At 67.0% G+C, this 100594-nt stretch carries 89 protein-coding genes (1 of these 89 running past the window's edge); 33 read left to right on the top strand and 56 right to left on the bottom strand.

The features are described 5' to 3' along the window. Positions 1–611 precede the first annotated feature (611 nt). From cysQ to ATO4_RS09945, 5 genes are all read left to right on the top strand, one after another. Complete coding sequence (gene cysQ / locus ATO4_RS09965; RefSeq protein ID WP_139802360.1) at positions 612–1421, top strand: 3'(2'),5'-bisphosphate nucleotidase CysQ; 810 nt, start codon at positions 612–614, stop codon at positions 1419–1421. A gap of 79 nt (positions 1422–1500) precedes the next feature. Next, positions 1501–2427: a sulfate adenylyltransferase subunit CysD gene (gene cysD, locus ATO4_RS09960; protein WP_083591366.1), complete on the top strand. Its 927-nt coding sequence runs from the start codon at positions 1501–1503 to the stop codon at positions 2425–2427. Beyond that, a complete protein-coding gene (gene cysN / locus ATO4_RS09955) occupies positions 2427–4316 on the top strand; it encodes a sulfate adenylyltransferase subunit CysN (RefSeq protein ID WP_083591365.1) in 1890 nt (629 codons plus the stop codon). The genes cysD and cysN overlap by 1 nt, the downstream gene beginning before the upstream one ends. A 218-nt stretch (positions 4317–4534) precedes the next feature. Then, the gene (locus ATO4_RS09950; RefSeq protein ID WP_083591364.1) at positions 4535–5560 is read left to right on the top strand and encodes a TAXI family TRAP transporter solute-binding subunit; all 1026 of its coding nucleotides are present in this window, start codon (positions 4535–4537) and stop codon (positions 5558–5560) included. Between the two features lie 103 nt (positions 5561–5663). Further along, complete coding sequence (locus ATO4_RS09945) at positions 5664–7718, top strand: TRAP transporter permease (RefSeq protein WP_083591363.1); 2055 nt, start codon at positions 5664–5666, stop codon at positions 7716–7718. A 224-nt stretch (positions 7719–7942) separates the two neighbouring features. Here the strand turns inward: ATO4_RS09945 and ATO4_RS09940 are convergent, their stop codons facing one another. From ATO4_RS09940 to ATO4_RS09925, 4 genes are all read right to left on the bottom strand, one after another. Further along, positions 7943–10054 (bottom strand): diguanylate cyclase, encoded by a 2112-nt coding sequence (locus ATO4_RS09940; RefSeq protein ID WP_083591362.1) that lies wholly within the window; start codon positions 10052–10054, stop codon positions 7943–7945. Between the two features lie 178 nt (positions 10055–10232). Further along, positions 10233–11231, bottom strand: coding sequence for an Hsp33 family molecular chaperone (locus ATO4_RS09935; RefSeq protein WP_083591361.1), 999 nt, complete (start codon positions 11229–11231; stop codon positions 10233–10235). Continuing rightward, positions 11224–12174 carry an ornithine carbamoyltransferase gene (argF, locus tag ATO4_RS09930; RefSeq protein WP_083591382.1) on the bottom strand — a complete coding sequence of 317 codons (951 nt, stop codon included), beginning with the start codon at positions 12172–12174 and terminating at the stop codon, positions 11224–11226. Before argF ends, ATO4_RS09935 begins: the two co-directional genes overlap by 8 nt. A 7-nt stretch (positions 12175–12181) precedes the next feature. Next, on the bottom strand, positions 12182–13396 hold the full coding sequence (locus tag ATO4_RS09925) for an aspartate aminotransferase family protein (protein WP_083591360.1): 1215 nt from the start codon (positions 13394–13396) through the stop codon (positions 12182–12184). Between the two features lie 438 nt (positions 13397–13834). Here ATO4_RS09925 and ATO4_RS09920 point away from each other — a divergent pair, with 438 nt between their 5' ends. The 3 genes from ATO4_RS09920 (at position 13835) to ATO4_RS09910 (ending at position 16369) form a co-directional block, all read left to right on the top strand. Continuing rightward, positions 13835–14398: a GcrA family cell cycle regulator gene (locus tag ATO4_RS09920; RefSeq protein ID WP_083591359.1), complete on the top strand. Its 564-nt coding sequence runs from the start codon at positions 13835–13837 to the stop codon at positions 14396–14398. A gap of 130 nt (positions 14399–14528) precedes the next feature. Next, positions 14529–15668: an alpha-D-ribose 1-methylphosphonate 5-triphosphate diphosphatase gene (locus ATO4_RS09915; RefSeq protein ID WP_083591358.1), complete on the top strand. Its 1140-nt coding sequence runs from the start codon at positions 14529–14531 to the stop codon at positions 15666–15668. A gap of 173 nt (positions 15669–15841) precedes the next feature. Beyond that, a complete protein-coding gene (locus ATO4_RS09910) occupies positions 15842–16369 on the top strand; it encodes a hypothetical protein (protein WP_083591357.1) in 528 nt (175 codons plus the stop codon). Positions 16370–16470: 101 nt separating this feature from the next. Here the strand turns inward: ATO4_RS09910 and ATO4_RS09905 are convergent, their stop codons facing one another. The 4 genes from ATO4_RS09905 to radA form a co-directional block, all read right to left on the bottom strand. Next, positions 16471–17211 (bottom strand): SDR family NAD(P)-dependent oxidoreductase, encoded by a 741-nt coding sequence (locus ATO4_RS09905; RefSeq protein WP_083591356.1) that lies wholly within the window; start codon positions 17209–17211, stop codon positions 16471–16473. 94 nt (positions 17212–17305) lie between these two features. Then, entirely contained in the window at positions 17306–18757 is a 1452-nt protein-coding gene (purF, locus tag ATO4_RS09900; protein ID WP_083591355.1) for an amidophosphoribosyltransferase, read from the bottom strand. A gap of 133 nt (positions 18758–18890) precedes the next feature. Continuing rightward, positions 18891–19523, bottom strand: coding sequence for a CvpA family protein (locus tag ATO4_RS09895; RefSeq protein WP_083591381.1), 633 nt, complete (start codon positions 19521–19523; stop codon positions 18891–18893). 96 nt (positions 19524–19619) lie between these two features. Next, on the bottom strand, positions 19620–21020 hold the full coding sequence (gene radA, locus ATO4_RS09890; protein WP_083591354.1) for a DNA repair protein RadA: 1401 nt from the start codon (positions 21018–21020) through the stop codon (positions 19620–19622). A 117-nt stretch (positions 21021–21137) separates the two neighbouring features. On the opposite strand from radA, the gene ATO4_RS09885 reads away from it, so the two are divergent. Next, positions 21138–21491: a DUF1294 domain-containing protein gene (locus ATO4_RS09885; protein WP_245308665.1), complete on the top strand. Its 354-nt coding sequence runs from the start codon at positions 21138–21140 to the stop codon at positions 21489–21491. Between the two features lie 41 nt (positions 21492–21532). Here the strand turns inward: ATO4_RS09885 and ATO4_RS09880 are convergent, their stop codons facing one another. The 8 genes from ATO4_RS09880 to ATO4_RS09845 all read right to left on the bottom strand — a co-directional run bounded on the left by ATO4_RS09880 (position 21533) and on the right by ATO4_RS09845 (position 29331). Continuing rightward, positions 21533–21838, bottom strand: coding sequence for a BrnA antitoxin family protein (locus ATO4_RS09880; RefSeq protein ID WP_083591352.1), 306 nt, complete (start codon positions 21836–21838; stop codon positions 21533–21535). Further along, complete coding sequence (locus ATO4_RS09875) at positions 21792–22070, bottom strand: BrnT family toxin (protein ID WP_083591351.1); 279 nt, start codon at positions 22068–22070, stop codon at positions 21792–21794. Before ATO4_RS09875 ends, ATO4_RS09880 begins: the two co-directional genes overlap by 47 nt. Before the next feature lie 85 nt (positions 22071–22155). Then, positions 22156–23268 carry an alanine racemase gene (gene alr / locus ATO4_RS09870; RefSeq protein WP_245308664.1) on the bottom strand — a complete coding sequence of 371 codons (1113 nt, stop codon included), beginning with the start codon at positions 23266–23268 and terminating at the stop codon, positions 22156–22158. A 352-nt stretch (positions 23269–23620) separates the two neighbouring features. Beyond that, positions 23621–25108, bottom strand: coding sequence for a replicative DNA helicase (locus ATO4_RS09865; RefSeq protein ID WP_083591349.1), 1488 nt, complete (start codon positions 25106–25108; stop codon positions 23621–23623). A gap of 170 nt (positions 25109–25278) precedes the next feature. Continuing rightward, a complete protein-coding gene (gene grpE, locus ATO4_RS09860) occupies positions 25279–25977 on the bottom strand; it encodes a nucleotide exchange factor GrpE (RefSeq protein ID WP_139802358.1) in 699 nt (232 codons plus the stop codon). Positions 25978–26161: 184 nt separating this feature from the next. After that, entirely contained in the window at positions 26162–27244 is a 1083-nt protein-coding gene (gene hrcA / locus ATO4_RS09855) for a heat-inducible transcriptional repressor HrcA (protein ID WP_245308663.1), read from the bottom strand. Between the two features lie 130 nt (positions 27245–27374). Beyond that, on the bottom strand, positions 27375–28607 hold the full coding sequence (locus tag ATO4_RS09850) for an FAD-dependent oxidoreductase (RefSeq protein ID WP_083591346.1): 1233 nt from the start codon (positions 28605–28607) through the stop codon (positions 27375–27377). A 106-nt stretch (positions 28608–28713) separates the two neighbouring features. Beyond that, the gene (locus tag ATO4_RS09845) at positions 28714–29331 is read right to left on the bottom strand and encodes a Uma2 family endonuclease (RefSeq protein ID WP_176222930.1); all 618 of its coding nucleotides are present in this window, start codon (positions 29329–29331) and stop codon (positions 28714–28716) included. Positions 29332–29667: 336 nt separating this feature from the next. Between ATO4_RS09845 and rph the strand changes: the two genes are divergently transcribed. Genes rph through hemW form a run of 3 tightly spaced genes read left to right on the top strand, consistent with a single transcriptional unit; the run spans position 29668 to position 32247 of the window. Next, complete coding sequence (gene rph, locus ATO4_RS09840) at positions 29668–30390, top strand: ribonuclease PH (protein WP_083591344.1); 723 nt, start codon at positions 29668–29670, stop codon at positions 30388–30390. Then, positions 30390–31034, top strand: coding sequence for an RdgB/HAM1 family non-canonical purine NTP pyrophosphatase (gene rdgB / locus ATO4_RS09835; RefSeq protein ID WP_083591343.1), 645 nt, complete (start codon positions 30390–30392; stop codon positions 31032–31034). Before rph ends, rdgB begins: the two co-directional genes overlap by 1 nt. A 19-nt stretch (positions 31035–31053) precedes the next feature. After that, positions 31054–32247, top strand: coding sequence for a radical SAM family heme chaperone HemW (gene hemW, locus ATO4_RS09830; RefSeq protein ID WP_083591380.1), 1194 nt, complete (start codon positions 31054–31056; stop codon positions 32245–32247). Between the two features lie 121 nt (positions 32248–32368). On the opposite strand, the gene ATO4_RS09825 is transcribed toward hemW, so the two are convergent. After that, on the bottom strand, positions 32369–32767 hold the full coding sequence (locus tag ATO4_RS09825) for a RidA family protein (protein WP_083591342.1): 399 nt from the start codon (positions 32765–32767) through the stop codon (positions 32369–32371). A 205-nt stretch (positions 32768–32972) separates the two neighbouring features. Here ATO4_RS09825 and ATO4_RS09820 point away from each other — a divergent pair, with 205 nt between their 5' ends. From ATO4_RS09820 to ATO4_RS09810, 3 genes are all read left to right on the top strand, one after another. After that, complete coding sequence (locus ATO4_RS09820; protein WP_083591341.1) at positions 32973–33569, top strand: TetR/AcrR family transcriptional regulator; 597 nt, start codon at positions 32973–32975, stop codon at positions 33567–33569. Positions 33570–33632: 63 nt separating this feature from the next. Beyond that, positions 33633–34526, top strand: coding sequence for a 16S rRNA (cytidine(1402)-2'-O)-methyltransferase (gene rsmI, locus ATO4_RS09815; protein WP_083591340.1), 894 nt, complete (start codon positions 33633–33635; stop codon positions 34524–34526). Then, positions 34523–34930: a YraN family protein gene (locus ATO4_RS09810; protein ID WP_083591339.1), complete on the top strand. Its 408-nt coding sequence runs from the start codon at positions 34523–34525 to the stop codon at positions 34928–34930. The genes rsmI and ATO4_RS09810 overlap by 4 nt, the downstream gene beginning before the upstream one ends. A 336-nt stretch (positions 34931–35266) precedes the next feature. On the opposite strand, the gene cobJ is transcribed toward ATO4_RS09810, so the two are convergent. From cobJ to ATO4_RS09775, 6 genes are all read right to left on the bottom strand, one after another. Continuing rightward, positions 35267–37138, bottom strand: a complete 1872-nt coding sequence (cobJ, locus tag ATO4_RS09800) for a precorrin-3B C(17)-methyltransferase (protein ID WP_083591337.1) — start codon at positions 37136–37138, stop codon at positions 35267–35269. Continuing rightward, complete coding sequence (gene cobI / locus ATO4_RS09795; protein WP_083591336.1) at positions 37135–37905, bottom strand: precorrin-2 C(20)-methyltransferase; 771 nt, start codon at positions 37903–37905, stop codon at positions 37135–37137. The genes cobJ and cobI overlap by 4 nt, the downstream gene beginning before the upstream one ends. Beyond that, the gene (cbiE, locus tag ATO4_RS09790; RefSeq protein WP_083591335.1) at positions 37902–39239 is read right to left on the bottom strand and encodes a precorrin-6y C5,15-methyltransferase (decarboxylating) subunit CbiE; all 1338 of its coding nucleotides are present in this window, start codon (positions 39237–39239) and stop codon (positions 37902–37904) included. The genes cobI and cbiE overlap by 4 nt, the downstream gene beginning before the upstream one ends. Beyond that, entirely contained in the window at positions 39236–39919 is a 684-nt protein-coding gene (locus ATO4_RS28305; RefSeq protein ID WP_245308672.1) for a precorrin-8X methylmutase, read from the bottom strand. The genes cbiE and ATO4_RS28305 overlap by 4 nt, the downstream gene beginning before the upstream one ends. 1030 nt (positions 39920–40949) lie before the next feature. After that, complete coding sequence (locus ATO4_RS09780) at positions 40950–42185, bottom strand: sirohydrochlorin chelatase (protein WP_083591378.1); 1236 nt, start codon at positions 42183–42185, stop codon at positions 40950–40952. Positions 42186–42437: 252 nt separating this feature from the next. Continuing rightward, positions 42438–44423, bottom strand: coding sequence for an EAL domain-containing protein (locus tag ATO4_RS09775; protein WP_083591334.1), 1986 nt, complete (start codon positions 44421–44423; stop codon positions 42438–42440). Between the two features lie 231 nt (positions 44424–44654). Between ATO4_RS09775 and ATO4_RS09770 the strand changes: the two genes are divergently transcribed. Together ATO4_RS09770 and ATO4_RS09765 are read left to right on the top strand one after the other, a co-directional pair. Then, positions 44655–45398, top strand: a complete 744-nt coding sequence (locus ATO4_RS09770) for a TSUP family transporter (protein ID WP_083591333.1) — start codon at positions 44655–44657, stop codon at positions 45396–45398. 33 nt (positions 45399–45431) lie between these two features. Further along, entirely contained in the window at positions 45432–46925 is a 1494-nt protein-coding gene (locus ATO4_RS09765; RefSeq protein ID WP_083591332.1) for a cobyric acid synthase, read from the top strand. Positions 46926–46964: 39 nt separating this feature from the next. On the opposite strand, the gene ATO4_RS09760 is transcribed toward ATO4_RS09765, so the two are convergent. Further along, complete coding sequence (locus ATO4_RS09760) at positions 46965–47498, bottom strand: DUF1465 family protein (RefSeq protein WP_083591331.1); 534 nt, start codon at positions 47496–47498, stop codon at positions 46965–46967. 379 nt (positions 47499–47877) lie between these two features. Here ATO4_RS09760 and ATO4_RS09755 point away from each other — a divergent pair, with 379 nt between their 5' ends. The 3 genes from ATO4_RS09755 (at position 47878) to ATO4_RS09745 (ending at position 50871) form a co-directional block, all read left to right on the top strand. After that, positions 47878–48885: an NAD(P)H-quinone oxidoreductase gene (locus ATO4_RS09755; RefSeq protein WP_083591330.1), complete on the top strand. Its 1008-nt coding sequence runs from the start codon at positions 47878–47880 to the stop codon at positions 48883–48885. Positions 48886–48982: 97 nt separating this feature from the next. Further along, on the top strand, positions 48983–50014 hold the full coding sequence (locus tag ATO4_RS09750) for a cation transporter (RefSeq protein WP_083591329.1): 1032 nt from the start codon (positions 48983–48985) through the stop codon (positions 50012–50014). Between the two features lie 152 nt (positions 50015–50166). Continuing rightward, a complete protein-coding gene (locus ATO4_RS09745; protein WP_083591328.1) occupies positions 50167–50871 on the top strand; it encodes a DUF1013 domain-containing protein in 705 nt (234 codons plus the stop codon). Positions 50872–51038: 167 nt separating this feature from the next. Here the strand turns inward: ATO4_RS09745 and ATO4_RS09740 are convergent, their stop codons facing one another. The 10 genes from ATO4_RS09740 to ATO4_RS09695 all read right to left on the bottom strand — a co-directional run bounded on the left by ATO4_RS09740 (position 51039) and on the right by ATO4_RS09695 (position 63923). Continuing rightward, positions 51039–51674, bottom strand: coding sequence for a 2-dehydro-3-deoxy-6-phosphogalactonate aldolase (locus ATO4_RS09740; RefSeq protein ID WP_083591377.1), 636 nt, complete (start codon positions 51672–51674; stop codon positions 51039–51041). Between the two features lie 8 nt (positions 51675–51682). Beyond that, a complete protein-coding gene (locus tag ATO4_RS09735) occupies positions 51683–52597 on the bottom strand; it encodes a 2-dehydro-3-deoxygalactonokinase (protein WP_083591327.1) in 915 nt (304 codons plus the stop codon). Continuing rightward, positions 52594–53538, bottom strand: coding sequence for a Gfo/Idh/MocA family oxidoreductase (locus tag ATO4_RS09730; RefSeq protein WP_083591376.1), 945 nt, complete (start codon positions 53536–53538; stop codon positions 52594–52596). The genes ATO4_RS09735 and ATO4_RS09730 overlap by 4 nt, the downstream gene beginning before the upstream one ends. A gap of 5 nt (positions 53539–53543) precedes the next feature. Further along, on the bottom strand, positions 53544–54671 hold the full coding sequence (gene mmsB, locus ATO4_RS09725) for a multiple monosaccharide ABC transporter permease (RefSeq protein ID WP_245308671.1): 1128 nt from the start codon (positions 54669–54671) through the stop codon (positions 53544–53546). A gap of 100 nt (positions 54672–54771) precedes the next feature. Further along, positions 54772–56304, bottom strand: a complete 1533-nt coding sequence (gene mmsA / locus ATO4_RS09720; protein WP_083591325.1) for a multiple monosaccharide ABC transporter ATP-binding protein — start codon at positions 56302–56304, stop codon at positions 54772–54774. Positions 56305–56463: 159 nt separating this feature from the next. Next, positions 56464–57531, bottom strand: coding sequence for a multiple monosaccharide ABC transporter substrate-binding protein (gene chvE / locus ATO4_RS09715; RefSeq protein WP_210191050.1), 1068 nt, complete (start codon positions 57529–57531; stop codon positions 56464–56466). Positions 57532–57589: 58 nt separating this feature from the next. Beyond that, positions 57590–58384 (bottom strand): FadR/GntR family transcriptional regulator, encoded by a 795-nt coding sequence (locus ATO4_RS09710; RefSeq protein WP_280940491.1) that lies wholly within the window; start codon positions 58382–58384, stop codon positions 57590–57592. 204 nt (positions 58385–58588) lie between these two features. Further along, a complete protein-coding gene (locus ATO4_RS09705) occupies positions 58589–61759 on the bottom strand; it encodes an efflux RND transporter permease subunit (protein WP_083591322.1) in 3171 nt (1056 codons plus the stop codon). Beyond that, a complete protein-coding gene (locus ATO4_RS09700) occupies positions 61756–62847 on the bottom strand; it encodes an efflux RND transporter periplasmic adaptor subunit (protein ID WP_083591321.1) in 1092 nt (363 codons plus the stop codon). Before ATO4_RS09700 ends, ATO4_RS09705 begins: the two co-directional genes overlap by 4 nt. Continuing rightward, positions 62844–63923 carry an efflux RND transporter periplasmic adaptor subunit gene (locus ATO4_RS09695; RefSeq protein WP_176222928.1) on the bottom strand — a complete coding sequence of 360 codons (1080 nt, stop codon included), beginning with the start codon at positions 63921–63923 and terminating at the stop codon, positions 62844–62846. Before ATO4_RS09695 ends, ATO4_RS09700 begins: the two co-directional genes overlap by 4 nt. A gap of 118 nt (positions 63924–64041) precedes the next feature. On the opposite strand from ATO4_RS09695, the gene ATO4_RS09690 reads away from it, so the two are divergent. After that, positions 64042–64503 (top strand): MarR family transcriptional regulator, encoded by a 462-nt coding sequence (locus ATO4_RS09690; protein WP_176222927.1) that lies wholly within the window; start codon positions 64042–64044, stop codon positions 64501–64503. 109 nt (positions 64504–64612) lie between these two features. On the opposite strand, the gene ATO4_RS09685 is transcribed toward ATO4_RS09690, so the two are convergent. From ATO4_RS09685 to ATO4_RS09655, 7 genes are all read right to left on the bottom strand, one after another. Further along, on the bottom strand, positions 64613–65377 hold the full coding sequence (locus ATO4_RS09685; RefSeq protein ID WP_083591318.1) for an SDR family oxidoreductase: 765 nt from the start codon (positions 65375–65377) through the stop codon (positions 64613–64615). A 65-nt stretch (positions 65378–65442) separates the two neighbouring features. Beyond that, a complete protein-coding gene (locus ATO4_RS09680; protein WP_083591317.1) occupies positions 65443–65928 on the bottom strand; it encodes a TspO/MBR family protein in 486 nt (161 codons plus the stop codon). A 152-nt stretch (positions 65929–66080) separates the two neighbouring features. Continuing rightward, positions 66081–66587: a DUF3429 domain-containing protein gene (locus ATO4_RS09675; protein ID WP_083591316.1), complete on the bottom strand. Its 507-nt coding sequence runs from the start codon at positions 66585–66587 to the stop codon at positions 66081–66083. Positions 66588–66717: 130 nt separating this feature from the next. Further along, the gene (locus ATO4_RS09670) at positions 66718–68361 is read right to left on the bottom strand and encodes an FGGY-family carbohydrate kinase (protein ID WP_083591315.1); all 1644 of its coding nucleotides are present in this window, start codon (positions 68359–68361) and stop codon (positions 66718–66720) included. A 115-nt stretch (positions 68362–68476) separates the two neighbouring features. Then, complete coding sequence (locus ATO4_RS09665; protein ID WP_083591314.1) at positions 68477–69427, bottom strand: hypothetical protein; 951 nt, start codon at positions 69425–69427, stop codon at positions 68477–68479. 137 nt (positions 69428–69564) lie between these two features. After that, positions 69565–70614, bottom strand: a complete 1050-nt coding sequence (locus tag ATO4_RS09660; RefSeq protein WP_083591313.1) for a fatty acid desaturase — start codon at positions 70612–70614, stop codon at positions 69565–69567. Between the two features lie 722 nt (positions 70615–71336). Next, positions 71337–71567: a YdcH family protein gene (locus ATO4_RS09655; protein ID WP_176222926.1), complete on the bottom strand. Its 231-nt coding sequence runs from the start codon at positions 71565–71567 to the stop codon at positions 71337–71339. 113 nt (positions 71568–71680) lie between these two features. On the opposite strand from ATO4_RS09655, the gene ATO4_RS09650 reads away from it, so the two are divergent. Then, on the top strand, positions 71681–72610 hold the full coding sequence (locus ATO4_RS09650; protein ID WP_083591311.1) for a hydrogen peroxide-inducible genes activator: 930 nt from the start codon (positions 71681–71683) through the stop codon (positions 72608–72610). A gap of 158 nt (positions 72611–72768) precedes the next feature. Here the strand turns inward: ATO4_RS09650 and ATO4_RS09645 are convergent, their stop codons facing one another. The 6 genes from ATO4_RS09645 to ATO4_RS09620 all read right to left on the bottom strand — a co-directional run bounded on the left by ATO4_RS09645 (position 72769) and on the right by ATO4_RS09620 (position 79272). After that, positions 72769–73053 carry a hypothetical protein gene (locus ATO4_RS09645; RefSeq protein ID WP_083591310.1) on the bottom strand — a complete coding sequence of 95 codons (285 nt, stop codon included), beginning with the start codon at positions 73051–73053 and terminating at the stop codon, positions 72769–72771. 186 nt (positions 73054–73239) lie between these two features. After that, complete coding sequence (locus ATO4_RS09640) at positions 73240–74712, bottom strand: mannitol dehydrogenase family protein (RefSeq protein ID WP_083591309.1); 1473 nt, start codon at positions 74710–74712, stop codon at positions 73240–73242. Between the two features lie 228 nt (positions 74713–74940). Further along, on the bottom strand, positions 74941–75945 hold the full coding sequence (locus ATO4_RS09635; RefSeq protein WP_083591308.1) for an ABC transporter ATP-binding protein: 1005 nt from the start codon (positions 75943–75945) through the stop codon (positions 74941–74943). A gap of 11 nt (positions 75946–75956) precedes the next feature. Next, positions 75957–76787 carry a carbohydrate ABC transporter permease gene (locus ATO4_RS09630; protein WP_083591307.1) on the bottom strand — a complete coding sequence of 277 codons (831 nt, stop codon included), beginning with the start codon at positions 76785–76787 and terminating at the stop codon, positions 75957–75959. Between the two features lie 13 nt (positions 76788–76800). After that, the gene (locus tag ATO4_RS09625; RefSeq protein WP_083591375.1) at positions 76801–77673 is read right to left on the bottom strand and encodes a sugar ABC transporter permease; all 873 of its coding nucleotides are present in this window, start codon (positions 77671–77673) and stop codon (positions 76801–76803) included. A 288-nt stretch (positions 77674–77961) separates the two neighbouring features. Next, positions 77962–79272 carry a sugar ABC transporter substrate-binding protein gene (locus ATO4_RS09620; RefSeq protein WP_245308669.1) on the bottom strand — a complete coding sequence of 437 codons (1311 nt, stop codon included), beginning with the start codon at positions 79270–79272 and terminating at the stop codon, positions 77962–77964. A gap of 313 nt (positions 79273–79585) precedes the next feature. Between ATO4_RS09620 and ATO4_RS09615 the strand changes: the two genes are divergently transcribed. Together ATO4_RS09615 and ATO4_RS09610 are read left to right on the top strand one after the other, a co-directional pair. Then, the gene (locus tag ATO4_RS09615; protein ID WP_083591305.1) at positions 79586–79846 is read left to right on the top strand and encodes a type II toxin-antitoxin system ParD family antitoxin; all 261 of its coding nucleotides are present in this window, start codon (positions 79586–79588) and stop codon (positions 79844–79846) included. 1 nt (position 79847) lies between these two features. Then, positions 79848–80153 (top strand): type II toxin-antitoxin system RelE/ParE family toxin, encoded by a 306-nt coding sequence (locus ATO4_RS09610; RefSeq protein ID WP_083591304.1) that lies wholly within the window; start codon positions 79848–79850, stop codon positions 80151–80153. A gap of 142 nt (positions 80154–80295) precedes the next feature. Here ATO4_RS09610 and ATO4_RS09605 read toward each other — a convergent pair whose 3' ends face one another. After that, on the bottom strand, positions 80296–81249 hold the full coding sequence (locus ATO4_RS09605; RefSeq protein ID WP_083591303.1) for a sugar-binding transcriptional regulator: 954 nt from the start codon (positions 81247–81249) through the stop codon (positions 80296–80298). A gap of 316 nt (positions 81250–81565) precedes the next feature. Here ATO4_RS09605 and ATO4_RS09600 point away from each other — a divergent pair, with 316 nt between their 5' ends. From ATO4_RS09600 to ATO4_RS09590, 3 genes are all read left to right on the top strand, one after another. Beyond that, positions 81566–82960, top strand: coding sequence for a circularly permuted type 2 ATP-grasp protein (locus tag ATO4_RS09600; RefSeq protein ID WP_083591374.1), 1395 nt, complete (start codon positions 81566–81568; stop codon positions 82958–82960). A gap of 3 nt (positions 82961–82963) precedes the next feature. Continuing rightward, entirely contained in the window at positions 82964–83917 is a 954-nt protein-coding gene (locus ATO4_RS09595) for an alpha-E domain-containing protein (protein WP_083591302.1), read from the top strand. A gap of 371 nt (positions 83918–84288) precedes the next feature. Further along, a complete protein-coding gene (locus ATO4_RS09590) occupies positions 84289–85020 on the top strand; it encodes a peptidase (RefSeq protein WP_083591301.1) in 732 nt (243 codons plus the stop codon). 71 nt (positions 85021–85091) lie between these two features. Here ATO4_RS09590 and ATO4_RS09585 read toward each other — a convergent pair whose 3' ends face one another. Then, positions 85092–86435 carry a L,D-transpeptidase family protein gene (locus ATO4_RS09585; RefSeq protein ID WP_083591300.1) on the bottom strand — a complete coding sequence of 448 codons (1344 nt, stop codon included), beginning with the start codon at positions 86433–86435 and terminating at the stop codon, positions 85092–85094. Between the two features lie 540 nt (positions 86436–86975). On the opposite strand from ATO4_RS09585, the gene ATO4_RS09580 reads away from it, so the two are divergent. The 4 genes from ATO4_RS09580 to ATO4_RS09565 are packed head-to-tail and all read left to right on the top strand — an operon-like array spanning position 86976 to position 91521. Continuing rightward, a complete protein-coding gene (locus tag ATO4_RS09580; protein ID WP_083591299.1) occupies positions 86976–88058 on the top strand; it encodes a TRAP transporter substrate-binding protein in 1083 nt (360 codons plus the stop codon). Positions 88059–88064: 6 nt separating this feature from the next. Continuing rightward, a complete protein-coding gene (locus ATO4_RS09575; protein ID WP_210191048.1) occupies positions 88065–88592 on the top strand; it encodes a TRAP transporter small permease subunit in 528 nt (175 codons plus the stop codon). Positions 88593–88596: 4 nt separating this feature from the next. Next, the gene (locus tag ATO4_RS09570) at positions 88597–89922 is read left to right on the top strand and encodes a TRAP transporter large permease subunit (protein WP_083591298.1); all 1326 of its coding nucleotides are present in this window, start codon (positions 88597–88599) and stop codon (positions 89920–89922) included. A gap of 12 nt (positions 89923–89934) precedes the next feature. Continuing rightward, the gene (locus ATO4_RS09565) at positions 89935–91521 is read left to right on the top strand and encodes a gamma-glutamyltransferase (protein WP_083591297.1); all 1587 of its coding nucleotides are present in this window, start codon (positions 89935–89937) and stop codon (positions 91519–91521) included. Between the two features lie 172 nt (positions 91522–91693). Here the strand turns inward: ATO4_RS09565 and ATO4_RS09560 are convergent, their stop codons facing one another. From ATO4_RS09560 to ATO4_RS09540, 5 genes are all read right to left on the bottom strand, one after another. Then, positions 91694–92761, bottom strand: a complete 1068-nt coding sequence (locus ATO4_RS09560; RefSeq protein WP_083591296.1) for an ABC transporter ATP-binding protein — start codon at positions 92759–92761, stop codon at positions 91694–91696. After that, a complete protein-coding gene (locus tag ATO4_RS09555) occupies positions 92758–93594 on the bottom strand; it encodes an ABC transporter permease subunit (protein ID WP_210191047.1) in 837 nt (278 codons plus the stop codon). Before ATO4_RS09555 ends, ATO4_RS09560 begins: the two co-directional genes overlap by 4 nt. After that, the gene (locus tag ATO4_RS09550) at positions 93582–94499 is read right to left on the bottom strand and encodes an ABC transporter permease subunit (protein WP_083591294.1); all 918 of its coding nucleotides are present in this window, start codon (positions 94497–94499) and stop codon (positions 93582–93584) included. Before ATO4_RS09550 ends, ATO4_RS09555 begins: the two co-directional genes overlap by 13 nt. Before the next feature lie 90 nt (positions 94500–94589). Next, positions 94590–95705 carry an ABC transporter substrate-binding protein gene (locus ATO4_RS09545; RefSeq protein WP_083591293.1) on the bottom strand — a complete coding sequence of 372 codons (1116 nt, stop codon included), beginning with the start codon at positions 95703–95705 and terminating at the stop codon, positions 94590–94592. 862 nt (positions 95706–96567) lie between these two features. Next, positions 96568–97080, bottom strand: a complete 513-nt coding sequence (locus ATO4_RS09540) for a DUF29 domain-containing protein (protein WP_176222925.1) — start codon at positions 97078–97080, stop codon at positions 96568–96570. A gap of 354 nt (positions 97081–97434) precedes the next feature. On the opposite strand from ATO4_RS09540, the gene nspC reads away from it, so the two are divergent. Further along, positions 97435–98532 (top strand): carboxynorspermidine decarboxylase, encoded by a 1098-nt coding sequence (gene nspC, locus ATO4_RS09535; protein ID WP_083591291.1) that lies wholly within the window; start codon positions 97435–97437, stop codon positions 98530–98532. 38 nt (positions 98533–98570) lie between these two features. Further along, on the top strand, positions 98571–99815 hold the full coding sequence (locus tag ATO4_RS09530) for a saccharopine dehydrogenase family protein (protein WP_083591290.1): 1245 nt from the start codon (positions 98571–98573) through the stop codon (positions 99813–99815). A 124-nt stretch (positions 99816–99939) separates the two neighbouring features. Here ATO4_RS09530 and ATO4_RS09525 read toward each other — a convergent pair whose 3' ends face one another. Together ATO4_RS09525 and ATO4_RS09520 are read right to left on the bottom strand one after the other, a co-directional pair. Then, the gene (locus tag ATO4_RS09525) at positions 99940–100326 is read right to left on the bottom strand and encodes a hypothetical protein (RefSeq protein ID WP_083591289.1); all 387 of its coding nucleotides are present in this window, start codon (positions 100324–100326) and stop codon (positions 99940–99942) included. 134 nt (positions 100327–100460) lie between these two features. Continuing rightward, positions 100461–100594 carry the end of a catalase family protein gene (locus ATO4_RS09520; RefSeq protein WP_083591288.1) on the bottom strand. The gene runs 976 nt beyond the window's last position, so the window shows 134 of its 1110 coding nt (coding positions 977–1110); its start codon lies beyond the right edge, outside the window — the gene reads right to left on this strand; it ends in the stop codon at positions 100461–100463.

Here is a 100594-nt window from a genome sequence, read left to right as displayed (position 1 = left end):
CCCCGCCGCGCCGCAAGGCAAGGTCGTCCGGCAGGTTTCGGTTTGCGCCAGCGCCATGGACTTCATCACACTTCCCCCCTGCGGGCCGAGATGTCCCGAGGCATTCTTTTTCTACGCGCCGCATCTTCTACGCGCCGCATCTTTCAAATCGCCGCACCGCCATCGAGCGCATGCGCGAGGCCGCTCCTGCCACTGGGACGGTTCCCGTCCCGTCTTGCCGGATCCGCCGCGAAGCAGTCTCGACGCAGACACGGAGTCGAGACGTAGACGACAGAAATTAATCCGGACTAGGCGATCGCGGACACGGTGGACGTTTGATTCAAATGTGTTGGTTTTTTGCAACAATTGGGCCGGATGGCGTTGCGGAACGACGGGGACCGTGGGGCCACCGGTTCGAGCTGCCGGGCCCTCGGGGCCCCGCGCGCGCTCGATGCGGCTTGCAGCGACGAGCGCCCGTGACGCGCGCCGCTTGCACGGCCATGATCATCTGCTATGCGTGCTGCGGAGCAACATGGGCAGGCCGAGGCGTCGGGCATGCTGCCGAAGTTGTCTGCCCAGCCGATTTTCCGTAAGGGAATATCCGCCTTTCGCGACAGACGAGTGAGCCTGCCTTGACCCTTTCCGAACTGACCGCCATCGCTCTGACCGGCGGCGACGAGATCCTGAAGATCTACGGAACCTCCTTCGACACGGCCACCAAGGCGGACTCCTCGCCGGTGACGCAGGCCGACATCCGCTGCGAGGCGGTGATGAAGCCGCTTCTCGCCGGCCTCGCGCCGCAGGTGGTGATCGTCGCCGAGGAGGCGGTCTCCGGAGGCGAGATCCCGGCGGATGCCCGGCAGCTGTTCCTCGTCGACCCCCTCGACGGCACCAAGGAATTCATCAGCCGCAACGGCGACTTCACCGTCAACATCGCCCTCGTCGAGGACGGCGTTCCCGTCGCCGGCGTCGTCTATGCCCCGGCGATCGGCACGCTCTGGGCCGGCTCGACGGAGGAAGGCGCCTTCCGCGCCGAGGTGAAGGACGGGGTTCTCGGCGAGCGCCGGGCGATCGTCGCCCGCTCCGCCCCGGACAGTCTCGTCGCCGTCGGCAGCCGCTCCCACGGCTCGGCCGAGACCGAGGCATGGCTGAAGCGCTACGAGGTCGAACGCTTCGTCTCGCGCGGGTCGTCCCTCAAGTTCTGTCTCGTCGCCGAGGGCGAGGCCGACGTCTATCCGCGGCTCGGCCGCACCATGGAATGGGATACGGCGGCGGGCGATGCCGTGCTGCGCGCGGCCGGCGGCATCGTCACCACCCTCGACGGCCAGCCGCTGCGCTACGGCAAGCGGCGGCAGGCGAGCGACGTCGATTTCGCCAATCCCCACTTCGTCGCCTTCGCCGATCCTCGGCTTGCCATGAAATTGGCGCAGGACGCAGGCTGAACCCTGATCGACCGCCACGGCGACGTGGCATAATCTGCACGACGGCGTCCCGCTGCCGGAAGGAAGGACTGATCGACCCATGTCGGCATCGTCGGCCATCAAGGCCCAAGAACTGACCCATCTGCAGCGCCTCGAGGCGGAATCGATCCACGTCATGCGCGAGGTCGCGGCCGAGTTCCGCAACCCGGTGATGCTCTATTCGATCGGCAAGGATTCGTCGGTCATGCTGCATCTGGCCAAGAAGGCCTTCTACCCTTCGCCGCCGCCGTTCCCGCTTCTCCACGTCGACACGACCTGGAAGTTCCGCGAGATGATCGCCTTTCGCGACCAGGCCGCCCGGGATGCGCGGATGGACCTCATCGTCCACACCAACCAGGACGGCGTGAAGCAGGGCGTGACGCCCTTCACCCACGGCTCGTCCGTCTACACCAACATCATGAAGACCGACGCGCTGAAGGAAGCGCTGACCAAATACGGCTTCGACGCGGCCTTCGGCGGCGCGCGGCGCGACGAGGAAAAGAGCCGCGCCAAGGAGCGCATCTTCTCGTTCCGCACCGAGAACCACGGCTGGGACCCGAAGAACCAGCGCCCCGAGCTGTGGAACCTCTACAACGCCCGCGTCCGCAAGGGCGAGTCGATCCGCGCCTTCCCGCTGTCGAACTGGACCGAGCTCGACATCTGGCAGTACATCCTCAAGGAGGACATCCCGATCGTGCCGCTGTATTTCGCGGCGAAGCGCCCCGTCGTCGAGCGCGACGGCATGCTGATCATGGTCGACGACGAGCGCCTGCCGCTCGCCCCGGGCGAGACCCCAGAGCTGCGGCTCATCCGCTTCCGCACGCTCGGCTGCTATCCGCTGACGGCGGCGATGGAGTCGCCGGCGGCGAGCCTGCCCGAAATCGTCCACGAAATGCTGATCGCCCGCACCTCCGAGCGGTCCGGCCGGCTGATCGACCACGACGAGGCCGGCTCGATGGAGAAGAAGAAGCGCGAGGGCTATTTCTGATGGACAATTTCGACCCCGCGGCCTTCGCCGAATATCTCTCCCGCCAGGAGCGCAAGGATCTCCTGCGCTTCCTCACCTGCGGCTCGGTGGACGACGGCAAGTCGACCCTGATCGGCCGGCTGCTCTACGACACCAAGCTGCTCTTCGAGGACCAGCTGGCGACGCTCCAGAAGGACAGTGCCAAGCACGGCACGGTCGGCGAGGACATCGACTTCGCGCTTCTCGTCGACGGGCTGGAAGCCGAGCGCGAGCAGGGCATCACCATCGACGTCGCCTACCGCTTCTTCGCCACCGAGAAGCGCAAGTTCATCGTTGCCGATACCCCCGGCCACGAGCAGTACACCCGCAACATGGCGACCGGCGCCTCCAACGCCGATCTCGCGGTCATCCTGATCGACGCGCGCAAGGGCGTCCTCACCCAGACGCGGCGGCATTCCTACATCGCCTCGCTGCTCGGCATCAAAAACGTCGTCCTGGCGATCAACAAGATCGATCTCGTCGGCTATTCGAAAGACGTCTTCGACCAGATCCTCGCCGACTACGGCGAGTTCGCCAACGAACTCGCCTTCGAGAGCATCCAGCCGATCCCGATGTCGGCGCGCTTCGGCGACAACGTCACCCAGCGCGGCGAGAGCCTCGGCTGGTACGACGGCCCGACGCTGCTCGAGCACATCGAGACGGTCGACGTGCGCGGCAGCGAGGCGGAGCGGCCGCTGCGCTTCCCCGTCCAGTGGGTGAACCGCCCCAATCTCGACTTCCGCGGCTATTCCGGCACGATCGCCTCCGGCACCGTCTCGGTCGGCGAGGAACTCGTCGTCGCCGCCTCCGGGCGCACCTCGACGGTGAAGTCGATCGTCACCTTCGACGGCGAGAAGACCCGCGCCGTCGCCGGCGAGGCGGTGACCGTGACTCTGGCCGACGAGATCGACATCTCCCGCGGCGATCTCCTCTGCGACGCCGCCGAGCGCCCGGAAGTCGCCGACCAGTTCTCGGCCCATCTGATCTGGATGCATGACGACGCGCTGGTGCCCGGCCGCAACTACCTGTTCAAGGTCGGCACCAAGACGGTCTCGGGTTCGGTCACCGAGATCAAGTACAATGTCGACGTCAACTCGTTCCAGCATCTCGCCGCCAAGCAGGTCGAGCTGAACGAGGTCTCGGTCGTCAACCTGTCCTTCCGCGAGCCGATCGCCTTCGACGCCTATGCCGACAACCCGGCGACCGGCGGCTTCATCGTCATCGACCGGCTGAGCAACCTGACGGTCGGCGCCGGCATGATCGACTTCGCGCTCCGGCGCGCCGCCAACATCCACTGGCAGGCGGTCGATCTCGACAAGCACCGGCGCGGCGACGCCATGGGCCAGCGCCCGGCGGCGATCTGGTTCACCGGGCTTTCCGGCGCCGGCAAGTCGACCGTCGCCAATCTCGTGGAAAAGCGCCTCTTCGCGCTCGGCAAGCACACCTACCTCCTCGACGGCGACAACGTCCGCCACGGGCTCAACCGCGACCTCGGCTTCACCGAGGCGGACCGCGTCGAGAACATCCGCCGCGTCGCCGAGACCGCGCGCCTGTTCGTCGACGCCGGCGTCATCGTCCTGTGCTCCTTCATCTCGCCGTTCCGGTCCGAGCGGCAGCTGGCGCGCGACCTGCTGGAGCCCGGCGAGTTCGTCGAGGTGTTCGTCGACACGCCGCTGCACGTCGCCGAAAGGCGCGACGCGAAGGGCCTCTACAAGAAGGCGCGCGAGGGCCGGATCAAGAACTTCACCGGCATCGACAGCCCCTACGAGGTCCCCGAGCGCGCCGAAATCACGCTCGCCGGCGGAATGGCGGCTCCGGAGGATCTGGCCGATCAGGTGATCGACTACCTGCGCGAGCACGGCTACATCTGAGCGCTCCGCCCGGGCCCGCCGCAAGCGGGCCCGACGCTCACCGGCAGAGGCCCCAGCCCTCTGCGCATCCGCGAGAGCCCCCGCGCGCGCCGCGAGCCTGCTGCCGATGGTTGCGCAAAACCTGACGAAACGGTTATAAAAGCTTTCGGACCGGCTATCGGCTGGCTATGCTTCCTTCTCGCCGTATTGCGATCTCCCGGCAGAAAGGATCATGCCTCATGCGATTTTCCATCAAGAAGACACTGATTGCGGCGGGCGCGGCCGTCACCCTCGGCGCGCTCGCCGCCGGCGGCTCCCTCGCCCAGGACATGAAGTTCTTCCGCATCGCCACGGGCGGCACGGCCGGCACCTATTTCCCGATCGGCGGCCTTCTCGCCAACGCCATCTCCAACCCGCCGGGCTCGCGCGCCTGTGACGAGGGCGGCAGCTGCGGCGCGCCCGGCCTCGTCGCCACCGCCATCGCCTCCAACGGCTCGGTCGCCAACGTCAACGCCATCGGCTCCGGCGCGATCGAATCCGGCTTCTCCCAGTCCGACGTCGCCTATTGGGCGCAGACCGGCACCGGCGTCTTCGAGGGCAAGGGCAAGGTCGAGAAGCTTCGGGCGATCGCCAACCTCTACCCGGAGAGCATCCATCTGGTGGCGTCCAAGGCCAGCGGCATCCAGTCGGTGGCCGACCTGAAGGGCAAGCGCGTCTCCCTCGACGAGCCGGGCTCCGGCACTCTCGTCGATGCGCGGCTGATCCTCAAGGCCTATGGCATCACCGAGGCGGACATCGAGCCGGAATATCTCAAGCCCAACCAGGCGGCGGACCGCATGCGCGACGGGGCGATGGACGCCTTCTTCTTCGTCGGCGGCTTCCCGGCCGGCGCGATCGTCGAGCTCGCCTCCAACAACCCGATCACCATCGTGCCGATCGCCGGTGCCGAGGCCGAGAAGGTCACCAGCGACTACGACTTCTTCGCCACGAACACGATCCCGGCCGGCACCTATGACGGCCAGGACGCCGACGTGACGACGCTGTCGGTGGGTGCCCAGTGGGTGACCAGCGCCGACCAGCCGGAAGAGCTGATCTACGAGATCACCAAGGCGCTGTGGAACGACAACACCCGCAAGTTCCTCGACGCCGGCCATGCCAAGGGCAAGGAGATCACCGCGGAATCGGCGCTGAGCGGCGTCGCCATCCCGCTGCATCCGGGCGCCCAGAAGTTCTACGACGAAGCCGGCATCAAGGCCTCGAAGTAACCGCCTCTCCGCATCTGCGGCCGCCGGCGCACAGCTGCCGGCGGCCGTGTCGTTTCATCCGCATGGCCGGGCCCGCCCGCCCCCCGGGGATATCGCCGAGACAATGAACCAGAGCGCCGAGCACCAGACTGCCGAGTTCGACCCGGAAAAGACCAAGGAACTGGAGGAGCGCTTCGACCCCGAGGTGCGCTTCCGGCCGCTCGGCAAGGCGGCCGCCTTCATCGCGGCGGTGCTGCTCTTCGGCCTGTCGCTCTTCCACTACTACACCGCCGGCTTCGGCCTGTTGCGTGAGGCGACCCATCGCGGCGTCCACATCGCCTTCGTCCTGGCGCTGATCTTCCTCGTCTTTTCGGCGACGAAGAAGGGCCAGGAGACGGTCTACCCGTCGTCGTGGCTGCGGCCCCTCGGCCTGCCGCTCTACGACTGGATCTTCGCCGTCGCGGCCGCCGTCTCGGCGCTCTACGTGCCCTATATCTTCGACGACCTCGCTTTCCGGGTCGGCAATCCGCTGCCGATCGACGTCGCCATGGGCACGATCCTCATCGTCGTGCTGCTCGAGGCGACGCGGCGCTCGATGGGCTGGCCGCTGGCGCTGATCGCCCTGGTGGTCATGGCCTACGGCATCTTCGGCCGCTATGCGCCGGGCGTCCTCGTCCATCCGGGCGCCGACTGGACCAACCTCGTCAACCATCTCTACCTGACCAGCCAGGGCATCTACGGCCTGCCGGTGGGCGTCGTCGCCACCTATGTGTTCCACTTCGTGCTGTTCGGCGTGCTCGCCACCCGGATCGGCCTCGGGCGGCTGTTCATCGACCTCGCCTCGGCGCTGGCGGGGCGGTTTTCCGGCGGCCCGGCCAAGGTCTCGGTGTTCTCCTCGGCGCTGCTCGGCTCGATCTCCGGCTCCTCCATCGCCAACACGGTGACCACCGGCTCGCTGACCATCCCGGCGATGATCCGCATCGGCTATCCGCGCCATTTCGCGGCGGCCGTCGAGGCGGCAGCCTCGACGGGCGGGCAGATCACCCCGCCGGTGATGGGCGCTGCCGCCTTCCTGATGATCGAGTTCCTCGGCGTCTCCTACACGACCATCATCACCGCCGCGATCGTGCCGGCCTTCATGCATTTCTTCGGCGTCCTCGTGCAGGTGCATCTGGAGGCCAAGCGCCTCGGCCTGCGCGGCCTGACGAAGGACGAGTTGCCGAAGGTCTGGGTCGTCCTGAAGCGCGACTGGCCGACCGTGGTACCGCTGATCCTTCTGATCGCCATCCTGATGCAGGGCTTCACACCCTATCTCGCCGCCTTCTGGGGCATTTCCGCCTGCATCGTCGTCGGCCTCTGCAATCCCTTGAACCGGATCTCCGTGCGCGACGTCTTCGAGGCCTTCGTCCTCGGCGCCAAATACGCGCTCGCGGTCGGCGCCGCGGCGGCCACCGTCGGCATCATCATCGGCGTCGTGACGCTCACCGGCGTCTCCTTCAAGATCGCCTACATGGTCACCTCGACCGCCGGCGGCTGGGCCGCATCGATCGCGCCCTTCATCCCCTTCGACATCATGGGCGTGCCGACGCTGACGCTGCTGATCACCCTGTTCCTCACGGCGATCGTCTGCATCGTCATGGGCTGCGGCATCCCGACGACGGCGACCTACCTGATCATGGTCTCGGTGGCCGCCCCGGTGCTCGGCCTCCTCGGCATCGCGCCGCTGGTCGCGCATTTCTTCGTCTTCTACTACGGCGTCCTCGCCGACGTGACGCCGCCCGTGGCGCTCGCGGCCTATGCCGGGGCGGGCATCGCCAACGCCAACCCGTTCAAGGCGGGCAACACCGCGTTCCGGCTGTCGATGGGCAAGGCGCTCGTCCCCTTCGTCTTCGTCTTCGCGCCGTCGCTGCTCATCGTCACCGAGGGCTTCACCTGGCACGCCTTCGCCCTCGCCTTCACCGGCACGATCATCGGCATCACGGCGCTGTCGGCGGCCTTCGCCGGCTGGCTTGCCGGGCCGCTCTACACGGTCGAGCGATGGGTGCTGGCCTTCGCGGCGATGCTGCTGGTCGCGCCGGAACTCATCTCGACGCTGATCGGCACCGCCATCGTCGCGGCCGTGGTCACCCGCCAGATGCTGCTGCCGAAGGATGGCGGGGTGGAAGCCGGGACGGCATGATCGCCGGGCGGGATTCGAAAGTCTCGGATACGAAAAAGGGGAGGCGCGCACCTCATCCTTCCTGCATCGGGATCGGGATCGGGATCGGAGAACCGGCCCGCCGCTCGCGGCCGACCGCTGGACTGATGGCGCCGCCCGTTTCGCCGTGCGCGAATGTCGATGCCGACAAGTGCAGAACTCATACCGTCGGCCCCGGTCTTTGACCGGCGCCGAGGGGGGTACGCTCATTCGCCGGGAGGGCTTGATACCAGCCGCCGGAAGTTATTCTCCCGAGCGTTAGCGTCCTGATCCGTGGTTCGGTCTTGCCCCTTGAGTGCGGAAGAAATCCGGTATCGCAGGGAATTTCTGCCGTTCGCCTTCACCTCATAGAGCGCCTGGTCCGCCGATCGGATCATGTCATAAGTGCTGGAAAAGCCTTTTCCACGGTGCAGGCAGGCAACCCCGATACTGATCGTCACGCGACCATAGTCGCTGCAGGAATGGGAGAGGTCCATCGCCTCCACAGCCTGGCGGATCGCTTCCCCTCGTTCAACGGCTTCTCCTATGGACGTGTTCGGAAGGATCAGCGCGATTTCCTCGCCGCCGAATCGCGCGGCGTGCTCCCTGGGGTTCCTGATTGCGGCCCCGATTGTCGCCGAGACGAGACGCAGACACTCGTCTCCCGCAAGATGTCCGTAGGTGTCGTTGAAGCGCTTGAACCAGTCGACGTCGATGAGGAGCAGGCTAAGGTCTGAAGACTCGGCGAGGCTCCTGTCAACTTCGGCCCTCAGCCTCGTGTCGAATGAACGGCGATTGCCAAGCCCGGTCAGCCCGTCGGTATTTGCCTGCTCCAACAGTCTCGCATTCGCATTCGCGAGTGCGAATTCGGCACGTTTGCGCACGGAGATGTCACGAATGACCAGCACTGCTCCAAGACCTGACCCAAGCGGCTTCGTGCCGACTTCCACCCAGATCGGATGACCATCTCGATGGATGATACGATACTGTATGCCAGATATCGGAACGCCCATACGAACCTTTTCCATCATGGATCCGACGATCGGCAGGTCGTCGGGATGGGCGATGTCCTCGGGTCGTCCCGCCATCAGCTCATCGGGCTCCCGACCGAGTAATTCGCGACAGGCGGGCGAAACGAAGACGCGACGGCCTGTGTCATCCAGGCTCGTTACGAGGTCGGACGTGTTCTCGGCGAGAATACGATATCTCGCTTCACTTCGTGCAACTTCCTCTTCCGCCTTGCGACCTTCCTCGAGCCTCTCCGTCATGGCGTCGAAGTCGTCCCCCAGCGCTCGGAGCTCTGGCGCCTGCCACGTTTCGATCGTCGCTCTCGCCCCCAGGTCCCCGCTCGCTATTCGATGAGCCGTCCGTCGCAGCCGTCCGATCGGCCGAAGCTGCGTCCAGTAGCCAATCCACCACGTTCCGGCGAAAGTCGCGACGATGACGGCGAGGCAGATGGTGAAGGACCAGAGCGCGCTTCGATTGAGGGGGGCGACGACATCGGAACGAGGAATTCCGACAATGGCGACAATCATCGCTTCGCCGATTCCGTTCAGCGGAGCAAACCCGAAAAGCATCTCGCGACCATCCAAACCGAGACCTTCGCCGAAGCCTGCTTCGAAACTGCGCGAATTCCGGAGTGTATCCAGTACCGGATGAATTGGGACGACCGACCCGAGCAGACTCTCCATCGGCGGATGGCGGGCAAGAAGCTTTCCCGCCGGCATCTGAAAGATTGCCGCCGTCCTGCCTTCTGGCATTCCCTGACCGGCTAGAAGCGAGAGATTCGTCAGGTTCATGCCTGCGAAGACTGCGCCAGGCGCAACACCGTCGATCGCGGGCAGCTTCATTGAGACGATGACCGTAGGCTTTCCGCTCACCTTTCCGACGAAGAACTCACCAACGTTGAACTCTGGCGCGTCGGGACGCGTCATCCGCTCGATCATTTCGACGTTGCCAAAACGTTGGGGCTTCGTCAGCGTGTTGTGACAGACGATCATCTGATCGCGATCGACAACGCCGACCGTGTAAAACTGCGGGTTCGTTTCGGCGACCGCGGCCATGGCGCGGTTGCATTCAGCTCCGCCGAGGACCGACACTGGCGGCATACTCCGAACCGTATTGAGAATAGTCCGGGCTTGATGGAACGCTGCTGACTGCCGCGTTGCGAAGTACTCGGCCATCTGCTTCACGTCGCGTGTCGCAGCGTCGAGCGCTGCGCCGTAGTTGGCCAGGTTTGTCGAAACGAGCAGGACTATGATCGGTGTGAAGGCCAGCGCCAGGAAGACGATGAAGCGGGCCCGAAGGCCGACGCGAGAGACGAGATCCAGAAAAGCCATCGAAGTCCCTGACGAGCATTGCTCGACGCATCAATCGTGGCGATTGACTAAATACCGATTGAGATGCCTGATAAATTAGTTAGCTTGCCAATCGACCGACCGCAGAGCGGCGCAAGCGCAGCCGGCGCATCACAGCCGGCGCTCGTCCCTGGACCTCGGCCCACTCGGCAAAGCCAAACTAGTCTCTGGTGAATTCCGCCGGGTCGAACTCGTAATGCGTCCCGCAGAATTCGCAGGTGACCTTGATCTTGCCGTCCTCGATGCTCTCGTCGATCTCCTCTGCCGAGAAGCTCGACAGGACGCCGCCGATCTTCTCGCGCGAACAGGAGCATTCGTCGATCACCTGGTCGGGCGGGAAGACCCTGACGCCGCGTTCGTGGAACAGCCGGAAGAGCAGGCGCTCGACCCCGACTTCGGGATCGGTCAGCTCCGACGCCTCGATCGTGTCGACCAGGGCGCGGACCTCGAGCCAGGCGTCGTCGAACTCGTCGCCCTCCTCGTATTCCTCGACGCCCTCCGGCAAGTCGCCGCCCGGCAGGTCGGGCAGGCGCATCCGATCCGGCGACTCGGGCAGGAACTGGGCGAGCAGGCCGCCAGCCCGCCAGCTTTCGACGAAGCCGTTCGGGCCGCGCCGGGCGATCTTGGCGACGGCGAGCTTCACCGTCGTCGGGATCTGCTCGGACTGGCGGAAATAGGTCTCGGCGACGGCCTCGATGTCGGCGCCGTTCAATTCGACGATGCCCTGGTAGCGCTGGGTGTAGGCGCCCTGATCGACGGTCAGCGCAAGCGTGCCGTTGCCGAGCAGCTCCTCGGACCGCGTCGCGCCGCTGGCGACCGCCTCGGCCAGCGCCTCCTCGTCGAAGCGGGCATAGGCGCGCACGCTGCCGGGCGTCGAGAAGTCGACGACGAGGAGGTCCACCGGCCCGTCGGTCTGGGTCTGGACGATGAACTTGCCTTCGAACTTCAGCGAGGTGCCGAGAAGGACGGTCAGGACGACCATCTCGGCGAGCAGTCGCGACACCGGCTCGGGATAGTCGTGCCGGGCGAGGATCTGGTCGAGCATCGGCCCGAGCTGCACGCCGCGCCCGCGCGCGTCGAGGGTCTCGACGGCGAAGGGCACGACGGCATCGTCTCCGGCGAGATCGCCGGGGGAGAGGACGCGTTCGTTGTCAGCCATGGGCGGAGGTTCCGCGCGCCGCATCGCCGAAGCACCAGGCGAGGATCGCCTTCTGGGCGTGCAGGCGGTTCTCGGCCTCGTCGAACACCACCGACTGCGGCCCGTCGATGACCCCGTCGGTGACCTCCTCGCCGCGATGGGCGGGCAGGCAGTGCATGAACAGCGCCTCGGGCTTGGCCTTGGCCATCAGCCGTTCGTTCACCTGATAGGGCATGAAGACGTTGTGGCCGCGTGCCTTCTCCTCGCGGCCCATCGATACCCAGGTGTCGGTGACGACGCAATCGGCGCCGCCGACCGCCTCGTCGGGATCGTTGGTGGTGACGATCGTCGCCCCCTCGCCCCGCGCCCAGTCGATGAACCGGCCATCGAGATCGGAGCCCTGGGGCGTCGCGATCCGCAGCTCGAAGTCGAAGCGCGCCGAGGCCTCGGCGAAGGAGGCGAGCACGTTGTTGCCGTCGCCGGACCAGGCGAAGACCTTGCCCTTCACCGGCCCGCGCTTCTCCTCGAAGGTCATCAGGTCGGCCATGATCTGGCAGGGATGGGTCTCGTCGGTGAGACCGTTGATCACCGGCACGGTGGCGTGTTCGGCCATTTCGAGAAGCCGGTCGTGGGCCGTCGTGCGGATCATGATCGCGTCGACATAGCGCGACAGGACGCGCGCCGTGTCGGCGATCGTCTCCGAGCGGCCGAGCTGCATCTCGGCGCCGGACAGGAACAGCGTCTCGCCACCCAGCTGGCGCATCGCCACGTCGAAGGAGACGCGGGTGCGGGTGGACGGCTTGTCGAAGATCATCGCCAGCATCTTGCCGGCGAGCGGCTTGTCGCCGCCGGGAAGCAGCGACTTGCGCCGCGCCGCATCCTCGATGATCAGCCGCAGGTCGTCCGGCGAGACGGCGGCGATGTCGAGGAAGTGGCGCGGAGCGGCGGTCGGAATCTGGGTCATCGTCATCTCATGCACTGGCGCGCTGGGCCGGGGCGGAAAGCCCGGCGGCCGCGGCCTCGATCCGTTCAATGGCGGCGCGGATCTCCTCCTCCGTGATGGTCAGCGGCGGCAGCAGCCGCACGACGTTGTCGCCGGCCGGCGCGGCGAGCACGCCCGCCTCGCGCAGCGCCGCCACCATGTCGGTGTTCGCCACCCGCATCTTCAGGCCGATCAGCAGCCCCTCGCCGCGGATCGCCTCGACGACGTCGGGATAGCGGTCGGTGAGGGAGGCGAGCGACTGCTTGAAGAACAGCGCCTTGCGGCGCACCTCCTCGAGGAAGCCCTCTTCCAGCACGACGTCGAGAACGGCGTTGCCGACCGCCATGGCCAGCGGATTGCCGCCATAGGTGGTGCCGTGGGTGCCCGGCGTCATGCCGCGGGCCGCCTCCTCGGTCGCAAGGCAGACGCCCATCGGGAAGCCGCCGCCGATCCCCTTGGCGGAAGCCAGGATGTCGGGCGCGATGCCGGAGTTCTCGTAGGCGTAGAAACGCCCGGTGCGGCCGATCCCCGTCTGCACCTCGTCATAGATCAGCAGCAGGCCGTGTTCCCGGCAGAGCTCGCGGATCAGCGACAGGAAGGCCACCGGCACCGTGCGGATGCCGCCCTCGCCCTGGATCGGCTCGATCAGGATGGCGGCGACCTCGGGGCCGGCCGCGGCCTCGCGAAGGGCCGCCTCGTCGCCGAAGACGAGCTGGTCGAAGCCCTCGACCTTTGGGCCGAAGCCTTCGAGATATTTCGCCTGACCGCCGGCCGCGATGGTCGCGAGGGTGCGGCCGTGGAACGCACCCTCGAAGGTCAGGATACGATAGCGCTCGGGATGGCCGGAGACATACTGGTAGCGCCGCGCGGTCTTGATCGCGCATTCCAGCGCCTCGGCGCCGGAATTGGTGAAGAAGGCCCGATCGGCGAAGCTGTTGGCCGTCAGCCGCTCGGCGAGCCGCGTCTGGCCCGGGATCTCGAACAGGTTCGAGGTGTGCCAGAGCTTCTGCGCCTGCTCCGTCAGGGCGGCGACGAGATGCGGATGGGCGTGGCCGAGCGAGTTGACCGCGATGCCGCCGGCCAGATCCATGAACCGTCGGCCGTCGCGCGTCTCCAGCCAGATGCCGTCGCCTCGCTCGAAGGCAAGGGGCGCGCGTGCGTAGGTCTGGTAGAGGGGCGATGTGTCCTGCGGCTGCTGGTTCATGGGGTTCAACTCTTCTGGGAGCCCTGTCCGAATATGCTCGCGAAAGCTCCTGAAAACGTCAAAGCCTGCCGAAGGGCAGGCTTCTCTCGATGCTTCGATATCTCGCAAGCGCCCGTATAACATGCCCCCTGACGCGGCGCGAGGCAAGGGCCGGCGGATTTTCGGGATGCAGAACCAATGCAGCAGCAATGCACCAGGAGGAGTGCATTTTCCCGCTTCGACCCCATATAGGCTGGGGAAAAACATCACAGCGGACATTTCCCGCCCGCGCGACTCTTGTCACCGAGTCACGCGATACGGTAAATTCCGAAGTTAGATACTAGACTTCGAGCGGCGGACCTAGTCTCACCATAGATATTGTGTCTTCCACCGCGCAGCCTCATTGCGCGGGTGGTGAACGGATTCCGGCCGCCGCTCGGCTCAAGAAGGAGCAGTGCAATGGGTTGGACGGACGAACGCGTGGAAATGCTGCGCCAGCTCTGGTCCGAGGGACACAGCGCCAGCCAGATCGCCGAGAAGCTCGGCGGCGTCAGCCGCAATGCGGTTATCGGCAAGGTGCATCGCCTGAAGCTGGAGTCGCGCATCAAGACCGTGGTCGAGGCGAAGCCCGCCGTCGCCGCGATCCCCGAGCCGGTCGTGGCCGCCGTGCCCCGTGTCGTCGCCCCGCAGGTCGTGGCGCCGCAGGTGGTCGCCGCGCAGGTGATGCAGCAGAGCCGGCCGGTGGCGCGGACCATGGGCGCGACGGCGCTCAAGGTCGAGATCCACCAGGAGATCGAGGAAGAAGCGGCGCCGGTGGCGCGAAAGCGCGGCGAGGTCGTGCCGATGATGCGCAGGCTCTCGCTGGTGCAGCTGACCGAACGCACCTGCAAATGGCCGATCGGCGACCCGCTGTCGCCGGACTTCCATTTCTGCGGCGATCATTCCGGCGACGGCACGCCCTATTGCGCCGTCCACGCCAAGCTCGCCTTCCAGGCCGTGACCGAGCGCCGCCGCGTTCGCTGAGCCGTCTCGCGACGCTTCTGCGGGGAATGCCAAAAGCCCGGGGCACGCGCTGCCACGGGCTTTTCGTTTGCGCGGAAGAACCGGCCCTCACGCTTGTCCAGCAGCAGGCTTCGCCAGAGAGCAGCGCCCCATGACGAACGCAACGATCCTCGCCAATGCCCGCATCGTGCTGTCCGATGAGATCGTCGAGGGTGGCCTCGCGATCGAAGACGGGAAGATCGCCGAGATCCTGCCGGGCCGGTCCTTTGGCGGCGAGGACATGGGCGGCGACTTCCTCCTGCCCGGCCTCGTCGAACTCCACACCGACCAGATCGAGGGACACCACCACCCGCGCTCCGGCGTCGTCTGGAACGAGATCGCAGCGATCCAGGCCCATGACGGCCAGGTGGCGACCTCCGGCATCACCACCGTCCTCGACGCGATGCGCGTCGGCACCGACGAGAACACCCGCTCCAGGGCCGAGGACGTCGCGGAGCTGGCGGCAGCGCTCGGCCGCGCCACGAGCGAGGGGCGCCTGCGCGCCGAGCATTTCCTTCATCTGCGATGCGAAGTCTCGGCCGACGACGCGGTCGAGGGCTTCGCCCTCCTGCAGGACCATCCGCGGCTGAAGCTCGTCTCGCTGATGGACCACGCGCCGGGCCAGCGCCAGTTCCACGACATGGACGCGCTCAAGGCCTATCTCACCGACAAGCTCAAGATGAGCGACGCCGACTTCAAGGCCTATGCGACGACCCGCATCGCCCAGTCGCAGCGCAATGCGCCGCCCCATCGCCGGGCGATCGCAAACGCCTGCGCGGCGCGGGGCATCGCGCTCGCCTCCCACGACGACGCCACCATCGCCCATGTCGGGGAAGCCGTCGCGCTCGGCACGCGGATCGCCGAGTTCCCGACCTCGGTCGCCGCAGCCAGAGCCTCGCGCGACGCCGGCATGAAGGTGCTGATGGGCGCACCCAACGTCGTGCGCGGCCGCTCCCATTCCGGCAACATCACGGCGATCGCGCTGCTGCGCGCCGGGCTCCTCGACGTCCTGTCGTCGGACTATGTGCCGTTCAGCCTGATCCAGGCGGTGTTCGCGCTGGCCAATGGCGGAGAAGCCAGCCTGCCGGCGGCGACGCGTCTCGCAACGACAAACCCGGCTGCCGCCATCGGCCTCACCGACCGCGGCACGATCGCCGAAGGCCTCAGGGCCGACCTCACCCGGATCTCGCACGGGACCGGCGAGCCGCCGGTGGTGAGAGCGGTCTGGCGCGAAGGACGGCGGGTGGCCTGAGCGGCCCGGCCGATCCACTTTCTACTGAAAATTCCGCAGCTTCTGAACGACCCAGGGCAATGCAGCCATTCGTTCTGGTTCACCTTTTCCCTTGCGGAAATCTGCAAATAATCCCATTGCAAGTTGTATCTTTGAGAGTATGCTGACTCATCCCTGTCCTGATGGAGCGTCACATGCGGTCTCTCATCATCGTATTAAGCGGCCTGCTCCTTCAATGGAGCAGCCCCAGCATGGCTCAAGTAACAAGCCCCGCGAGTAACACCTCCGGCAACGGGATCAGCGTCACCTTCGTCTACATCATTCTAGTGGTTTTGATCGTAATCATCGCAGTCGCTTTGACTTATATCAGAAGTTCGATCGCAAGTATCGCCAGATTCTCTCTTTCGCAGGCGCTATCTGAAGACGTTCAGCTCCCTGTAAAGGATGCGGATGGCAAGCAAATTATTGGGGCTGACGGGAAAGTCGTTTTGGAACCTACGATGGTTTCGAGCTCAAGTCGGGTCATCGCGTTTATGGGAAGCGTGATGCTTTTGTTTATGTTCATGGGGTTCGGACTGTTTTCGATGCTTCGATTTGCCGTCGGCGCCGACTTGAAATCTCTGGGCGAAATCGGCACATTCCTGATCACCGGCTTGACCCTGTTCGCGCCCTACATCGTCAACAAATTCAGCAGCGTATTTACGTTACCTGGCAAGGGATGACCGTCGGGCCGCCGTGGAAAAACAGGTTGCAGCGGCCATGTTGGTGTCACCAGCATAGCAAATGATGGACGCCATCGCGGAAATTTGGCAGTTGGCCTCGTTCAGGCCGGGTCCTGATAGGTCAGGAACCGGTTTTCCCGCACGTCGAAGATCTTGCCCGTCTCCGTCAAGTCGTCATAGGCCAGCGGCAGGATCTTCGCCGCAACCTCGCGGGCCGTCGGAAGCGCCTTCGGATCCTCGCCGGGCATCGCCTCGGCCCGCATCTTGGTTCGCGTCGCGCCGGGGCTGACGGCATTGACGCGGAGCGGGGTGTTCATCGTCTCGTTGGCCCAGGAGCGCACCATCGCCTCGCAGGCTGCCTTGGTCGCCGCATAGAGCGACCAGTAGGCCTTGGCCGAATGGGCCGCGCCGGACGACATGACGATCGCCCGGCCGGCGCCCGAGACCCGCAGCAGCGGATCGACGGAGCGGATCAGCCGCCAGGTCGAGGTGACGTTGACCGTCATCGTCTTGTCGAAGGTCTTCGCCTCGATGTGGCCGATCGGCGCGAGGACACCGAGGAGGCCGGCATTGGCGACCATCACGTCGAGCTTGCCCCAGCGCTCCTTGATGGCGCCGCCGAGCCGGTCGATGCCGCCCATGTCGGTGAGATCGAGAGGCACGAGGGTCGCCGAGCCGCCGGCCGACTTGATCTCGTCGTCGAGCTCTTCCAGCCCGCCCACTGTGCGCGCCAGCGCGATCACATGCGCGCCCTCGGCCGCCATCTGCTTGGCGATCTGGTAGCCGATGCCCCGCGAGGCGCCGGTCACCAGCGCGATCTTGTTCTCGAGCCGTCCGGTCATCGCCCTCTCCTCCGCTTCATGTCCATTCCGCTGCGCACCGTCACCCGCAGCCCGCGCCCTTTGTCCGCACCGTCGCCCCGCACCGTGAGCACCGTCAGCCGGCGCCGCCGAGCAGCGACAGCTGGCGCACGTTGTCCGCCCCGTCCTGGTCGGTCAGCGACGTCGGATAGTCGCCGGTGAAGCAGGCGTCGCAGAACTGCGGCGCGATCTTCGAGCGGCCGGTCTCGCCGCAGGCGCGATAGAGGCCGTCGATCGACAGGAAGGCCAGCGAATCCACCTGGATGAAGTCCGCCATCTCCGCGATGGTCATGCGCGAGGCGAGCAGCTTGGCCTTTTCCGGCGTGTCGACGCCGTAAAAGCACGAGGCCGAGGTCGGCGGCGAGGCGATGCGCATGTGCACCTCGCTGGCGCCGGCCTCGCGCACCATCTGGACGATCTTCTGGCTGGTCGTGCCGCGCACGATGGAATCGTCGACGAGCACGATCCGCTTGCCCTCGATCATCTTGCGGTTGGCGTTGTGCTTCAGCTTGACGCCCATGTGACGGATCGAGTCCGTCGGCTGGATGAATGTGCGCCCGACATAGTGGTTGCGGATGATGCCGAGCTCGAAGGGAAGGCCGGCTTCCTGCGAATAGCCGATCGCCGCCGGCACGCCGGAATCGGGCACCGGAACGACGACGTCGGCCGCCACGTGGCTCTCCCGCGCGAGCTCCATGCCGATCTTCTTGCGGATGTCGTAGACGTTGCGGCCCTCGACGTTGGAATCGGGCCGGGCGAAATAGACATATTCGAAGATGCAGAACCGCGCCCGCCGCGACTGGAACGGAAACACGCTCTCGATGCCGCTGTCGGTGATGACGACCAGTTCGCCGGGCTCGATGTCGCGCACGAAATCGGCGCCGATGATGTCGAGGGCGCAGGTCTCGGAGGCGAGAACCAGCGAGCCTTCGAACTCGCCGAGGACCAGCGGCCGGATGCCGAGGGGATCGCGCACGCCGATCAGCGAATTGGCCGACAGACCGACCAGCGAGAACGCCCCCTCGAGCCGCGACAAAGCGTCGATCAGCTTGTCGACGAAGGCCCGCGCGCCGCTGGTGGCGACAAGATGCAGGATCGTCTCGGTGTCCGAGGTCGAGGAGAAGATCGAGCCGCGACGCTGCAATTCGCGCTGCACGGTCATGGCGTTGGTGATGTTGCCGTTATGGGCGACGGCGAAGCCGCCGGCCGACAGCTCGGCGAAGAATGGCTGCACGTTGCGCAGGCCGCCGCCGCCGGTGGTGGCGTAGCGGGTGTGGCCGATGGCCGACTGGCCGGGCAGCCTTTCCAGCACCGAGGCCTTGGTGAAGGTGTCGCCGATCAGGCCGGCGTGGCGTTCGACATGAAACTGGGTGCCGTCATGGGCGACGATCCCCGCCGCTTCCTGACCGCGGTGCTGGAGGGCGTGCAGCCCCAGCGTCACGACGGCCGCAGCGTCCGTCCTCTGGAAAATGCCGAAAACGCCGCATTCCTCATGCAGCGTGTCGTCGCCGAATGGCGTCTCATCCATGGCTTGCTTAGGTTCCGCTGGCTGGTGGTCGGATGGGGCGTATATAGACGCTGTCGGCGCAAGACGCGAGTCACGCGCGTTCGACGGGCCGTTCACGGCCGCTCCCTTGCATCGGGAGGGCCGCTTCGCAGGGTCAATTCGCGGGGCCGGTATCGGGCGTGGGGGCAGCCGGCTCGCCGCCCTGGATCACGCCGTCGATCGTCGTCGGCTCCTCGCCGGCGGGCGCCTGGCCGTCGACGGGCTCACCGCCCTGCTGCAACCTGTCGATCTGATCCATGATCAGGCCCTCCGGATTGTCCGGAAGCGCGGCGACGAGCTGCTTGCCGAGGTCGTCGAGATAGGGCTTGGAGGCCGCATTGGCGATCCAGGTCGGCTGGTTCTCCGGCGCCAGCCAGTTGAAGAACAGCATGGCGACGACGACCAGCAACAGCCCGCGCACCGCGCCGAAGACGAAGCCGAGCACCCGGTCGAGGGCGCCGATCCGGCTGTCGATGATGAAGTCGGCGATCCGAAGCGTGATGTAGGAGACGATGATCAGCGTGACGATGAAGATCGCCGCCGCAGAGGCCGCCATCGCGACGGTGCGCGAGGTGATGTACTCCTGCAGATAGGGCGTCAGGTCGGCATAGAAGAGGAAGGCGACGATCGCCGCGACCGCCCAGGCGACGACCGACAGGACCTCGCGGGAGAAGCCGCGCACCATGGCGAGCAGCGCCGAGACCAGCATGATCGCAACGAGAACGGCGTCGAGAAGGGTGACGGGCATCAGATATGCTTCCAGGATCGATGGGTCGGCTGCGCCGGGCGCGAACACCCATTACCGTTTTGCGACCGGTTTTTCACTAAAAGATTCACGGAAGGCTCAGTCTTCGTCCTCCGACCTGGGGATGGAGCCGCCGGCGACCCGTGCCACGAGGTCGGGCAGCGCCTCGACTTCGGCGACGTCCATGCCCTGGGACTTCGGCAGATCGGCGCTCGCGGCCGGCAGCACCGAGCGGGAAAAGCCGAGCTTTTCGGCCTCCTTCAGGCGTTGCGCCGCATGGGCGACCGGCCGCACCGCCCCCGAAAGCGAAATCTCGCCGAAATAGACGCAATCGGCCGGAAGCGGGGCTCCCGACAGCGAGGAGACCAGCGCCGCGGCGACGGCGAGATCGGCCGCGGGCTCGGAGATGCGGAAGCCGCCGGCGACGTTGAGATAGACGTCATGTTGCGAGAGCCTGACGCCGCAATGGGCATCGAGCACCGCGAGCACCATGGCGAGCCGCGGCTGGTCCCAGCCGACGACGGCCCGGCGCGGCGTGCCGAGCGCCGAGGGCGCGACGAGGGCCTGGATCTCCACCAGAACGGGGCGCGTCCCCTCCATGCCGGCAAAGACCGCGGCGCCGGGCGACTTGGCGTTGCGCTCGCCGAGAAACAGTTCGGACGGGTTGGCGACTTCGCGCAGGCCCTCCCCGCCCATCTCGAAGACGCCGATCTCGTCGGTCGGGCCGAAGCGGTTCTTCACCGTGCGCAGAATACGGAAATGGTGGCCGCCCTCGCCCTCGAAATAGAGGACGGCATCGACCATGTGCTCGACGACGCGGGGGCCGGCGATCTGGCCATCCTTGGTGACGTGGCCGACAAGGATCACCGCGGCGCCGGAGGATTTGGCGTATTTCACCAGCGCCTGCACGCCGGCCCGCACCTGGGTGACGGTGCCGGGTGCCGATTCGGCGAAGTCCGACCACAGCGTCTGGATCGAATCGATGATCAAAAGGTCGGGCCGCTTGGCCTCGGCGAGGGTCGCGAGAATGTCCTCCACATTGGTCTCGGCCATCAGCATGACGTCGGTGTCCGCCGCCTGCAGCCGTTGCGCGCGCAGCCGCACCTGCGCCACCGCTTCCTCGCCCGACACGTAGACGACCGAACTGCCGCGCCGCGCCAGCGCCGCCGCCGCCTGCATCAGCAGCGTCGACTTGCCGATGCCGGGATCGCCGCCGATGAGGATCGCCGAGCCCCGCACGATGCCGCCGCCGGTCGCCCGGTCGAGCTCCGCGATGCCCGAGACGATCCGCGGCGCCTCCTCGATCTCGCCGGACAGGGGAAGCAGCGCCGACGGCCGCCCCTTGCGCCGCGAGCCCCGCTGCGGCCCGCCGCCGATGCCGCCGGACGCGTTCTCCTCGACGATGGTGTTCCACTCGCCGCAGGATTCGCACTTGCCCTGCCAGCGCGTATAGACGGCGCCACAGGCCTGGCAGATGAAGGTGAGCTTGGTTTTAGCCATGGAATTCCTTGCGGCAGCTTCGAGGCGGCGTGATCGCGACGGCCGCATGATCCGGCACGCCCGCGGGCCGACTACCGACCGCGAAACATCGACTTCATCAGGAGCAGAGCGAGCACGATGGACGGCACCTTGACGGACGGCAGCATCATGCTCGCCATCGGCTTCTATCTCATCGCGATCAACTGCGCCGCCTATCTGGCCTTCCTGTTCGACAAGGCGCGGGCGCGTCAAGGCGGATGGCGCATTCCCGAGCAGCGGCTCCTCGGCCTGGCGCTCGTCGGAGGCAGTATCGGCGCGATCGCCGGCCAGAAGCTGCTTCGCCACAAGACCCGCAAGGAACCCTTTCGAACGCAACTGCTCCTGATCGCAATGTTCCACGGCCTCGTCGTCGTTGCGCTAACTGCGACCCTCGTCATCGTCGGGCCCCACGTCGCCATCGACTGGCTCAGAACCGTCTTGAGCGGAGCCTGAGGCGGTCGGACGCGATGATTCCCGCCGGAGCGATCGACGGGTCACGCGTCGCCCCGAGGCCCCGACCTGTCGAGCCAATCCCGAAGGGCGACGTTCACCCGTGTCTGCCACCCCTTGCCCGATGCCCGGAGCGCTTCGACGACATCTTGATCGAGACGCAGCGTCACGCGCTGCTTGGGATGATCGAGGACGGGCCTGCCCGGCCCTTTCGTCAACGTTCCGGTCGCCGGCTCGACAACGACGCCATTCTCGGCGATCTCGGCGCGGGCGAACTGCTCCTCTGTCCATTCGGGTGCGTCGTCAGGATCGATCCATTCGCGCGATGGCTTTGCGGGATTCGCGTTCATGGCAGTACCTCATGGAAATGATGTGCCGCGTGTCGCCGCGCGGCGTCCAGACGATGACGACCACGCGGCCATTCAGGAAGCCGTGGGTCTGGAAGCGAACCTCGCCGTAGTCGTACCGATCGTCCGTCAGCGTCGCGGTTCGACCACCGAACACCTCCGCCGCATCGAGGAAATCGAGCCCTGGTTCGCTGAGCGTGCTGTCCCGCTTCGCCGGATCGAACGTGATCTTCATTGTTAGCGATCAGTTCGAAGGCGGGTCATCGACCAATTAATGTCGGTACGAAAATAGTATCGACGCCCACGAATGTCGATATCGATTACCGCCACACCCGTTCCACCCGCCTCCCCAGCCCCGCCAGCAGCTCATACGCGATCGTCCCCGCCGCATCGGCCACCCCATCGATCGAAACGTTCGCCCCGAAAAACTCCGCCCGCGTCCCAGGCTCCACCAGATCCGCCGGAACGTCGGTGACGTCGAGCAGCGTCAGGTCCATCGACACCCGGCCGAGTACCGGCACGCTATGCCCCGCGACGAAGGCCATCGCGCCGGACCGCGTTTCGCGCAGCGGCACGCCGGCGCCGGAGGCGGCGCGGGGGTAGCCGTCGGCATAGCCGAGGCCGACGGTGGCGATGCGGGTGTCGCGGGTGAGCCTTGCCGCCGCACCGTATCCCGCCGCCTCGCCGGCCTTCGCGGTGCGGACCTGTAGAATCGCCGCGGTGAGGGTGGCGACCGGTGTCAGCTTGCCGTCGGAGGGCGCGCCGGCGCGGCCGCCATAAAGGGCGATGCCCGGCCGGGTCAGTTCGAAAGCATAGTCGAGGCCGAGGAACGACCCGGCGGAATTGGCCAGCGAACGTTCGACGCCCGGAAAATGCTCGCAGATCGCGAGGAACTGCCGGCGCTGCGCCGCGGTCTGGTCGCCCGTCTCATCGGCGCTGGCGAGGTGGCTCATGACCAGGGAGACGTCGAGAGCTCCACCCGCGACCGCCGCCCGGACGACGGGCAGTTCCGCGGCGTCGAGGCCAAGGCGGTTCATGCCGGTCTCGAACTGCAGCGCGGCAGGCGCCCGCCTGCCTGCGCGCTCCAGCCCCTCGCACCAGGCGGCGATCTCGGCAAGGTTCGACAGGACGGGGATCAGCCGGGCTTCGAGGCAGGCGGGGACGTCACCGAGAGACACACCCTGAAGGACGTAGATCCGGGCGTCGCCATATCCCGTCTCATCGAAGCCTTGGCGGAGCGCGACGCCCTCATCGGCCCAGGCGACGAAGAAATCATGGCAGCCGGCATCATGAAGCGCTTGCGCGACGCGGGTCGCTCCGAGGCCATAGCCGTCCGCCTTGACGGCTGCGCCGGTGCGGGCCTTGCCGCTGAGCGCGTCGAGGGTGCGCCAGTTGGCATTGAGGGCTTTGGTGTCGATTTCGACGCGGGGCATGCGCGAGCGATTGACAGGGATTGCGGGAGGAGTCGAACGCGGTGCCGCCATGTCGTGCCTTCATCGGAAAACCCTGCCGGAGATCAACCGCCGCCCCGGCTGATTCCCGTCCGAATGCTAGCAGAAAAAGGATGACGGCTGCGAATGGGCTAATGGCTGCCGATGGGCTGATGGCGTTCGAAACGGGACGCGACCGCGCAGTAGCCCCTCATGGTGAGCTTGTCGAACCACGAGGGGCGGCTTTGCTCGATCTGGAGCTTTACCCCCGTGGTTCGACAAGCTCACCATGAGGGCAAAGGGGTCGGCGGCCTAGGGCTCACGCCTGCAGCCAAAAGCGGACCGCAAGCGCGCCCTACTCGAACCGCTCCGGCAGATAGGTTTCGTCGGCAAGGTCGGCGAAGCGGGTGTATTCGGCCTGGAAGGCCAGCGGCACGGTGGCGGTCGGGCCATGGCGCTGCTTGGCGATGATCACCTCGGCCTTGCCGCGGGCCTCGTTCAGAGCCTGTTCCCATTTCAGATGGTCTTCGGTGCCGGGCTTGGGCTCGCGGTTGGCGAGGTAGTATTCGTCGCGATAGACGAACATGACGACGTCGGCGTCCTGCTCGATCGAGCCGGATTCGCGAAGGTCCGACAGCTGCGGACGCTTGTCGTCGCGCGATTCCACCTGGCGCGACAGCTGCGACAGGGCGATGATCGGCACCGACAGCTCTTTTGCCAAAGCTTTCAGGCCGGTGGTGATCTCGGTGATCTCCTGCACGCGGTTCTGGGCGGAGGCCTTGGACGAGCCCTGCATCAGCTGGACGTAGTCGATCACCATGACGTCGAGGCCGCGCTGGCGCTTCAGCCGCCGGGCACGGGCCGACAGCTGGGCGATCGAAATGCCGCCGGTCTGGTCGATATAGAGCGGCAGGCGCTGCATCATCTCCGAACAGGCGATCAACTTGGTCAGCTCCTGGTCGTTGATCTGGCCTCGGCGGATCTTCGAGGAGGAGATCTCCGTCTGCTCGGAAATGATGCGGGTGGCCAGCTGCTCGGCCGACATTTCCAGGGAGAAGAAGCCGACGACCCCGCCGTTCTTGGCCTTGAACGAGCCGTCCGCCTGCTCCGCCGGCTCGTAGGCGGCGGCGATGTTGAAGGCGATGTTGGTGGCGAGCGAGGTCTTGCCCATGGCCGGGCGGCCCGCGAGGATGATCAGGTCCGACGGCTGCAGCCCGCCGAGCCGCCGGTCCATCGCCATGATGCCGGTGGAGATGCCCGAGAGGCCGCCGTCGCGGTCCTTGGCCGCCGTCGCCATCTGAACCGCGGCGGTGACGGCGTCGGTAAAGGACTGGAAACCGCCGTCGTAGCGGCCGGTCTCGGCGAGGGTGAAGAGCCGGCGTTCGGCCTCCTCGATCTGCACCTTGGGCTCCATGTCGAGCGGCGCGTCGAAGGCGAGGTTGACCATCTCCTCGCCGATGCCGATCAGCGAGCGGCGCAGCGCCAGATCGTAGACGGCCCGGCCATAGTCGAGGGTGTTGATGATCGTGGTGGCTTCCGCCGCCAGCCGGGCGAGATACTGGGCGACGGTCATGTCGCCGATCTTGTCCCTGGCGGCGAGGAACGTCTTGATCGTCACCGGATTGGCGATCTTGCCCATCCGGATCATCTCCGAGGTCTTCTCGAAGATCTCCTTGTGGATCGGCTCGAAGAAGTGATCGGGCTTGAGAAAGTCGTGGACGACGTAATAGGCGTCGTTGTTGACGAGGATGGCGCCGATCAGCGCCTGCTCGGCCTCGATGTTGGCCGGCGCCTCGCGATAGAGCGCCGCCTCTTCCTCAAATTTGCGCGCAGGCTCCGCCATCGCCGTCGCATCCCTTTGCGAAGATTGTCCGAAAGGCGATGGCCTACACCAAGCGGCGATTCGCCACAAAGAAAAGAAGCCGCCGGGATGCGGCGGCTTCGTCGGTTCGCGATAAAGGCGAAGGCTGTGGCTAACAGCGGGGAAAACCCCCGCGGCCCATTGCCCCTCGCCTATTGCCCAGCGCCGGTCTCGGCGGTCTTCGGCTCGCCAGCCGCAGCCTTCGGCCCGCCCTTGGAGACGCCGACCATCGCCGGCCGCAGCACCCGCTCGCCGATGGCATAGCCGGCCTGGACGACCTGCAGGACCGTGCCGTTCGGAACGTCGGCATTGGGGATCTCGAACATCGCCTGATGGAAGTTCGGGTCGAAACGCTGGCCTTCCGGCTCCAGCCGCCTGACGCCGTGCTTCTCGAGCGTCGAGGCGAGACCCTTCTCGGTCATCTCGACGCCCTCGATCAGCGCCTTCAGCCCCGAGCTCTCGTCCGAACGATGCTCCTCCGGCACCGCGGCCAGGGCGCGCGAGAGGTTGTCGGCGACCGACAGCATCTCGCGGGCAAAGCTGGTCACCGCATAGGTGCGCGCGTCCTTGACCTCGCGCTCGGTGCGCCGGCGCAGGTTCTCCATGTCGGCGGCGAGCCGCAGCAGCCGGTCCTTGACGTCGGCATTCTCCGCTTCGAGCGCCGCGATCCTCTCGCCCATGGCGTTCTCGCCCGCTTCCGCATCGTCGCCAGCCTCGTCATAGGCCGCCCCGGCGCTCCAGTCGGAGGACTGCGGCGTGGCCGTCCCGGACGCCCCGCCGGTCTCGCCAGCGGCGTTCTCGGAAACGTTCGTCTCGCGGCTCTCGCCGTCGTTCCTGCCGGTGTCGCTCATCATCCCTCTTTCATCCCGTTCGTCCCGACGACGCGCCGCGCCCACCGGACGCGTCAGGGTCGCCATCGTTCGTTGAAGCCTCGACGCACGATCGGCCCGCCTGCCGTTCCGTTCGGAGCGGCGACGTCCGGCCGATGCACGAATGCGTTATCGCAGCGGGATATCGAATTGATGGACCCGGAAATCAAGCCTCGTCGTCGCCGGACTTGTGCTGGAGCAGCCGCGAGACGATCCGCGCCGTGTAGTCCACCATCGGCACGACGCGCCGGTAGTTCAGCCGCGTCGGTCCGATGACGCCGACGGCGCCGACGACATTTTCGGTCCCACCCTTGTAGGGCGCGACGATGAGCGATGATCCCGACAGCGAGAACAGCTTGTTCTCCGAGCCGATGAAGATCCGCACGCCGTTGCCGCCTTCGGCAAGGCCCAGAAGCTCGATCATGCCGCTCTTGGTCTCGAGGTCGTCGAAGAGCAGGCGCAGGCGCTCGATGTCCTCGGAGGCAGAGATGTTTTCCAGAAGGTTCGCCCGGCCCCTGACGATCAGCTGCGCCGGCTGGCCGGCGGAGGCGCCCGACCAGATGGCGAGCCCCTGGTCGACCAGCGCCTGGGACAACAGGTCGAGCGCGCTCGCCGTCTCGTCCTTGAGCGATGCGATCCGCGTCCGCGCCTCGCCGAGGGTGCGCCCGACGACATGGGCATTGAGGAAGTTCGCCGCCTCCACGAGCTGCGAGGCCGTCACCCCCGCCGGCAAGTCGAAGATGCGGTTCTCCACCTCGCCGTTCTCCCCGACGAGGACCGCAAGGCCCTTGGTCGGCTCGAGGCGGATGAACTCGATGTGCTTCAGCCGCAGGTCCGACTTCGACGTGACCACGATGCCGGCCCCGCGCGACAGGCCGGACAGGAGATTGCTCGCCTCGGTGAGGAGGCTCTCGACGCCGCGCCCGTCACCGACGAGACGGACCTTCTCCTCGATCGCCTCCCGCTCGGACGAGGCGAGATCGCCGACCTCCAGAAAGGCGTCGACGAAGAAGCGCAGGCCGATCTCGGTCGGCATCCGCCCCGCCGAGACATGCGGCGAATAGATCAGGCCGAGCGCTTCGAGGTCGCTCATGACGTTGCGCACGGAGGCCGGCGAGAGCGACGACGTCAGGAGCTTCGACAGCATGCGCGAGCCGACGGGCTCGCCCTGGTCGAGATAGCTTTCGACGATCAGCCGAAAGATCTCGCGGGCGCGCTCGTCGAGCGGCGGAACCTGGATTCTGGCCAAGTCACTGACGGACATCATGAAACGCAGGGAACCGAATGTGCCATGGCCTTACTATAGGGATGCGCCCGGCCGGATGAAAGGCGCCGATGGTCGCGGCGTCGCTTCCCGTGGCCGAGGCCGCCTGTTTCGCTCAAGAGAGGCGCTGCGGCGACAGCGCGGCCATCACCGGATCGGCCCGTCCGGCCATCAGTCCGGCGAGCAGCATGCCGGTGGTGGGCCCCAGCGTGAAGCCCTGGTGGCCGTGGCCGAAGTCGAACCACAGCCCGTCGTGCCGCGGCGCCTTGCCGACGACGGGCAGCATGTCCGGCATGCAGGGCCGCGTGCCATGCCAGGGCCGGTTCTCCACCGGTCCGCCGAAGTCGAGCACCTTGCGCGCCCCCGCCTCGGCCTCGGCGAGCTGGCGCAGGTTCTGGGTCGCCGTCATGGCGGTCAGCTCGGCGCCCGTCGTGATGCGCATCCCCGCCTTCATCGGCACGAAGACCGCGCCGACGGAGGCATCCATCAGCGGCTTGTCCAGCGGATTGTTGCGGAAATGCTGGTGATAGCCGCGCTTCCTCACCATCGGGATCTTGTAGCCGAAGCGCTTCAGAAGCTTCGGCGACCAGGCGCCGAGGCAGACGACGACGTCCCGCGCCGTGATCGGCCCGTCGGCGGTCTCGACCCGCCAGCCGGCACCGTCCTTGGCCAGGGTCTCGGCGTCGCCGTCGAGCAGCCGGCCGCCGCGCTTCAGGAACAGTTCGCCATAGGCCTGGGTCAATTCGCCGGGGCTCGAGCAGCACCAGCTGTCGGTCCAGTGGATGGCCCCGGCAAAACCCGGCTTGAGGGCCGGCTCGGCCGCCATCAGCCCGGCGGCGTCCAGCGCCGTGAAGCCGACGCCGAAGGCCTCGTTCACCCGCTCGGCCTTCTTCACTGCCGACGCCAGTTTCGCCGCATCGCGGTAGGCCTGGTGGAACCCGTCCCGACGGATCAGGTCCCCCGCCCCGGCGGCTTCGATGTAGGGCGCGTGGTCCTCGCGCGAGCGCCGGATCAGCGTGCCATAGGTGCGGGTGATCGCCTGCAATCGCCGCGGCTGCGAATGACGGAAATATCCGAACAGGCTGCGCAGTTCGCCGAGGACCGATTCGACGTTCCATTCGACGTCGTTGGTGCGCTTCAGGGCGATGGCGATCAGCGAGGGCACGTCGGTCGGCATGGCATAGGGCTCGACCGCCTCGGACTGGATGATGCCGGCATTGCCGTAGCTCGTCTCGCCGGCAAATTTCGGCTGCCGGTCGACGACGACGACGGTCCTGCCCTCGGCCTGCAGCGCCAGGGCGGCGCCCACGCCCGCCATGCCGGCGCCGAGCACGATCACGTCGGTCATGGCTGTTTTGTCCTTTCGACTCAGGTACTGGCGCGAAAGGGTAGTTGGCCCATCGGGGAGAGCAAGCAGTTTTTGCGGCGCGGGACGGGCCATCCGCCCTCGCTCATCACGGACCGGCGCGACCCGTTCCGGACACGTCGACCAGCCGCAGCCGCGGCGGCGGCGCAGGATCCAGCGCCGCGTAGATGTCGCCGAGTGCCCGCGATCCGCCGATCTCGGGAAGCGCGATGCCCTGAGCGAGATCGTCGTATTTCTCGATCTCCCAGCGACCGCCCTCGCCTCGCCTGTAGAGCTTGACCGAGACCCTGTCGGGATCGACGAACAGGATGAGCCGGACGTCGCCATGGCCCTGGTACTCGTCGAGCTTGTCGGTCGCGTCGATGGCCGACGTCCCCGGAGACGCCACCTCCACGACCAGCGTCGGAGAGGACGCTTCGAGCGCATCGGGATCGCTCGGCCCGCAATCCACCACGACGTCCGGATAGCGAACGGACCCCGGCCCGGTCCGGACCGCGGTGTCGTTCGCCGTCGTCCGGCAACCGCCGGGCCGAGCCTGCGGCAACAACGCCGCAACGATGTTCGCGGTGACGACGTTGTGGCTCTGCTTGGCCCCCGTCATCATCCTGACGATCCGGCCGTCGACGAGTTCGAAGCGGTCCTCCTCGGCACGGATCCACCGGAGGAACTGCTCCGCCGACACGAGTTCCTGCTCCGGGAAAGCCACGCGACCCCCATTCGTCAACGTCGAGGCGTCCAGCATACGCGCGGGTCGGCGACCGGGCAACAACAGGGGCGGAAGCCACCGTTTCGGGCTGGCGCGATCGCGGATCGCCTGATGCTCCGGTCCGAGAACGCGGCGCCATCGTCGCAGCCTCGTCGTCCGCGCCCGGCCGGGTCGCAAGACCCATCGGGCCGTGCCTCGTCGCGCAGTGGCGCAGGCGGCGCGACGCCCCGCAGAAACCCGTCCCGAAGCCTTTGCGTGCCTGCCGCTTTCCCGATACAAGCCCGGCGCAATAACACTCCGTTAACCATTCAAATTCGAAGCAAAAGCGAGCCACCCATGCGCCCTTCCAAACGCCCCAACGACGCCATGCGCGACGTCTCGATGGACACCGGCGTCTCGCGCCATGCGGAAGGCTCCTGCCTCGTGCGCTTCGGCAACACCGAGGTGCTGTGCATGGCGAGCCTGGAAGAGCGCGTGCCGCCGTTCCTGAAGAACACCGGCAAGGGCTGGGTGACGGCGGAATACGGCATGCTGCCGCGGGCCACCGGCGAGCGCATGCGCCGCGAGGCCGCCCAGGGCAAGCAGTCCGGCCGCACCCAGGAGATCCAGCGTCTCATCGGCCGTTCCCTGCGCTCCATCGTCGACCTCCAGGCCCTCGGCGAGCGCCAGATCACCGTCGATTGCGACGTCCTCCAGGCCGATGGCGGCACCCGCACGGCGGCAATCACCGGCGGCTTCGTGGCGCTGTCGGAATGCCTGAAATGGATGGAGGAGCGCTCGATGGTGAAGCGCCACGACGTCCTCCAGGGCCATGTCGCGGCGGTCTCCTGCGGCATCTACAAGAACCAGCCGGTGCTCGACCTCGACTATGCGGAGGATTCCACCGCCGAGACCGACGCCAATTTCGTCATGACCGGGGCCGGCGGCATCGTCGAGATCCAGGGCACCGCCGAGGGGGCGCCGTTCTCGGAAGACGAGTTCCTCGAACTCCTGAAGCTCGCCCGCAAGGGGATCAACGAACTGGTCGCGACGCAGCGCCAGGTTCTCGGAGAGCACTGATGCCGCTTCTGACGCCGGAAGACGGGCCGCTGCTCGTCGCCAGCCACAACAAGGGCAAGATCTGGGAGTTCCGCGAGCTGATGGAGCCGTTCGGCTTCGCGGTGACCTCGGCCGCCGACAAGGGTCTCGACGACCCGGAAGAGACCGGCACGACCTTTGAGGAAAATGCCGCGATCAAGGCGCTGGCGGCCATGGAGGCGACCGGGCTCGCCTCGCTGTCGGACGACAGCGGCATCGCCATCGAGGCCCTGAACGGCGCCCCCGGCATCTATTCGGCCCGCTGGGGCGGGCCGGACCGCGACTTCGCCATGGCGATGCGCAACGTCGAGGAGAAGCTCCAGGCCGCCGGCGCGACGACGCCGGACAAGCGCAAGGCGACCTTCGTCGCCGTCCTCTGCCTCGCAAGACCCGGCCATGAGCCGATGTTCTTCCGCGGCGAGGTGGACGGCACGGTCGTCTGGCCGCCGGTCGGCGACAAGGGCTTCGGCTACGACCCGATCTTCCTGCCGGACGGCGAGAGCCGGACCTTCGGCGAGATGATGTCGGCGGAAAAGCACGCCTGGGTTCCCGGCCAGGCGACCGCCCTGTCGCACCGGGCGCGGGCGTTCCAGAAATTCGCCAAGCTCGCCCTCGGGGTGGAATGAGAGGGGTCCGATGAACCTGATGTCGCCGCACCGGACAGCCGGGGTCCTCCCCTTCGCCAGGACGCCTGCCGCGCCGGGCTTCGGGGTCTATGTGCATTGGCCGTTCTGCGCGGCCAAATGCCCCTATTGCGACTTCAACAGCCATGTCCGGCGATCCGCCATCGACCAGCCGCGCTACGTCGCCGCCTTCACGCGCGAACTGAAGGAGGCGGCCCGGCGCTCGAAAGGCGAACTCGTCACCTCGATCTTCTTCGGCGGCGGCACGCCCAGCCTGATGGCCCCGGAAACCGTCGGGGCGATCCTCGAAGCCGTGGCCGAAAACTGGACGATCGCGCCCGACGCCGAGATCACGCTGGAGGCCAACCCCTCCAGCGTCGAGGCCTCGCGCTTTCGCGGCTACCGGGCGGCGGGCGTCAACCGCGTCTCCCTCGGCGTCCAGGCCCTGAACGATCCCGACCTTCGCCGTCTCGGCCGCCTGCACGACGTCGCCGCCGCGCTCGAAGCCATCCGGCTCGCCCGCGAGATCTTTCCCCGCCTCTCCTTCGACCTGATCTATGCGCGGCCGAACCAGACCGTCGAGGCCTGGGAGGCGGAGCTGAACCAGGCGATCGATCTCGCCGCCGACCACCTGTCGCTCTACCAGCTGACCATCGAGATGGGCACGCCCTTCTTCGATCTGCACAAAGCCGGCAAGCTGATCGTGCCGGACGGCGAGCTCTCGGCCGATCTCTACGAGGCGACGCAGCAGATCACCGCCGCCCGCGGCCTGCCGGCCTACGAGATCTCCAACCATGCGGTGCCCGGCGCGGAGTCGCGCCACAACCTGACCTATTGGCGCTACGGGTTCTATGCCGGCGTCGGCCCCGGCGCCCATGGCAGGCTGAAGGGGGAGAACGGCGCGCGGCACGCCATCGCCAACGAGCCGCTGCCCGAGACCTGGCTGAAGATGGTCGAGAGCTGGGATTCCGGCGCCGTCACCGACGAGGCCCTATCGCTCGAGGAACAGGCCGACGAGTTGCTCCTGATGGGCCTGCGCCTCACCGAGGGCATCGACCTCTGCCGCTGGCGCAAGCTCGCCGGCCGCGACATCGACAAGGCGAGCGAGGCCGACCTCGCCCATCACGGCATGATAGAGCGCCTCGGCCCGGACCGCATCCGCGCGACGCCGGCGGGGATGCTGGTGCTCGACGCGGTGGTGGCCGATCTGGCGTGAGAGGCGCGGCCTGACGGCCTGGTCACCGCGTCGCAAGCGTGTCGGCGGCCGACGACCGTTGCAGGCGCAGCGGACGGCGGCACCTTGGTGGTTGCCGCGGCCCGCTGCGTGTCCTCGGCGGTCAGGCGGCTTTCGGAATCCGGGCGATCACCTTGATCTCGAAGTCGAAGCCCGCCAGCCAGTTGACCCCGACCGCGGTCCAGTTCGGATAAGGCTTGTCGGCGAACACCTTCGAGCGCGCGACGTGCACCGCATCGAACTGGCGTTCCGGGTCGGTGTGAAACGTCGTAACGTCGACGACGTCGTCGAAGCCGCATCCTGCGGCCTCCAGCACTGCCGCGAGGTTGTCGAAGGCGCGCTGCACCTGGGCGGGAAAATCCGGCTCGGCAGAGCCGTCTTCGCGGCTGCCGACCTGGCCGGACACGAAGAGCAGGTCGCCGGAGCGGATCGCTGCGGAATAGCGGTTGATGTCGTAGAGAGCCTGTCGTCCGGCAGGATAGATCGCGTCGCGCTTGGCCATGGCCGAGGTCCTTTGAAACCGTTGTTTCGACCCCCTCGGCATCGCCGGGAGAGTTCATGAGCATCTCCGTCGTCCACCCCATATCGAGGGATCCGACGTGGAAACTTGCGGCGGGACGTTTTACATACGCCTCGTACGTCAAATTTGCTAACATACGAGGCGTATGTCAATAGCATGCGGCCGCATGAACATGAGGAAACCGAACATGGCCGAAGGTCGGCGAGCTCAGATGGTCGCGGAAACCCGTGCAAAGCTCCTGTCCGCCGCGCGAAGGGCCTTCGCCGAACAGGGCTATGCCGGCGCCTCCATGGACGAGCTGACGGCCGGGGCCGGGCTGACGCGCGGCGCGCTCTACCACAATTTCGGTGACAAGAAGGGCCTCCTCCAGGCCGTGATCGACCAGATCGATGCGGAGATGCTGGCGCGCATGCGGCTCGCCAGACAAAGGGCGGAGACGCCGTGGCTCGGCTTCCTGGCCGAAGGGATCGCCTATATCGAGATGGCGCTGGAGCCGGAAATCCAGCGCATCATGCTGCTGGACGGCCCCGCCGTGCTGGGCGATCCGTCCCAGTGGCCGAACCAGACCGCCTGCCTGAAGGCGACTGCCGAGACGATCGAGGCCCTCGTCGCGGAGGGGACGCTGCGGCCGGTCGATCCCGAAGCGGCCGCGCGGCTGATCAACGGTGCCGCGCTGAATGCGGCCCTCTGGATCGCCGCGGCGAAGGATCCCCGTGCGGTCCATGGCAAGGCCGTCGACGCCTTCCTCCTTCTCGCCTCGGGATTGCGGGCGGCCGACGTCTGAGGGATGCGGGGGGCGTGGATCGCCGATGTCCTCAAACGGTGCTCGTTCGTGTAGACCAACAGAATGACAGACCCATCCGCCCCGCCCCGCTTCACCGTCTTCGGCCAGGCCCGCGCCGCGCCGCGCCCCGAGCCGGCGCTCTATCTGGTCGCGACGCCCATCGGCAATCTCGGCGACGTGACGCTGCGCGCGCTGGAGATCATCGCCGGCGCCGACCGTCTCGCCTGCGAGGATACGCGGGTGACCGGCAAGCTGCTGCAGCGCTTTGCCATCGAGCGGCGGATGACGCCCTATCACGAGCACAATGCGGAAACGGCGGGCCCGGCCCTGATCGAGGTCGTGCAGGCAGGCGGATCGGTGGCGCTGGTCTCGGATGCCGGCACGCCGCTGGTCTCCGATCCCGGCTACCGGCTGGTGCAGAGCGCCTACGAGGCCGGCGTCAAGGTCGTGCCGATCCCCGGCGCCTCGGCGGTGACGACGGCGCTTCTGGCCTCCGGCCTGCCGTCGGACGCCTTCTTCTTCGCCGGCTTCCTGCCCCAGAAGGAAAAGGCGCGGGCCGAGCGGCTGGAGGAACTCGTGCGGGTGCCCGGCACGCTCATCCTCTTCGAGGCGCCGCACCGCATCGCCGCCAGCCTCGCCGCCATGGCCGAAATATTCCCGGAGCGCGAGGCCGCCGTCTGCCGGGAGTTGACCAAGCTGCACGAGACCATCTATCGCGGCCTCCTGCCGGATCTGGCGACGCAATTTTCCGAGATGGCGGAGGTGCGCGGCGAGATCGTCGTCTGCATCGCCCCACCGCCCGCAGACGGCGCGGCCAGCCAGGCCGATGCCGACGAGATCCTCGCTGGTCTTCTGGTGGAAATGAAGCCGACCAAGGCCGCCCAGGAGGCGGCGAGGCTGACCGGCCTTCCCCGCCGCGATCTCTACCAGCGGGCGCTGGAAATGAAGGGCAAATGAGCCGAGACGGCGCCCCCGGACGTGGCGCCGAGGGCGTCGAGACGGTTCGCCGGCGCCGCCATCTCGGACGCGGCCATCGCGGCGAAACCCTCGCCGCGTGGGCATTGCGGCTGAAGGGCTACCGCATCGTGGCCCGGCAGTACCGCACCAAGCTCGGCGAGATCGACATCGTCGCCCGGCGCGGCGATCTCGTCGCCATCGTCGAGGTGAAGGCCCGGCCGACACTTGCCGCCGCGATGGACGCCGTCGGCCCCAGCGCCCAGCGGCGCATCGAGGGCGCCGCCGACCTCTGGCTGGCCAGGCAGAAGGACCATGCCCGCCTGTCGATCCGCTTCGACATCGTCGCCGTCCTGCCGCGGCGCTGGCCGGTGCATGTGACGGATGCCTGGCGGGGGCGGTGGTAGGGCGGACGGACTCGTCCAAGCACTTCAGTTCTTGACCGCCGGGCCCTTCGCGCCCCCCTCTGTCCTGCCGGACATCTCCCCCTCGAGGGGGGAGATCAGCAGCTTCGATCTCCGGCGCCTCTTTCTCGACGGCTGCGCCGAATTCGACGTTTGAAGATGGCCGCGGCACAACCGCCAAGCCGATCTCCCTCCTTGTGGGGGAGATGTCCGGCAGGACAGAGGGGGGTACGACGTCGCCTCGCCACTGGCCAAAATCCCAATTCCACGCAGGTCGCGCCAAGCAACCCTCGCCCTGCGAGGCTCCGCCGGTCTGCGACCCGGCCTCACGATGAGAGGCTACTTCAACGAGGCTGCGCCAGAATACCCGCCCTCGATCCCCGTCCCCGCCTTCCGCGCATAGCCGCGCGGCGTATAGGCCCAGCGCTTCCCGTCCCCGGTTGTGACCACCCGCGTGTTCGACGAGCCGACGATCACCACCGTCAGCATGTCGACGTCGTCGACGTTCAGCTCCGCCAGCGGCACGATGCGCACGCTCTCGCCGTCCCGGCCGAGATTGGTGGCGAGGATCACCGGCGTGTCGGCGGGCCGATGCTCGAGGAGAACGTCCCTTGCAAAGGCGAGCTGGGTGCGGCGCTTCTTGGAGACGGGATTATAGAAGGCGATGACGAAATCGCCCTCTGCCGCCGCCGTCACCCGGCGCTGGATGTCCTCCCAGGGGGTGAGGAGGTCCGACAGCGAGATCGTGCAGAAGTCGTGGCCGAGCGGTGCGCCGGCCCGCGCCGCCGCACCCTGCAGCGCCGAGATGCCGGGCGAATTGACGATTTCGATCCGCTTGGCCGCATCCGAGACGTCGCCCTTGTCGAGGAGCTCGAAGACCAGCGTCGCCATGGCGTAGATGCCGGCGTCGCCCGAACAGACCAGCGCGACGCTGCGCCCCTCGCCGGCGAGTTCCATGGCGTGGCGCACCCGCGCCTCTTCCTTGCCGAGGTCGAAGTCGTGTCGGGTCTTCTTCGCCGCCAGCGGCCCGAGGAGGTCGAGATAGAGCGAATAGCCGACGAGATCGCTGGAGGCGGCCACCATGCGGCTCACCTCCGGCGAGCGCCAGGCCTCGCTGCCGGGTCCGATGCCGACGACGAAGAGCGTCCCCCGCGCCCGGCCGATGGTCTTCGGATCGACCGGTTCGGCCGCCTCGCCCAGCGCGGCGGTGACACGCCTCGACTTGCGCTTGGCGAGCCGCAGGCTGCCGCCGGCCCCGACACCTGCCAGCGCCGCGCCCTCGGCGACGCCGTGGCAGCCGACCTCGGCGAAGACGACGTCCGACGGGTTCTGCAGCCGCGGCGCTTCGTCTTCGAGCCGCGCTGCGGAAAAGAACCGCGCCGGCACGCCGAAATGCGCCGCCACCGCATGCACCGCCGCCTCGTCGGCCTTGACGTCGAGGCTGGCGACGGCGGCGAGCGACAGGCGGCTGACGCCGGCCTCGGCAAGCACCGCCTCGGCCAGCGCGATCGCCTCGCCGACCGGTGCGCCGCGCTCGGCGCCGAGGCCGAGAACGAGGGTCTGCGGCCGGTAGAGGAGTTCGTTCGGCCGCGGCCCGCGAGCGGCGGTCGAAACGGCGATCTGCACGGCTGCGCTCGGGGAGTTTGCACCGGCTTGGGCAAACGGGATCCGGGATTGCTCCAGCCACGGGGCCTTGCCCTCCAGCTCGGCCGCACCGCCGGCGACCAGTGCCGCCATCACCGCCTTGGCGTCCTCCGGATTCTCCAGGACGTAGCCTGCGGGCGGCGCGTCCAGCGCCGCGCCGAACTTCACGTCGCCGGCCGTCGTCACCGCCGCGACACCGGCCGTCACCGCCGCGATCGTCCGCGCCAGATCATTGGCGCCGTGATGTCCGCCGAGCAGCGGCACCACGGCCGAGCCGTCCTCCGCGACCACCACCACCGGCGGCTCCGCCCGCTTATCGGCGAGGAGCGGCGCCAGGATGCGGATCAGGGCGCCGCTCGCCATCAGGGCGACGATCGGGCGGCCCTCCGAAAACAGCGCCCGGATCGCCTCCGCGACGCCCGGCCCGCCGTCGCCGGCCATTCCCTCTGCCCGTGCTCCAAGCCCGATGGCCTCGCCGCCGATCGCCGCGGCGATGTTCCCGGCGAGGGGCCGGGCGGCTTCGGTCAGGTGGATGACGGCAGGTGTCTGGTCTCGCTCAGCGCTCACGCCGGGCCTTTCTCGCTTTCAGGGATGATCTGCGGCTTCCGCGCCGCGTCGAGTCCGTAGCGCCGGGCGATCGCCGGCTCGGCGCCCCGGTAGCCGAGGATCATCGAAAAATACGGTGCGGCCCCCGTCACGTCCGCGAGCGGCAGGACACGCTCCTCGTCGAGGGTCACGCGTTCGCAATAGACCGACCGGTCCATCAGGCCGAGCCTCTCGATCAGGGCGCGGACCCGGTCGAAATGCCGGCCGAGCTTCATGATGACGAAGGCCTCGGCATGGAGCAGCCTGTCGGCCAGCGCCTCGTCGTCGAGCGGCCCGGGAATGACGGTGAGGATGTCGTTGCGGGCCGACAGCGGCCGGAGGGCCCGCGCCGCCGCCGCCATGGGCGAGGCGACGCCGGGCACGATCACCACCTCGTGGCGCTCGGCGAGGCGCTCGAACAAGTACATGAACGAGCCGTAGAAGAACGGATCGCCCTCGCAGAGGACGGCGACGTCGAGGCCCGCCTCCAGCCGCGCCGCGATCGTCGCCGCCGCCGCGTCGTAGACTTCGGCTGCCGGAAAGCGCTCGACCCGCATCGGCACGACGATCGGGATCTCCTCCTGGTCGCCCGTCAGAAAGCCGGCGACGATCGAGCGCGCGAAGCTCGTGCCGTGGTCGGGCGCCGGATAGGCCACGACGGGCGCGGCCCGAAGGATCCGGTGGGCCTTCAGCGTCACCAGCTCCGGATCGCCCGGGCCGACGCCGAGGCCATAAAGCGTCCCACTCATCCGGCCTGCCCCGACCCGTTCGCCGGCCCCGGATCGGCCATCGGGACGAGCTTCGGATAGGGCTTCGTCACGTGCCAGTGGATCACCGGCATCGAGGGCTTCAGCCCGCGGAACGGCCCGACCTTTTCGGCGCGGTCGATGGCGATGCGCATCAGCTCGCCCCCCAACCGCCCGTGCATCTCGATCAGCATCGCCTCGGATTCCAGCGTCACGGCATGGGCGACCATCCGCCCGCCCGGCTTCAGCGCCTCCCAGGCGGCGTCGAAGACGCCGTCCGACAGGCCGCCGCCGATGAACACCGCGTCGGGTGCCTCGAGCCCCCCATAGGCCTCCGGCGCGCTGCCCTCGACGAGAAGGAGTTCCGGCACGCCGAGCGTCGCGGCGTTCTCGGCGATCATCGCGCAGCGCTCCGGCTTCGGCTCGATGGCGACCGCGCGGGTCCGCCCGGCGGCCCGCAGCCACTCGACCGCGACCGAGCCGGCCCCTGCGCCGACGTCCCAGAGCAGCGCCCCGGGCATCGGCTCCAGCGCGGCGATCGCCAACGCCCGCAGCGTCCGCTTGGTCATCTTGCCGTCGTGGACGAAGGCGTCGTCGGGCAGCCCCGCCACCGTCGGGCGCGGCGTCGCCGCGCGCCCCGCGACGCAGAGGATGGCCACCAGATTGAGGTCGGCCTCGTCCTCGAGGTCGTAGCCGGCCGCCAGCGTCTCGCGGACCTGCTCGCGCTCGCCGCCGAGATGCTCCATCACGACCATCCGGCTCTGGCCGAAGCCGCGGCTGGTCAGGAGCCGCGCGATCTCGCGCGGCGAGGCACCGTCCTCGGACAGGACCAGCAGCTTCTCGCCGGGAAAGAGATGGCGCGACAGCTGGTCGACGGGCCGGCCGTGCACCGTCAGGCAGGCGGTCGCCTGCAGCGGCCAGCCGAGTTTCGCCGCGGCCAGCGAGAAGGCCGACGGCGCCGGCAGGACCCGCATGGCCTCCGCCGCGACATGGCGGGCAAGCGTCGCGCCGACGCCGAACCACATGGGATCGCCGGTGGCGAGCACCACGGTCGGCTTGCCGGCGCGCTCGAGCAGGCGGTCGAGCGCTGCGGAAAAGGGCGTCTCCCAGACGATCGTCTCGGCCGCGGTCTCGCCGAGTATGGCGAGATGGCGCTCGCCGCCGAAGATCGTCGTCGCATGGTCGAGGGCATTCAGCGCCTCGCCGGTGAGCGAGGCGAGGCCGCCGTCACCGATGCCGACGATGGTCAGCCAAGGCCCGTCTCCGCCGCGCGGCTCCCGCCCGTCGTCATTCGCGTCGGCCTTGCCGGACAGCCAGGGACGGACCGGATCGCTCATGATCCATCCGCACCGATGGCGAGGGCGTTGACGGCGCTGGCGGCCAGTGCCGAGCCGCCGCGCCTGCCGGAGACCGTGACGAAGGGCACGCCGCGGGAATCGGCGAGGAGCGCCGCCTTGGATTCGGCCGCGCCGACGAAGCCGACCGGCAGGCCGATGATCAGCGCCGGTCGCGGCGCCCCCTCGTCGAGCCGTTCAAGCAGGCGGTAGAGCGCGGTCGGCGCGTTGCCGATGGCGACGATCGCCCCGTCCAGCAGATCGTCGGACCAAAGGTCGACCTGCGCCGCCGAGCGGGTGGTGGCGTTCTTCTCGGCGATGCGGCGGGTGCGCGGGTCGGTGATCCGGCAGACGATCTTGTTCTGCTGCTTCAGGTTGGCACTGATGATGCCATGGGCCACCATCTCGCTGTCGCACAGGATCGGCGCGCCGGCCTCCAGCGCCGCCTTGCCGGCCGCAATGGCGCCTTCCGATACGGTGAGGTCGGCGACGATGTCGGTCATGCCGCAGGCATGGATCATCCGCACGGCGAGCGCTTCCGCCTCGGCCGGAACGCCGGAGAAGTCGGCCTCCTCGCGAATGATCCGAAAGCTCTCGGCATAGATCGCCGCCGGGTCCTTCAGATAGGAATCGCCGCCAAGGCCATTGGCGAAGTCCTCGAAGTCGCCGCCCTCTTCGGCCACCAGACTGGCGTCCTGCAGCTGGTCGAGGCCGACGATCCAGCCCTCCTCGTCCAGCACCGCGACGAGATCGTCCTCCGACAGATCGCGCGGCACGTCGAGCAGCGGACCGAAGCGGTCGGCGGCGTCGAGCCTTGCGAAGAGCTCGGCGAGCGTGTCGACCTGCGCCTCGTCGAGACAGGACTTCTCGCCCTTCTCGATGTCGACCAGCCCCGGATAGATCTCGGCCAGGACGATGGGCGCCGCGATCGCCTCGGCGAACCTCGTCTCGAACGGCCAGACCGCGATCTTGCCGGCAAATTCGGGGTCGCTGCGCAGCTGCTGCAGCCGGGCGATGCCGGTGATCGCCTGGCTGCCGACCGAGCCGGTGAAGTTCAGCTTCCAGACCGGCTGGGCCTTGGCCGTGCGCGCCTCGCCGAGCCGCTTTTCCGGCAGGGCCGTCGGATAGGGATCGGGCTTGGTCACCGACAGCCCCGGCACCTCCTGGTGCATGGGACGGCCCCAATACATCGGCGCGAACGCCAGCCGCTCGCGGTTGAGCCGGCCGGTCACCTCGAAGCGGTTGGAGAAATTGTCGTCCCGGTCCTGCAGCGCCTCGGCGAAATAGGCCCACAGCGCCTGCCAGCCGGCCTCCCCGGTGATCGCAGCGGCGCCGCCCTTCGGATAGCCGAAGGGGAAGTCGAAGCCGGCGAACACGGTCTTTTCTTCCGCCAGCGCGTCACGGAAGAACTGCCGCAGCCGGGCCATCGCCGCCGAGCGGGTCGGCGCGTTGACGGTCTCGGTGATGCGCACCTCGCCGCCCTCACGCGTCGCAAGGGCGATCCAGATGGAATCCTTGCCGGTGGTTGGCGTGTTGGCGGCCGACCAGTCGATGATGGCGTAGCGGTCGAAAAGGGGCATCCAGTCGTCTCGTCTCTTCCTAGGCTCACCCTAAGCAGGCATTCGCTGGCAAGCCAACGAATGCCTGCTTAGTGCCTTTTGTTTCAGCAGAGTTTTTGTCCCAGAACCGGTGACCACGTCTGGGAAACTCTGCCTAGCGCATCGACCGCGGACCGAGAGGGTGGTCGGCATGCGGATAGGGATGATGGTGGTGGCCATGATCGTGCCCCTGGCTGTGGGCGTGACCATGGGCATGGCCGTCTGCATGGGAATGCCCGTGATCATGGGCATGATCATGACCATCGGCGCCATGATGATGGTGGTGGCCGTCCTGCCCGTGCCCGTGACCGTGCCCGTGCGCGTCGCCGTGGCCATGAGCGTGGCCATGGCTATGGTCGTGACCATGCTCGTGATCGCCATGCTGCGCATGTCCCGCATGCGGCGCGTGGCCGGGCGCCGCGGCGGGCTTTGCCCGGCAGGCGCCGGTGCAGGCGGTGTCGCAGAGGTCGCAATCGGCGGAGGAGCCGATGCCCTCGACGTGGTGGTGGTGGCTCTCCTGGGCGAGCCCGACCTCGGCTTCGAACCCCAGCACCTGCTCGCGATACTTGCAGAGCTGGCAGTTCATGTTGTTGGTGCCCTCGAGGATCTCGTGGAGCCGATCGACGAAGGTTTCGACCACCAGATCGTGGGCGCCGAGATAGGGCGCCTTGAGGAACCGGATGTCCGGATGATCGGCCGCGACGGCGTCGGTCTGGTCGTAGATCCGGCGCACCAGGATGCCGGTGAAGAGGAAATACGGAAAGACGACGATCCGCTTGTAGCCGAGCCGCGCCGCGTGGCTGAGCCCGGGCCCGACCAGCGGGAAGGTGACGCCGGAATAGCAGGTCTCGCCCCAGCCGAAGCCGAGCCCTTCCCAGAGCATCCGCATGACCTTGGAGACGTTGGAATTGGCGTCCGGGTCCGAGGCACCGCGCCCCACCACCACGAGCATGGTGTCGTGCAGCGGCTCGCCCTCCTGCCAGCCGTCGGCGACCAGGCACTCCTTGATCCGCGCGCCCGCGGCCCGCAGCATCTTCAGGTCGATGCCGAGCTCGCGGCCGTAGTGGATCGTCACGCCGTTCTCGGCGGCATAGGTGTTCAGCACCGAGGGAATGTCGTTCTTGGCGTGGCCGGCGGCGAACAGCATGCCCGGCAGCGCCAGGATCTCGCCGGCGCCCTCGCCGCGCAGACGGTCGAGCCCGTCGCGGATGATCGGCTTGGCGAATTCCAGATAGCCGTAGTCGGTGTGCCAGTCCGGCAGCCGGGCCTTGAGCTTCTCGGCGAGCCCGGCGAATTCGCGCACCGCACCCTGGTCGCGGCTGCCATGGCCGCACAGCATCAAGGCTTTCATCATGTCGATCCTCCTAGTCCGTTGTCGACGCCGGAGGATCCGCGTCGCCCCGCAAGGCATCGGCGAATCGATCCGACAGCTCCGTCTTGGCCCCCTGCTTGGGTCGGCCGCACCGGAATCGCTTTCAGCCCCTTCCAGAGGGGCACCGTCGTGTTGCGCGACATGGGGTAGAGGGGAATGGCGGCGGGGTCAAACCCTGGTCGTCGTGCGGAGGGGCCATGCAGGGCCGCCTGCAGGGAGATGGCGGCGGGCCTAGACCGAGGCCCGGGAGGATCGATCGGCGTCCTCGGCGGCGCCCTCGCCCCCATCTGCGGGCCGGACCGGCGCCGTATCCCGCTCCGTAAGCCAGACCTCCAGGGCGTCGATGGTCATCGGGCGGGCGTAGAAATAGCCCTGAAAATTGACGTAGCCGAGGTCACGCAGGGTCGTGACCTGCGCGGCCTCCTCGACGCCTTCGGCGATGCAGTTCAGCTTCATCGACAGGCAGAGGGCGAGGATCGAGCCCAAAAGGTTTCGGCCCGCCTCGGTTTCATAGCCCGGCATGAAGCTGCGGTCGATCTTGACCCGGTCGATCGGCAGGCGGTGCAGATAGCTGAGGCTCGAATAGCCCGTGCCGAAGTCGTCCAGCGCGATATGCGAGCCGAGCGAGCGCAGGAGACGGATGGAGGCTTCCGCCGTCTTGAAGTCGCGGATGACGGCGGTCTCCGTGACTTCGAAGATCAGGCGGGCGGGATCGACGCCCGAACTGCGCACCAGGGCCACGAGGGAGATCATCGTCGGGGCGCTGGTGATGTCGTGGGCCGACAGGTTGAAGGACAGACGCATCGTCTCCGGCAGGCGATCGACGAGGGTGAGCGCCTTGCGCAGGAGCAGCAGCGTCAGATCGTGCATCTGGCCGGAACGCTCGGCGACGGCGATGAAGCTGTCCGGGGGCACGTGGCCGAGGATCGGGCTGTGCCACCGCGCCAGCGCCTCGACGGCGGTCGCCTCCCCGGTCACCGTGTTGACGATCGGTTGCAGGCAGATGCTCATTTCCGCCTCGAGATCGGCGGAGCTCATCGCCATCTCGAGCTGACGGGTCGTATGGATCTTCCTGGCATGAGCCGGCGAGTAGACGGTCACATGGCCGCGATTGGAGACCTTGGACGAATAGAGGACGTAGTCCGCCCGGTCGAACATGTCGTGGGCGTCGACGACGTCCTCAGTCAGGAGCGCGACGCCGCAGGACGCCCCGATGACGAGGCAGAGATTGCCGATCTCGAAGGGCTCCGCCAGCGAGGCGCAGGCGTCTCCCGCCAGGCTGCAGGCGATGGTCTCGCCCCCTTCGATGACGAAGGCGAACTCGTCGCCGCCGAGCCGCGCCATCGTCAGGTCCGGGCCCGAGAACTGCCGCAGGCGCTCGGCGACCGCCTCCAGCAGCCGGTCACCGAGAAGATGGCCATAGCTGTCGTTGACCGCCTTGAAGTGGTCGAGATCGATGATCCCGACCGCCAAGGGGGAGCCGTCTTCCCTGGCCCTCGCGAACCCGGCTCTCAGGGCCTCGAAGAAGTTGCGCCGGTTGGGAAGCGCCGTGAGCGCATCGGTATGCGCCATCCGCAGGTTCTCGCGGCTGAGCCGGTCCGTCACGCCTTTCGAGATGACCAGTTGCCGGAAGCCGGAAAAGTTGTTGAGCATCACCTGCACCATCACGGCGGTGACGAGGGACATGTTCAGCCCGACCGCCGTGTAGACCACGTTGCCGACGCTGAGATAGTAGGCGAGATACGGGATGGTGACGATGAACGTCACCGACAGGGCTGCCTGCGGGAAGCTGGCCAGGCAGAGGATGCAGCCGATCACCGTGACGGCGATGAAGATCGCCACATGGGCATGTTCGTCCGCCCCGCCATAGGCATTCAGCGACAGGGCCCATGCGACATAGGCGGCGGCGAGGATCGCAGCCAGGATGTGCGTCTTGCGCAGTTCACGCCGTGCATGGTCCGCGTCCCAGCGCTTGCGCCTGCGAACGATCCAGACCACCAGCCGGGCGAGCGACGCGATGACCAGCGTCGCGGGCACGAGGATCGTCATCCAGTTCGGTGCATAGCCGAAATGGGTGTAGGCAAGGGCGACGGCATTGACCGCCAACAGGGCGTAGAGCAGCGGAACCTGGCGACGCAGTTCCTCGAACTGGGCCATGACGAGGTCGCAATCCGCGTCGTGCAATCGGAACCAGGCTGCCAGCTTCCGTATCCGCATGATAGATCCTCTGACCTTGCCAGGCGGATACTGGCAGCAAGGAGTTAAGCTCGCGTCGCCAGCCAGTGCTTCTTTCGAGCCTGCGATCTGCCGCTGCGGACACGGATCGGCCCGACCTGCCCTCGACTGATCCTGCGACGCGGGATGCCGTTGCGGCCCAAAAACCTCAGGGCTTTGACCTCTGGCCGAAAAGGCGTAGAGGGCGGGGCCTTGTCCTCTCGCCGATCCCCCATGACCATCGACATCATCCTGTTCCTCGTCGCCGCGGCCTTCGTCGCCGGCTATGTCGACGCCGTCGCCGGCGGCGGCGGCCTGATCACCATCCCTGCCCTGCTGCTTTCCGGCGTCGATCCGCTGACGGCGCTCGGCACCAACAAGGTGCAGTCGCTGTTCGGCTCGGCCTCCGCGACGATCGCCTATGCGGCGAAGGGACACATGAATCTCCGGGAGCAGGCGCCGGTCGCGGTCCTGTCCTTCGGCGGTGCCTGTCTCGGCGCACTCGGCGCCCGCGTCCTTCCGACCGAAATCCTCCAGACCGGCCTGCCGTTCCTCCTGATCGCCGTCGCCCTGTTCTTCGCCTTCAAGCCCGGCCTGTCCGACGTCGATGCCGAGCGGCGGATCTCGCCGGCCGTCTTCGCCTTCACCCTGGTGCCGCTGATCGGCGCCTATGACGGGCTCTTCGGCCCCGGCACCGGCTCGTTCTTCATGCTCGCCTTCGTGTCGCTCGCCGGCTACGGCGTGCTCAAGGCGACGGCGCATACCAAGCTCCTCAATTTCGCCTCCAATTTCGGCGGCTTCACCGTCTTCGCTTTGGCCGGCGCGGTGATCTGGAAGGTCGGCCTGATCATGGGCGTCGCGCAGTTCGTCGGGGCGAGGCTCGGCGCGATGACGGCGATGCGCTTCGGCGCGACGTTCATTCGTCCGCTGCTGGTCGTCGTCTGCCTGGCGCTGGCCATCCGGCTGCTCTGGCAGTAACCCGGAGGCAACGAGGCGAGACGGGAGGCGGAATTGGCCAGGACGCCGGCGATCATGCTGCAGGGAACCGGCTCGGACGTCGGAAAATCGGTGCTCGTCGCAGGTCTCTGCCGGCTGTTTTCGAACCGCGGCCTGAGGGTCCGCCCGTTCAAGCCGCAGAACATGTCGAACAACGCCGCCGTGGCCGCGATTCCGCAGACGGACGAATTCGGCGAGATCGGCCGCGCCCAGTGGCTGCAGGCGCTGGCCTGCCGCATCGCGCCCACCACCGACATGAACCCGGTGCTCCTGAAGCCACAGTCGGAGACCGGCAGCCAGATCGTCCTGTCCGGCAAGGTCGCCGGCGCCGCCAGGGGACGCGAATACCAGGCGCTGAAGGCGCGCTTCCTCGAGACCGTCCTGCAAAGCTTCGCCCGCCTCGAAGCCGAGGCCGATCTCGTCCTCGTCGAGGGCGCCGGCTCGGCCGCCGAGGTCAACCTGCGCCGCAACGACATCGCCAACATGGGCTTTGCGACGGCGGCGAACGTCCCGGTGCTCCTCGTCGGCGACATCGACCGGGGCGGCGTCATCGCCTCGCTCGTCGGCACTCATGCGATCCTGTCCGAGACCGACCGGGAAATGGTGGCGGGCTATCTGATCAACCGCTTCCGCGGCGACGTCACCCTGTTCGACGAGGGGCTCGAGGTGATCACCCGCTTCACCGGCTGGCCGAGCCTCGGCGTCGTGCCGTATCTTGCCGCCGCTTCGCGGCTGCCGGCGGAGGATTCCGTCGCATTGGAGCGGCCGGGCGCCGCCAGTGCGAAGACGGCGAAGCTGACGGTCGCCGTGCCGATCGTCGGGCGCATCGCCAATTTCGACGACCTCGACCCGTTGAAGGCCGAGCCGGACGTCGCGGTGGTCTTCGTGCGGCCGGGCGAGCCGATCCCCGCCGATGCCGGGCTGATCGTCCTGCCCGGCTCCAAGTCGACGATCGGCGACCTGAAGGGCCTGCGCGCCAATGGCTGGGACCGCGACATCGCCGCCCATGTCGCCCGCGGCGGCCATGTCGTCGGCCTCTGTGGCGGCTACCAGATGCTCGGGCGGATGGTCGAGGATCCGGACGGCATCGAGGGCGAGGAGCTGGAAGCGCCCGGCCTCGGCCTCCTCGACGTCGAGACGGTCATGCAAGCGCAAAAGACCGTGCGGCCGAGCACCGCCGCAACGCCGGGCGGGCTGCGTCTCGAGGGCTACGAGATCCACCTCGGACGAACCAGCGGGCCGGACTGCTCCCGTCCCGTGGCTGTGCTGGATGGCGCGCCCGACGGCGCGACCTCCGCCGACGGGCGGGTGTTCGGAACCTATCTCCACGGACTGTTCGGTGCCGACGAGTTTCGCCGGGCCTATCTGTCCCGCTTCGGGATCGCCGGCAGCGGCACGGGCTATGGCCGCTCGGTCGAAGCGGCTCTCGACGAGATCGCGGCGCGGCTGGAAGATGTGGTCGACGTCGAGCGGCTGATGGAAATCGCACGCCGGCGCTGCGGCGGCTGAAGCGCGGCAGCTGCCGCACTGCGCCTCTCGGTCATGCCTTCAGCCGTGGAAGGCGGTCCTCAGCAGGTCGATCTGCTGGCCGACCGGATTGGCGGCCTCCGGTCGCTCCTCGACGGCGTTCGCCGAGCCGTAGATCTCGCGATCCAGCATGGCGATGCGCCGCTCGAGCTTGATCGCCCGCTCGACGATGTCGCGGAAGCGCTCGGGGAGATCGGGATATTCCGGCGAATCCTTCGCGGTGCCGAGGCCTTCCAGCCGGACCTTGACCTTCTCGGCCTCGACCTGGCTGCGCGACATGTCGCCCTGGTTGGCGGCGCGCTGCAGGAGCAGCCAGGAGGCCACCTGCATCAGCCGGGTGGTGAGGCGCATGGATTCGGCGGCATAAAGGGTCGCGCCGGCCCGGGTCAGGCTCTTGGCGTCGGTCCGCCCGTCGCCGTCGAGATAGGCCGCGGTCTCGTCGACCATCGCCATGCCTTCATTGAACAGCGGCTGGAACGAGCGCGAAAATGCCAGGTGCTCGGCCAGCTTGACGGTCCGGTCGTCGTCGCGGGAATCTGTCGTCTGGGATACCATCGCCTAGCGCCAACTCCTGACAGCCTGTTCGCAGAATCACAACGAACGCAACACCGTAGCGCCGTCGTCTTCGCCAAGGTGCGGCGAGTCCGCCGCCAAAGCAAGCCGGCTCGGTTGCTTTTCCTTAACCTCGGTTAATACCCCGAACGGTGAACGAAAGGCAAAAAAAAGAGCCGAACGAGCGGCTCTCAGGAGTTTCAACAGGGAGGCGTCAGACGATGCGGAGAACCGCGCCGCCTATCCAGCGAACTGGACTGATTAGAGTGATACCTCCGAAACCTTACCTGATCCTTAACGGGTGGTTTCCATCGCAAGATTTTCTCTACCTTTCGGCTGACGCGACGGCCGCAGCGGCCAGATCAATGGAACCCACGGGGGAATGGCGATGGACGGCGAGATGCGTGTGGTGGAAATCGGCGAGCCCGGCGGGCCGGAGGCGTTGCGTCTGGGCAGGCGCCCGGTGCCGAAGCCGGCGCGCGGCGAGATCCTGATCGAGGTCGCCGCCGCGGGCGTCAACCGGCCGGACGTGATGCAGCGCCAGGGCCTCTATCCGGCGCCTCCCGGCGCGCCCGAGTGGCCCGGCCTCGAGGTTTCGGGAACCGTCGCGGCACTCGGGGACGCGGCTTCGCGTTTCGCCGTCGGCGACCGGGTGATGGCACTGGTGGCCGGCGGCGGCTATGCCGAATACGTCACCGTCGACGAGACCAACGCGGTCATGGCGCCCCGGGCGCTCAGCCTCGTCGAGGCGGCCGGTTTCCCGGAGACCTTCTTCACCGTCTGGCACAACGTCTTCCAGCGCGGCGGCCTCACGGCCGGCGAGACGTTCCTCGTCCATGGCGGCACGTCGGGCATCGGCACGACGGCGCTCCAGCTCGCCCGCGAATTCGGCGCAAGGGCGTTCGCCACCGCCGGAAGCGACGACAAGTGCCGGGCGGCCGAACGGCTCGGCGCCGACGCCTGCATCAACTACAGGAATGCCGATTTCGTCGCGGTGCTGAAGGAGGCGACCGGCGGCAAGGGCATCGACCTCGTCCTCGACATGATCGGCGGCGACTACGCCGCCCGCAACGTCGACGTCGCGGCCGAGGACGGGCGGATCGTCCAGATCGCCGTCCAGCGCGGGGCCAAGGCCGAGCTCGACCTGTTCAAGATCATGCGCAAGCGGCTGACGCTGACCGGCTCCACCCTGCGCAACCGGCCCGTCGCCTTCAAGGCGACGATCGCCGACGAACTCTCCACCCACGTCCTGCCGCTGGTCGAAAGCGGCAAGGTCAAGCCGCTGATCGACGAGACCTACCCGCTCGAGGCTGCGGCGGATGCCCATCGTCACATGGACGACGATCACATCGGCAAGATCATCCTGACCACCGGCAGGGGCGGCGACTAGGCGCCTTGGGGTCGTTCACCGGCCCACCACGACGAACCCCCGCCGTGCTGCCGGATCGTGGCACGAAACTGGAACGCTGCTTCGGAACGGGCCACGAATGATCGATTTCACCAGCTTCGGCTTCACCATCAACATCGCCTTCTTCATCGCCGCCGCCGCGGTGATCACCTATGCGGGCGTCAAGGTCTCGCATCTTGCCGACGAACTCGCCGACCGCACCGGCCTCGGCGAGGTCGTCGCCGGGGCTCTCTTCGTCGGCGCCTCGACGTCGCTGCCGGGCGCGATCACGTCGGTGGCCACCGCCTGGCAGGGCTTCCCCGCGCTCTCGATCGGCAATGCGCTGGGCGGGCTCACCGCCCAGACCCTGTTCATCGCGGTCGCCGACGTGTTCTACCGCCGCGCCAATCTGGAACACGCGGCCGCGACGCCCGTCGCCCTGGCGCAGGGTCTGCTTCTGGTCGCGCTGCTGGCGACGGCGCTGATCGGCTCGACGATGCCGGCCATCGAGGTGTTCGGCGTCCACCCGGTCTCCTACCTCCTGCCCGTCGGCTACGTCCTCGGTCTCCTGCTTCTGAGGAACGTGCACCAGAGCGACATGTGGCGGGCGACCGTCACCGACGAGACGCGGGAGGAGACGTCCGACGCGTCCGAAAGCGACGACGAGCGCAGCAACGCCAGGCTGTGGGGCACCTTTGCCGTCTACGCCGCCCTGACCGCCCTCGCCGGCTACGTGGTCGGCGAGGCCAGCATCGCGCTCGTCGGGCTCACCGGCGTCTCGCAGACCCTGTTCGGGACCACCTTCACGGCGATCGCCAACTCCCTGCCCGAACTCGTCACCGCGATCGCCGCGGTCAGGATCGGCGCGGTCGGTCTCGCGGTCGGCGACATCATCGGCGGCAACGCCTTCGAGATCCTGTTCCTCAGCCTCGCCGACTTCGTCACGCCCCAGTCGATCTACCGCGACATGACGCCCGACGATCAGGCGACGGGGCTTTTCGCCGGCCTGATGGTGCTCATCGTCCTGCTCGGCATGATGAAGCGCGAGAAGAGCGGCGCCTTCAACATCGGCTTCGAGAGCGTCTTCGTCTTCGGGCTCTATGGGCTTTCGGTCCTCGTCCTGTTCGTGTGACACCGGCAAGACGGCAGGCGGGGCCAGAGTCCGCCTGTCTTTTCCTTGCGCTGAGGGCGGGAAGGATTTATATCGAACCCCGAATTCCCGGACATCCAGCGATGATCCACGGCCTGTCCCCCACGGGGCAGGCGAACAGGAGGATTTTATCCATGGCCCAGCAATTGTTGATGCCGAAGGCGACTGCCGTCTGGCTGGTCGACAACACCTCGCTCTCCTTCGAACAGATCGCCGACTTCTGCACGCTGCATCCGCTCGAGGTGAAGGCAATCGCGGACGGCGAATCGGCGCAAGGCATCAAGGGTCTCGATCCGATCATGACCGGACAGCTCTCGCGCGACGAGATCGAGCGCGCCGAGAAGGACGAGAAGCACAAGCTGAAGCTGGCGCCGCCGAAGGTCCGCGTGCCCGAATCCAAGCGCAAGGGGCCGCGCTACACCCCCGTCTCCAAGCGCCAGGACCGGCCGAACGCCATCCTCTGGCTGGTCCGCAACCATCCCGAGGTGAAGGACGCCGCGATCTCGCGCCTCGTCGGCACCACCAAGAACACCATCGAGCAGATCCGCGAGCGCACGCACTGGAATTCCGCCAATCTGCAGCCGATGGACCCGGTGACCCTCGGCCTCTGCTCGCAGATCGATCTCGACCTCGAGGTCGAGAAGGCGACGCGCGGCATGCCCAAGCCCGAGGAACTGGCGGAAGAGGAGCGGCTGCTCTCGGCCGCCCAGACCCAGAACTGGACGCCGATGTCGTCGAGCGGGCACGAGGAGAAGGAGATCGACGAGGCCGCGGTCTTCGCCAAGCTCTCCTCGATGCGCCGCGAGATGCCGGAAGACGACGAGGACGACCAGCGCTGACGCTGCCGAAGACGGCTGGAGCGGGATGAAGCCGGGCTCGTCCGGCCATCGCGCTTCTCCCGGCGCTCGGCACGCCAGCTTGCCGAAACACCGATGTGTCGAAACACCGGTGTGCCGAAGCACCGAAGATCGGCATTCGGGTCCGATGCGCGAAGCCGGGCCGCGGGTCAGGTCGCGAAGATGCCGTCCCAGGCCTCGACCGCCTTCTGCGCCCGCGCCTTGACGGTCGCGGCATCGTCGCCGGGCCGGTAGAGCGACGAGCCGAGGCCGAAATGGCGAATGCCGGCCGTCGCATAATGCGCGAAATCGGTCTCCGAGACGCCGCCCACGGCACCGACCGGCAGGTCCGGCGGCAGAATGGTCCGGATCGCCTTGATGCCCGAGGGGCCGAGCGCGCTGGCCGGAAAGAACTTCAGCGCCGTCGCGCCGAGGCGGGCAGCCGCCAGCGCTTCCGTCGCGGTGAAGACGCCGGGCATGGTGACGAGGCCCTGTTCGCCGGCGCGCGTCAGCACGGCCGCATCGACGTTCGGGCTCACCAGCAACTGACCGCCGCAATCGGCCAGGCGGTCCACCGACGCGACGTCGAGCACCGTTCCCGCACCGATCAGAACGCCGTCCGGCGCGATGAGCGACGCCATCTCGATGGAACGGAACGGATCGGGCGAGTTCAGCGGGATCTCGATCGCCTCGATGCCGGCCTCGATCAGGCCGGCGACGACGGCTTCGCAATCGTCGGGGGTCAGGCCGCGCAGGATGGCGACGATGTCGCGCTTCAGCGTCGGCCAGGGAAGGCGCGAGGTCATGGGTTCGCTCATCTCAGGATCTTTCGTGCTGCCGCAAGGAGGCCCCGTCGCACCGCCGCCTCGCCGTCCTCTTCATGGGCCGCGATGTCGAGGGCATCGAAGGCCGCCCGGTACCGCGAGGCGAGCGGCCCCGCCGCCACCAGTCGCACGGACGTCTCGTCGAGCCGGCCGAAGCGGCTCGCCGCGCCGGCGAGTTCGAGGCCGATGAGGAGGCCCGACAGGGTGGTGGCCGGGTGCTGCGCCTCCTCTTGCGCGAGGAGCCCGGCGGCGCGGATGGAAAACAGCCGGTTCGACAGTTCCGCCGGTCGGGCGAACGCCGCCCTCACCGCCGCCTGGAAGACCGCCACGTCGAAGCTTTCGTCCTGCGGCTTCACCGAGTGCTTCAGGATCGTGTGGCCCGCGATGGCGGCGTAGAGATCGCCGGTCATGAAGGTCGAGAAGCCGGTCAGCCGGTCCTCCTCCAGGACGACCCATTTGGAATGGGTGCCCGGCAGGCAGGCGAGCCGGCGGCCCTCCCCTGCCTCGAGGCCGAGGATCTGGGTTTCCTCGCCGCGCATCACGTCGAAGGCGCCCTCGGCGCGCTGGCAGACGCCGGGCAGGATGAAGACCGCGCGGCCCGTATCGGTCACGCGAACCGCACCGTCCGCCAGGCTTTCCGGATCGGCGGGCGTGTCAATGTAAGTCGCCTCGACCCAGCCCTGCCTGGCACCGACCATGCCGCAGGCGACCACCGGCAGGTCGCCGGCCACGCCGAGGGCGTCCAACTGGCGCTCGAGCACGCCGGCAAAGCCGCCCTCCGCCTCGCCGGCCGTCGTCATGCCCTCGCTGCTGCGCCGCTCGCCGAGCACCGCGCCCTCCCCGTCGACCAGCCAGAGGCGGAACGACGACGTGCCCCAGTCGGCCAGCGCGGCGAAGGCGCTCATGCGCCCGCCAGCGGATCGAAGAAGAACGGCTCGGTGACCCGCCGCCGCCCGAGCAGGAAGGCGTCGGCGACATGGCGCAGCGGCGCCAGATCGACGTCCGAGTGTCCCGCCGCGATCAGTTCGGCGAAGCGGGCATAGAGCCCGTCATATTCGGCCTCCGGCCCGACATCCCGCTCCTCGCCGTCGACGAACAGCTTGGCGCCGCCCATGGACAGTGTCAGCGTGCCGCCGTCGGTTTCGACGGCGATGTCCCAGGTCTGCAGGCCTGTCTGGCGGAAGTCGAAGGCGGCCTCGACCGCCTCGCCTTGCGGGCCTGCGAAGGCGAGATCGGCGGCGATCGGCGCCTGGCGGTTGTCCGGAAAGGTCAGTTCGGCGCCGGTCAGCCAGATCGGGAAGGGCAGGATCCGCGTCACGATCGACAGGGCGTTGATGCCCGGGTCGAAGACGCCGAGCCCGCCCGCCTCGAAGATCCAGTCCTGGCCCGGATGCCAGTGGCGCACATCCTCCTTCCAGGCGACCGTCATCTTGCGGATGCGCCGCGACTTCAGCCATTCCCGCGCCGGCTCGACGCCGGGCGCATGGCGTGAGTGCCAGGTGGCGAACAGCGACACGCCATGCGAGGCGGCAAGGCCCGCCAGATGCTCGACCTCCGACAGGGTCGCCCCCGGCGGCTTTTCCAGCATCACGTGCTTGCCATGTCGCAACGCTTCAGCGGCCGCCTCGTGCCGCGCCTGGGGCGGCATGCAGAGCGACACGGCCGCGATGTCGGGCATGGCCTCCAGCATCTCGGCGGTGGAGGCGAAGTTGGCGATGCCGTCGACGCCGGCATTGCGGCTCGCCGCCGCCACCAGCTCGAAGCCCGAGCTGCGCGACAGCGACGGCAGATGCTGGTCGCGGGCGATCTTGCCGATACCGACGAGGCCGAGCTTCACAGGTGTCATGCGCTTCACGCCCGGTTCTTGTTGTAGACGTCGAAGATCACGGCGACGAGCAGGACGAGACCCTTGATCACCTGCTGGTAGTCGATGCCGATGCCGAGGATCGACATGCCGTTGTTCATCACGCCCATGATGAAGGCGCCGATCACCGCGCCGATGATCGTGCCGACGCCGCCGGCCATGGAGGCGCCACCGATGAACACCGCCGCGATGACATCGAGCTCGAAGCCGAGGCCCGCCTTCGGGGTGGCGGTGTTGAGGCGCGCGGCGAAGACGAGGCCCGCGAGAGCCGCCAGCATGCCCATGTTGGCAAAGGTCAGGAACACCAGCCGTTCGGTGTTGATGCCCGACAGCCTCGTGGCCTTCTCGTTGCCGCCGACGGCATAGATCCGCCGGCCGATGGTCGTGCGCGAGGTGATGAAGGAGTAGACGGCGATCAGGAGCGCCATCACCACGAGGACGTTGGGAAAGCCCCGGAAGGTCGAAAGCGCCCAGGTCAGATAGACGATCGCGGCGGCGAGGATGAAGTTGCGGGCGAAGAAGAACAGCGCCGGCTCGTCGTCATGGCTCGACGCGCGGTTGCGGAAGCGCGACCTCAGGCCGAAGAACAGCATCACGGCGACGACGGCGATGCCGAGCAGCATCGACAACAGGTTGAAGCCCTTGATGCCGAAGACGTCCGGCAGGAAGCCCGAGGAGATCAGCTGGAAGTTCGCCGGGAACGGGCCGACCGACTGGCCGGCCAGGAGCCAAAGCGTCAGGCCCTTGAACACCAGCATGCCGGCCAGCGTGACGATGAAGGACGGGATCTTCCAGTAGGCGATCCAGTATCCCTGCATCGCCCCGATGACGGCGCCGACGGCGAGGCAGATGACACCGGCGAGGACGTAGTTCATGTCCCACTGGACGATCATCACCGCCGCCAGCGCCCCGACGAAGCCGAGCACCGAGCCGACCGACAGGTCGATGTGGCCGGCGACGATGACCAGGAGCATGCCCAGCGCCATGATGATGACGTAGGAGTTCTGCAGGATCAGGTTGGTCAGGTTGATCGGCTTCAACAGGATGCCGTCGGTGACGACCTGGAAGAACGCCATGATGACGATCAGCGCGAGCAGGATGCCGTATTCGCGCATGTGCTTGCGGATGAAGCTGCTTGAGCCGCCAGCCGCGCCGCCGGTCGCCGGCTTCGTCACGCCCGGCTGGTGAATGGCCTCTTGAGACATCCCGTTTTCCTCAGTTCCTGTGGCCGGAGCGAATGATCAGCGACATGATCTTCTCCTGCGAGGCGTCGCTGGTCGGCATTTCGCCGACGAAGCGGCCTTCGTTCATGACGTAGATTCGGTCGGTGACGCCGAGCAGTTCGGGCATCTCCGAGGAGATGACGACGATCGCCTTGCCGGTCTTGGCCAGCTCGGCGATGATCGCGTAGATTTCGTATTTCGCCCCGACGTCGATGCCTCTGGTCGGCTCGTCGAGGATCAGCACCTCGGGGCCGGCGAACAGCCATTTGGCCAGGACGACCTTCTGCTGGTTGCCGCCGGACAGGTTGACCACCTCCTGGGCGGTCGAGGAGCACTTGATCCGGATGCGCTCGCGATAGTCCCGCGCCACATCGAGCTCGCGTCCCTCGTCGATGACGATCCCTTTGGCGATGCCGGGAAGGTTGGCGAGCGGGATGTTGCGGCGGATGGTGTCGTCGAGGACGAGGCCGTAGGACTTGCGGTCCTCGGTCGCATAGCAGATGCCGGCGGCGATCGCCCGCTGCACGGTCGACACGTCCACCGGCCGCCCGTGCATCCGGACCTCTCCGGAAATCCCGACGCCGTAGGACTTGCCGAAGACGCTCATGGCGAGTTCGGTGCGCCCGGCGCCCATCAGCCCGGCGATGCCCACCACCTCGCCGGCCTTCACGTGGAAGCTGACGTCGTCGACGACCTTGCGCTCGGAATGCTGCGGATGGTGCGCCGTCCAGTTCTTCACCTCGAAGATCGTCTCGCCGATCTTCGGCTCGCGCGGCGGGAAGCGGTCGGTCAGGCTGCGCCCGACCATGTCGCGGATGATCGCGGCCTCGCTGACGTGACCGCCATCGGCGTCGAGGGTGGAGACCGCCGAACCGTCGCGCAGCACGGTGATGGTGTCGGCGACCTTGGAGATCTCGTTCAGCTTGTGGGAGATCAGGATCGAGGAGATGCCGGCCGCCTTGAACTCCAGGAGCAGCTGCAGCAGCGCCTCGGAATCGGTCTCGTTGAGGCTGGAGGTCGGCTCGTCGAGGATCAGGAGCTTGACCTCCTTCGACAGCGCCTTGGCGATCTCGACCAGCTGCTGCTTGCCGAGGCCGAGTTCGGTGACGCGCGTCTGCGGCGATTCCCGCAGGCCGACCTTGGCGAGCAGCTCGCGGGTGCGCGCGAAGGTCTCGTGCCAGTCGATGACGCCGCCGGCCGCCCGCTCGTTGCCGAGGAAGATGTTCTCGGCGATCGACAGGAGCGGCACCAGCGCCAGTTCCTGGTGGATGATGATGATGCCGCGCTTCTCTGAGTCGGCGATGCCGGAGAAGCGGCACTCCTGGCCCCTGAATTCGATGACCCCGTCATAGGAGCCATGCGGGTAGACCCCGGACAGTACCTTCATCAGGGTGGACTTGCCGGCGCCGTTCTCGCCGACGAGGGCGTGGATCTCGCCCTCCGCGACGCTGAGATTGACGTTGTCGAGCGCCACCACCCCCGGAAAGGTCTTGGTGATGCCCCGCATCTGAAGAATGCTGCCCATGGCGCCTTGTCTCGATACGTCCGCGCCGCGAGGAAGCCGCGGCCGCCGGACTTGCATGGTCATCGTCGCGGCGGGCGACGGGCCGGCCGCTGCGGCGCGCCGGTCAGGGCGCGCCGCGTGGAGCATCGGCGCGAGGAAGCCTCGCGCATGAGGGGTGGCTTACTTGACCTGGTCGGCGGTGTAGTAGCCGCTCTCGACCAGCACCTTCTCCCAGTTGTCCTTGGTCACCAGCACCGGCTTCAGCAGGTAGGACGGGACGACCTTGACGCCGTTGTCGTAGGTCTTGGTGTCGTTGACCTCGGGCTCGTTGCCCTGCAGCACAGCGTCGACCATCTGGACGGTGACCTTGGCGAGCTCGCGGGTGTCCTTGAAGATCGTCGAATACTGGTCGCCGCGCAGGATCGCCTTGACCGAGGGGACCTCGGCGTCCTGGCCGGTGATGATCGGCATCTCCAGGTCGCCGGAGCCGTAGCCGACGCCCTTCAGCGAGGAGATGATGCCGATCGACAGGCCGTCATAGGGCGACAGCACGCCGTTGACCTTCTGGTCGCCGGTGTAGTTCGCCGACAGGAGGTTATCCATCCGGGCCTGGGCGACCGAGCCGTCCCAGCGCAGGGTGCCGACCTTGTCCATGCCCATCTGGCCCGAGGGGATCTTGATCTTGCCCTCGTCGATCAGCGGCTGCAGCACGCTCATCGCGCCGTTGTAGAAGAAGTAGGCGTTGTTGTCGTCCGGCGAGCCGCCGAAGAGCTCGACGTTCCATGCCTCAGCGTCGGGGAAGCGCGCCTTCAGCCCGTCGACCAGCGACTCGGCCTGCTGCACGCCGACCTGGAAGTTGTCGAAGGTGGCGTAGTAGTCGACGTTCTCGGTATCGCGGATCAGCCGGTCGTAGGCGATCACCGGAATGCCCGAGGCCGCCGCATTGGCCAGCGTGTTCGACAGGGTCGTGCCGTCGATGGCGGCGATCACCAGCGCCTTGACGCCGGTGGTGATCATGTTCTCGACCTGGTTGACCTGGTTCGGGATGTCGTCCTCGGCATATTGCAGGTTGGCGCCGTAGCCCGCCGCCTCGAACTGCTTCACCATGTTGTCGCCGTCGGCGATCCAGCGCGCCGAGGACTTGGTCGGCATGGCGATGCCGATCGTGCCCTTGTCCTGGGCATGCGCCGACATCGGGGCCGAAAGGGCCACGACGGCAGCCGCAGCTCCCGCCAGAATTGTCTTCATCATCATGGTCACGTCACCTCCCTGACCGTTTCGGGCGCCCTGCGGCGCCCCTTCCTCTTCAAGCCGCGCCGAAGGAGCGGGGCTCGACCTTCTGACCGGCGCCCGCGCCGGCCGGACCCGTTTCCCCCTCGCCATGGGCGTAGAGGGCATGAATGACATCGTCGAAGGCGCTCTCGATGAGCCGCCGCATGAACAGTTCGGCCGCGTCGCCGTCGCCGGAGACGATCGCCTGCATCACCCGCTCGTGCTGGCGCACCGTCTCGTCCTGGGGGTTCTGCCGCCAGGACAGGGAGAAGGAGATCGACAGGCTCCGCTCGATCAGCGAGCCGAGCGAGACGAGCAGCGGATTGCCGGTCGCCTCGAGGATGATGCGGTGGAAGTCGAGATCGGCGACGATCAGTTCGTGCGAGCCGCGCGGGTTGTCGCGCATGCCGCCGAGTGCCGCGACCAGCCGCTGGCCCTGGGCCTCGTCGATGCGCCGGGCCGCCAGCCGCGCCGCGCTCGGCTCGTTGATCAGCCGCATCTCGTAGAGGGCCTCGATGAAGGGCCGGCGGACCGGCGCCATCAGATGCCAGGCCATCACGTCGACATCGAGCATGTTCCAGGCGATGCGGGGGCGCACCTTGGTGCCGACTTTCGGCCCGACGCTGACCAGACCCTTGGCCGCGAGATGGCGGATCGCCTCACGCACGACCGTGCGCGACACCCCGTGGTTCGACTGGATCTCCTTCTCCGTCGGCAGGGCATCGCCGCTCACCAGATCGCCGGAGGTGATCATGCGGCCGAATTCGGCAGCGAGCGCAACGGTACGATTCGACCGCTCCCCGTCGATTGTCGAACGCTCGTAACCCATGGACTCAGCCGGACCTCCCATCCGCAATGGTCGTACCATTGCGCAGGATTTTTCCATTGTGCAAGTCCCTCAAAGGCAGAACCACGACGAAGGTCGTATCATTGGAGCTTCCGGCAAAACAGTCAGTCCTGAATACGAAAATGCCCCGACCATCGGCCGGGGCAGGTTTCGCGCGTTCGACATGCAGATGATCAGGGCAGATGATCAGGCAGGTGCGGGTCGACCGTCCGGCGTGTCGCTCGCCTGCGTGCCGCCCGTGCCGGAAGCGTTCGTCGATCCGGCGCCGCCATCGCCTCCATGTGCCGCCGGCATGTGATCGGGCGAGGGCACATCCCCGTCCTTCGGTCGGCGGATGCGAAAGACCACCAGATAGAGCGCCGGTATGAACAGGAGCGTGATCAGCGTGCCGGCGATGATGCCGCCCATCATGGCGTAGGCCATCGGCCCCCAGAAGATCTCGCGCGAGATCGGGATCAGGGCGAGGCTGGCGGCGGCCGCCGTCAGGACGATCGGCCGGGCCCGCATCTCGCTCGCCTCGAAAACCGCTTGCCACGGCTCCATCCCTTCGTCCCGCAGGACGTCGATCTGGTGGACGAGGATGATCGAGTTGCGGATCAGGATGCCGATCAAAGCGAGGACGCCGAGGATCGCGACGAAGCCCAGCGGCGCGCCCGATGGCAGGAGCGCCGCGACGACGCCGATGAGGCCGAGGGGCGCTGCGCAGAGCACCACGAACAGCGCCCGAAAGCTCTGCATCTGGATCATGATCAGCGTCAGCATGGTGAGGAGCATCACCGGGATGACGGCGGCGATGGGCCCCTGGCTCTCCTGGCTCGATTCCACCGCGCCGCCGATGGCGACGTCGTAGTCCGGCGGCAGGCTCGTCTCGAACTCGGCGATCTTCGGCGCGAGCTGCTGGACGATCGTCGCCGGCTGCGCCGGGCCGTTGACCGCCGCGCTAACGGTGATCGTCGGGATGCGCGAGCGCGAGTAGATGATCGGATCCTCGTAGGTGTACTGGTAGCTGACCAGGCTGGCGAGCGGGATCGCGTCGCCCTGCGAGCTGGTCAGCTGCAGGTTCTCGATCGCCTCGATCGAGTCGCGGTCCGAGCCCGACCCGCGGGCGATCACCGGCACCAGATAGATGCCGTCGCGTATGTTGGTGATGGTGGTCCCGTCCAGCACCGAATTCAGCCGCGACGAGATCTCCTGAGACGTGATCCCCAGCTGACGGGCCTTGTCCTGCAGGATCTCGACCTTGAGAACCCGGGCCGGCTCGTTCCAGTTCATCACGATCGACGTCAGCCGGTCGTCCCCCGCCATCAGGTTGGCGAGGTCGCGCGCCTTGTCGCGGACGACCTCGATGTCGGGACCGCCGAGCCGGTACTGCACCGGTCTTCCCACCGGCGGGCCGAGTTCGAGATATTTCACGTAGACGTCGATGCCGACGAGGTTCTCGCGGGCAAATCTCTGCAGCTTCGCCCGCACCCGCTCGCGGGCTTCGAGATCCTTGTTGACGATCACCACCTGGCCGAAGAACGGGTTGGACGGCTGGACGTCGTAGGACAGGATGAAACGCTGCGCCGACTGGCCGACATAGGAACTCCAGTGGTCGACGTCGGCGTCGTCCGCGAGCGTCGCCTCCAGCTTGTCCATCTGGGCGCGGGTCTCGGCGATGGTCGAGTTGTGGCGGAGCGTGAAGTCGACGACGAGTTCCGGCCGGTCGGAGGTCGGGAAGAACTGCTGCTGGACGAAGCCCATCCCGTAGATCGAGGCGGCGAACAGGCCGACCGTGATGATGATGGTGATCCAGCGAAAGCGCATCGCCCCGCGCAGCACGACCGAGAAGGCGCGTCGAACGATGCCCGGCTTGGCGTCGTGGCGGTGCATCGATTGGGGCAGGATCATCACGCCGATCAGCGGCGTGAACAGCACGGCGACGATCCAGGACAGGATCAGCGACAGGGCGATGACGACGAAGAGCGAGAAGGTGTATTCGCCGGCGTTCGAATTGTTGAAGCCGATCGGCAGGAAGCCGGCGACCGTCACCAGCGTTCCCGACAGCATCGGGAAGGCGATCGACGTCCAGGCGAAGCTCGCCGCCTTCTCGCGGCTCTCCCCCATCTCCAGCCGAGAGACCATCGTCTCGATGGCGATCATGGCGTCGTCGACCAGCAGGCCGAGGGCGATGATCAACGCGCCGAGCGAGATGCGCTGCAGCGTCAGGCCGGCATATTCCATGCCGATGAAGGTCATGGCGAGGACCAGCGGGATCGACAGCGTCACGACCAGGCCGGCGCGGAAGCCGAGGCTGATGAAGCTGACGACGAGGACGATCGCCACCGCCTCGAACAGCGCCCGGGTGAAGCCGCCGACCGACTCCTCAACCACGGCGCCCTGATCGGCGACCTGATGGACGCCGACGCCGATCGGCAGCTCGCTGACGATCTGCGACATCTCGTGCTTCAGCTCCTCGCTGAAGTCGACGATGTTGCCGCCGGTGCGCATGCCGATGGCGAGGCCGATCGCCGGCTCGCCGTTGAAGCGGAACAGCGTCGACGGCGGGTCCTGGTAGCTGCGGGTGATGGTGGCGACGTCGCTCAGCTTGAAGAAGCGGTCGTTGACCCTGAGATTGACCGCCTTCAGGCTGTCCTCGGAGGTGTACTGGCCGGACACCCGCACGATGATCCGCTCGGGACCGGACTGGATGACGCCCGAGGGCGCGATGGCGTTCTGCGCCTGCAGCGTGTTGATGATCGACTGCTGGTCGAGCCCGAGGCCGGCGACCTTGCGCAGCGAGAATTCCAGATAGATCGCCTCGTCCTGCGCACCGACCAGATCGACCTTGCCGGCATCGCCCAGTTGCAGGAGCTGGGTGCGCACGCTCTCGACATAGTCCCGGAGCTGCCGGAAGGTGATGCCGTCGGCGGTGAAGGCGTAGATGTTGCCGTAGACGTCGCCGAACTCGTCGTTGAAGGCGAAGCCCTGGAATTCCGAGGGAAAGTCGGCCCGGATGTCCGTCATCTTGTCGCGCACCTTGCGCCAGACGCCGGCCACGTCGGCGGCCTTGGTGGTGGGCAGGAGATTGACGAAGATGACGGTCTGGCCGGGGGTGGTGATCGAGCGGGTGTAGTCGAGGCTGTCGAGTTCCTGCAGCTTCTTCTCGATCCGGTCGGTGACCTGCTCGGTCATCTCCTTGACGGTCGCGCCGGGCATCGAGGCCGAGACCACCATCGTCTTGATCGTGAAGTTCGGATCCTCCTCGCGCCCCAGATTGATGTAGGAGAACAGGCCGGCGAAACAGGCGATGATCATCAGGAACCAGATCATCGAGCGATGGTGCAGCGCCCAGTCCGAGAGATTGAACGACTTCACGACTGGAATCCCTTGGAAAGCGACACTTTCTGCCCTTCTTTCAGGCTGTGGACGCCCGCCGTCACGAGGATCGCGCCCGGCTCGGCGCCCGACAGCAGGATGATCCGCCCGCCCGCATCCCGCTCCGTCTGCACCTCTTTCAGATGCACCGTCTCGGCCTCGCGATCGACGATCCAGACGAAGCTCTTGCCGTCTTCTTCCAGAATGGCGCTCGGCGGCAGGAGGAGGATCGGCTGGTCGGCCCGCTCGGCGGGGATGGCCGCCACCAGGGCGCCGAGCCGGAACGCTTCCGGAGGATTGTCCAGGAGGATCCTGACCCTGAAGGTCCGGGTCAGCGCGTCGGCCTGCGGCGCGATCTCGCGCACCTTGCCCTCTGCCGTCAGCGTGGGCGCGACCTGCAGCACCACCTCGAAGGGCGAGCCGACGGAAATGCCGCCGACCTCCGCACCGGGGATGTCGACCACGGCCTCGCGCAGATCGGTCCGGGCGAGCTTCATCACCGTCGTGCCGGTCGAGACGACCTGGCCGACATCGGCATCCCGTTCGGTGATGACGCCGTCGAAGGGCGCGGTGAGAACGGCGTAGGAGAGCGCGTCCTCGGCCTTGGCGACCTGTGCCTTGGCGCTGACGAGATCGGCTTCGGCGGCGCTGCGGCTCTCCCGCGCATCGTCGAGCTCGGACTGGGCGACGGTGCGCTCCCTGAACAGCTCGGCCGTGCGCTCGGCGCTCGCAATGGCGGTCCGCGCCTGCAGCTCGGCATTGACGAGTTGCGCCCGGGCTGACCTGAGATCGGCGTTCAGCGTCTCGGCATCGATCGCCGCGAGCGTCTGGCCCGCTTCCACCTGGCTCCCGACATCGACGCTGCGGGAGATCATGCGGCCCATGGTGCGAAACGCCAGCGAAGTCTCGAAACGCGGCTGGATCGTGCCGCTGTAGCCGAGGGCCTGCGGATCGGTCGGCGACAGAACGATGCTGCGCACCGGCCGCGGCGTGACCGGCGCCGCCTCGTCTTCCTCGGATTCGCTGCAGCCGGCAAGAAGCAGTCCGAAGCCGAGGAGCATCGGCAGAAGGATGGAAGGCCGCGTCATCGGCGTTCTCCGTTCCCGCTTCCGGGCGTCGCCGGCACCAGCTGCAGGGCCTTGTCGGGCAGGACCAGCTGCGAGCCTTCGGTGATGACGCGGTCGCCCGCCTCGATACCGCCCGCCACGAGGATTTCGCCGGTCTGGTAGGCGCTCACCTCGATCGGCGTCAGGACCGCCTTGCCGGCTTCGTCGACGACCCAGACGGCGGGCTTGCCGCCCTTCACCATCAGCGCGTTCCACGGAAGCCCGATGGCCTCCTTCGTCGATCCGGTGACCTCTCGGCCGACGACGGCCGAGCCGAGCTTCATCTTCGGCGGCGGGTTGTCGATGCCGATCTTCACCTGGACGGTGCCGGTGCTGGAATCGATCAATGGCGACACCTCGCGGATGTAGCCCGTCGCCGTCACCGAAGGATCGCTCACCAGCGAGACCTCGATCGACCTGGGCTTCTTGTCGCCGATCAGCAGCTGCTCCTGGATCTGGAACACCGCGTCCTCGGCGCCGCTGCGGGCGAAGCCGAAGGCGGCCTGGGCGGCGCTGACAACCTGCCCGACATCGACGTCGCGGCTGGTGATCACGCCTTGCGCGTCGGCCCGCAGGACCGTGTCGCTCAGATCCTTCTCGGCATTGGTGAGATCGGCCTCGGCGGTGTCCAGCGCGCTCTGCGCCGCAGACAGGGTCTTCTCGGCCGTGTCGTATTCCGTCCGGGTGGTGAAGCCGCTGGCGAGCAGCGACTTCTGGCGGTTGAACGCCGACGTCGCCTTGTCGAGCTGGGCCTGGGCCGATCCGACCGCCGCCCGGGCGGCGTCGACGCTCGCCTGCTGCTGGGTCGGGTCGATCCTCGCCAGGATCGTTCCCGGTTCGACCTGATCGGCGACGTCGACATAGACGTCGGTGACGCGGCCGCTGGTCTCGAAGGAATAGGTCGAGGAATCGCGTGCGACGATCTCGCCGGTGAGCGACACCGATCGTGAGATCTGCTTCGGCTGGGCCGTCACGAAGACCACCGGCTCGGGCGGCGCGTCCGGCGTGGTCTGATCGCTGCAACCGGATACCGCCAGGCAGATCGACACGGCCGCCATCAAGCGGCTCCTGCGAACAGCCAGCCGAGAGGATCGACAGTCTCCGTTCGGAACGTCCATATTGCTTACCGATGAAATTGCTTTATCATCGTGATATATGATGAAAGAGGAAGCGTCAATGCTCGGCCAGCCTGTGCCCCCCCGTCCCGATCCCAGCGGGGAGAAAGACTACCGTTCGTTTTCGTGGCTGTTCAAGCAGATGATCCACGAGGCGGTGACCATCGACCGCGATCTCGCCGCCGGCTTCGGCCTCGCCTTGACGGACCTGATGTGCCTGACATTCCTGTTCGAGAGCGACGAGCCGGTGACGGCCAAGATGCTCGCCGAGCACGTCAATCTGTCGACGGGCGCGACCACGGCACTGATCGACCGGCTCGAGCGCGACGGTTTCGTCGTCCGCGAGCGCAACCCCACGGATCGCAGAAGCGTGATCATCGCGCTCGTCAACGAGCGCGTCGAGCCGCTGCTCGCAAATTTCGACCGCCTGCGCCACAGGCTCAGGCGCGCCTATGACGGCCTGTCGGCGGACGAATCCGCCGCCGTCGAGCGCTTCATGCGCAGCCTGCTCTCCGACGACTGAACCGCAGGCCGGGCGCCTGCGCGGCAACGGGGCCGTATCTGGCGTTGCCATTCGGAAGGCAGCCCCCTCGCCTCCCCTAAGTGGCGTCGTCGGGGGGCCGGCCACCGGCTCAGATCGAGCCGGCTTCGACCATGTAGTTGTTGGCGGTGCACATGGCGGCGTCGTCGGAGGCGAGGAACAGCACCATCCGCGCCACATAGACCGGGTCGATCAGGTCCTTCAGGCACTGGCGGTCCCGATGCTTGGCGATCGCATCGTCGGTGACCCAGAGTTCCTTCTGGCGCTCGGTCATGATCCAGCCCGGCACGACGGTGTTGACCCGGATCCGATGCGGCCCGAGGTCCCGGGCAAAGGAGCGCGTCATGCCGTGCACGGCCGCCTTGGCGGTGGTGTAGACCGGCATGCCGCCGCCGGCCTCCCACCAGGAATTCGAACCCATGTTGACGATCGCGCCGCCGCCGGCCGCGATCATGCCGGGCGCGACCGCCTGAATGGCGAAGAACATGTGCTTCAGATTGGTGGCGATGCGCTCGTCGAAATAGTCCGGCGTGACGCTCTCGTAGCCGTGGCGGTCGTCGCGGGCGGCATTGTTGACGAGGACGGTCGCCGGCCCGTTCGCCGCGGCGAGAGCTTCGATCGCCGCCTGCGTCGCCGCGATGTCGCGCAGGTCGCAGAATTCATGGACGACGCGGGCGCCATCCCGAGTGAGCTCCTCGGCCAGCTTCCGCGATCCGGCCTCGTCGAAGTCGAGGAAGCCGACCCGCGAGCCCTGGGCGGCAAAGGCGCGAACCATCTCGGCGCCGATGCCGGAGGCGCCGCCGCTGACGACGACGCTCTTGCCCGAAAGGCTGGGATAGATGGCGAAGGCTGGCATGCGGTGGGTCTCCGTGATGGCGGGCTGAGGATCGGACCCGTCTTTGCGACGCGCCCGACCTCTGGTCAACCGGCCTCGGCCGCCGCGCGGAACGCCCCCGGATTGCGGCGCCAGACGGAAAAGTTCAGGCAGGCGGCGGCCGTCACCCACATCAGATACGGGATCATCAGGAGCCCGGCGATGGCGTCGATCGGGTAGAACAGCAGCGCATTCACCGCCACCGCGATCCACAGCGCGAGGACGTCGGCGAAGGCGACGGCCGGCCGCTTCAGGCCGAAGAAGAGAGCCGACCAGGCGGCGTTCAGCACGAGCTGGATCCCAAAGGCGAGGAACGGCAGGGCGACGAGGCCCGCCGCCTCGTAGACCCGCCAGCCGGCGATGGCGATCATCACGTAGAGTGCCGACCAGACCACCGGAAACGCCCAGTTCGGCGGCGTCCAGCTCGGCTTTTCGAGCCTCTGGTACCACGGCCCCGGCTTGAACATCGCGCCGCTCGAAGCGACCGCCAGGACGATGGCGAAAAACACCAGGAAACTCAGGATCGACGACATCGCAGCCTCGGGAAGATTTCGGTTGCCGTTGCGCAGAAGGCGGTCATCACCAACGCCGCCGGTTTCATCACCAACGCCGACGATCCCCCGAAGGTATCAGTCTCCCGGCAAAAAATCTCCCGCATCCCGCGCCGATTCTCCCGATGCCCGCCTCAGCCGAACAGCGGGCTCTGCCAGACATAGACGCCGAGGGCGAGGAGCGCGACGATCGGGATCGTCATCTGGATCGGACGCAGCGAGGCGAAGAACAGCGGCGCCTCGCCGTTCTTCGCAGCGATCGGATCGAGCACGGCCAGGCTGAGATAGCCGACGATCTCCAGCGCCGTCGCGGTCAGCGTATAGGCCCAGACGGTGGCGACGATGGCGCCGAAGCCGAGGCCGAAGACCCAGAGCATGGTGACAAGCTGGGACAGCGTCGGGCCGCCCGGCTGGCGGAAGCTGACGCCGCGCCGCGCCCCGGCCAGGAAGGTCAGGATCGCCGCGCCCCACAAGAGGGTCATGTTGACCGTCAGGAAGGACTGCGCCTCGCCGCCGATCCACAGATAGATCGCCCCGGCGGCGATCGGCAGCATCGCCCCGAAGGCCAGGAGCGCGCCGATCGGCGGCGGCTCCGCCGGTTCGGTCGCTGTGATCGTGCGGCTTTGGTGGTTGCTGGCCATGGCCGGTCCTCGTGTTCGTGCGCGTCCCGCGGGCAGGACACGGCTTCATCACCGGTTCGCCCGAACGTCGGACTTCGTTTCGCCGCCCTCGGGCAGGACGCCGTGTCGTCGCGCTAGGATATGGACGACGCTAGCGCCTCGAATAGGGGGCCATGATCGCCCGCGTCTCCCGCTCGCAGCGCTGCAGCAGCCGATACGCCTCGAACTTGGCGGCATGGAAGTCGGCGACGGCCCCGAGCGCCGGCGTCAGGACGTCGCCGGCGCGGCACATCTTGCCGGCCGCATCCCTGAGGTCGCGATAGGCGCCGCCGGCGACCGCACCGACCATGGCGCTGCCGAGGAGCACCGGCTCGCCCGTCTCGGGCAGTGCCACCGACAGGCCGGTGGCGTCGGCGAGCAGCCGGCGCAGCAGCGCCGAGCGCGCCGCCCCGCCGGAGGCGACGATCGTCCCGAGTTTCAGCCCCTTCGCCCGGTTCGCCTCGACGATCTGGCAGGTGCCGTAGCAAAGCGCCGACAGCGTCGCGACGAAGAGGCGCACGAGGCTCTCCTCGCTGGAGGCGAGCGTCAGGCCGCAGATCGCCCCTCGGGCGTGCGGATCGGCCTCGGGCGAGCGGTTGCCGAGAAACTCCGGAACCACGGTGAGATCGGCGCCGAGAAACGCCGCCTCCTCGAGCGATCCGGCCATCTCGATCGCCCGCCGTTCCAGATAGTCGAGGACGGCAAGGCCCGCCGCCTGCGCCGCCTTTCCGGCCGCCGGATAGGCGGGATGGAGCTGCACGAGATAGTCGAGCGCCGCACCATAGGCCGACTGCCCCCCTTCGAGCAGCCAGAAGCCGGGGATCATCGCGCCGTGATACGGCCCCCAGACGCCGTCGACGAAGGCCGGCTCGCGGGTCAGCGTCATGGTGCAGGAGGAGGTGCCCATGATGAAGGCGAGTTCCTCGGTCGGGTCGGCGTGCGAGCCCGTCATGGTCGCCCCGCCGACGGTGCCGACGCCGCCGGCATGGGCGTCGATCAGCGAGGCGCCGACGGGCGTCCCGGGCACGAGGCCGAGTTCGGCGGCGGCCGCTTCGGTGAGCCCCTCGCCCAGCGGCGTCGCGATGTCGACGACCTGCGTGCCGATCCGGGCAAATCCCTCCGCGGCGAGATCGTCCAGCCCGATGGCGCGAAAATAGTCGGCGTCGAACCGCCGCTCATGGGCGAGATAGGTCCATTTGCAGGTGAGCGTGCAGACCGAACGCGCCAGGCTGCCGGTGGCGCGGAAGGAAAGGAAATCGGCGAGATCGAAGAAGTGCCCGGCTTGGCGATAGGTTTGCGGCAGCCTCTCCTTCAGCCACAGGAGCTTGGGCGTTTCCATCTCGGGCGAGATCTTGCCGCCGACATAGCGCAGCACCGGATGACCGGTCGCGTTGATCCGGGCGGTCTGCTCCAGCGCCCGATGGTCCATCCAGACGATGACGTTGCGCGTGTGGTCCCCCGACGCGCTCACCGTCAGAGGCTGGCAGCCGCCGTCCAGCACCACGAGCGAACAGGTCGCGTCGAAGCCGAGGCCCCTGACGTCTTCCCGGCTCAGCCCGGCGATCGCCAAGGCCTCGCGCACACTGTCGCAGATCGCCTGCCAGATGTCGTCCGAGGATTGCTCGAAGACGTCGGGATCCTCGCGCCACAGACGGATCGGGCGCTTGGCCGAGGCGAGCAGCCGGCCATCGCGGTCGAACAGCCCCGCCCGGGCGCTGCCCGTTCCTACGTCGACGCCGAGAAACGCCTCAGCCATGCCGCCTCCCCGAATTTCATTGGGAGCGACCTAGCCGGATTTTACCGGCAAAGAAAAGGGGCCGCAGACGGGACCTGCCGGATGCGGCCCGCCGAGCGGCCCCCGCCGGGCGCGGTCAGCGCCGGGCGATGTGGAACGTCGCGATGGTCGATCTGGGCGGCGTGTAGCTGTCGCAGCGGACGCTGTATCCCCCGACATCCAGCGTCACCGCGCCCTGGACGAGGCATCGGTCCGCGAAGGATTGCGGGATGCCGAAGCCCGCGAGAACGTCGTACAGCCGGGTCCGATAGGCTTCGTGATCGCCGATGCTGTGGGCGATCTCCGCGCGGATCATCATCTCGCTGCTGCGGCCCTCGAACTGCGCCAGGACCGAGTTGAGATCCGAGCCCGCCTGCTCGCCGAGGCGGCAGGACGCGCCATCGCCGCTGCGCTCGCAGGTCGCATCCTTCGGCATGATGTCCTTCAGGAGCGACAATCTGGCTGCCCCGTCGGCGCTGGAACCCCAGCCCGAGCTGCGATCGGCCGAACCCGTTTCGGCCGAAGTCGCTGCGTCCGGATTCACGGTGTCTGGACTCACTGCGACCGAATCCGCGCGAACCGGCGCCCGATCCACGACGCTGCAGCCTTCGAGGGTTCGGCCGACCGACCCTTCGTCGTCGCGAAGATCGATCCTCGGATCGCCCCAGCGGCTGAGCGACAGCGTCGTGCCGCCCTCGATCTCTCTGAGGAGCTGCCGCTCCATGCTCCAGAAGATGACCCGCTTGTCGAACAGATATTCGCCGTCTTCGACCGGAAACGAGGAGGCCGCGCCATCGATGTCGAAGTCGAAGCGTCCCTCCTGCCGCATGGCCTCGGGCGGGACCGTGGAAAACTGCTTCGACCAGATGCCGAACCGCGACGTCTCGCCGAACTCGCAGGTGATGGCGACGCAGGTCTCCTGACGCGCGTCGCAGGAATAGGCGGCCTTCCAGCCGCCCTCCTTCGTCTCCTGCCATTCGGCGTGAGCGGGCTGGAGGGGAAGGAGCGCCAGGATCAGCCCGAAGGCCGCATGTTTCAGGAGTGGCATCGGCTTGGGGTCCCAGGTGACGGTCGCCGATGCGTAGCAGGATGCTCTTGAGCCGGGCTTGCCTTGCGTCAGGCGCGGGGCTGGACTCTCCAATCCCGGCAGGCCCTGGGCCTCTCAAGCCCTTGAGAGATCGGACCTCAGGCCGCGGCCAGGGGCGCGCCCTGTTGCGCTCTCGCCTCCTTGAACGACACCAGCCGCTTGGCGGTCTCGTCCCACAGGACGAGCTTGACGCAGCGCAGGCTGTCGCGGATCGTGATCCGGCCCACGGCGCGCAGTTCGGGATGGGCGTCCAGGACCTTGGGAAGCCGGTAGAACGGGATCGTGCTCGACAGGTGATGCACGTGGTGGATGCCGATGTTGCCGGTGAACCAGCGCAGCACCGCCGGAAGATCGTAATGCGACGAGCCGTGCAGGGCGGCGTGCTGGAACTTCCAGTCCGCGGCCTCGGACCAGTGGGTCTCCTCGAATTGGTGCTGGACGTAGAACAGCCAGACGCCGGCGGTCGCCGCCATCAGCGTGATCGGCAGCTGCACGGCGAGGAACGGCCACAGGCCCATCAACCAGATCAGCAGGGCTGCCGGGATGGCGATGGCGAGATTGGTGGCCAGCGTCGACGTCCAGGGCGACAGCCCGGCCCGCATGAGCCCGACGGGCAGCCGGTACTGGCAGATGAACAGCCACGCCGGCCCGAAGCCGAACATGATCGCCGGATGCCGGTAGAGCCGGTACTTCGCCCTGCCCCAGTCGGACAGCGCCCGATATTCGCCGACCGTCAGCGTGTCGACGTCGCCGATGCCCCGCTTGTCGAGATTGCCGGTCGTCGCATGATGGATCGCATGGGTGCGCCGCCAGTAGTCGTAGGGCGTGAAGGTCAAAACGCCGATCACTCGGCCCGTCCAGTCGTTGACGCGGCGCCCGGCGAACAGCGACCCGTGGCCGCAGTCGTGCTGCAGCATGAACAGCCGCACGAGGAAGCCGGCTGCGGGAATCGTCAGGATCAGGCCCCAGTAGTGGCCATTGACGACCGCCAGCGCGGCGAGCGCCCAGAGAGCGACGAACGGCACCGCCGTGACGACGATCTCGAACACGCTGCGCCAGTTGTCGGGCTTGCGATAAGCGGTGAGAACGCGGGTCCAGGCCTTGGCGTCGGAGTGAGAGGCAGTCCCGGGGGTTCCGGTCGAGGTCAAGAGCGGGCGTCCAATTTGGGGCGTCTGGGGCCGTCCCTCGATGCGAGGGGCAACGGTCAGCAGCGGGTGGAAGATCAATCCGAAGGATGGTCAGGCACAGAACGATCGTCGCTCGGACGAGCGCCGTTCTGCTCCTATCACAGTGAGATAAGTGCTCCAGACGCCGACGCAAGAAGTTTCGGCAAATGGATCCTCGCCGAGACCGGTCATCGCCGCCTTCGAGCTGCTCGCAATCCGACTGTAGCGACCTCTCCGGTGAGAGCGCGCGGCGATGGGCATACGCCAAGGCTCCGGGCCGCTCCGGCCGTGGCTCCCCGTCTTTTGACGAGCACCGTCCGTCGCGCCGGCGGCCGCGAAGCCGATTCTCGCAGAGATAGGCCCGCAGCGTCGCCGCGGTGCCCTTCTCCGCGCGCATAGTCAGCCATCTCGCAAAAAAGCCCGGCAAAGCGCGGCTCTTCCTTCAGCGAGCCGTCGACCGCAGTCATCGACAGCCGGGCCGAGGGATTGCTGTCGGTCACCCTGGCTCGCTCACCATCTCGCCCCAAGGTGGATCGCTCGGCGCGATCGACAGCAAGACAGCCGACGTTTCGGCGCGAAGCAACGGGCGGAGCATTGATGGCCCTGAAGCCGGCGGCCCTCTATGCCGGGCGGTGGCCCGGCATGGCGGGTCATCTCGCTGTGGATCGCCGGCACCGGAAATCCGCCCGCTCGCTCGCGCCGCCTTACGAGAAGGACGGCTGCGAAGGGCGCGGCAGGCGCGGACGCAACTGTCTGCCGATCGCCGCGACCTCGTCCTTCATGCGCAGGCGCAGGCGCTTCAGCGTCGCCAGACGGACGGAATCCGGCAGGGGACGCCGCATCTCCTCGACGATGCGCCGTTCGATCTGCGCCTTGCGGTCCGTCAGCTTGTTCATGCGCTCGCGCAACTTGAGCGCCTTGCGTTCGACGATCATCTCTTCCTCCTTCATCGTCATCGACAAAAGGCAGATGGGCATATCCGGCGATTGATGGGAGAAGGCGCCGATCTTACGTTCGATCGGATTTTCCTATCCATCGGAAAGCGACGATGTCTCGCAAGCTGCCCAGTCTGCGCCAGTTGCAGTGCCTGCTCGAAATCTCCCGTACGCTCCATTTCGGCCAGGCGGCGCAGCGCTGCGGCATGGCCCAGCCCTCGCTGAGCGCGCAGTTGCAGGCGCTGGAGGCAGGCCTCGGCATTCGCCTCGTCGAGCGCGGCCGCAGCGGCGTGGTCCTGACCGCGCCAGGCAGGAGGATCGCGGCGCATGCGGCGACGGTGATGGAGGAGATCCGCGCCATGACCCAGTTCGCCGAGATCTGCCAGGACGGCGTCGTCGGCACGATCCATCTCGGCGCCAAGCCGACACTCGGACCCTACATCCTTCCTCAGGTGGTCGCGCATCTGCACCGCGACCATGCCTCGCTCCGGCTCTACATCCGCGATGCGATGCCGCTCGAACTCGAGCGGGAACTGCGGGAAGGAAAGCACGACGTCATCCTCGCCCAGCTCCCGGTCTCGGGCGACGATCTCGTCGTCAGGCGCTTGTTTCGCGAGAGGCTCTATGTGGCCGTAGCCGCCGACGATCCCTTCGCCGGACGCGCCAGCATCGATCCCGAGGAGTTGCGCGGACGCCCGGTTCTGGGCATGCGCAGCGGCTTCCACCTGCATGACAAGATCCGCGCGCTCTGCGATGAGCACGGGGCACGGTTCCTGAGCGAATATGAGGGCACGAGTCTGGACGCCCTGCGTCAGATGGTCGGGATGGGAATGGGGCTGACGTTCCTGCCCGCCCTCTACGTCCAGTCGGAGGTGACCGGCCGCTCCGACGTTGTGGTCGTCCCGCTTGCCGGACGTCCCATCACGCGATCCATCGGCCTCGTGTGGCGCGAGCGATCCGGGCAGGTCCAGGTCTTCGAGAAGTTCGCGGCGGTGATGCGCGAGATAGCTGGAAAGGGCTGTCCCGGCATCACGCTGGAATGACGATGCTCCATTGAACGGGTCGGACAGGGTCATTCGCCCGCGCGGCGCCGGAGCGTCCTGAGGCGCGGGATCACCAACGATCCTTTGAACCCCGCATGACGGCCCCGCCGGTGCATCACGTGCCCGGCGGCAGCCGCCCTCCGGAGAACCGCCTGCGGTCAGTTCGTCTTGACGGGTCGCCAGACTCCCGCCTGAATCGCAAGCTCGTCCCCATTCACGGCGACGAAGTCATGACCGCGGAAGCGGACGGCGCAGCCATTCGGGCAGGCCTCTTGCGCCGTCGCGCCGGGCTCCACCTCGTGACGGTTCTCTTCCGTCCCGTGATCGAAGGTCACGGACCAGGCAGAGTCGGTCTCGTTGGTCACCTTCACCATCGCGCTGGCCGGCCCCGCGACCAGAAGAAGGCCGCTCGCAAGCAGGGTCGAAGCTGTCAGTCTCGGCATCGCACTCTCCCATCATCGTCTCTCACCGGCGGCAGGCAGCCGCCATGACGAAGACTTGGAGAGCAGGCGCGATCGGATCTAATAGAAGAGACAGGAAATTCCGATAGTTTTATCCTATCCGGCTCACGCTGGACCGGGTGTGCCCTCCCTTTCCGGGAAGCCCGTCAATGGGAAGACCGCCGGCGGTCAGCCGTCGCCGAGATAGACCCGCAGCGTTTCCGCCGTGCCCTTCTCGGCTAGCATCGCCAGCCAATCGGCGAAGGGCCTCGCGAATCGCGGCTCGTCCTTCAGCGTGCCGTAGACGTCGGTCATCGCCAGCCAGGCCATCGGGTCGTTCTCGGCCGCCCTGGCCCGCTCGGTCAGGCGGTCCCAGTTCGGATCGTTCGGCTCGATCACCGCGCCTGAGTCCGTCACGCCGCGGCAATAGCGGCACCAGAGCGCGCTTTCGAGCGCGAGGCCGATCGGATCGCGACCCGCCTTCAGATTGTCGAGGATCGACAGGACGATGAATTTCGGCTGGCGGTTCGACCCGTCGAGGCAGAGCCGGCGCACGGTGTCGCCGATCTTCGGATTGGCGAAGCGCCGCTTGATCAGGGCATAGTAGTCGGCAAGCTCGGTGTCCGGCACCGGGGGCACGATCGGCAGCACCTCCTCGGCCTCGACCTTGTCGAGGAAGCGCGCGACGAGATCGGTCTCCATCGCCTCATGGACGAAATGCACGTCCATCAGTCCGGCCGGATAGGCGATGATCGCATGGCCGCCATTGAGGATGCGGATCTTCATGGTCTCGTAAGGGGCGACGTCCGGCACGAACTGGACGCCGACCTTTTCCAGCGCCGGGCGCCCGGCGGGAAAATCGTCCTCCAGCACCCACTGCTTGAATTCCTCGCAATAGACCGGCCAGGCGTCGTCGATGCCGAAGGTGTCCCGGCAATGGTCGATCTCGCGCTGGCTGGTCGCCGGCGTGATGCGGTCGACCATGCCGTTCGGAAACGACACGGCCGTGTCGATCCAGTCGGCGAAGGCGGGATCGGACAGCCGCATGGTGCCGACGACGGCCGCCCGGCAGACCTTGCCATTGTGCGGGATGTTGTCGCAGGACATCACGGTGAAGGGCTGGACGCCCCGCTCGCGGCGCAGCTTCAGCCCGGCGCCGATCAGCCCGAAGACGGTCTTCGGCGCGTCGGGGTTGGCGCCGTCGGCGGCGATCGCCGGATGGCTCGGCTCGAAGACGCCGTCGGAATCGATGAAATAGCCGCCCTCGGTGACGGTGAGCGAGACGATCCGGATCGCCGGATCGGCGAGCGTTTCGATGATCGCCGCGGTATCGCCCACCGGCAGCATGTCCACCATCGGCCCGGTGACACGGGCGCTGGTGCGGGCGTTGTCCTGCTCGACGACGGTGGTGAGATAGTCCTGGCCGGCGAGCTTGTCGCGCATCGCGGCGTCCGAGGGCATCACGCCGGCGCCGACGATGGCGAAGTCGTGCCCCTCGCCCGTCTCGAAGAGCGCGTCGAGATAGACCGCCTGATGGGCGCGGTGGAAGTTGCCGACGCCGAAATGCAGGATGCCGGGGGAAAGCTTCGCGCGATCGTAGCCGGGCACGGCCGCCGTGCCGGCGATGTCTTCGAGGGTGGCGGCGGAAAGCCTAACGCTCATGGCAGGTCTCCTGATGGATGTCGGTTGTCCAGCGGCCGCTCCTTGCGCCGCGGGTGGTATTGTCTGGACGGCGACGGCGCATCCGCCGGCTGGCGGCATGACGCGCGCTGCGTCCTGTCCGGGAGCGTGACGCGGCCGGCTCCGATCGCCGTCCCGCTCCGTGGCTCCGTCTCTGCGTCATCTCTCGCGGTCGCGGGCCCTCACCCTCCGGCTCGGGCCTGCGCCGGGTCAGCGCAGAGCGAGGCCGTTGGCGTCGAAGCGGTGGACCTTGTCCGGCTCCGGCGTGAGATAGACGACGTCGCCGCTATGCACCGGGAACTCGCCGCCGGCGCGCACGGTCAACGGCTCGTCATGGACCGGCGATTCGACATGCAGGAAGGTGTCCGAGCCGAGATGCTCGGAGACCTTCACCGTGCCCTTCCAGGCGCCCTCGCTGGTCGACAGCCGCACATGCTCCGGCCGGATGCCCATGGTCGCCGCATTGAATTTTCCGGCCTCGGCGCCGCCGATCAGGTTCATCTTCGGCGAGCCGATGAAGCCGGCGACGAAGGTGTTGCGCGGCGCCGTGTAGAGTTCCAGCGGCGAGCCGACCTGCTCGATGTTGCCGGCGCGCAGGACGACGATCTTGTCGGCCATGGTCATCGCCTCGACCTGGTCGTGGGTGACGTAGACCATCGTCGTCTTCAGCCGCTGGTGCAGCTCGGAGATCTCCAGCCGCATTCCCACCCGCAAGGCGGCGTCGAGATTCGACAGCGGCTCGTCGAAGAGGAACGCCTCCGGCTCGCGCACGATCGCCCGGCCGATCGCGACGCGCTGGCGCTGGCCGCCGGAGAGCTGCGCCGGCCGCCGGTCGATGTAGTTGTCGAGGTTCAGCGTCTTCGCCGCATAGTCGACCCGCTTGTCGATCTCGGCCTTCTCCATGCCCGCCATCTTCAGCGGAAAGGCGATGTTCTTGCGCACGCTCATATGCGGATAGAGCGCATAGGACTGGAACACCATGGCAAGGCCGCGCTTGGCCGGCGGCAGCTCGGTGGCGTCCTTGCCGTCGATGACGATCTTGCCGCCGGTGACGTCCTCGAGCCCGGCGATCAGCCGGAGGAGCGTGGACTTGCCGCAGCCGGACGGGCCGACGAAGACGACGAATTCGCCGTCCTCGATCTCGAGGTCCAGTTCGGGGATGATGACGACGTCGCCGAAGGCCTTGCGAACCTTCTCGAGATGGATCTGTCCCATGACAACATTCCTTACTTGACGGCGCCGAAGGTGAGGCCGCGCACCAGCTGCTTCTGCGAGAACCAGCCGACGATCAGGATCGGGGCAATGGCGAGCATGGAGGCGGCCGAAAGCTTGGCGTAGAAATTGCCCTGGGGCGAGGAGAAGGACGCGATGAAGGCGGTCAGCGGCGCCGCGTTCGACGTCGTGAGGTTCAGCGTCCAGAAGGCCTCGTTCCAGGACAGGATGACGTTGAGGAGGATCGTCGAGGCGATGCCCGGCACCGCCATCGGCGCCAGCACCTGGGTGATCTCCTTGCGAAGATTCGCCCCGTCCATGCGGGCCGCCTCCAGGATCTCGCCGGGGATCTCCTTGAAGTAGGTGTAGAGCATCCAGACGATGATCGGCAGGTTGATCAGGAAGAGGACGACGATCAGCCCCAGCCGGGAGTCCAGGAGGCCGAACCGGATGAACATCAGATAGACCGGGATCAGGACGCCGACGGCGGGCAGCATCTTGGTCGACAGCATCCAGAGCAGCACGTCCTTGGTGCGCTTGGTCGGCGAGAACGCCATCGCCCAGGCGGCCGGAACGGCGACGATCAGCCCCAGCGCCGTCGAGCCGAGCGACAGGTAGATCGAATTCATCATGAAATGCAGGTAGTTCGATTGGGTCTGGATGGTCTGGTAGTTCTCCAGCGTCCAGTCGAAGCCGATGAAGACCGGCGGGATCGAGATCGCCTGCAGCTCGCTCTTGAACGAGGTGAGGAAGGTCCACAGGATCGGGAAGAAGATCACCAGCCCGACGAACCAGGCGAGGACCGTGGTGCCGATCTTGCGGCCCGTGGAAACGTTGCGTGCCATGGTGTGCCCTCCCTCAGGCGTCGAGGTTCTTGCCGATGAGGCGGACGAGGAAGATCGCGACGATGTTGGCGAGGATGACGGCGACGATGCCGCCGGCCGACGCCGCGCCGATGTCGCCGTAGGAGGTCGCCTGCTGGGCCACGAGATAGGTGATGTTGGTCGACTGCGAGCCCGGCCCGCCCTGGGTGGTCACCAGGATCTCGGCATAGATCGACAGAAGGAAGATCGTCTGGATCAGGATGACGACGGTGATCGCCCGGCTCATGTGGGGAAGCGTGATGTACCAGAAGATCGACAGGGCCCCCGCCCCGTCCATCTCCGCGGCTTCCTTCTGGTCCGTCGACAGCGACTGCAGGGCGGTGAGGAGGATCAGCGTCGCGAAAGGCAGCCACTGCCAGGCGACGATGATGACGATCGACAGGAGCGGCACGTCGGTCATCCAGTCGATCGGGGCGATGCCGATCGCCTGCAGCAACTGGCCGATGACGCCATAGACCGGGTTCATCATCATGTTCTTCCAGACCAGGGCCGCGACGGTCGGCATGACGAAGAACGGCGCGATGACGAGCAGCCGGACGATGTTGACGCCGTAGAAGTCCTGGTCGAGCAGGAGCGCGATGAGGATGCCGCCGATCACCGTGATGGCGAGGACGCCGAGGACGAGGACCAGCGTGTTGGCCAGCGCCGCGAGAAAGGTCGGGTCGGCGAGGAAGTAGCTGTAGTTCTCGAAGCCGACGAAGGGCGTCGAGAACGGGTTGTAGAGCGTGTAGTTCAGCGTCGAGAAATACAGCGTCATCGCCAGCGGCACGATCATCCAGATCAGGAGGACGATCACCGCCGGCGCCATCATCGTGCGCGCCGCGTTCTTGGTGTGCAAGGTGGCCATGGCATTGCCCGTTCTGCCGCCGCGCATCGGCATGATGGCGGTCCAATCGAAGCGGGCCGCCGAAAATGGGCGCCGGGCCGCTTCCCTGTCGTCGTGACGGCCCGTCGCGGCTCGGCAGGGCCGGGCCGAATGACCGTGAGCATCGGGAGGAAGGAAGGTCGTTCAGGAACGAATTCGGGAGCCGCCGTCGCCGGCCGGGCTTGTCGAGAATCCGGTCTTCCTCCCGGCAGGAATGGCCGGGCGGCTCGTTTGGCGGCCGCCCGTGCCCGTCTCATGATCGCTCGGCGATCAGTTCTTGATGTAGCCGCCGCGGGTCATCTCGCGGGTGGCGATCGCCTGGGCCTGGCTCAGCGCCTGGTCGACCGTGGTGGAGCCCGAAAGCGCCGCCGCCATCTGCTGGCCAACCGCCGTGCCCAGACCCTGGAACTCGGGGATCGCCGCGAACTGCAGGCCGTAATAGGGCTTGTCGTCGGTCGGCGAGGGATCGGCATGCTGGATGGCGTTCAGCGTCGCATCGGCGAAGGGCGCCGCCTTGGTGTAGTTCTCGTTCTCGTAGAGCGAGGTCCGGGTGCCGGGAGGCACGTTCGCCCAGCCTTCCTTCTCGGCGACGAGCTCGAGATATTCCTTCGACGTCGCCCAGGAGATGAAGGTCTGCGCCGCATCGGCCTTCTGCGAGGAGTTCGGGATCGCCAGCGACCACGCCCACAGCCAGTTGAAGCCGTCGTTCGGGCAACCCTCGACGCCGCAGGGTGCGGCTGCGAAGCCGACCTGGTCGGGCACCTGGCTCTGCTTGGGATCGGTCACGAAGGAGGCCGCGACGGAGGCGTCCATCCACATGCCGCACTTGCCCTGTCCGAACAGCTGCAGGTTCTCGTTGAAGCCGTTGGAGGCGGCGCCCGGAGGGCCGTATTTGGTCATCAGGTCGACATAGAGGGTGACGGCCTTCTTCCAGCCCTCGCTCTCGAACTGCGGCTTCCAGTCGGCGTCGAAATAGTTGGCGCCGAATTCGCGGGCCATGTTGCCGAGGAAGGCCATGTTCTCGCCCCAGCCCGGCTTGCCGCGCAGGCAGATGCCATAGACGCCGGCTTCCTTGTCGGTGACCTTTTCGGCGGCTTCCGCGATGAAGTCCCAGGTCGGCTTCTCGGGCATGGTCAGCCCGGCCTTCTCGAAGAGGTCCTTGCGGTAGAGCGTCAGGACGCTCTCGGCATAGAACGGCGCGGCGTAGAGCTTGTCGTCGTTGGACAGCGCCGAGCGGATCGCCGGGATCAGGTCGTCGACGTCATAGTCGTCGCCGAGGCCGTCGAGCGGCTTCAGCCATTCCTGCTTGGCCCAGATCGGCACTTCGTAGGTGCCGATGGTCATCACGTCGAACTGGCCGCCACCGGTGGCGATGTCGGTGGTGACGCGCTGGCGCAGGATGTTCTCCTCCAGCGTGACCCAGTTCACCTTGATGTCCGGATGGGCCTTCTCGAATTCGGGCGTCAGGCCCTGCATCCGGATCATGTCGGAGTTGTTGACGGTGCCGATCGTCAGCGTCGTCTGCGCCTGAGCGGACGTCGCCGCGACGGCGATCAGCGCAATCGCGCTCGCCGTCAGCATGGAAAATCTCATGAAAGCCTCCCAGCTCTGAGATGAGCATTTGTTCAATAGCAGGGCAAAACTTCACCGTCTGCACACCAATGTCAAACGAATTCCATGCGGCAGTGCAGCAGGGGAGCGTCCCCCCATTGCCGAGCTCGGGCGCCTCAGACCGCGCCCGGACGGCGCGCAGCCTTCGCGCGTTCTGGACAATCAAGTTCGCCGCCGCGTGGCAATGAAACCCGCGACGCCAAGCCCCCAGAGCCGTTGAAAGCGGGGCAAGCTGCCGCACGATCACCTTGGCGTATGTAGCATCTTATGCTACAACAAGACTATGGCTCGCAATCCAAGCATCTCATTGACCGATCATCAGCAGCGTTTCGTGTCGTCGCTGATCGAAAGCGGTCGCTATCATGGCGTCTCAGAAGTGGTGCGCGATGGCTTGCGGATGCTCGAGGAACGCGAAGAGAAGCGCCGCGCTGTCATCGCCCGGCTGGAAGCTGCGGTCGACGAAGGTCTGCGCAGCGGCGAGTCGGCGCCCCTGGAGTCTATCGATGCGTTGATCGAGGAATTCGAGCGCGAACCTCCCGCGTAGCATGGTACGCATCCTTCGCAAACCGCTCGCCAAAGCGGACCTTCGAGGTATTTTTCGCTTCATCGCGAAGGATTCGCCGCACGCGGCACGCACCTATTTGCGGGATCTCGACGAAACCATTCGCCGTGTTGCCGTCTTGCCGTTCATCGGATCGGCCCGCTTGCCGAACTATCCCGACATGCGCGTCTTCCCCTGCCGAAATCATCTGCTGATCTACCGCGCCCTTCCCGAAGGCGACGGGATCGAACTCATTCGCGTGTTTCATGGTGCACAAGACTGGCAGGCGGTATTCACCGACACCCCATGAGCGTCGCGGCAGCACCCCTTTCGCCTGCGCCTCGCAGCACGCGGCCCATTCGACCCTGCACGGCGTCACATGGTCCGCCTGCTCGTCGCTGAGCTGCGGCGGCGTCACACCTGGTTGATATCCACCTCTCCCGCCACCGCCATTACCCCAACAGCCTCTCGGCCGTCGCCTCGTCGGTGATCAGGCCGTTGATCAGCCCGCCAGTGGCGGCGGCGCGGATCGCCGAGGTCTTGGCCGGGCCCATGGCCGCGGCGATGACGTCGCCGTGCCGGGTCGAAGGGATGGGCGCGCTCGCCACCCGCTCGTTGAAGCGGCAATCGATCAACTTGCCGGACGTGTCGAACACCCAGCCGACGATCTCGCCGGCGGCGCCCTGCCGCATCAGGTCTTCCTGCTCCTGCGCGGTGATGAAGCCGTCGACCACGAGCGGCGCCCTCGCCGAGATCTCGCCGACGCCGACGAAGGTCACCTCGGCCCTGGCGGCGAGTTGCAGTGTCATCTCGACCACCTTCTGCTGGTGCAGGAGTTGGCGCTCCTCCGGCGTCGAGACGACCACCGGCAGCGGCATCGGATAGTGCCGCGCATTGACCTGGTCGGCCATCGAATAGATCACGTTGTAGACCGAGGCCGAACCGTCCGGCGCGATGTTGCCGGTGAGCGAGACGATGCGGTGCTGGGTCGCCGTCATCGGCGGCAGGTGCTCGACCGCCGCCCTCAGGGTCCGGCCGGTTCCGACGGCGAGGATCGTCGGCGCCTCGCGCTTGAGATGCCGCTCCATCTCCGCCGCGCAGGCCTCGGCGACGCCGAGGGTCGTCGAGGCGGAGGCGGGATCGGACGGCACCACCTCGCAATAGCTGAGGGCGAAGCGCTGCTTCAGGCTCTCCGCCCGCTCCAGGCACGCGGCGATCGGGTGGTCGATCCGCACCCGCACGAGACCCGCCGAGACCGAGTGGGAGACCAGCCGCTGGGCTGCCTGGCGCGAGATGCCGAGCTTGGCCGCGATCTGGTCCTGGGTGTTGCCGGCGACGTAGTAGAGCCAGCCGGCCCGCGCCGCGTCGTCCAGCCTCGTCGTCTCGTCGTCGCGCGTTCTCGCCATCGCCAGCCCGTCCTCCCAGCCGGGATTGTTTAATGGCAGAAGCCGGCCTCTGGCAAACCGCCTCCGAATCCTCCGCGCCGCGGCGTCACGATACCCGGACAGAGTGCCGGCAGCACCCCGGCGTCACGGTACCCAGACGGGTGCCGGCGTCCCCGCGCTGCGACCGAAGCGTGCACGCAACGTCATTTTGGCTGGGCGTCCTGCGCAATTCTTGGGCAAATCAATTCAAAACGCCCGGCAGGCTTGATTTTCTTCGCAATGGCTTTCTCTTTGGTTGGGAACGTGACGGAGGGCGCCGGTGAATTCATTCGACGAGATGTTGCTAGCGAACGGCGAGGTGCGCGAGCCCTATGCCCGGTTCCACGAGTGGTTCAGGGAGCAGGACACGGAGGCGCTGGGCGAGAAGGCCGGCGAGGCGGAAGCCTTCTTCCGGCGGACCGGCATCACCTTCAACGTCTATGGCCAGGAGGAGGCCGCCGAACGGCTGATCCCCTTCGACCTCGTCCCTCGCATCATGGCCAAGGCCGAATGGGACAATCTCGCCGAGGGAATCGAGCAGCGCGTCGTCGCGCTCAACGCCTTTCTCGACGATCTCTACCACGACCAGGAGATCATCAAGGCCGGCAAGATCCCGGCCCGGCTGATCGAGGGCAACGAGGCCTATCTCCCCCAGATGCAGGGCTTCCGCCCGCCCGGCGGGGTCTACACCCACATCATCGGCACCGACATCGTGCGCTGCGCCGAGAACGAGTTCTACGTGCTCGAGGACAACGCCCGGACCCCGTCCGGCGTCTCCTACATGATCGAGAACCGTGAAACGATGATGCAGATGTTTCCCGAGCTGTTCGCGCAGAACCGCGTGCGGCCGGTGGAGACCTATCCGCATCACCTGCGCCGCTCCCTCGCCGCGGTCGCCCCGCCGGCCTGCGAGGGCACGCCGACGATCGCCGTCCTGACGCCGGGGATCTACAATTCCGCCTTCTTCGAACACGCCTTCCTCGCCGACCAGATGGGCGTCGAGCTGGTCGAGGGCTCCGACGTCGCCGAGATCGACGGGCGCATCCAGATGCGCACCACCGAGGGCTACAAGCCCATCGACGTGATCTATCGCCGGGTCGACGACGACTTCCTCGACCCCAAGGTGTTCAACCCGGCCTCGATGCTCGGCATCCCCGGCATCATGGAAGTCTACAAGAACGGCGGCATCACCATCGCCAACGCCCCCGGCACCGGGATTTCCGACGACAAGGCGATCTATTCCTACATGCCGGAGATCGTCGAGTTCTACACCGGCACGAAGGCCAAGCTCCAGAATGTCCCGACCTGGCGCTGCGCCGAGGAGGACAGCCTCAAATACGTCCTCGAGCACCTCGAGGAACTGGTGGTCAAGGAGGTGCACGGCTCCGGCGGCTACGGCATGCTGGTCGGCCCGACCTCGACCCGGGAGGAGCGGGAGATCTTCGCCGAGAAGCTGAAGAAACGGCCGTCCAACTACATCGCCCAGCCGACGCTGGCGCTCTCCACCGTGCCGATCCTCGTCGACGGGGGCCTTGCGCCGCGCCACGTCGATCTGCGCCCCTTCGTCCTCGTCTCCGACAAGGTCCGCATCATTCCCGGCGGCCTGACCCGCGTCGCCCTCAAGGAGGGCTCCCTGGTGGTCAATTCCAGCCAGGGCGGCGGCACCAAGGACACCTGGGTTTTGAGGGACTGAGCGATGGCACTTCTCGGACGCACCGCCAACGGCCTGTTCTGGATGTTCCGCTACATCGAGCGGGCGGAGAACACGGCAAGACTGCTGGATGCCGGCCAGCGCATCTCCCTGACCAACCTCTCGGCCGAGCCGGACGAGTGGCAATCGGTCCTCGTCTCGGCCGGGGTCGAGGCCGCCTACACCGCCAAATACGACGACTTCGACCCCGAACGGGTCATCGATTTCATGCTCTGCGACAAGGACAACCCGTCGAGCGTGCGCGCCTCGCTGGAGACCGCCCGCACCAACGGACGGATGGTGCGCACGGCGCTGACCCGCGAGGTCTGGGAGGCGGTCAACGAGAGCTGGCTGGTCATCCAGCGCCGGCTCTCAGGCAAGATCAGCCCGCGCGAGCTGCCCGCCGTCATCGATCTCGTCAAGCGCCAGGGCGCCCTCATCCGCGGCGCCTTCCAGACGACGATGCTGCGCAACGAGATCTTCGATTTCTGCAATCTCGGCGCCTTCATCGAGCGGGCGGACAACACCGCCCGCATCCTCGACGTCAAGTACTGGCTGCTGCTGCCCGAGCACAGCCAGGTCGGCTCGGCGCTCGACGACTTCCAGTGGCGCTCGATCCTGAGGTCGGTCTCGGCCCACCGCTCCTATGCCTGGGAATATGACGGCGAGTACCGGGCGGTGAACATCATCGACTTCCTGATGCTGAACCGGCGCATGCCGCGCTCGCTGGCCTATTGCTACACCTTCATCGAGGAGAGCCTGAAATATCTCGACCGGAACTACGAGGTCCGCCAGCCCTGCTTCGAGACCGCCGCCTCGCTGAACGAGCGCCTGTCCGGCTCGAGCGTCCGGCAGATCATCGACGGCGGACTGCACGAGTTCCTCGAGTCCTTCATCCGCGACAACAACCGCCTCGCCCAGGAGATCGGCCAGAACTACCGCTTCTATCCCGGCGCCTGAGCCGCGGTGGGAAGCGGAGCGGGCGAATCGCGTTCGGCGGGCGCCTCTGCATCGCGAGGATGCTGGCCCGGGGAGACTTGCCCGTCTCCTCGCGGCCAGGCCGATCGCCGGGCACTGCCGGCCCCGCTGGCATGCTGTTCGTCGTCGACCGCGCTGCGCACGGCGCGATCGGGACGGATATCGGTCGAGGCTCCACCGACGGGCCTCGCCGCCCCCATGCCTGTGGACGCTCGGCCCATTCCGGCAACACCGCCGCAAAAAGTTTAGGACAAGCCGCGCATGGTAGTTGTCTGCGACCCGATCTTGGCGGATTGATCGCGGCGGGAGTCGTGGCAGGGATACTGCCGGTCCTTTGAGAGGCGCGGACTTCGATGACCTACTGTGTCGGACTTCTGGTGGAACGCGGCCTGGTATTCATGTCCGACACACGGACGAATGCCGGCCTCGACAACATTTCCGTCGTTTCCAAGATGAAGACCTGGGAGGTGCCGGGCGAGCGGTTCCTATGCCTCCTGTCGGCCGGAAACCTCGCCACCACCCAGGCGACGGTCTCGCTGCTCGACGAGCGCATGGTCGCCCCGGCCGATCGCCAGCCGGGCATCCTGACCCAGCCGTCGATGTTCCAGACCGCCAAGCTGATCGGCGAGACCGTCAAGGAAGTCATCAGCGGCACGGCCCAGGGCGGCCAGAGCGCCGATGCGGTGTTTTCGGCCTCCTTCATCTTCGGCGGCCAGATCAAGGGCGGGCGCCCGCGCCTGTTCATGATCTATCCGGAGGGCAACTTCATCGAGGCCGGCGCCGACAATCCCTTCTTCCAGATCGGCGAGCACAAATACGGCCGCCCGATCATCATCCGCACCTACGAGCCGACGATGTCGCTGGAGGACTGCGCCAAGCTGCTGCTGGTGTCCTTCGATTCCACCATCAAGTCGAACCTCTCGGTCGGCCTGCCGATCGACATGCAGTTCTACGAAATGGACAGCCACGTGAGAGGCTATCGGCGGCGGTTCGACGCGAGGGACGAATACTACCGCACCATCTCGGGCGGCTGGTCGGACTCGCTGAAGCAGGCTTTCGACGCCCTGCCCGCATTCGAGCGGTAAAAAAGGCGCCCGCAGTTTCCCGCGAGCGCCCTGTGATGTCAGCGTCTAGACCCTGAGCCCTTCGACAGCCTTTACTGATACAGGTCGTCGCCCTGCGCGTAGGGGTTCTGCTGGCCGCCCTGGTAGGGCGCGGCCTGCAATTCGCTCATCGCCAGCTGCTCGGCGCCGTCGCGATGATAGATGTCGTCGCGGAACTGCACGACGTTCGGATCGGTCGCCCAGGCGGTGATGTAGGTGAAGTAGACCGGCACCGGATCGCTGAGGTCGATGTCCTGGCGCTGGCGCGAGGCGATCACCTGCTCGATGCGCTGGCGGTCCCAGCCCGGCTCGTTACGGGAGATCCAGACGATCAGGTCGCGGACGTTCTGGACGCGCACGCAGCCCGAGGAATCGAACCGCATCAGGTTCGAGAACAGGCCCTGCTGCGGCGTGTCGTGCATGTAGACCGCGTGGGGGTTCGGGAAGTTGATCTTCACCGAGGCCATCGCGTTATTCTTGCCCGGGTCCTGGCGGAACAGGTATTTCACCGCCTCGTCGGTGTTCCAGTCGATCGTCTCCGGCGGGATCTCGTTGCCCTTGCCGTCATAGATGTGGATGTTCGACTCGGCGAGATATTTCGGGTTCTTGCGCATCAGCGGAATGATGTCCTTGCGGACGATCGAGGCCGGCGCGTGCCAGTAGGGATTGAGATTGAGGTTGGTGATCTTCGATTCCAGAATCGGCGACTGGCGGTCGATCTTGCCGACGATCGCGGTGTGGCGCTGCACCACCTGGCCGTTCTCGACCGCCTCGACCGAAGCGGCAGGAATGTTGACGATCACGAAGCGATGGCCGTGTTCCTTGGCGACCATCTCCTGCAGCCGGCTGACATTGGTGATCAGCTGGTTGAGACGCAGCTGCGCCGGCACGTTCATCGCCTTGTAGGTATATTCGGCGACGACGCCGTCCGCCGGCAGGCCGTGCCGAGCCTGGAAGCGCTTTACCGCCGCATCGACATAGCTGTCGAAGACCGTCGACGAGCCGGCGCCGGCCGACAGATCGCCGGCGATCGCGAGGCGCTGGCGCAGCAGCGGCACCGCCGAGGATTCAGCGCCGATCCGCAGCTTTGCGTTCTCGGGCACCTGCGGCCAGCCGCCCGAGGCGACGATGCCCTGATAGGCGTTGACGGCGGCCTGGGTCGACACCAGCGTGGCATTCGAGAAGATCGGCGTGTTCGATGCGACCTGCCGCACGCTGGAGCCGCGCGTGTCGAACTGGTCGTCCCAGTTGCCACGGCTCGGTGCGTTGAGGATCTCGGACAAGGCGTTCTGGGCGAAGGCAGCCCCCGGCACCAGTCCGGCACCAAGCGCCGCAGCGCCCAGAAGAAACTGCCGCCGCGTCGCCGCCTGGCTCTTTCGATCAGTCGCTCTCGTCATCCATGCCCCCGTTTATCGATACTATCGGCACCAAGGCCAGCGCCGGGCGTACGAAGCGCTCCGGCAACCACAGCTCGGCTCGTCTTTCCTCGCACGGCGCCTACACGCCCGCCCTCTGCCGGCCCCCTAGCCCGCATCGAAACCTCGCGGCGCAGGCGTCCAGCCGATCCGCGGCTTGGCGCAACTGGTGCCGTCTCGGAAGAAACCCGCTCTCAGCGTTTTCCTAACTCCGCCAATATGGCCAAAGCGTGAACTCGCGGTTGCTTCCGCCGCATCTGCGAACAAGACTGCGTGACCTTCCGCCGGTCGGCATCCGCTTCGGAGACCAGGAACGATGGCGGCCCTGGCGCCCTCGCCGCGCCGCGGCCTCTCGCAACTGACGCGGAAAGGCGCAGTTCGCCACTGCTTCGTGCATGCCTGACCCGGCGTCGCAAACGGAACTGCGCCATTCCAACCATTCGGCGCATGGCACGCATGTTGCCTTGCTCGGCGTCGGAGCGGGCGCCCGACGCGTCCCTCGAACGCAGAAGGAGAAACGGCTTGCAACGACGTCAATTCCTCGCCGGCACCGCGATCGCCGCTTCCGCCCTTGCGGCACCTGCCGTCGCGCGGGCCCAGACGAGCTTTTCGTGGAAGATGACCAATGCCTACGGGCCGGGCTCGCCCTTCTATGTCGAGGGACCGGGCAGCCCGACCGACTTCTGCAAGAAGGTCGAGGCGATGTCGGGCGGCCGGCTGAAGATCCAGCATTTCGCCGCCGGCGAGCTCATCCCGGCGCTCGAGGGCTTCGACGCCGTGCAGAACGGCATCGTCGAGATGAACGCCGCCAACGCCTATTTCTGGGCAGGCAAGATCGCCGCCGCCCAGTATTTCACCACCGTCCCCTTCGGCATGGACGTCAAGGGCACCAATGCCTGGCTCTATGAGGGCGGCGGCATCGACCTGTGGCACGAGCTCTACGAGCCGCTCGGGATGCTGGCCTTCCCGATGGGCAACACGGGCGTCCAGATGACCGGCTGGTTCCGCAAGGAAATCAACACGGTCGAGGATTTCGACGGGCTGAAGATGCGCATTCCGGGGCTCGCCGGAAAGGTCTATGCCAAGCTCGGCGTCAACGTGCAGCTGCTGCCCGGCGGCGAGATCTTCCCGGCGCTGGAGCGCGGCGTCATCGACGCGGCGGAGTTCGTCGGCCCCTATCAGGATCGCCGTCTCGGCCTGCAGAAGGCGGCGAAATACTATTACACCACCGGCTGGCACGAGCCGAACAACGTCACCGAGCTGCTGATCAACAAGGCCGCCTGGGACACCCTGCCGGCCGACCTCCAGGCGATCGTTCAGACCGCGGCCATGGCCTGCAACGTCGAGAGCAATGCCTGGTGCGACGCGACCAATGCCGAGGCGATGGACGATCTCGTCAAGAATTTCGGCGTCATCGCCAAGCCGCTGCCCGACGCCGTCGTCGAGAAGCTGCGCGAAGTGACCACCGCGACGCTTGCCGAAGGTGCGGAAGCCGATCCCAGGACGAAGAAGGTCCACGAGGCCTATTTCGCCTTCAAGAAGCAGTATGGCGACTGGGCCGGCGTGTCCGCCCAGCCGCTGCTCCCGGTCCTCTACAAGTCGTAGCGCATCGTGACGGTCCTTCTCAAGATTGCGGACGGGGCCGATCGCCTCGTCCGCATCGTCGGCGAGGCCATGGCCTGGACCGCCCTCGCCATGGTGCTCCTGATCGCGTTCAACGTCATCGCCCGCTACCTGTTCTCCTACGGGGTCGTCGGCCTGCAGGAAATGGAATGGCACCTGATGGCGGTCGGTGCGCTGTTCGGCATGCCCTATGCGCTGAACCGCGGCGAGGAAGTCCGCGTCGACGTCCTCTACGGCTCGTTCTCGCCGCGGGCGAAGCGGATGGTCGACGCCTTCGGCGCCCTCTGTCTCGGCGTCATCTCGCTGCTGATCGCCTGGCTCGCCCTCGGCTTCGTCGCCCAGTCCCATGCGCTCGGCGAAAGCTCGGCCGACCCCGGCGGCCTGCCCTATCGCTGGATCCTCAAGGCCGCGATCCCCACCGCCTTCCTGCTTCTCGGGCTGCAGGCCTTCGCGCGGTTCGTCTTCGACATCGCCGCGCTGGCGGGCCACCGGCCACCCTCTCCCACCGAAAGCTGATTTCATGCCGGTCAACGAAATCCTGGCGCTGGCGATGATCGGCGCCTTCTTCCTGTTGCTGCTCGGCGGGCTGCCGGTGCCGATTTGCCTCGCCTTGACCGGCCTCGTCTTCGGCTATGTCGGCTTCGGCGGCCTGCTCTTCGGCCTTTTGCCGGCGCGCATCTTCGGCGTCGTCACCAACTACACCCTCCTCGCTTTGCCGCTGTTCATCTTCATGGGCATCATGCTCGAGCGTTCGAAGATGGCGGAGGACCTCCTCGACGTCATCGGGCTCGCGATGGGCGGGCTGAAGGGCGGCATGGCGCTCGCCATCATCCTCGTCGGCGTCCTGATGGGCGCGGCCTCGGGCGTCGTCGGCGCGACGGTGGTGACGATGGGCCTGATCGCGCTCAACCCACTGATCCGCCGGGGCTACGACAAGGGCGTCGCCGCCGGCGTCATCTGCGCCTCCGGCACCCTCGGCCAGATCATCCCGCCGAGCCTCGTCCTGATACTCCTCGCCGACATCATGGGCGAGAGCGTCGGCACGCTGTTCGCCGCCGCCCTCATCCCCGGCCTGCTGCTCGCCGGCCTGTTCATCGTCTACGTCATCGGCCTCGGCATCGTCCTGCCGCACAAGGTGCCCGCCATTCCGCTGGAAGAACGTCAGGCGGTCTCCGGCGGCGAACTCGGCAGGCGCCTCCTCACTGTGGTCCTGCCGCCGCTGGCTCTGATCTTCCTCGTCCTCGGCTCGATCATCGGGGGGGTCGCCGCGCCGACGGAGGCGGCGGCCATGGGCGCTTTCGGCGCCTTCCTGCTGGCGCTGTTCTCCGGCCGGCTCGATCTCAAGGTGATGACCGAGGTGGTGCGCGGCTCCTTCGTCACCTCGGCCATGGTGTTCTTCATCCTGATCTTCGCCCAGGTCTTCTCGCTGGCCTTTCGCGGCCTCGGCGGCGAGCGGCTGGTGCAGGACGCCTTCGCCTTCGTGCCGGGCGGCATCGACGGCCAGCTCCTGTTCCTGATGGCGCTGCTGTTCGTGCTCGGCTTCTTCCTCGAATGGATCGAGATCTCCTACATCGCCCTGCCCTTGTTCCTGCCCGTCCTGCACCAGTCCGGCGTCGATCTCGCCTGGGTGGCGATCCTCGTCGCGGTGAACCTGCAGACCTCGTTCCTCACCCCCCCGTTCGGCTGGGCACTGTTCTTCCTGAAGGGCGTCGCCCCGCCGGAGCTGCGGACCAGCGACATCTATCGCGGCGTCGTGCCCTTCATCGCGGTCCAACTGGTCGGACTTTCTCTGGTATACCTCTTCCCGCAGCTGGCATTATGGTTGCCGGAGGCGATCGGATGGTGAGGAGGAACGATCATGCTGAATAGCGCCAGGGGCCTCAATGGCTGCGTCAGCGCGCCCCATACGGCGGCGGCGCTGGCCGGGCAAAAGGTCCTCGCCAAGGGCGGCACCGCCATCGAGGCGATGGTGGCGGCGGCCGCGACCATCGCCGTCGTCTACCCGCACATGAACGGCATCGGCGGCGACGGCTTCTGGATCATCCACCGGCCGGGCGAGACGCCGGTCGGCATCTCCGGCTGCGGCCGGGCGGCGGGGCTGGCGACGCCCGAGTGGTATGCGGCACGGGGCCACACCGAGGCGATCCCGGCGCGCGGGGCGCATGCGGCGCTGACCGTGCCCGGCACGATCGCCGGCTGGCAGGCGGCGCTCGGCCTCGTCGATCCGGCCCGCCGGCTGCCCCTCGAAGATCTCCTCCAGACGGCGATCGGCTATGCCGAAGACGGCATGGTGGTGACCGGCAACCAGGCCGATTGCACCGCGGCAAAGCTGGCGGGCCTTCAAGACGTCCCCGGTTTTGCCGAGACCTTCCTCCTCGACGGCCGCCCGCCCCGGGCGGGCGAGATCCTGCGGCAGCCGGCGCTGGGAAAGACGCTGCGCACCCTCGTGGCCGAGGGCCTCGACGCCGCCTATCGCGGGTCCATCGCGAAGGCCCATGCCGGTTTTCTCGAAGCCGCCGGCTCGCCGCTGCGGCTCGACGATTTCTACCGCTACGAGGCCGAGACGGTCGCGCCGCTGTCGGCGACGATCTCGGCCGGCCGGCTGTTCAACATGGTGCCGCCGACGCAAGGGGTCTCGTCGCTGATGATCCTCGCCCTGTTCGACCGGCTGGGCGTGACGCGGGCCGAGGGCTTCGACCATGTCCACGGGCTGATCGAGGCGACCAAGCAGGCCTTCATCCTCAGGAATGCCGAACTCGGCGATCCGGACTTCATGACCCGGCCGGCGGCCGACTGGCTCCTCGAAGAGGCCATCGCCGAGCTGCACCGGCGCATCGATACCAAGAGCGCCCTGCCCTGGCCGCATGTGGCGAAGGCCGGCGACACGATCTGGATGGGCGCGGCCGACAAGGACGGCACGGTGGTGAGCTTCATCCAGAGCGTCTTCTGGGAATTCGGCTCGGGGCTGACATGCCCGCAGACCGGCGTCTTCTTCCAGAACCGCGGCGCGGGCTTTTCGCTGACCCCCGGGCCCAACCAGGTCGGCCCGCGCCGGCGGCCGTTCCACACGCTCAACCCCGCGCTGGCCGAGCTCACCGACGGCCGGGTGATGGCCTATGGCACCATGGGCGGCGAAGGCCAGCCGCAGACGCAGGCGGCGGTGTTCACCAGATATGCCATGTTCGGCGAGAATCTCCAGACAGCGGTGACGGCGCCGCGCTGGCTGCTCGGCAAGACCTGGGGGGACGCCACGACGACGCTGAAGCTCGAGGACCGCTTCGATCCCGGCCTCGTCGCAGAGCTGCGCGCCGCCGGCCACGAGACCGAGATCATCCCCGCCTTCTCCGATCTTGCCGGCCATGCCGGTGCCGTGGTGCGCCATCCCTCCGGCGTCCTCGAAGGCGCCAGCGACCCCCGCGCCGACGGGGCGGCGCTGGCGTTCTGAACGCCGCCGCAGCTATACGTGCCACCGCATAGCGCCCTCATCCCGAGGTGCCCGGCCGCTCTTCGAGCGGTCGGGCCCCTGTCGTCGCGCGATCGTTCAGCAACCCTCGAACCGGGCCGGGCCGGGCTCCTGAGCGCCGCCGCAGCAGCGGCACGGAACCCCGGGCGCCGCATCACCTCGAAGCCCCGTCGGCCTCCATCACCGCAACGTCGGACGGCGAGAAGTAGATGTCGACCCTTTCACCACGCGCCGGCGGCGGGGTGGTCGAGCGATTGAAGGTATCGACCAGGATCGTCCCCCCGGTGGTCGCGACCCTCAGTCGGACCACCGAGCCCATGAAATTGGCGTCTTCCACCGCGCCGTTCAGACGATTGGTCCGGTCCGCCGAAGGCTCGAGTTTCGCCGCTTCCGGGCGCAGCGTCAGCGTCACCGGGTCGCCCTCGGCGACCTGTGGCGTCTCGGCGAGCTCGATCGGCGCGCCGTCGACCGTCACCGAGCGACCGGGGCCGCGCACGCCTTCCAGAAGGCTCAGAGTGCCGACGAAGCCCGCGACGAAGCGGGTCTTCGGCCGGTTGTAGATCATGAAGGGCGTGTCGCACTGGTCGATCCGCCCGCCGCTCATCACCGCGATCCGGTCCGACATCGACAGGGCCTCTTCCTGATCGTGGGTGACGAAGATCGTGGTGATGCCGAGCTCGCGCTGCAGCGCCCGGATCTCCTCGCGCAGCGACACGCGGATCTTGGCGTCGAGAGCCGAGAGCGGCTCGTCGAGGAGGAGAACCCGCGGGCTCGGCGCCAGCGCCCTCGCCAGCGCCACGCGCTGCTGCTGGCCGCCGGACAGCTGATAGGGGTAGCGGTCGCCGAGATGCGGCAGGCCGATCAGCTTCAGCATCTCCTCGACGCGCGGGCCGATCTCGCGCTTCGGCCTGCCGGCGACCTTGAGCCCGAAAGCCACGTTGTCGTGGACGGACAGATTGGGGAACAGTGCATAGGCCTGGAACACCATGCCGATGCGGCGCTTGTTCGCCGGAAGGCCGGTGACGTCTTCGCCGTCGATGGTGATGGTGCCTTCCGACGGCTGCTCGAAGCCCGCCACCATCCGCAGCATCGTCGTCTTGCCGCAGCCCGAGGGGCCGAGGAAGGAGACGAACTCGCCCTTCCTGATCGACAGGTCGAAATTCTTCACGACGGTATTGGCGGCGAAGCTCTTCGTCACCGCCTCGATCCTCAGAAAGCTCATGGCGTGGCGGTCCTTGCTGGCTTGAAGCCGCGGCGGGGGAACAGGCGCCCGCCGGGCTTGCGGGTGGCGAAGAGCTGCATCAGCACCATGCAGACCCAGATGAGGGCGAAGGACATGATGGCGAGTGCCGCAGGCTCATAGGCGCGATCCTGGCCGATCTGCACCAGATAGGGGCCGAAGGCCGGCCGGTTCAGAAGGCTGGCGATGACGAACTCGCCGAAGGAGATCGAGAAGGTCAGGAAGGCGCCCGAGACGATCGCCGAGCGGACATTCGGGAAGATCACGGTGCCGATGGTGCGAAGACGGGAGGCACCGAGGCTTTCGGCGGCCTCGGTCAGCGTCTTGATGTCGATCGCCGCCATGCCGTTGTCGACCGACCGGTACATGTAGGGCAGGGACAGGACGACATAGCCAGCGACGAGCAGGAGGTTGGTGCCGGCATTGCTCAGGGTCAACGGCAGAAACGAGCTCGAGCCGAACAGGCGGATATAGCCGAAGACGAGGACGACAGGCGGGATGATCAGCGGCATCAGGCTGACGAATTCCACCACCGGGCGCCATTTCGGCAGCTTGAGGCGCACCCAGTAGGCGGTCGGCACGACGATCAGGACGCCGACGACGATGGCGGCGAGCGAGGCGACCGCCGAAAAGCTCACCGTGGCAAAGAAGATGTCGCTGCTGAAGACCGAGCGATACGCGGCAAGGCTCCACTCGCCGCGGATCATCTGCAGCGAGAACTGGAAGGTCGCATAGAGCGGGATCAGGAAGTAGGACGCCGTCAGGACGACGATCAGCGTCGAAAAGACCGGAAAGGACTTCTTCACTTCTGCCACCTTTCGGCACGGGTGCGAAGGACGAGATAGATCGTGTTCGACACCGCCATGATCACCACCATGCCGACCGCCAGCGCATAGCCGAGATTGGGGTTGTAAAGGACGTTGCCCTGGATCTGCTGGAAGAGGACGATCGGCACCACCGCAAAGCGCGACCCGGTCAGCGCATAGACGGTGGCGAGGGTGCCGAAGGCGTTGGCAAAGAGCAGCAGGAAGCAGCCGAGGATCGACGGCATCAGCACGGGCAGCGCCACCATCAGCCAGTATTGCCGGCGGCTGGCGCCGAGGATCTCGGCGGCCTCCCGCCACTCGGCCTTCAGGCCGTCCAGCGCCGGCGCGACGATGAGCAGCATCAGCGGCAGCTGGAAGTAGAGATAGGTGAGCGCGACGCCCCAGAAGGAGAACAGGTTGAAGCCGGCGCCGTAGAGGTTGAAGCCGAAGACGTCGCGCAGGATGACGGTGACGAGCCCGATGCGGCCGAGCGTCGCGATGAAGGCGAAGGCCAGCGGGATGCCGGCGAAATTCGAGGCGACGCCGGAGAACGTCATGAAGATCGGCCGCACCCAGCGCGGCAGGCCGCCGAGGATGACGGCATAGCCGAGCAGGACGCCGGCGATGGTGCCGAGCAGCGCCGAGACGAGGCTGAGCCGGATCGACAGCGAATAGGCCGCCATGATGTTCGGCGTCGTCAGTTCGGCGAAGTTCTGCAGCGTGAAGGCGCCCTCGGCGTTCTGGAAGGCGCCGGTGACGAGGTAGAGGATCGGCAGGAACAGGAACAGAAGCGCGAAGGCGAAGAACGGCGCCAGGCCGAGCCAGCTGCCGGCGAGGCCGCCGGGCAGGCGTGGCAGCTGGCCGGGAAAGATCGGCCGCGTCTGCGGCCTTGCGACCGATTCTTGAGTGGTCATGACAGTTCAGCGCCCCATGCTGCCGAAACACGGACAAACGGATGCCGGGCAAGGCCGGCATCCGTCGGATCGGATTGCGCGTGACGCTTTTTACTGCGCGCCCATCTCGCGGCCCCAGCTGTCGGCGACGACGGCCTTGGCGGCCGACTGCTCGTCGAGGCTCGGGAAGATCGCCTTGGCGTAGTTCTCGGCCGGCGGCATCTTGTCGAGCAGATCCTGCGGGATCTTGTTGTTGGCGGCCAGATCGTTGAAGCGGATCGGGTGGCAATAGCCCTTCAGCCAGCCGAGCTGGCCCTCGTCCGAATAGAGATACTCCATCCACAGCTTGGCGGCGTTCGGATGCGGCGCATAGGCCGAGATCGCCTGAACGTAGACGCCGGCGATGACGGCGTCGGACGGGACGACGACTTCCATCGGCGGGTTGCCGCCGAGCTTGTCGCGCATGGCGAGGACGTTGTAGTCCCAGTCGAACAGGATCGGGGTGGTGCCCTGCGCCATGTTCTGGGCCGAACCGTTGACCGGAACGAAGTTGCCGTTCTCCTTCAGCTCCTTGAAGAAGGCCGTGCCGGCAGCGGCCGCCTCGGCGCCGCCCTCGGCCCCGGCGGCAACGCCGGCACCATAGACGGTCATCATGGTCGAGTTGCCGGTGCGCGGATCACCCGGAATGGCGACGGAATTGGCGTATTCGGACTTCTTCAGGTCGGCGAAGCTGGTCGGCACGTCCGTGACGATGTCCTTGTTCACGCCCATGGCGAGAACGCCGTAATAGTCGCCGTACCAGTAGCCCTCGGGGTCCTTGGCCGAATCCGGGATCGTCTCCCAGGTCGAGACCTTGTAGGGCATCAAGAGGTTCTCGGCCTTGGCGGCCGGGCCGAAGGACAGGCCGATGTCGAGGACGTCGGGGGCCTGCGGGCCGGTGTTGCCCTTGTTGGCCTTGACCGCCTCGATCTCGTCGCCCGAGCCGGCATTGGGGTTCAGCTCGTTGATCGTCAGGAAGGGATACTTCGCCTTGAAGGCGGCGATGACCTCGCCATAGCCGCACCAGTCGTGGGGCAGCGCAATGGTGGTCAGCTGGCCTTCGGCCTTGGCGGCCGCGACGAGCTCGTCCATCGACATCGGCGTGCCGGACGACTGGGCGAAGGCAAGGCTGGTCGACAGCGACAGGGTCGCGGCGAGAGCCGCGGTGATCGAACGACGGATTGTCATGGCAATAGCCCTCTTGGGCCGTGCAGGAGGCGCGGCCAATGATCTGTTGCGCCTTTGTGGCGGCGACGCAGCGTAGCACCGGCCGGTGACAGTTGCGTGTCGCTCCTGACGGGCGGTCACGCAGCGTCGGTTCCGCCGCCCGCCGCCGCCGCTCGCCGGCCATCGCAGGCGTGCGAAAACGCCCGGCGGCGCGGCGCGCCCAGGGTGTGGACCATGCCGCCCGGCCCTCGAGGGCGCGGGCGTTATCTGATCGCCGCCCCTCAAAACGAAAGGGACAGCGGAACGCCGGAGGCAAGCCCTCCGAACTTTGTATTGTTACGGCTCGCCTCCGGCGTTCCGCACGGTGTCTTCTCGGGCCCTTCTGGCTTGCCACATCCTGCCCGGCACAAGCAGCTTTCGCCGCAGGGCCGCACCGAATGCGCTCACCGGCTGCCGGCGCTTCACGGGAGCCCCCTTTTCAGGACCTCCCGTTGTAGCGGACCGATCCGCACCCGCGCCGTAGTACGCGAGGGGCCGGCGGAGCCTCAGACCCGTCCGAGCCGTGAACCCCTCCGGAAGGGGCCACGCCGCGGACACCGCCCGCCTTCCCGAACGATCCCGGCGATCATTCGTGTCCCTAGGGAAGACGGCGGGGAGATCGTAGGGGTGATGGATGGGGGTGGGGATATCTTTCTTCGAGGGCGCCGATGCGGCGGGGTGCAAAGCCCTGCGCTCGCGCCGTCGCCTCGCCGGTCACGCCTCAGGACGAACCCGCAGCGCGGAGGCTCTGGCGAATGCCGCCAGCGGCACTCGGCCCACATCGCGGGAAGGGACGCCGCCCTCCCCGCTTCTCCAGCATTCGGTAGCAAAAGCCACAAGAGCCTCAGCGACGATGACCTTGACCCTGATCGGTGTCGTCTGAATGGGTGCACGCTGAAACTTCGGCGGCCGCCTCTCGCGGACTGAAATTCGCGTCGAGGAGTTGGTCCAAGGTCAGCGGGCATTCCTCCGGCAACGGCGGAACCACGACGCCGTACTCCGCCAACGAGTCGGTCGCATTCCTTTTGGCCACGCTCCAGATTTTCGGTAAGTCCAGCCGCTGCCTTAGTCCGGGTGAATATGCGAGCACGGCATCGCCCTGAAGTCCGGACGCTTCTCCCACCCAATGAGCAACGGATGGAGCCTCGGGATCACACGCAATCTTGACGAGGTGAACGAGTGTTTGTCTGAGCAGGCTCGAGATTTCCTTGATCTCGGCACGCCCCATGTCCTCGATTTCCTCGGCGATGTTGTCGATGTCAAGAAGATTGGAACTGCGCGGCAACGCGCGCAACAGGGCGGCTTGATCCTGCGTCCAACGATAGAAGTCTGTGTCGTGCTGCTGCGACGGGGCCATGGCAATGTCCCTTGCTCCCTGCCTCTTCAGAACCGTTTTACAGGGACAGTCTGCGGCACGCAAAGGGCGTGCCGAGAATGGAGTGGCTTTTGCCGCGTCATGCCGGGCAGGAGCTGCCTTCATTTGAAACAAGCGCAACGGTGGTGGCATCTGCCACCTCAGGGCGCGTTTCTCCGGAACCGGACTGCTCCTGACACGGCGGGGCATGGATCCCCGGCCCTCACGGGCCGCGGATGACAAAGTGGAGAGGCAAGCGCCAACCTCTGCCACGTCGCGTGCGGCAAGCCTTGCACCCCCCGCCCCCCTCGCCTAAACACCGGCGCTCATCCGGAACCACAGCGAACAGGGCGGGCCATGCTGCAGACCCCCTATTATCTGATCGACGAGCAAAAGCTCCTCGCCAATATGCGCGTCATGGACGAAGTGCGCGAGAAGTCCGGGGCGAAGGTGCTCCTGGCGCTGAAGTGCTTTGCGTCCTGGGCGGTGTTTCCGCTGATGGCGCAGCATATGGATGGGACGACCTCGTCGTCGCTGAACGAGGTGAAGCTCGGGCGTAAAAAGTTCGGCGGGGAGACCCATGCCTATTCGGTCGCCTATGCCGATCATGAGATCGACGAGGTGATCGAACATGCCGACAAGATCATCTTCAATTCGATCTCGCAGCTGACGCGGTTCGAGACGCAGAGCGCCGGGATGACGCGCGGGCTGCGGCTCAATCCGGGGGTGTCGACGTCGAGCTTCGATCTCGCCGATCCGGCCCGGCCGTTCTCGCGGCTCGGCGAAGGCGACTCGGCAAAGGTGGAAGCGGTGCTGGAGAAGATTTCCGGCTTCATGGTCCATAACAATTGCGAGAACGGCGACTTCGCGCTGTTCGACGCGATGCTCGCCAAGGTCGAGGCGAAATTCGGCCATCTGTTCAGCCAGGTGGACTGGGTGAGCCTCGGGGGCGGCATCCATTTCACCGGCAAGGACTATCCGGTCGACGCGCTGTGCCGGCGGCTGAAGGACTTCGCCGAGACATACGGCGTCCAGGTGTATCTGGAGCCCGGCGAGGCGGCGATCACCAAGACGACGACGCTGGAGGTGAGCGTCCTCGACCGGCTCACCAACGGCAAGGAGCTGGCGATCGTCGATTCCTCGGTCGAGGCGCACATGCTCGACCTTTTGATCTACCGGGAAAGCGCCAAGCTTGAGCCGAACACTGGCCCGCACCGGGTGATGATCTGCGGCAAGTCGTGCCTCGCCGGGGATATCTTCGGGGAGTTTTCCTTCGAGAAACCCTTGGAAATCGGCGACCGCATCTCCATTCAGGATGCAGCCGGTTACACCATGGTCAAGAAAAACTGGTTCAACGGGGTGAAGATGCCGGCGATTGCGGTGAAGGGGCTCGACGGGTCGGTCCGCATCGCCCGCGACTTCACCTATGACGACTACGAGCAGAGCCTCTCGTAAGGCCGAACGAAGACCGTCCTGAAGGGGAACGACATCTGATGAAGACCAATGTCCTGATCATCGGCGCCGGCGGCGTGGCGCAGGTGGCGGCGCACAAATGCGCCCAGAACAACGACCGGCTGGGCGAGATCCACATCGCATCGCGCACCGGGTCGAAATGCGAGGCGATCGTCGCATCCGTCCACGAGAAGGGCGCGATGAAGGTCGACGGGGTGATCGCGGCGCATGAGCTCGACGCGCTGGACATTCCGGCGACCGTGGCGCTGATCCGCAAGGTGAAGGCCGGGATCGTCATCAATGTCGGCTCGGCCTTCGTCAACATGTCGGTGCTGTCGGCCTGCATCGAGACAGGCGCGGCCTATATCGACACGGCGATCCACGAGGATCCCCTGAAGATCTGCGAGACGCCGCCCTGGTACGGCAATTACGAGTGGCGGCGGCGCGACGAGGTCGCAAAGGCCGGCATCACCGCCATCCTCGGCGCCGGCTTCGACCCCGGCGTCGTCAACGCCTATGCGCGGCTTGCCGAGGACGAGTATCTCGACGAGATCACCTCGATCGACATCGTCGATGTGAACGCCGGGAGCCACGGCAAGTGGTTCGCCACGAACTTCGACCCAGAGATCAATTTCCGCGAGTTCACCGGCGTCGTCTATTCTTGGCAGAACGGCGCCTGGCAGACCAACCGGATGTTCGAGGTGCCGCGGGAATGGGACCTGCCGGTGGTCGGCAAGCGGCCGACCTACATGACCGGCCATGACGAGATCCATTCGCTCTCGGCGCGCTATAAGGACGCCGACGTGCGGTTCTGGATGGGCTTCGGCGAGCGCTATGTGCAGGTGTTCACGGTCCTGAAGAATCTCGGGCTCCTGTCCGAGCAGCCGGTGACGACGGCGGAGGGCCAGGAGGTCGTGCCGCTGAAGGTGGTCAAGGCGTGCCTGCCGAACCCGTCCGAGCTCGCGCCGGAATACGAGGGCAAGACCTGCATCGGCGATCTCGTCAAGGGGAAGAAGGACGGCAAGGACCGCGAGGTCTTCATCTACAACGTCGCGGACCACAAGGACGCCTTCAACGAGGTCGGCAGCCAGGGGATCTCCTACACCGCCGGCGTGCCGCCGGTTGCGGCGGCGCTTCTGATCGCCGACGGGACCTGGGACGTGAAGACGATGGTCAATGTCGAGGACCTGCCGCCCAAGCCCTTCCTCGATCTCCTCGGCAAGATGGGCCTGCCGACCGAGGTGAAGGTGAACGGCGAAACGGTGACGGTCGATCTGGCCGCGTGAGGCGGCGGAACGCCGGATTGACGCGTTTCCGGCGCGGATCTTGAGACCGGAAAAAGGGGCGGCGCCGCGGGGGTCCGCCCCTTTTCTTTGGCCGATGCTGTTTCGTGGAGCGGTTCTTCCGGCCTCAGAACGGCTTGGCGACCATCACCCAATAGGTGAAGACGAGGACGGCGAGCATCGCCAGCGACAGGCCGATCGCCATGCTCTTGTCGCCGCTCGCGACGGCCCGGCGGCTTCTGGCACCGAGGATCGGATAGGCGACGAGGACGATCAGGCCGACCCAGGTGAAGCCCTGGCCGGCCCAGGCGGGCATCATGGCGAGAAGGACGACGCCGAGGAGGCCGACGAGGCTGGTGAGCGCCACGGCGCCGACATAGACGCCCTTGCGCATGCCGGAGACGGCGCTGACGACGCCGGAGGGGGCGGACATGGCGACGCCGGTCCAGCCGATGGACAGGAGCAGCGCCAGGAGGGCGAGGCCGCCATGGGCCTTGACCAGGGTTTCGTACATGAAGAGTTCCCATTCGGATTCGCGGGGGCCGCGAAAAAGGCGGCCGGATCGCCCGCTTCCTAGAGGAATTCCAGACGATCCGTAAGGGCACACCGGCGGCGCCTAGGTCGCAGGCGGCCGGGCTTGGTTTGGGATCAGTCCAGTTCGGGCATCGCCTTCGGCTCGTGCAGCGGACAGCCGTTCAGCCGGGTGCGCAGCTTCGCCGAGAGCGGATAGGCGGCGCGGCGGGCGCGCATGATGTTGCCGAGCGGCCGGTGGGCGGCGATGC

This window comes from Aurantimonas sp. 22II-16-19i (assembly GCF_002088275.1).
In the GTDB taxonomy this organism is placed as follows: Bacteria; Pseudomonadota; Alphaproteobacteria; order Rhizobiales; family Rhizobiaceae; genus Jiella.
Note: the sequence above shows the minus strand (reverse complement) of the source record. Positions and strands in the feature narration are given on the sequence as shown.

Excerpts from the sequence above, each read along its gene's own strand:
- cysD (WP_083591366.1), top strand. The coding sequence starts at position 1,501 with ATGTCGGCATCGTCGGCCATCAAGGCCCAAGAACTGACCCATCTGCAG.
- cysN (WP_083591365.1), top strand. The coding sequence starts at position 2,427 with ATGGACAATTTCGACCCCGCGGCCTTCGCCGAATATCTCTCCCGCCAG.
- ATO4_RS09950 (WP_083591364.1), top strand. The coding sequence starts at position 4,535 with ATGCGATTTTCCATCAAGAAGACACTGATTGCGGCGGGCGCGGCCGTC.
- ATO4_RS09945 (WP_083591363.1), top strand. The coding sequence starts at position 5,664 with ATGAACCAGAGCGCCGAGCACCAGACTGCCGAGTTCGACCCGGAAAAG.
- ATO4_RS09940 (WP_083591362.1), bottom strand. The coding sequence starts at position 10,054 with ATGGCTTTTCTGGATCTCGTCTCTCGCGTCGGCCTTCGGGCCCGCTTC.
- ATO4_RS09935 (WP_083591361.1), bottom strand. The coding sequence starts at position 11,231 with ATGGCTGACAACGAACGCGTCCTCTCCCCCGGCGATCTCGCCGGAGAC.
- argF (WP_083591382.1), bottom strand. The coding sequence starts at position 12,174 with ATGACCCAGATTCCGACCGCCGCTCCGCGCCACTTCCTCGACATCGCC.
- ATO4_RS09925 (WP_083591360.1), bottom strand. The coding sequence starts at position 13,396 with ATGAACCAGCAGCCGCAGGACACATCGCCCCTCTACCAGACCTACGCA.
- ATO4_RS09920 (WP_083591359.1), top strand. The coding sequence starts at position 13,835 with ATGGGTTGGACGGACGAACGCGTGGAAATGCTGCGCCAGCTCTGGTCC.
- ATO4_RS09915 (WP_083591358.1), top strand. The coding sequence starts at position 14,529 with ATGACGAACGCAACGATCCTCGCCAATGCCCGCATCGTGCTGTCCGAT.
- ATO4_RS09910 (WP_083591357.1), top strand. The coding sequence starts at position 15,842 with ATGCGGTCTCTCATCATCGTATTAAGCGGCCTGCTCCTTCAATGGAGC.
- ATO4_RS09905 (WP_083591356.1), bottom strand. The coding sequence starts at position 17,211 with ATGACCGGACGGCTCGAGAACAAGATCGCGCTGGTGACCGGCGCCTCG.
- purF (WP_083591355.1), bottom strand. The coding sequence starts at position 18,757 with ATGGATGAGACGCCATTCGGCGACGACACGCTGCATGAGGAATGCGGC.
- ATO4_RS09895 (WP_083591381.1), bottom strand. The coding sequence starts at position 19,523 with ATGCCCGTCACCCTTCTCGACGCCGTTCTCGTTGCGATCATGCTGGTC.
- radA (WP_083591354.1), bottom strand. The coding sequence starts at position 21,020 with ATGGCTAAAACCAAGCTCACCTTCATCTGCCAGGCCTGTGGCGCCGTC.
- ATO4_RS09885 (WP_245308665.1), top strand. The coding sequence starts at position 21,138 with ATGGACGGCACCTTGACGGACGGCAGCATCATGCTCGCCATCGGCTTC.
- ATO4_RS09880 (WP_083591352.1), bottom strand. The coding sequence starts at position 21,838 with ATGAACGCGAATCCCGCAAAGCCATCGCGCGAATGGATCGATCCTGAC.
- ATO4_RS09875 (WP_083591351.1), bottom strand. The coding sequence starts at position 22,070 with ATGAAGATCACGTTCGATCCGGCGAAGCGGGACAGCACGCTCAGCGAA.
- alr (WP_245308664.1), bottom strand. The coding sequence starts at position 23,268 with ATGCCCCGCGTCGAAATCGACACCAAAGCCCTCAATGCCAACTGGCGC.
- ATO4_RS09865 (WP_083591349.1), bottom strand. The coding sequence starts at position 25,108 with ATGGCGGAGCCTGCGCGCAAATTTGAGGAAGAGGCGGCGCTCTATCGC.
- grpE (WP_139802358.1), bottom strand. The coding sequence starts at position 25,977 with ATGAGCGACACCGGCAGGAACGACGGCGAGAGCCGCGAGACGAACGTT.
- ATO4_RS09850 (WP_083591346.1), bottom strand. The coding sequence starts at position 28,607 with ATGACCGACGTGATCGTGCTCGGCGCCGGCATGGCGGGCGTGGGCGCC.
- rph (WP_083591344.1), top strand. The coding sequence starts at position 29,668 with ATGCGCCCTTCCAAACGCCCCAACGACGCCATGCGCGACGTCTCGATG.
- rdgB (WP_083591343.1), top strand. The coding sequence starts at position 30,390 with ATGCCGCTTCTGACGCCGGAAGACGGGCCGCTGCTCGTCGCCAGCCAC.
- hemW (WP_083591380.1), top strand. The coding sequence starts at position 31,054 with ATGTCGCCGCACCGGACAGCCGGGGTCCTCCCCTTCGCCAGGACGCCT.
- ATO4_RS09825 (WP_083591342.1), bottom strand. The coding sequence starts at position 32,767 with ATGGCCAAGCGCGACGCGATCTATCCTGCCGGACGACAGGCTCTCTAC.
- ATO4_RS09820 (WP_083591341.1), top strand. The coding sequence starts at position 32,973 with ATGGCCGAAGGTCGGCGAGCTCAGATGGTCGCGGAAACCCGTGCAAAG.
- rsmI (WP_083591340.1), top strand. The coding sequence starts at position 33,633 with ATGACAGACCCATCCGCCCCGCCCCGCTTCACCGTCTTCGGCCAGGCC.
- ATO4_RS09810 (WP_083591339.1), top strand. The coding sequence starts at position 34,523 with ATGAGCCGAGACGGCGCCCCCGGACGTGGCGCCGAGGGCGTCGAGACG.
- cobI (WP_083591336.1), bottom strand. The coding sequence starts at position 37,905 with ATGAGTGGGACGCTTTATGGCCTCGGCGTCGGCCCGGGCGATCCGGAG.
- cbiE (WP_083591335.1), bottom strand. The coding sequence starts at position 39,239 with ATGAGCGATCCGGTCCGTCCCTGGCTGTCCGGCAAGGCCGACGCGAAT.
- ATO4_RS09780 (WP_083591378.1), bottom strand. The coding sequence starts at position 42,185 with ATGAAAGCCTTGATGCTGTGCGGCCATGGCAGCCGCGACCAGGGTGCG.
- ATO4_RS09775 (WP_083591334.1), bottom strand. The coding sequence starts at position 44,423 with ATGCGGATACGGAAGCTGGCAGCCTGGTTCCGATTGCACGACGCGGAT.
- ATO4_RS09770 (WP_083591333.1), top strand. The coding sequence starts at position 44,655 with ATGACCATCGACATCATCCTGTTCCTCGTCGCCGCGGCCTTCGTCGCC.
- ATO4_RS09760 (WP_083591331.1), bottom strand. The coding sequence starts at position 47,498 with ATGGTATCCCAGACGACAGATTCCCGCGACGACGACCGGACCGTCAAG.
- ATO4_RS09755 (WP_083591330.1), top strand. The coding sequence starts at position 47,878 with ATGGCGATGGACGGCGAGATGCGTGTGGTGGAAATCGGCGAGCCCGGC.
- ATO4_RS09750 (WP_083591329.1), top strand. The coding sequence starts at position 48,983 with ATGATCGATTTCACCAGCTTCGGCTTCACCATCAACATCGCCTTCTTC.
- ATO4_RS09745 (WP_083591328.1), top strand. The coding sequence starts at position 50,167 with ATGGCCCAGCAATTGTTGATGCCGAAGGCGACTGCCGTCTGGCTGGTC.
- ATO4_RS09740 (WP_083591377.1), bottom strand. The coding sequence starts at position 51,674 with ATGACCTCGCGCCTTCCCTGGCCGACGCTGAAGCGCGACATCGTCGCC.
- ATO4_RS09735 (WP_083591327.1), bottom strand. The coding sequence starts at position 52,597 with ATGAGCGCCTTCGCCGCGCTGGCCGACTGGGGCACGTCGTCGTTCCGC.
- ATO4_RS09730 (WP_083591376.1), bottom strand. The coding sequence starts at position 53,538 with ATGACACCTGTGAAGCTCGGCCTCGTCGGTATCGGCAAGATCGCCCGC.
- mmsB (WP_245308671.1), bottom strand. The coding sequence starts at position 54,671 with ATGCGCGAATACGGCATCCTGCTCGCGCTGATCGTCATCATGGCGTTC.
- mmsA (WP_083591325.1), bottom strand. The coding sequence starts at position 56,304 with ATGGGCAGCATTCTTCAGATGCGGGGCATCACCAAGACCTTTCCGGGG.
- chvE (WP_210191050.1), bottom strand. The coding sequence starts at position 57,531 with ATGAAGACAATTCTGGCGGGAGCTGCGGCTGCCGTCGTGGCCCTTTCG.
- ATO4_RS09710 (WP_280940491.1), bottom strand. The coding sequence starts at position 58,384 with ATGGGTTACGAGCGTTCGACAATCGACGGGGAGCGGTCGAATCGTACC.
- ATO4_RS09700 (WP_083591321.1), bottom strand. The coding sequence starts at position 62,847 with ATGACGCGGCCTTCCATCCTTCTGCCGATGCTCCTCGGCTTCGGACTG.
- ATO4_RS09695 (WP_176222928.1), bottom strand. The coding sequence starts at position 63,923 with ATGGCGGCCGTGTCGATCTGCCTGGCGGTATCCGGTTGCAGCGATCAG.
- ATO4_RS09690 (WP_176222927.1), top strand. The coding sequence starts at position 64,042 with ATGCTCGGCCAGCCTGTGCCCCCCCGTCCCGATCCCAGCGGGGAGAAA.
- ATO4_RS09685 (WP_083591318.1), bottom strand. The coding sequence starts at position 65,377 with ATGCCAGCCTTCGCCATCTATCCCAGCCTTTCGGGCAAGAGCGTCGTC.
- ATO4_RS09680 (WP_083591317.1), bottom strand. The coding sequence starts at position 65,928 with ATGTCGTCGATCCTGAGTTTCCTGGTGTTTTTCGCCATCGTCCTGGCG.
- ATO4_RS09675 (WP_083591316.1), bottom strand. The coding sequence starts at position 66,587 with ATGGCCAGCAACCACCAAAGCCGCACGATCACAGCGACCGAACCGGCG.
- ATO4_RS09670 (WP_083591315.1), bottom strand. The coding sequence starts at position 68,361 with ATGGCTGAGGCGTTTCTCGGCGTCGACGTAGGAACGGGCAGCGCCCGG.
- ATO4_RS09665 (WP_083591314.1), bottom strand. The coding sequence starts at position 69,427 with ATGCCACTCCTGAAACATGCGGCCTTCGGGCTGATCCTGGCGCTCCTT.
- ATO4_RS09655 (WP_176222926.1), bottom strand. The coding sequence starts at position 71,567 with ATGATCGTCGAACGCAAGGCGCTCAAGTTGCGCGAGCGCATGAACAAG.
- ATO4_RS09650 (WP_083591311.1), top strand. The coding sequence starts at position 71,681 with ATGTCTCGCAAGCTGCCCAGTCTGCGCCAGTTGCAGTGCCTGCTCGAA.
- ATO4_RS09645 (WP_083591310.1), bottom strand. The coding sequence starts at position 73,053 with ATGCCGAGACTGACAGCTTCGACCCTGCTTGCGAGCGGCCTTCTTCTG.
- ATO4_RS09640 (WP_083591309.1), bottom strand. The coding sequence starts at position 74,712 with ATGAGCGTTAGGCTTTCCGCCGCCACCCTCGAAGACATCGCCGGCACG.
- ATO4_RS09635 (WP_083591308.1), bottom strand. The coding sequence starts at position 75,945 with ATGGGACAGATCCATCTCGAGAAGGTTCGCAAGGCCTTCGGCGACGTC.
- ATO4_RS09630 (WP_083591307.1), bottom strand. The coding sequence starts at position 76,787 with ATGGCACGCAACGTTTCCACGGGCCGCAAGATCGGCACCACGGTCCTC.
- ATO4_RS09625 (WP_083591375.1), bottom strand. The coding sequence starts at position 77,673 with ATGGCCACCTTGCACACCAAGAACGCGGCGCGCACGATGATGGCGCCG.
- ATO4_RS09620 (WP_245308669.1), bottom strand. The coding sequence starts at position 79,272 with ATGCTGACGGCGAGCGCGATTGCGCTGATCGCCGTCGCGGCGACGTCC.
- ATO4_RS09615 (WP_083591305.1), top strand. The coding sequence starts at position 79,586 with ATGGCTCGCAATCCAAGCATCTCATTGACCGATCATCAGCAGCGTTTC.
- ATO4_RS09610 (WP_083591304.1), top strand. The coding sequence starts at position 79,848 with ATGGTACGCATCCTTCGCAAACCGCTCGCCAAAGCGGACCTTCGAGGT.
- ATO4_RS09605 (WP_083591303.1), bottom strand. The coding sequence starts at position 81,249 with ATGGCGAGAACGCGCGACGACGAGACGACGAGGCTGGACGACGCGGCG.
- ATO4_RS09600 (WP_083591374.1), top strand. The coding sequence starts at position 81,566 with ATGTTGCTAGCGAACGGCGAGGTGCGCGAGCCCTATGCCCGGTTCCAC.
- ATO4_RS09595 (WP_083591302.1), top strand. The coding sequence starts at position 82,964 with ATGGCACTTCTCGGACGCACCGCCAACGGCCTGTTCTGGATGTTCCGC.
- ATO4_RS09590 (WP_083591301.1), top strand. The coding sequence starts at position 84,289 with ATGACCTACTGTGTCGGACTTCTGGTGGAACGCGGCCTGGTATTCATG.
- ATO4_RS09585 (WP_083591300.1), bottom strand. The coding sequence starts at position 86,435 with ATGACGAGAGCGACTGATCGAAAGAGCCAGGCGGCGACGCGGCGGCAG.
- ATO4_RS09570 (WP_083591298.1), top strand. The coding sequence starts at position 88,597 with ATGCCGGTCAACGAAATCCTGGCGCTGGCGATGATCGGCGCCTTCTTC.
- ATO4_RS09565 (WP_083591297.1), top strand. The coding sequence starts at position 89,935 with ATGCTGAATAGCGCCAGGGGCCTCAATGGCTGCGTCAGCGCGCCCCAT.
- ATO4_RS09560 (WP_083591296.1), bottom strand. The coding sequence starts at position 92,761 with ATGAGCTTTCTGAGGATCGAGGCGGTGACGAAGAGCTTCGCCGCCAAT.
- ATO4_RS09550 (WP_083591294.1), bottom strand. The coding sequence starts at position 94,499 with ATGACCACTCAAGAATCGGTCGCAAGGCCGCAGACGCGGCCGATCTTT.
- ATO4_RS09545 (WP_083591293.1), bottom strand. The coding sequence starts at position 95,705 with ATGACAATCCGTCGTTCGATCACCGCGGCTCTCGCCGCGACCCTGTCG.
- ATO4_RS09540 (WP_176222925.1), bottom strand. The coding sequence starts at position 97,080 with ATGGCCCCGTCGCAGCAGCACGACACAGACTTCTATCGTTGGACGCAG.
- nspC (WP_083591291.1), top strand. The coding sequence starts at position 97,435 with ATGCTGCAGACCCCCTATTATCTGATCGACGAGCAAAAGCTCCTCGCC.
- ATO4_RS09530 (WP_083591290.1), top strand. The coding sequence starts at position 98,571 with ATGAAGACCAATGTCCTGATCATCGGCGCCGGCGGCGTGGCGCAGGTG.
- ATO4_RS09525 (WP_083591289.1), bottom strand. The coding sequence starts at position 100,326 with ATGTACGAAACCCTGGTCAAGGCCCATGGCGGCCTCGCCCTCCTGGCG.